Below are 104,376 nucleotides of genomic sequence, written 5' to 3'. Positions count from 1 at the left end.
TCCTGTGGGGTTTTGTTTTTGGCGCAACGCTTTTTGCCGACGGGCTAGGGCAACTGGCGGCGCAGCGCCTCGAAGAACTGTTCGGATTGCAGGCGTTCGCCCTGCACCTGGGCGGCCACTCTGGCGGAGAGTCCGGGATCGACCGGCATCAGCGCCCGCCCGGTGGATTGCGCCAGCACCTGGGCCGTACAGGCGCGCTCAAGGAAGAAAAGATCGTCGTAGGCGTAGTCGATGCGTTCGCCGCAGACGACCACGCCGTGGTTGCCCAGGAAGACCACGTCCGCGCCCTGCATGGCGCGGGCGATGCGCTCGCCTTCGCCGACGTCCAGCGCCAGGCCGTTGTAGTCCGCGTCGATGGCCAGGCGCCCGTGGAAGCGCATGGCGTTCTGCGACAGCGTGGTGTCGAGCGCGCGGTCGGCGGTGAGCGTCAGCGCGGTGGCGTAGGGCATGTGCGTATGCAGGACGCAGGCCTTGCCGGCGATGCGGTGGATGGCGGCATGGATGAACATGGCGGTCGGCTCGACCTCATGGCGGCCGGCCAGCTTGTTGCCGTGGGCGTCGACCAGGACGATGTCCTCGGCCTGGACCTCGTTCCACATCAGGCCGCGCGGGTTGAGCAGGAAATGGTCGGGATCGCCGGGCAGCGCGACGCTGAAATGGTTGCACACGCCTTCGCCCAGCCCGTGGAAGGCGGCCGCCCGCAGCGCGAGCGCCAGGTCGGCGCGCAGCGCGGCGACGGGTTCGGCGTGAAAGAGCGTATCGGCGTAGCGGGGGTCGTGGTTCATGGCTGCCTTTTCGGGGGAGGTTGAGGGTGCGTGTCCGTCACGATCAGCTGAGGTCGCCGTCCACGTAATACCACTTGCCGTCTTCGCGCACGAAGCGGCTCAGCTCGTGCAGGCGATGGGCGCGGCCGGCCTGGCGGCTGCGCGCGACGAACTCCACGGTGGCGTGGTCGGCGTNGCGCGACGAACTCCACGGTGGCGTGGTCGGCGTCCTGGTCGCGCGCCTGCTTGACCGTCAGGCCCAGCCATTTGAGATCCGGCGGATTCGGTTCCAGCGCGGCGGGTCGGGTGCTGGGATGCCAGGTGGCCAGCAGGTACGGCAGCTTGTCGAGCACGAAGGCGCTGTAGCGCGAGCGCATCAGCGCTTCGGCGCTGGGCGCCTGCAGGGCGAGCGGGCCGTCGTGCCAGCGGCCGCAGCATTCGGGATAGGCCTGGGAACTGCCGCAGGGGCAGGCCGCGGCCGTGTTGCGCGAGGGTTTCGCCACGATGCTTGCGCCGCGCTCAGGCCCGAAGGTCCGCGTATTCGGGATGGCGGCGCATATAGGCGTCCGCGTACGAACACGAAGGCCGCACTTTCCAGCCTTGGGCGCGCGCCGCCTCCAGCGCGTGGCGGGTCAGTTCGGCAGCGATGCCGCGTCCGCCGACCTGGCTGGGCACGCCGGTGTGGGTGATGGTCATGACGTGGTCTTGCAGGTGGTAGTCGAGCACGCACAGCACGCCGTCGACGGTGGCGGTGTAGCGGGAGCGTTCGGTGTCTTGCGTCACGGAAATCATGCGTATGGTTCCTGGGTTCGGGTGAGCGGTTCAGCGCTGCAGGGCCTTGAGCAGCGCGGTGAGATCGGCGTCGCGGGCCTGCACCAGATCCGCCATGCTGCGCGCGCCGGCCTCGGCCTGGACGCCTTCGATCAGGCGCTGCTGCAGCTCGGGCGTCATCTCGGGCGTGCCGAGATCGTCCCACCAGGTCTGCACCGGGCCGAGCAGATGGTGCATGAAATTCGCCAGGCCGCCCGGGCCGCCGCCGAGATTGAAGGTCATGTGCGGGCCGAACAGCGCCCAGCGCAGGCCGGGACCCTGGGACACGGCGGCGTCGATGTCGGCGACGCTGGCGACGTTCTCCGCCGCCAGGTGGATGGCCTCGCGCCAGAGCGCGGCCTGCAGGCGGTTGGCGATGTGGCCGGGCACTTCCTTGTTCAGCCGGATCGGGTACTTGCCCATGCTGCGGTAGAACGCGATGCTGCGGTCCATGGTGTCGGCCGAGGTCTGCTCGCCGCCCACCACCTCGACCAGCGGGATCAGATGCGGCGGATTGAAGGGGTGGCCGATCACGAAGCGCGAGGCATGGCGGCAGCGCGATTGCAGCCGGCTCATGATGAGGCCGGAGGAACTGGAGGCGACGATAACGTGGGGCGGCAGCAGCGCGTCCATGCGCGCGAAGAGTTCGGTCTTGAAGTCTTCGCGTTCGGGGCCGTTTTCCTGGACGAAGTCCACGCCGGCCAGGGCGCGCTCCAGGTCCGGCTCGAAGCTGAGCGCCTCGGCCGTGGCGCCCGGGACCACGCGGCCCAGTTCGGTCAGCACCGGCCAGGCGGCCTGCACGCGGGCGCGCGTCTGCGCTTCGGCGTCGGGGGCTGGATCGCTGACCACGACCTCCAGGCCGCGGGCCAGGAACAGCGCGGCCCAGCTGGCGCCGATGGTGCCGGCGCCCACGATGGCGACTCTGCGGATGGCGGGAAGAGGCGTGGACGAACGGGGCGTAAGGGCTTCCGGCATGTAAGGCTCCTGTTGGGACGGATAGGAGCATTGTGAAGCAAACGCCGGACCCGTGCCACGCGGTCAGGCGTTGCGGGCGCGGCGCAGATAACGCCAGCCGAGCGCCACGGCCAGCAGGTAGCTCGCGGCGATCACGCCGTAGGCCACGGGCAGCGCGTCGCGCCATTGCGGCAGCAGATGCAGGATGGTGCCCATCAGGGCGACGCCGACCAGCGCGCCCGATTGCCGGTTGGCGTTCAACGCCGCGGCCGCGCTGTTCGCATGGCTTTTGCCGGATACCTGCATGACCACGCTGGTCATCGCGGGCACGGCGATGCCCACGCCCAGGTTGGCCAGCGCGACGATGGCGGCGAACGGCCAGTAGGCGAGGCCGGGCGTGACGGCGTAGATCGCGACGCTGCTCAGCGCCGCGGCCAGCGCCATGCCGCCCAGCAGCGAGGCCGATACGTTCCAGCGCGCCGAGATCCGCGCCGAGATCAGGTTGCCGATGGAGAACACCGCCAGCATCGGCACCAGCTCGATGCCGGTCTGCAAGGCGTCGGCGCCGCGCGCCTGCTGCAGGAACAGGCTGAGCAGAAAGAGCTGTCCGTAGGACGCGAGGTTGATCAGGAAGCCGATGCCGTTGGCCGCCGCGAACTGCGGCGTGGCGAACAGCGCGCGCGGGACGATGGGCTCGGCGTGGCGGCGTTCGCGCCGCAGCAGCAGCGCCGCGCTGCCCAGGAAGAGGGCGGCGGCCAGCGCGATGCGCGCGGACGTCCAGCCATAGGCGTTGCCCTGGATCAGCGCGAAGCACAGCGAGGACAGCGCGGCCACGCCGAGCAGGTGGCTGAGCGGATTGAGCGCGCGCGGCCGGCGCGGCGCGGGCTGGATGCGCCGGCGCGCCAGCCACAGGCCCGCGAGTCCCAGCGGGATGTTGATGAGGAAGATCCCGCGCCAGCCGAACTGGTGGATCAGCACGCCGCCCATCAAGGGGCCGGCGGCGCCGGCGACCGCCACGATCGCCGACCAGGCGGCCAGCATGCGGTTGCGCGTCTGCTCGTCGTCGTAGGCGTGGGTCAGCAGGCTGAGCGAGCTGGGCATGAACAGGGCCGCGCCCAGGCCTTGCAGCATGCGCGCCAGGATCAGCATGTCGGCGCCGGAGGCCAGCCCGCACAGCAGCGAGGCCAGGGTGAAGACGCCCAGCCCGGTCAGATAGATGGTCTTGGCCCCGTAGCGGTCGGCCAGCGCGCCGGCCACCAGCAGCAGGGCCGCGAAGGTGAGCGTGTAGCCGTCGACGATCCAGACCAGGTCGGTCAGCGGCACGGCGAATTGCAGCGCGATGCTGGGCAGGGCGACGTTGACGACGGTGACGTCGAGCATGGCCATGACGAAGCCGATCGCCAGCGTGACGAGCGGCAGCAGTCCGGCGGCGGCGGGTTTGGCGTCCAGGGCGCTGGCGTGGGGGCAGGCGGAATTCATGATGGTGCGAGGTTCGACGGCTTTGGAGGAGAGAAGCGTAGGCGCTTTCATTGATGCAAAAAAGCTGTATAACTGCTTTATAGTGATGCAGAAATGCATCTGTCAGGTGAAGCATGGATTGGGACAACGCCAGGATTTTCCTGGCCATCTACCGCATAGGCACGCTGCGCGGGGCCGCCGCGCTGCTGCAGATCGACCAGGCCACGGCCGGGCGGCGGCTGGCTGCGCTGGAATCGTCGCTGGACGCGCGGCTGTTCCTGCGCACGCCGAGCGGCTATGTGCCGACGGCCGCCGGCGAGCTGGCGTTCGCCGCGGCCGAGCGCATGGAGCAGGCCGCCGACCAGCTGCAGCGCCAGATGCAGGGCATGGACCACAGGCTGTCCGGCGTGGTGCGCGTGGCGACCTCGGAAACCGTGGCCCGGTACTTCGTCATGGAGGCCGTGCGGCGTGTGCACGCCCAGCATCCCGACATCCGGGTGACGCTGTCCACGGCGATCCAGCTGAGCAACCTGACGCGCCGCGAGGCGGACCTGGCGATACGCAATCTCAGGCCGGACAACCCCGACCTGATCCACCGCCACCTGGCGCGCAAGGAGGTCGGGCTGTACGCGTCGCGCTCGTACCTGGCCGCGCATGGCGAGCCGCGCCCGGGCACGGCGTTCGCCGGGCACACGCTGGTGACCTACCAGCAGTCGGTGCTGCCGGGCTGGTCCGACACGTTCTGCGGCGAACCCACGGGCAACGGCCGCATCGGCCTGGAGCTGAATTCGGGGCTGATGATCATCGAGGCCGTGGCGGCCGGCCTGGGCATAGGCGAGCTGCCCACGCACATGGCGCCGGACTATCCGGACCTGGTCCGGATCTGGCCGCACCGCAGCGAGTCCTACGATCTGTGGCTGGTGATGCATGGCGATCTGAACCGCACCGCCCGCGTGCGCGCGGTGGCCGACGCCATCGTCGAGGTTTTCGAACAGGACGGGTAGCGGCGCCGCGCCGCCCGCGCGGCTTGTGGGAGCCGGCGCCAGGCGCTAAGGTGGACGGGCCTTGCACAACCACCTATCAGGAGTCGCGCGTGTCCGATCTTTGGCGTTTGTCCGCAGTTGAGCTTGCCGCCCGCATCCGCAAGCGTGAAGTGTCCGCCCGCGAAGCCGCGCTGAGCGCGCTGGGGCGGCTGGAAGCCGTCAATCCCGCCATCAATGCCGTGGTCGACCATCGTCCCGAGTCGGTGCTGGAACAGGCGGCCGAGGTCGACGCGGCGCTGGCGCGCGGCGAGGCGCCGGGCCCGCTGGCGGGTGTGCCCGTCACGGTCAAGATCAACGTGGACCAGGCGGGCTTCGCCACCACCAACGGGGTGGGCCTGCAGAAGGATCTGATCGCCGCCGAGAACAGCCCGGTGGTGGACAATCTGCGGCGCGCGGGCGCGGTCATCCTGGGCCGCACCAACACGCCGGCGTTCTCGCTGCGCTGGTTCACCGGCAACCGGCTGCACGGCGATACGCTGAACCCGCGCAATCCGGCGCTGACGCCGGGAGGCTCTTCGGGCGGCGCGGCTTCGGCGGTAGCGGCCGGCATCGGCCAGCTGGCGCACGGCACCGACATCGCGGGTTCGATCCGCTATCCGGCCTATGCCTGCGGCGTGCACGGCCTGCGGCCGACGCTGGGGCGCGTGGCGGCGTACAACGCGGCGCTGCCGGAACGCTCCATCGGCGGGCAGCTGACGGCGGTGTCGGGGCCGCTGGGGCGCAGCATCGCGGACCTGCGGCTGGGGCTGGCGGCGCTGGCCGCGCCGGACCCGCGCGATCCGTGGTGGGTGCCGGCGCCCTTGCAGGGCCCCGAGGCGCCGCGCAGGGCGGCGCTGTGCCTGAACCCCGACGGCATGGACACCGCGCCGGCGGTGGTCAAGGCGCTGCAGGAGGCGGCGCACCGCCTGAGCGAGGCGGGCTGGACGGTGGACACGCTGGACAGCCTGCCGCCCATGCAGGAGGCGGCCGACCTGCAGATCCGCATGTGGCTGGCCGACGGCTACGACGCCATGGTGGCGGCGGCCGAGAAAGAAGGCGACCCCGGCGCGCTGGCGGCGCTGGCGGGCCAGCGCGAGAAAGCGGCCGGCATCGACCTGGCGGGGTTTTCCGCGCTGCTGACGCGCCGCGCCACGCTGACGCGGCTGTGGGCGCTGTTTTTCGCCGAGTATTCGGCGCTGCTGCTGCCGGTGTCGGCCGAGCTGCCGTTTCCGGATAGGCTCGACCTGCAGGGCGACGCGGCCTACGCCCGCGTGTGGCGCGCCCAGATGACGCAGATCGGGGTGCCGTTCATGGGCCTGCCGGGCCTGTCGGTCGCCATGGGCAGCGCCATGAGCGAGGCCGGGCCGAGCCCGGTCGGGGTGCAGGTGGTGGCGGGCCGCTACCGCGAAGACCTGTGCCTGGCGGTCGGTGAAATCATCGAGGTGGGCGGCGAGGCCGTGCGCATCGCCGAGCCCGCGGTCCGCGCCTAGGCGGACGGTTGCGCCGCCGGCCCGGCGAAACGCAGCCGCAGCACGCCGAGATCGCCGTAGGCCAGTTCCAGCTCGCGGCCGGCGGGCACGTCCAGGAAACCGGCGTACGAGCCGGTGATCACGTGCTGGCCGGCACGCAGGCCCAGGCCCTGGCCGCGCAGGAAATTGGCCAGCCAGTACAGCCCGGCCTTGGGGCGGTCGTTCGGATGCACGCCCGCGTGCTGCTCGGCCTGCACGCCATCCATGGACAGCGTGATGGCCATGCTGGCGGGCACGGTGTGCGGCGAGGCGATGCGCGGACCCAGCACCAGCCCCAGGTTGAACATGTGGTCGGCCAGCAGCTCCGGCACGCTGGCGTGCTCGGGGCTGGCGTAGCGGCAGCCCAGGATTTCCAGGGCCAGGCGCGCGCCGCCGATGGCGGCGTCGATCTCGGCTTCGGTATAGGGCTCGGCGCGGGCCGGCAGATCCTGCGCGAGCTCGAAGGCGATTTCCGGTTCGATGCGCAGCACGTCGGTGCGCGCGGCGATCGGGCCGGCCCCGGCGTGGGCCACGGTGGACGCGTAGATGGGCGCGACCACGGCTTTTTCGGGCGAGGGCAGCGCGCTCTTCCAGGCGGCGATGTCGTCGTGGCGCTCCTCGCGCAGCAATTGCGCGGTGCGCTGCTGCACGGCGAAGGCCTGGTCCAGCGATTGCGGGCGGCAGCCGGCGGGCAGGCGCGGGCCGGCGACGCCGGATTCGCGCGCGGCGATGAGCAGGCGCGCCGCCTCCAGGCAGCCGGGATAGTCTTCGATGCCGATTTGCATGGTCAGACTCCCAGGTAAATCATGATCCACAGCGCGACCATGGCGATCAGGCCCAGCCAGCACGAGCCCCAGAAGCCGACGATCGGCCATTTCAGCGAAAGCGGAATCTTCTTGGGCTCGACGTGGCCGAGCAGATCGTTGGCGTTGCCGACCAGCCAGAACCGCGTGCCGGGGAACATCAGGCGGAAGAAATAATCGAGCGTGATCGCCGCCCGCACCGCCAGCGGATACTGGGCGAACGTGCGGTGCTGCAGGTAGGGGTGCTTGAGCGCGGCGTTGATCTGTTTGCTCTTGACGAAGAACAGGACGATTCCGCTGATGGAGCAGGTGATGAAGCACAGCACGAAGAGGCTGAAGGCCATGGAGATGGCGGCTGAATGCATGGGGAGTCTCTGCGTTGCGCGGTAGGCCGCGTCTGGATGATGAAAAGCGGGTGGATTGCCTGGAGCCGTATTGTAGAAGCCCTGGCGCGGCCCCGTGTTCAGGGCCGCGTCAGCCGTGGCGCGCGGGTCAGCCGCGCACCTGGCCTTCGCCGTTGAGCACCCACTTCAGCGTGGTCAGGCCTTCCAGGCCGACCGGGCCGCGCGCGTGCAGGCGGTTGGTCGAGATGCCGATTTCGGCGCCCAGGCCGTACTCGAACCCGTCGGCGAAGCAGGTGGGCAGGTTGACGTAGACCGAGCTGGAATCGACTTCGCGCTGGAAACGCTGTGCGGCCGACAGGTCTTCGGTGACGATGGCGTCGGTGTGGCCGGAACCCCAGCGCGCGATGTGCTCGATCGCGTCGTCCAGCGAGTCGACGATGCGCACCGCCAGGATGGGGCCCAGGTATTCGGTGGCCCAGTCCTCGTCGGTGGCGGGCTTGGCGTGCGGCAGCAGGGCCAGCGTGCGCGGGCAGCCGCGCAGTTCGACGCCGCGTTCGCCGAGGTCGGCGGCCAGGCTGGGCAGGATGGAGACGGCGGCCACCGCGTCGATCAGCAGCGTCTCCATGGCGCCGCAGATGCCGTAGCGGTAGGTCTTGGCGTTGACCGCGATGGCGTGCGCCTTGTCCGGGTCGGCGGCCGCGTCGATATAGACGTGGCAGTTGCCGTCCAGGTGCTTGATCAGCGGCACGCGGGCCTCTTGCGACAGGCGCGCGATCAGGCCCTTGCCGCCGCGCGGCACGATGACGTCGATGTGCTCGGTCATGGTGATGAGCTTGCCCACCGCGGCGCGGTCGGCGGTGGCCACCACCTGCACCGCGTCCTGCGGCAGGCCGGCGGCGGCCAGGCCCTTCTGCACGATGCGGCCGAGCGCGATGTTGGAATGCAGCGCTTCGCTGCCGCCGCGCAGGATGGCGGCGTTGCCCGACTTCAGGCACAGCGCCGCGGCGTCGATCGTCACGTTGGGGCGGGATTCGTAAATGATGCCGATCACGCCCAGCGGCACGCGCATCTGGGCCACGCGCATGCCGTTGGGGCGCGCGGTGGTGGCGGTGATGCTGCCGATCGGGTCGGGCAGGGCGGCGATCTGGCGCAGGCCTTCGGCCATGTGCGCCAGCGTCTTGTCCGACAGGCTCAGGCGGTCCAGCAGCGCCGGCTCCAGCCCGTTGGCGCGCGCGGCGGCCAGGTCTTTCTCGTTGGCGGCCTTGAGTTCTTCGTGGCTGGCGGCGAGCGCGTCGGCCATGGCCAGGAGCGCCTGGTTCTTGGCGGCGCCGCTGGCGCGCATCATGGCGCGCGAGGCGCGGCGGGCGTTTTCGCCCAGGGTGAGCATGGCTTGTTCGATGGAGGACGAGGACATGGCGGCGTCGATCATGAAGTATGGGGCGGCATGGAAACCGCTCGAAGAATCAGTGTATATCCGGCCGTCGGGCCGGGCGGGCGTGGCGGCGATGCCGCCTTCACGGTCGCGCGCCGGCGGCGGCCACGCGCAGCGCGAGACGGGTCATTTCTTCCCAGGGGTCGGACAGGCGGCCCGGCACGGACAGGCCCTTGATCAGGCGGTCGACCTCGTGCGCGTGCTGCACGGCGGCCGGCCAGACGCCGGGCTGCACCCGGCTCAGGGCCTGCAGCGCCAGGCGTTCGTGCGCGCCGAAAATGCGCAGGCGGCGCATCAGGCCGTTGACGTCCTGCCCCAGGGCGCGGGCCTGGGCCACGCGGGCCAGCAGGCGGATTTCCTCGCCCACGGCCCACAGCACCAGGGGCAGCGCCTCGCCTTCGGCGCGCAGGCCGTCGAGCATGCGGATGGTGCGGGCGGTGTCGCCGGCCAGCATGGCGTCGCGCAGCCCGAAAACGTCGTAGCGCGCCACGTTCAGCACCGCGCGTTCGACGTCCTCGGCGGCCAGCTGGCCTTCGGGGTAGAGCAGGCCCAGCTTCTGGATTTCCTGGTGGGCGGCCAGCAGGTTGCCTTCCACCTTGTCGGCCATCCACTGCAGCGTGGCGTTGTCGGCGCGCTGGTTCTGGCGCGCCAGGCGCTGGCCGATCCAGGCCGGCAGGCGGCCGCGCTCGATGCTGGCGATATCGACCATCGCGCCGCCGCGGGCCAGCGCCTGCATCCAGCGGCTTTCGCGGGTGGCCTTGTCCAGGCGCGGCAGGGAGATCAGGACCAGCGTGTCGGCGTCGGGCTGTTTCTCGGCCTGCTCGGCCAGCCGCGCCAGCGTGTCGGCGCCGGGCTTGCCGGGCTTGCCCGTGGGGATCTTGAGTTCGAGGATGCGGCGGTCGCCGAACAGCGACACGCTTTGCGTGGCGGCGATGACCGCGCTCCAGTCGCTGCGCGCGTCCATCACCATGGACAGCCGCTCGGTATAGCCGGCGCCGCGCGCCGCGGCGCGCAGCGCGTCCACCGCCTCGGTCACCAGCAGCGGCTCGTCGCCCGACACCGTGTACAGCGGCGCCAGCCGGTTGCCCGGCCGTTGCAGCTGTTCGGCCAGGCGGTCCGCGTCCAGGGGCTGTGCCATCAGCGCACGTTGGCCGGATCGGTGGTGGACGGCGTCTGCCAGGGCGTGGGCGTACGCTGCGGCTGTGGCGCGGTCGGGTCGTACAGCGGGGTTTCGCCGCTCTCGCCGCGCCGCTCGGCGTTTTCGAAGGCCTCGCGCACGTCCGGGGCCGTCATGCGGCGCAGCAGCCGCGAAACGAGATCGCGCTGCATGGACTTGTACAGCGTTTCGATCTGGCCCTGCTTGGCCTGCACGACCTGGTCGTCGTAGGGCATTTCGCGGTAGATCGACAGCGTGGTGTCGGGAATCAGCGCGCGGCCCTTGGCGTCGATCAGGCGGAACGTGTAGTTGATGCCGAGTTCGTATTCCTCGACGCGGCCCTGCGCGTTGAGCGACACCTCGCGCAGCGTGCGCGAATCCGAGACCTGCTGCAGGATGGCCTGGGCCTCCTTGGGCGTGGCGACCAGCTTGGTGTCGGGCGAGGCCGCGCGCAGCGAGCGGCGCACGTCGGCGCCGAACTGCGTGTTGTCGGGGATGCCGACGTACAGCGTCTCGAACGGCATGGGGGTGACTCCCCGCAACGCGAAACCGCAGGCGGAGAGCAGCATGAACAGCGCCAGGCAGGCGCCGCGCAGCAGCCAGGGTAGGCGGGGGGAGTGCGTTTGTTGCCCGGCGAAGTGCATGCTTGACCTCATCAGCCTACGACGTTGACCAGTTTGCCCGGAACCACGATGACGCGCTTGGGCGGGCGGCCTTCCAGGAAGCGGGCGACCTCTTCCTGGGCGGCCGCGAGCTTCTCGATGTCTTCCTTAGGCGCCTTGGCGGCCACGCGGATCGAGCCGCGCAGCTTGCCGTTGACCTGGAGCATCAGTTCGATCTCGTCGGCCACCAGCGCCGCCTCGTCGACGTGCGGCCACGGCGCGTCGAGCAGGTCGCCCAGCTCTTGCGCGTAGCCCAGGTCGCGCCACAGGTGCCAGGTGATGTGCGGCACCACCGGGTACAGCACGCGCAGCAGCACGCCCAGCGTTTCGGCGTAGGCGGCGTCCGCGTGGGCGCCCTCGGGCAGCTTGGCGTCGTCGATGGCGTTCAGCATCTTCATGCAGGCCGACACGACGGTGTTGTACTGGATGCGCTGGTAATCGTAGTCGGCCTGCTTGAGCAGCGCATAGACTTCGCGGCGCAGGTCCTTCACGGGGGCCGGCGCCTGGGCCCAGTCGGCGCCGTGGGCCAGGCCGCGGGCCACGGCCTCGCGCTTGGCGTAGCTGATCGACCAGAGGCGGCGCAGGAAGCGGTTGGAGCCTTCGACGCCGGAGTCGGACCATTCGAGGGTCTGCTCGGGCGGGCTGGCGAACATGACGAACAGGCGGGCCGTGTCGGCGCCCATGGTGTCGATCAGGGATTGCGGATCGACGCCGTTGTTCTTGGACTTGGACATCGTGCCCACGCCGCCGTAGCTGATCTCGGAGCCGTCGGCCTTGAGCTTGGCGCCCACGATCGCGCCGCGCGCGTCATAGACGTTCTCGACGTCTTCCGGCCAGAAGTACTCGATGCCGCCCTGGGGCGTCTTGCGCGAATAGATATGGTTGAGCACCATGCCCTGGCACAGCAGCTTGGTGAAGGGCTCGTCGAAATTGAGCAGGCCCATGTCGCGCATGACCTTGGTCCAGAAGCGGGCGTACAGCAGGTGCAGCACCGCGTGCTCGATGCCGCCGATGTACTGGTCCATCGGCATCCAGTAATCGTTGCGCGCGTCGACCATGGCGTTGTCGTTGCCCGGCGAGGTATAGCGCATGAAGTACCAGGACGAGTCCACGAAGGTGTCCATGGTGTCGGTTTCGCGGCGCGCCGGCTTGCCGCACTTGGGGCAGGCGCAGGACAGGAAGGCCTCGTTCTTGGCCAGCGGGTTGCCGCTGCCGTCGGGGATGAGGTCGTCGGGCAGCACCACCGGCAGGTCTTTTTCGGGAACCGGGACCGGGCCGCAATCGGCGCAATGGATGATGGGGATCGGGGTGCCCCAGTAGCGCTGGCGCGAAATGCCCCAGTCGCGCAGGCGCCAGGTGGTCTGCTTTTCGCCCAGGCCCTGGGCGCCCAGGTCGGCGGCGATGGCGTCGACCGCTTCCTTGTGCGAGAGGCCGTCGTACTTGCCGGAGTTGATGGTGCGGCCGGCCTGCTTGTCGCCGTACCATTCCTGCCAGGCGTCGGCGGAGTACTGCTTGCCGGCCACGTCCACGACCTGCTTGATCGGCAGCCCGTATTTCCGGGCGAAGGCGAAGTCGCGCTCGTCGTGCGCCGGCACGCCCATGACGGCGCCGTCGCCGTAGCTCATGAGCACGTAGTTGCCGACCCAGACTTCGACGTCGGCGCCGGTGATCGGGTGCGTGACGTACAGGCCCGTGGGCATGCCTTCCTTTTCGCGCGTGGCCATTTCGGCCTCGGTCGTGCCGCCCAGCTTGCATTGCTCGACGAACGCCGCCAGCTGCGGGTTGGACAGCGCGGCCTGCGTGGCCAGGGGGTGCTCCGGCGCCACGGCGCAGAAGGTCACGCCCATGATGGTGTCGGCGCGGGTGGTGAAGACGTACAGCTTGCCGTCCTGGATCAGCTGGCCGTCCGGGCCGGCGATCTTGTGGGGGAAGGCGAAGCGCAGGCCCTCGGACTTGCCGATCCAGTTTTCCTGCATCAGGCGCACGCGCTCGGGCCAGCCGGGCAGGTCGTTCTGGACGGCGCCCAGCAGCTCGTCGGCGTAATCGGTGATGCGCAGGTAGTAGCCCGGGATCTCGCGCTTTTCGACCAGCGCGCCCGAACGCCAGCCGCGTCCGTCGATGACCTGCTCGTTGGCCAGCACGGTCTGGTCCACCGGGTCCCAGTTGACCACCTGGGTCTTGCGGTAGGCCACGCCCTTTTCCAGCATCTTGAGGAACAGCCACTGGTTCCACTTGTAATACTGCGGATCGCAGGCGCACATCTCGCGCGACCAGTCGATCGCCAGGCCCATCGCCTTCATCTGCTTCTTCATGTAGGCGATGTTGTCGTAGGTCCACTTGGCCGGCGGCACCTTGGACTTGATGGCGGCGTTCTCGGCCGGCATGCCGAAGGCGTCCCAGCCCATGGGCATCAGGACGTTATAGCCGCGCATGCGCAGCTGGCGCGCCATCATGTCGTTGATGGTGTAGTTGCGCACGTGGCCCATGTGCAGCTTGCCGCTGGGGTAGGGCAGCATCGAGCAGGCGTAGAACTTCGGCTTTTCGGAGCCGTCCGCGTTCGTCGCGTGTTCGTGGACCAGGTAAGCGTCGCGGGCCTGCCAGTCTTGGTGGGCGGCTGCTTCGACGGTATTGGGGAGGTAACGTTCCTGCATGGGCTCGTGCACGATGGCAAAAAAGGGTGAGCCGCCCGGCCGCGCGGAGCGCGGAGGCGGCCAAAACCCCTGATTATAGGAGGTGCTAGGCGCGGGCTGGGCGCGAGGCCGTTTCCGGGATGCGCGCGCTGGGCGACAGGGCGCCGTACAGCAGCGTAATCCCCCCGAGAACGGCGCCCGCCGTGACCACGCCGGGCCAGCCAAAATGGGCGTACAGCCAGGACGATACCAGCGAACCGCTGGCTCCGCCGATGAAGTAGCTGGTCATGTAGCCGGCGGTCAGGCGGCTGCGGGCCTCGGGGCGCAGCCGGTAGAGGGCGCTGCTATTGGTGACATGTACGCCCTGTATCGCCAGGTCCTGGATCAGAATCCCGACCAGCAGGGCGATCACGGACGCCTGGCCGAACGCGATCAGTCCCCACGAACCGAGCAGCAGCAGCAGGCCGGCCCGGGTGGCCAGGTTGCCCAGGCCGCGGTCGGCCAGGCGGCCGAAGCGGTTGGCGGCGTAGGCGCCGGCCGCGCCGGCCAGCCCGAACAGGCCGATCGTGGTGTTGTTGTATTCATAGGGCGGACTGGCCAGCAGAAAGGTCAGGGGCGTCCCGAGCATGCTGAACGAGGCGAACAGCAGCCCGCCCAGCAGCGAGCGGGCGCGAAACAGCGGCTCTTCGGCGAACATCTTCAGGATGGAGGCCAGCAGGCGCGGATAGCTCAGGCCGGCCGGGCTCTGGTAGCGGGGCAGCAGGCGCCACAGCGCGGCCGACATGGCCAGCATCAGGATGGCGGCCACCCAGTACACCGTGCGCCAGCTGCCCAGGTCGGCCAGGGCGCCGGCGACCGTGCGGGCCAGCAGGATGCCCAGCAGCAGGCCGCTCATGACCGTGCCCACGGCCTTGCCGCGTTCATGGGGCGCGGCCAGCGTGGCGGCGAACGGCACCAGGATCTGCGCCACCACCGACAGCATGCCGGTCAGCGCCGTGCCGACGATCAGCACCGTGATGCTGGGGGCGAAGGCCGAGATCAGCAGGGTAGCCGAGGACAGCAGGCTCATCAGCACGATCAGGCTGCGGCGCTCGAACATGTCGCCCAGCGGCACCAGCAGCATCAGGCCCACCGCGTAGCTCAGCTGCGCCGTGGTGACGATGGCGCCGGCCGCGGCGGTCGACAGCGAGAACTGCTCGCCGATGGTGTGCAGCAGCGGCTGCGCGTAATAGTTGCTGGCGACCGCCAGGCCGGTGGCCACGGACATCAGCAGGATGATGGGCGCGGTCAGCGCCGGGGTCTGGGGGGAGCGTGATGCGGAATTCATGGGTCTGGCGCTCAGGCGTCTATGCCGCCGGGGGTTTCCTGGTCGAGCCGGATCAGCATTTTCCTGAGCAGGCCGGCCAGCTGCTTGCGTTCCGCGGCCGACAGCGGCTCCAGCAGTTCGTTCATGTCTTTCAGGTAGTCCTTCAACACCGCCTTGATCAGGCGCAGGCCTTCCGAAGTGAGCGAGACGATCACGCCGCGGCGGTCCTCGGGATTCGGGCTGCGCGCCAGCAGCCCGGCCTCTTCAAGGCGGTCGAGGCGGTTGGTCATCGCGCCGGAGGTCAGCAGCAGGGCCTCGACCAGCTTCTGCGGATTGAGCGCGTAGGGCGCGCCGCTGCGGTACAGCGTGGCCAGCACGTCGAACTCGCCCTGGTGCAGGGTATGGCGGCGAAAGCCGTGGTTGACGTTGCGCGTGGCCAGCGCGTTGAGGCGGAACAGCCGGGTGATCACGGCCATGGGCGCGAAGTCCTGGCCCGGGCATTCCCGGCTCCATTGCGCGATGATCCGGTCGACGAAATCGGTCGTGGCTTGCATTTGTTTTGAAGTAAAGTATCTTTACGTGAAGATAAATTCTAGCAGGCCGGCCGCGCGGCGCGCAATCGCGGCGGCAAAAAAGAAGGGCCCGCCTCTTGCGAGGCGGGCCCTTCCGGCTTGACCGGATTAGCGCGGAATTACTGCGCGGCGTCCTTCAGCTTCTTGAGCGGGCGAACCTTCACCTTGACCGAAGCCGGCTTGGCGGGGAACCAGCGCTCTTCGCCGGTGAACGGGTCCTTGCCGAAGCGCTTGGCCTTGGCCGGAACCTTCTGCACGGAGACCTTGAACAGGCCCGGCAGCGTGAATTCGCCGGCGCCCTTCTTGTCCACGGAGCCCAGCACCGAGGTTTCCAGGCTGGCCAGCACGGCCTTGACCGACTTGGCTTCGACGCCGGATTGCTCAACGATGTAGGCGATGAGCTGGGTCTTGTTCAGGGCAGCCTTGATGGCCTTGGGGGCGGCGGCGACCTTCTTGGCGGCGACGACCTTCTTGGCGGGAGCGGCCTTCTTGGCTGCGGGTTTCACAGCGGTCTTGGCGGCCGTAGCCTTTTTGGCGGGCGCCTTGGCGGCGGGTTTGGTGACTTTCTTGGCAGGAGCTTTTGCTTTCGTGGCCATGGTCAAAATCCGTTTGTTGAGGACATGGAGCAGCGCGTGCCGGGTATCGGCAATAGACGCCACGCGCCCGATGATAGCGGAAGAGCGCCGCTTGATGCGGTTTTCCAGCGGGTTTTCTGCCGCTGTTTGTTGTTTTCGGCGCAGAAAGTGCCTTCTACAAGGGCTCCGGCGCGATGCCGCGGCCGATGAACCAATGGCGCTGCGCATGTTCCAATGGCGGGCGCGCGGTTTCGCCGCGCAAGAAAAACCATGCATGGAAGTGAAGCAGCGATATGTTGATGAAGAAGTTGGCGGCGAGCCTGATCGTCGCGGCCGCGTGCGTTTCGGGCGCAGCGGCGCAGTCCATGGCCGCGCCGGCCCTGACGGCCAAGGCCTGGCTTTTGCTGGATGAGACCAGCGGCCAGGTGATCGCCTCGCATGCCGCGAGCGAGCGGATCGAGCCCGCGTCGCTGACCAAGATCATGACGGCCTATGTCGTGTTCGAGGCCCTGAGCAAGAAGGAATTGTCGGCCGGCCAGATGGTCACCGTGTCCACGCGCGCGTGGAAAGTGCCGGCGGGCAGCTCCAAGATGTTCCTGGAGCCGGGCTCCAAGGTCTCGGTGGACGACCTGCTGCGCGGCCTGATGATCCAGTCCGGCAACGACGCGGCCATCGCGCTGGCCGAGGCGGTCTCGGGCAGCGTCGAGGCCTTCGTGGCGCGGATGAACGACACCGCCGTGAAAATGGGCCTGCACGCCACGCATTTCGCCAGCCCGCACGGCCTGCCGGACCCGGGCACCTACTCGACCGCGAGCGACCTGTCGGTGCTGGCCACGCGCTTCATCCGCGACTATCCCGCGCTTTACCGGACCTACGATTCGGCCAAGCAGTTCACCTACAACAAGATCACGCAGCCCAACCGCAACCGGCTGCTGTGGCTGGACCCCAGCGTCGACGGCCTGAAAACCGGGCATACGGAGTCGGCCGGCTACTGCATCGTGGCCAGCGCCAAGCGGCCCAACGGCGCCGACGAGCGGCGGCTGATCACGGTGGTCGTGGGGACCGCGTCCGATAAGCTGCGCACGCAGGAAAGCCGCGAGTTGCTGGAGTGGGGCTTTCGGGGGTTCAATACCATCAAGCTTTACGCGCGCGGCGAGTCGGTGGCCACGCCCGAGGTCTGGAAGGGCGCGAGCGACAGCCTGAAGGCTGGATTCGCGCGCGACGCCTACGTCACCGTGCCGGCCGGCGCCAAGGTGGAGCGGGTCTGGACGCCGCAGGAGCCCCTGATCGCGCCGATCGCGTCGCAGGCCACGGTGGGCGAGATGCGCGTGCTGGTCGACGGCAAGCCCGCCCTGCAGTTCCCCGTGGTGGCGCTGGAGCCGGTGGCCGAGGCGGGTTTCGCGGGCAGGGCATGGGATTCTATCCGCTTGTGGTGGCGCGGCCAGGCGGGATAAACGGAGGTGTGAAATGGCGGTGAGTTTTCCTGGAGGTCCGGCGCCCGCGCCGACGGCGGACGATCCGCTGGCCCTGCTGTCGGCCTGCCACGGGCGCATCGCCCGCCAGTGCGCCACGCTGGGACGGCTGGCCGCGCACCTGCCGGCGCATGGCAGCGACGCGGCGGCCCAGACCGCCGCGGCCAGCGTGCTGCGCTACTTCGAGACCGCGGCCGTCCATCACCACGAGGACGAGGAAGAAGACCTGTTCCCCGCCCTGATCGATTCCATGGCCGGCTCCGACGCGGTGTGCCTGCATGAGCTGGTCGACGGCCTGGTCGCCGAACACCGGCAGCTGGCCCGGCGCTGGGAGCCGCTGCGCCAGGCGCTGGCCGACATTTCCCAGGGCCGGCGCGCCGAGCTCCCGGCCGGCGAGGTCCAGGCGTTCACCGAGGCCTACGCCGCGCACATCCGCCGTGAGGAAGAAGAACTGCTGCCCATGGCCGCGCGGCTGATCGCCGACGACGCGCTGGCCGCCATCGGCCAGGCCATGAAATCGCGGCGCGGCGGCGAGGCGGGCTGAACCATGAAGCGCAACGCCTGTTTCCGCCAGAAACTGCAGGCCCCGGCCCTGGCGCACGCCATGTCGGCGCACAACCCGCTGTCGGCCCGGCTCGCCGAGCAGGCCGGATTCGACGCCATATGGGGCAGCGGCTTCGAGCTCTCGGCCAGCCACGCGGTGCCGGACGCCAACATTCTTTCGCCGTCGCAGCACCTGGACATGATGCGCGCGATCGCCGCCGCGGTGGACGTGCCGGTCATCGCCGACATCGACACCGGCTTCGGCAACGCCATCAACGTGTCCTACATCGTGCCGCAGTACGAGGCGGCCGGCTGTTCGGCCGTGGTGATGGAAGACAAGACCTTTCCCAAGGACACCAGCCTGCGCGCCGGCGGCCGCCAGGAACTGGTGCGCATCGAGGAATTCCAGGGCAAGGTCGAAGCCGCCTGCGCGGCGCGCCGCGACGCGGATTTCTGCGTGATCGCCCGCACCGAGGCCCTGATCGCGGGGGCGGGCGAGCGCGAGGCGCTGGCCCGGGCCGCGGCCTACGAGGCCGCCGGCGCCGACGCCATCCTGATCCATTCCAAGCAAAGCGCGCCCGACGAAATCCTGTCTTTCGTGGCCGCGTGGCAGGGGCGCGCGCCGCTGGTGCTGGTGCCCACCTCCTATCCGCAATTGCGCGAATCCGACATCCAGGCGCTGGGCAAGGTGGGGCTGGTGATCTACGGCAACCATGCCATCCGCGCCGCGGTGGGCGCGATGCGCGAGGTTTTCGCCCGCATCCGGCGCGACGGCGGCATCCACGAGGTCGACGCCGGCCTGCCGTCGGTCAAGGAAATCATCGCCCTGCAGGGCGACGCCGCCATGCGCGAGCTGGAACGCCGCTACCTGAAATAGGCGCCGGTCGCGCTGCCTCCGATGTTGCGTTGCGCAAGCCGGCGCGAGGGTTTACGCTAGACGCCCCTGCCTCGGGGGGAGACGCATGATCGGCCGGGGCAAAGAACGATGTCCGAGGGTAGACAAAGAATGATGCAGGGGGGCAAGCAAGCCGCGCGCCGGTTGTTCGGTTCGTGGGTGGATGAGGTGGACGCGCAAACCTTGCGCGCGGATGCGGCGGCGGGCCTGCTGGGCGCGCTGCTGGTGCTGCCGCAGGGCGTGGCGTTCGCCATGCTGGCCGGCCTGCCTCCCGAATACGGTCTGTATTCGGCCATCGTGCCCTGTATCGTGGCCGCGCTCTTCGGTTCCAGCCGCCACGTCATGTCCGGTCCCACCAACGCCAATTCGCTGGCGCTGTTCGCGGTGCTGACGCCGCTGGCCGCGGCCGGCAGTCCGGGCTACATCGAGCTGGCGCTGGCCGTGACGGTGCTGGTCGGCGTGATGCAGTGGCTGGTGGGCACGCTAAGGCTGGGGTCGCTGGCGCACTTCATTTCGCCGTCGGCGCTGTTCGGCTTCACCAGCGGCGCGGCCTTGCTGATCGCGGTGCACGCGCTGAAAGACGCGCTGGGGCTGCCCGCGCCCGATTCGCACGGCACCGGCGCGCTGCTGGCCAGCCTGGGCGCCAATATCGGACAGGCGCATGTGGGCGCGGTGCTGGTGACGCTGGTGACGCTGGCGGTGGCCATGCTGGTGCGCAAGCTGGATAAGCGCAAGCCCTTTATGCTGGCCGGCCTGGCGGCGGGCACGCTGGCGGCCGCGGCGTTCAATGCGCTGACCGAAGGCCAGCCGGTATCCGTGCTGGGCGCCATCGCCCAGCCCTGGCCGCCGTTTCACGTGCCCAGCGTGGACTGGCGCGTGCTGCCCGACCTGCTGAGCCTGGCCTTCGCGCTGACCATCGTGGCCCTGGCGCAATCGATCTCCATCGCCAAGGCCGTGGCCACGCGCTCGGGCCAGCGCATCGACGCGAACCGCGAATTCGTGGGGCAGGGGCTTTCCAATATCGCCGGCGGATTCTTTTCCTGCTATTTGTCCTGCGGTTCCCTGAACCGTTCGGTGCCCAACTACGAGGCCGGCGCCAAGACGCCGCTGGCCTCGGTGTTCTCGGCGCTGCTGCTGATGGCGCTGGTGGCCGTGTCGGCGCCGCTGCTGGCCCGCATCCCCCATGCGGCCATTTCGGGGCTGCTGCTGCTGGTGGCCTGGACCCTGCTGGACATCCCGCGCTGGCGCCTGCTGATCCGCACGCAGCGCAATGAATGCATCATCGCCGCCGCGACCCTGGCGGCCACCATCACCATTCGCATGGAAGTGGCGATCCTGCTGGGCACGGTGCTGTCGCTGATGGTCTACCTGCACCGCACCTCGCGCCCGGCGATGCGTTCCATGGGCTTCGACTCGCGCGGGCCGCAGCGCCGCTTCGTGGTGCTGGAACATGCCGAGGACGCGCTGCCCGAATGCCCGCAGCTCAAGCTGCTGCGCATGGAGGGCTCGGTGTACTTCGGCGCGGCCACGCACGTGGCGCAGCGCCTGCACGAGCTGCGCGCCGCGCCCGACGCGCCGCGCCACCTGCTGGTGATGGCCAAGAGCATGAACTTCATCGACATGGCCGGCGCCCAGGTCTGGGAAGACGAGCTGGCCGCGCGCCGGGCGATGGGGGGCGACCTGTATTTCCACCGGCCGCGTCCCGAGGTGCTGGCCATGTGGCGGCGCACCGGCTTTCTGGAGCGTCTGGGCGAGGACCACGTGTTTCCCGACAAGGCCACGGCGCTGAGCAGCATCTACGCCAGGCTCGACCGTTCCATCTGCGCCGGCTGCAAGGCCCGGATCTTCTGGGAATGCCAGCAGCCCGACGCTAGCCCGGCTGGGGCGCCTCCGTCCCAAGATACGCGGCCTTGACCCGTTCGTCGGCCGCGATGTCGGCCGGCGCGCCTTCGGCCAGCAGGCCGCCGCGCACCAGCACGGCGATGCGGTCGGCATGCTTGAACACCACGTCCAGGCTGTGCTCGGTGAACAGCACCGCGATGCGCCGGGTGTCGGCCAGCTGGCGGGTCAGGCGCATCAGCGCGTGGCGCTCGTTGGCCGCCATGCCGGCGGTGGGCTCGTCCATCAGCAGCAGGCGCGGCCGGTGCGCCAGCGCCATCGCCAGCTCGACCCGCTTGATCTCGCCATAGGCCAGCGTGCCGCAGGGCGCGGCCGCCTTGTCGGCCATCTGCACCTGCGACAGCAGCGTCAGGGCTTCGTCGACCGCGTGGAGGCCGGCGCGGCGCCAGGGGTTGAAGAGCAGCCGGTCGCGCGACAGCAGCGCCGTCTGCACGTTTTCCAGCACGGTCATGGAGCGGAAGGTCTCGGCCGTCTGGAAGCTGCGGCCCACGCCCAGCCGGCAGATCCGGCGGGCCGACAGGCCCACCAGCTCGCGGCCGTCGAGCAGGACCGAGCCGGCGTCCGGCCGCAACTGGCCGCCCAGCACGTTGAAGCAGGTGGACTTGCCGGCGCCGTTGGGGCCGATCAGGGCCAGCATACGGCCGGCTTCCAGCGTGAAGGACACGTCCGCCAGCGCCTCGATGCCGCCGAACGATTTGCGCAGCCCGCGCACCTGGAGCAGCGGAGCCGAACTCATGCGCGCCTCCCGCGCAGGCGCGTCGCCGCGCCCGCCAGGCCTTCGGGGAAGGCCAGCACCAGCACCAGGATGGCCAGGCCCAGCACCGCGTGCCAGTACTCGGTGCTGCGCGCGGCGGCGTCCTGCAGCCAGGTGTAGGACGCCGCGCCCACCAGCGGGCCGGCCAGCGTGTGCAGACCGCCCAGCAGCACCATCACCAGGCCGTCCACCGAACGGCTCACGGCCAGCACGTCGGGGGCGATGCTGCCCTTGGAAAACGCATAGAGCGAGCCGGCCATGCCGGCGGCGAGCGAGGCCGCCACGAAGCCCGCCCATTGCAGGCGCCGCGCGTCCATGCCGAGCGCCTCGGCGCGCAGCGACGAATCGCGCACGCCGCGCAGCGCATAGCCCAGCGGCGAGAACGCCAGCCGGCGCAGCCACCAGATGCCACCGGCGCACAGCGCCAGCGTCAGGTAATAGAACCACGGGCCCTGCGACAGCCAGGCCGACGGCCACAGGCCGATCAGCCCGTTGCTGCCGCCGGTCACGTCGTCCCATTGATAGGCCAGCGCCCACAGGATCTGCGCCACCGCCAGCGTCAGCATCGCCAGGTACACGCCCGACAGGCGCACGCAGAACCAGCCGAACAGCAGCGCGCCGAAGGCCGCGGCGAAGGGGCCGAGCAGCAGCGCCGCCTCCATCGGCACGGCCGCCAGCTTCAGCAGCAGCGCCGCGCCGTAGGCGCCCAGGCCGAACCAGGCCGCGTGGCCGAAGGACGTCATGCCGGCCAGCCCCGTCAGGAAATGCAGGCTGGCGGCGAATAGCGCGGCGATCAGGATCTCGGTCAGCAGGATGCCGAAGTACGGCCATTGCAGGGCGGCCACCGGCGCCAGCGCCAGCAGGACCAGCAGCAGGCCGTAGGCCCGCCGCAGCCGGCGGCCGGCCGGCGCGATCGGGCGCTCGGGGGCGGCGGCCTGCGACGAGGGCGCGGGCGGCTGGCCCAGCAGGCCCCAGGGCCGCGCCACCAGCACCACCGCCATCACGGCGAACTCGGCCAGCAGCGTGAGCTTGGACAGATTGAAGACCCACGGGCCGATCTGCACCTGGCCCAGGAACACGAACACGGCCTTGACCGAACAGATCAGCAGNNGATTGAAGACCCACGGGCCGATCTGCACCTGGCCCAGGAACACGAACACGGCCTTGACCGAACAGATCAGCAGCGCCGCCAGGAAGGCGCCGGGTATCGAACCCAGGCCGCCCACCACCACGACCACGAAGGCGCTGGCGATGATCTCCAGGTCCAGCCCCAGCGTGGCGGGCACGCGCGGCGCGGCCAGCGCGCCGCCCAGGCCGGCCAGGAAGGCGCCCAGCGTGAAGGCCGAGGTGAACAGCCACGCCTGGTTCACCCCCAGCGCGGCCAGCATGCGGCGGTTTTCCGCCGCCGCGCGCAGCAGCCGGCCCCAGCGCGTGCGCATCAGCAGCAGCCACAGCAGGCCCAGCACCACCGGGCCGGCGGCGATCAGCAGCAGGTCGTATTCGGGATAGCGGCGCCCCAGGATCTGCACCGCGCCGGACAGGCCCGGCGCGCGGGCCGAGAACAGATCCTCCGGGCCCCAGATCGCCAGCGCGGCGTCGCCGATGATGAGCACCAGCGCGAAGGTGGCCAGCAGCTGGAACAGTTCGGGGGCCTGGTACAGGCGCTTGAGCACCAGCCATTCGGCGGCCGCGCCGATCAGGCCCGTGGCCAGCGCGGCCAGCAGCAGGCCGGCCCAGTAGCCGGCGCCGTCGCCGAAATAGCCGGTGAAGGTCCAGGCCAGGTAGATGCCCAGCATGTAGAACGAGCCGTGGGCGAAATTCACCACCCGGGTCACGCCGAAGATCAGCGACAGCCCGGCCGCCACCAGGAACAGCGCGCTGGCGTCGGCCAGGCCGTTGAGCAGCTGCAGCAGCAGTCCGGAAAGGCTCATCAGGGCGCCGGGCGCATCTTGCGGACCTGCTCGTCGGGCGGCTGCAGGCGGGCGCCGTCGATGTAGGCGAAGTCCTTCATGACGCCCTTGCCGTCCTCCACCGCGGTCGTGCCCACGTAGACGCCCATGGTCGATTGATGGTCGATCTTGCGGTAGTGGATCTGGCCGTAGGGCGTGTCGACCTTGAGGCCGGCGAACGCGTCCACGAGCTTTTCGGTGTCCACGCTGCCGGCGGCCTTCAGGCCTTCGGCGATGGACATCAGCGAGGCGTAGCCCACGACCGAGCCCACCTTGGGCGTTTCGTTGTAGCGCTTCTTGTAGGCCTCGACGAAGGCCGTGTTGGCCGGGGTGTCGATGGCATACCAGGGATAGCCGGTGACGATCCAGCCGGTCGGGGCGTCGGCGCCCAGCGGCTCCAGGTACTCGGGCTCGCCCGACAGCACCGACACCACGGCGCGGTTCTCGAACAGGCCGCGCGTATTGCCTTCGCGCACGAAGCGGGTGAGGTCGGCCGCGAACAGCACGTTGAAGATCGCGTCCGGCTTGGCGTCGGCCAGCGCCTGCACCACGGCGCCGGCGTCGACCTTGCCCAGCGGCACGGCCTGCTCGGCCACGAATTCCACGTCGGACTGGAAGGCCTTCATCATGGCCTTGAACGTGGCCACGGCCGACTGCCCGTATTCATAGTTGGGATAGACGATGGCCCAGCGCTTCTTGCGCAGCGCCAGCGCCTTGGGGGCCAGCGCCGCCACGTGCATCCACGTGGAGGGGCGCAGCCGGTAGGTGTAGCGGTTGCCGTCCTGCCAGGTGATCTTGTCGGTGAGCGGCTCGGCCGCCAGGAAGAACACCTGGCGCTGCTTGGCGAAGTCGGTCAGCGCCAGGCCGGTGTTGGACAGGAAGCCGCCGAACAGCAGCTCCACCTTCTCTCGCGCCAGCAGTTCCTGCGCGGCGCGCACCGAATCGCCGGGATTGCCGTTGTCGTCGCGCGAGATGACTTCCAGCTTGCGGCCCAGCACGCCGCCGCCGGCATTGACCTGCTCCAGCGCCAGCTGCCAGCCTTTCTTGTAGGGGCCGAGGAAAGCCGGGATCGCCTTGTAGCTGTTGATCTCGCCGATGCGGATCGGGGGCTCCTTGTCTTTGGCGCTGGCGATCGGGGTCAGCGCCAGGGCCAGCAGGGCCGGCGCCAGCGCGCGGCGCAACAGGGTAAGGCAGGGACGGAGCATGGCAGATATCGCGTTCGAGGGATCGGGCCCCGCGGGCGGGGGCGGCGGCCCAATTGAAGCATGTGTTTTCGCCGTGCCGCAACAACGCGGTCGCCGGATGGAAAAAAAGGCCCTGCATTGCAGGGCCTTTCGGGGTCTTCCGGGATACCGGCTGAATTACTTCAGCTTGGTTTCCTTGTAGTCGACGTGCTTGCGAGCGACGGGATCGAACTTCTTGATCAGCATCTTCTCGGGCATGTTGCGCTTGTTCTTGGTGGTCGTGTAGAAATGACCCGTGCCGGCGGTCGACTCGAGCTTGATCTTTTCGCGGATACCTTTGGCCATGTCGTGCTCCTAGTATGTAGATTGGCGGGAGGGCCGATTAGGCGATTTCGCCGCGGGCACGCATTTCGGCCAGGACGGCGTCGATGCCGTTCTTGTCGATCGTGCGGATGGCCTTGGCCGAAACACGCAGGCGGACCCAGCGGTTTTCGCTTTCAACCCAGAACCGGCGCGATTGCAGGTTGGGCAGGAAGCGACGCTTGGTCTTGTTGTTCGCGTGCGAAACATTGTTGCCCACCATCGGGCCTTTGCCGGTCACTTGGCATACGCGTGCCATGGATGCACCTCTTAGTGTCGTTCTTGGCGCGTATCGCTCGAGGGAGGCTGACGTGGGTTTCGCCGCCGGGCTGAATTGCCGGCCACCCAGTCTTAGTGGATGAGAGCCAGCCTTGCGGCCTGGCCCTGTGCTTATACCCGCTGCCTGCCACCCGCGGGGACTGGATTTCGGGGTTTTCCAAATTCCAGTCTGGCGCTACGCGGTTGGGGTCAGAGTGCTGAACTACAAAGCATAGTAGTCCTGCACGGGAAACTTCGTATGAAGACAAAGATTCTAATACGAAAAACCCAAATAAATCAAGCAGCCAGCTTAGCGGGTGTGCATTTGCGCCACGCGGCCGGAAAACCAGGACAGGCAGGCGCAGGCCGCCAGCGTGGCGGTCAGGGGCAGGGCGCTGTCGGCCTGCCAGGCGCTGACAGCGAAGCCGGCCAGCGCGCCACAGGACAATTGCAGCGTGCCCAGCATCGCCGAGGCGGCGCCCAGGCGCTTGCCCTGGTCGGCCAGCGCCAGCGCGGCCGAATTGGGATTGACGAAGCCCTGGCTGCCCATATAGGTGATCAGGCACAGCATCAGCAGCGGCAGCGTCATCCAGCCGGCCAGCGTCAGCGCCACCGCCGCCAGGCTGGCGCAGGCCAGCGAGGTCAGGGCGCGGCGCTGCAGCTGCCGCGGCGTGTAGCTGCGCAGCAGGCGGGCGCTGATCTGCGAGCAGACGATGAGCGAGAGCGCGTTGGTGCCGAACAGCAGGCCGTAGTACTGGGGCGGCACGCCGTAGAGTTCGATGAACACGCGCGGCGAGCCGATGATGTAGGCGAACATGCCGGCCTGGCCGAAGCCGCCGGCCAGGCTGTGGGCCATGAAGCCGCGATGCGCGAACAGGTCGCGGTAATTGCGCAGGATGGTGCTCCAGCGCAGCGGCACGGCGCGTTCGGGCGCCAGCGATTCCTTCATGATCTTGAGGACCGCGAACATCAGCATGGCCCCGCCGGCCAGCATCACCCAGAACAGGCTGCGCCAGCTGGCGATGGCCAGCAGCTGGCCGCCGACCAGCGGCGCCAGTATGGGGGCCAGGCCCATGATGAGCATCAGCAGCGACAGCGCGCGGGCGGCCTCATGGGTGTCGTAGTGGTCGCGGATGACCGCGCGCGGGATCACGATGCCGGCGGCGCCGCCCATGGCCTGCACCACGCGCCAGCCGGTCAGCGCCTCGACCGACCCGGACAGCGCGCAGCCCAGCGAGGCCACCATGAACAGCGCCAGGCCCACCAGCAGCGGCGGCTTGCGGCCGTAGCGGTCGGCCATCGGGCCGTAGAAGACCTGGGCCATCGCCAGTCCGATCAGGTAGGCCGCCAGCGTGCGCTCGACGTCGCCGCGGGGCACGCCCAGGTTGGCCGCGATCGTGGGGAACGCGGGCAGGTACATGTCGATGGCGAACGGGCCGATGGCCGTCAGCGCGCCCATGAGGATTAGCCAGCCGGGCAGGCCGCTGCGGAAAGAGTCAGATGGGGGCATGGGGGATCACTTCTACGCGCGGGAGAGGGCACCGATGCGGTTTGTTGCGCGTTTTGGACCAAATCACAGACTGTATCACGGGCCACCTTACACTCAAGTGTCAGCTTTTTTCCGATAAAGTCGTCGAGGTCCGTACGCATCCAGGGGAGTAGCCGTGAATCCTTTGTTGTCTGTAGTGGAACGCAAGCTGCAGGCCTTGCCCGTGACCGTCCAGCTGGTGTTGCCCGACGGCGCCGTGCTGGGGGCCCCCGAGCCGCGGGTCCGTTTCGTGGCCCACGACAAGGCGGCGCTGGCCCACCTGGCCGAAGGCGCCGTCGGCATTCTTGGACAGGACTACGTCGAAGGCCGCATCGACATCGAAGGCAATATGCGCGACGTCATGGCCGCGGCCGCGGCGCTGCTGCCGGGGTCGCCGGTGGACGCGGCCCGCGGCGGCTGGCTGACCGAGCTGGTGCGCAAGGTCATGTCGGTGTGGCGCCACTCGGTGGAGCGCGACGCCAAGCAGATCGAATTCCACTACGACCTGTCCGACGAGTTCTACGCGCTGTGGCTGGACCCGCGCCGGGTGTATTCCTGCGCCTATTACCGCCGTCCCGACATGACGCTGGCCCAGGCCCAGGAAGCCAAGCTCGACCATATATGCCGCAAGCTGCGCCTGCGGCCGGGCGAGCGTTTCCTGGACGTGGGCGCGGGCTGGGGCGGCCTGCTGTTGTGGGCCGCCGAAAACTATGGCGTGGACGCTACCGGCATCACGCTGTCGCGCAACCAGCACGCCCATGTCAGCCGCCTGATCGAGGAAAAAGGCCTGGGCGGGCGGGTGCGCATGGAGCTGCTCGACTACCGCAAGCTGGACGAATCCGTCCCCTACGACAAGATCGCGTCGGTCGGCATGTTCGAGCACGTCGGCCGGGCGCAACTGGAGTCCTATTTCGCCAAGCTGCGCCGCCTGCTCAAGCCCGGCGGGCTGATCATGAACCACGGCATCACCGCGGCCGGGGTCTACAACGCCGAACTCGGCAACGGCATGGGCGAATTCATCGAGAAGTACATCTTCCCCGGCGGCGAGCTGACCCACATCAGCGTGGTGCTGGAAACCCTGACCAACGGCGGGCTGGAAGAGGTGGACGTCGAAAACCTGCGCCCGCACTACGCGCGCACCCTGTGGGCCTGGAGCGACGCACTGGAGGCGCGCCTGCCCGAAGCCGCGCAGATACTGTCGGGGCCGCAGGGCGAACGCTCGCTGCGGGCCTACCGGCTCTACCTGGCGGGCTGCGCCATGGGCTTCGAGCACGGCTGGATCGCGCTGCACCAGGTGCTGGCCCAGCCGCCGGCCGGCGGACGCGCCGACGAACTCGACGATCCGGCCGACCTGGCCTATCCGTGGCGCCGCGATTACATGTACCAGGAACGTTGAGCGGCGCGCAAACGGCGTTTTGGCCGCTCCGGAAAAGGCATGAATGTATTAATAGGAATATATTCTTTACTAAATGAAACCTTACACTTCGGACAGAATTTCCCAGGGAAAACCGGCGGCTTACCCCTGCGGACTCCGGGTTATCCCGGGGGCGTTTTTCCTGAAATGTATCTGTTTTGTTCGGGGCGGGGCTTGGGTTGAGCAGCAATTTCGTTTAAGATGCTCGCTTCTTCGTTCAGTTTGTTCACTTTCTGTGGGTTTTCAAAAACCGCGTTTTTGAAGCTCCTGTCTTGCAAGATCCCGCACCCTCGCGGACGGTCTTGTTGCTAGTGTCGGTTTGTATTGGCGGTTCTGCCCGTCTTCCGCACAACCCCCTTAGCTCCATGGCACCCACGGGCCTGGCCCGGCGTGTGTCCCTGAACCTATGGAGGCAAAAGCCAATGCGTTTCACCCCTGTCAAGACTCTGGTCGCCGCGGCCGTGTTCTTTGCATTCGCCGGTTCGGCTCAGGCCGCCGACGCGCCTCAGTGCGAACTCAAGCGTCCCGTCAACTTCGGCGCCATGAACTGGGAATCCAACCTGGTCCTGGTCGACGTCGAACGATTCATCATGGAAAAGGGCTACGGTTGCAAGACCGAAACCCTGCCCACCGAGACCCTGCCCGCCCTGGCCGCGCTCGAGCGCGGCGACCTGGACATCAACACCGAAATCTGGCTGAACAGCGTGGCCGCTCCCTGGGAGCGCGCCGAGAAGACCGGCAAGGTCAAGCGCGTCGGCGAGCTCTACATGGGCGCCGAAGGCTGGTACATCCCGCGCTACACGGCCGAGCGCCTGCCGGAACTGAAGTCCGCGGCCGACCTGCCGAAGTTCAAGGACGAGTTCAAGGACCCGGAAGAGCCCGGCAAGGGTCGCTTCTACGGCTGCCCGGCGGGCTGGGGCTGCGAAGTGACCAGCACCAACCTGTTCCATGCGCTCAAGCTGGACGACACCTACACCTTGTATTCGCCCGGCACGGGCGCGGCGCAGAAGGCGGCCCTGATGTCGGCCTACAAGCGCAAGCAGAACGTCGTTTTCTACTACTGGTCGCCCACGCCGCTGGTCGGCTCCATGGACCTGGTCAAACTGGAGCTGCCGCCTTATGACGCGGAAAAGCACAAGTGCCTGACCGCGCCCAAGTGCGCCAATCCCCAGCCCAGCGCCTATCCCGACAATCCCGTTTTCACGGCCGTAAACACCAAGTTCTCGGAGGAGGCCCCCAAGCTCACCGAATTCCTGTCCAAGGTGTCGGTGCCGCTGCCCGTGATCAACGAGACCCTGGCCCACATGGAAGAGTCCGGCGACGAGTCCGGCGCCGTGGCCAAGTGGTTCCTGAAGAACAAGCCCGACGTCTGGACCAAATGGGTGCCTGCCGACGTTGCCGGGCGCGTCCAAAGCGCGCTGTAAACACCCTGGCTGCGCGCCGCCGAGGCGCGCACCGGCCCGCTCCCGGGCCGGTCTGCCGTGCCGCCGGCCTGGCGGACGGCTCCCGCCCCGCGGGCCTCTTGGTGTCTTCGCCCCGTCTGCCGCCGCCATGCGCGGCTTCGATGCGGGCGGCGAGCGCGCCAGAATGGAGTAGAACGAATGTTTCCTGAAATTATTCCCGCCCGGCAGGTCCGGGGGGCGATCGACGGTTTCGTCGATCATTTGGTCACCAACTACGCGGATACGCTGGAAAAAATGTCCCAGCCCGTCCTGCACGCGCTGGTGTGGCTGGAGCAGCTGCTGCGCAGCTCGCCGTGGTGGGCCGTGGTCTTGGTCACCGTGGCCATCGCCTGGGGCGTGAGCCGCCGCATCGGCCTGAGCCTGGCGATGGGCCTGCTGCTGTGCGTGATCGGCGTGCTGGGCCTGTGGGACGCCGGCATGCAGACGCTGGCGCTGATGATCATGGCCGCCGGCCTGTCCGTGCTTATCGGCATCCCGCTGGGCGTGCTGATGGCGCGCGTCAACTGGCTGCGTTCCGGCATGCTGCCGGTGCTGGACGTGATGCAGACCATGCCCAGCTTCGTGTACCTTATTCCCGTGGTGATGCTGTTCGGCCTGGGCAAGATCCCCGCCATCATCGCCACCGTCATCTACGCCGTGCCGCCGCTGATCCGCCTGACCGACCTGGGCATCCGCCTGGTCGACCGCGAAGTGCTGGAGGCCTCGCGCGCCTTCGGCGCCAATCCGCGCCAGCAACTGTTCGGCGTGCAATTGCCGCTGGCGCTGCCCAACATCATGGCGGGCATCAACCAGACGACGATGATGGCGCTGTCCATGGTGGTGATCGCCTCGATGATCGGCGCGCGCGGCCTGGGTTATGAAGTGCTGCTCGGGATCAACCGCCTGGAAGTGGGCCGCGGCCTGCTCGCGGGCCTGGGCATCGTGGTGCTGGCCGTGCTGTTCGACCGGATCACGCAATCGTATGGACAGCGCATGCGCAAGGGAGGCCAGCGATGAGCAAGATCGAGGTCAAGAACATCTACAAGATTTTCGGGCCGCACCCGAAGAAATGGCTGCAGGCCGCCCAGAACGGCATGAGCAAGGAACAGCTGCTGGCCGAAAGCGGCCATACGCTGGGCCTGCGCGACATCAGCCTGTCCATCGAAGAAGGCAGCATCTACGTCATCATGGGCCTGTCGGGTTCCGGCAAGTCCACGCTGATCCGCCACTTCAACCGCCTGATCGAGCCCAGCGCCGGCCACATCCTGGTCGACGGCGTGGACGTGGTGAGCCTGAACAAGCGCGACCTTGAAGTCTTCCGCCAGAAGAAGATGAGCATGGTGTTCCAGCGCTTCGGCCTGTTTCCGCACCGCACCGTGCTGGACAACGCCGCCTACGGCCTGACCGTGCAGGGCGTGGGCCGCGCCGAGCGCGAGCAGCGCGCCCGCGAATGGCTGGACCAGGTGGGCCTGTCGGGCTTCGAGAACCAGTATCCGCACCAGCTGTCAGGCGGCATGCAGCAGCGCGTGGGCCTGGCCCGGGCGCTGGCCACCGACGCCGAAATCCTGCTGATGGACGAAGCCTTCTCGGCGCTGGACCCGCTGATCCGCCGCGAAATGCAGGACCAGCTCTTGCAGTTGCAGGCCAAGCTCAACAAGACCATCGTGTTCATCACGCACGACCTGGACGAGGCCCTGCGCCTGGGCAACCGCATCGCCATCCTCAAGGACGGCGAGCTGGTGCAGGAAGGCACGCCCGAGGACATTCTGCTGAACCCGGCCAACGACTACGTGCAGTCGTTCCTGCAGGACGTGAACCGCACCAAGGTGCTGAACGCCACGCACGCCGTGAACCCGGCGCGCCTGACCCTGACCATGCGTTCGCGCCCCGCGCACGCCATGGACCGCATGCGCGCGCTGGACTACGAGTACGCGCCGGTGCTGGACGGCAAGCGCCTGGCGGGCGTGCTGACGGCCGAGGCCGCCGAGCGCGCCATCGCCGACGGCGTGCGCGACGTCTCGCGCTACGTCGAGGACCTGGCCTCCGTGCCCGCCACCGCGGGTCTGGGCGAAGTGCTGGCCCAGCTGGTCCACAGCGACCAGCCCGTGGCCGTGACCGGCGAGGACGACGAGTTCATCGGCATGCTGTCGCGCAAGAAGGTCGTGGAACTGGTCACGCCGGCCCTGGCCGATACGCCGGCGCCGGCCGACGCCGAGTCGGCACCGCAGGCCGAACCCGAGCCGGAGCGCCGCGACCAGGCCGCCTGAATCAGGGTAGATCCGTATCCGGATCGCGGCCGCGGCGCGGGCAAAGTCCGGATATCATGAGCGACGGGCCGGACTTTCCGGCCCGTCCTCATTCGGAACTTCGGAAACCATCATGCCCTTTTTGAATGTCCAGATCATGCAAGGCCATTCGGCCTCCCAGAAAACCGCGCTGCTGAAGGCCGCGTCGCGCGCCGTCGCCGAAAGCCTGGCCGCGCCCGAGACCAGCGTGCGCATCGTGTTGCAGGAAGTGCCCGCGGAACACGTGATCGTGGCCGGCGAGATCGGCAAGCGCATGGCGCGCGTGGACGTGGACATGATCGAGGGCCGCGACGAGGCCAAGAAGGCCGCCCTGATGGCCGCGCTGAACCAGGCAGTCTGCTCGACCGTGGACATGTCGGGCGACGAGGTGCGCGTGGTGATCCGCGATGTGCCGAAGGTCGACATGGGCGTCGCCAACGGCATCAGCGCCAAAGCTGCAGGCCGGTAAGGGGGGGCTGCCCCGCCTTGGGGCGGCCCGGCGGCGGGGCGTACTTTCTGATCCCCGTCAATCCAGCTTCACGTTGGCCGCCTTGACCACCTCGCCCCACCGCGCGATCTCGCTTTTGATGTAAGCGGCATATTCCTCGGGCGTGGAGCCCAGCGTCTGCGCGCCCTGCGCCTTGAGCTGCTTCTGCATTTCGGGCGATTGCAGCGCGCGGCGGATTTCGGCGTTCAGCTTTTCCACCACCGGCGCCGGCGTGCCGGCCGGCACCACCACGCCCTGCCAGGCGCCCATCGAGAATCCCGGCGCCACCGTCTCCGCCACGGTGGGCACGTCCGGCAGCTGGTCGCTGCGTGCGCTGCTGGTCACGGCCAGGGCGCGCAGCTTGCCCTCGCGGACGAAGCCCAGCGAATCGTTCAGCGTATTCGTCATCAACTGCACCTGCCCGCCGACCAGGTCGGTCNCCACGGTGGGCACGTCCGGCAGCTGGTCGCTGCGTGCGCTGCTGGTCACGGCCAGGGCGCGCAGCTTGCCCTCGCGGACGAAGCCCAGCGAATCGTTCAGCGTATTCGTCATCAACTGCACCTGCCCGCCGACCAGGTCGGTCATGGCGGGCGCGCTGCCGCGGTAGGGCACGTGCACCGCGTCGATGTCCAGCGAACGCAGCAGCAACAGCGCGCCCAGGTGGGTCACGTTGCCTGCGCCCGCCGAGCCGTAAGACAGCTTGCCCGGATGCTGGCGCGCGTATTGCACGAAGTCCTGCGTGTTCTTCACCGGCACCGAGGGATGCACCAGCAGCACCAGCGGGATGACCGCGGTGGACGAGACCGGCGTGAAGTCCTTGACCGGGTCGAAGGCCAGCGAGCGGTAGAGGTTGGGGCTGAGCGCGATGGACGAGGTGTTGTACAGCACCGTATAGCCGTCGGGCTTGGCGGCGGCCGCGTACTGCATGCCGATATTGCCGTTGGCGCCGCCCTTGTTCTCGACCACGACGGTCTGGCCCAGCTGGTCGGTGAGCTGCTTGGCCAGCACGCGCGCGACCAGGTCGGTGGGGCCGCCGGGCGGGAAGGGCACCACCATGGTGACGGGCCGTTCGGGCCAGGCGGCCTGGGCGCTGCCCGCGCCGGTCAGCGCCAACAGGGCGAGGCCGCCCGCCAGCAATGCTTTTTTCATGTCTTGTCTCCTTGTGCTTATGAGAATGGCGCCGGGCCGCGCCCTCTGCGGGGCGCTGTGGATTACGGGGGATCAGGCGGCGGGCCGGCCCGCCAGCATGCGGGTGGCGGTGTAGCTCATGACCGGCTTGCCGTGCTGGTTGCGGACCTCGATGGCGGACGTGACGATGGCGCGGTTGTGCTTGGACGTGGGCCGCACCTCGGTCACTTCGACCTCCGCCCAGATGGTGTCGCCCGCCACCACGGGGGCCAGCATTTTCTTGTGCACTTCCAGCAGCGCCAGCCCGGTGCCCTGCACCATGCCCTGCAGGATCAGCCCTTCGATCAGGGCGTAGGTCAGCGCGCCGGGGGCGGGGCGGCCCTGGATGGCGCCCTGCGCGTAGGTCGCGTCGATGAAAATGGTTTCCAGCATGCCGGTCGCGCTGATGAAGTTCACGATGTCGGTTTCGGTCACCGTGCGGCGGAAGGTATGGAAGCGCTGGCCCACGGCCAGGTCCTGCCAGTAATAGCCCAGTCCGAGCTGCGCGGGGGCGGCGCGGTTTTGGTCAGCGGTCATGCGGGTTCCTTGCTGTCGTCGAGGGTTGCGGAAAGCGCGTCGCGGGCGGCGCCGGTTTCCAGGAGCGCGTCGATGCGGGCGTCGTCCAGGCCGGCCTGGCGCAGCACCTCGCGCGTGTGTTCGCCCAGGCGCGGCGGCATCGCCGGCGGCACCTGGGAATGCTGCATGCGCACGGGATTGCGCACAAAGCGGTAGCGGCTGCCGCAGGCGCTTTCCAGCGGCACGAAGAAATCCACGCTTTGCAGGTGCGGATCGTGCTCCAGGTCCTGCAGCCGGTTGATGCGCGCGGCCGGAATCTCCAGGCGCTCGCACAGCGCCAGCCAGTAGGCCGTGTCGTGCGCGGCCACGATCCCGGCCTGCAGTTCGTACAGCGCCTCGATGTTCCGGGTGCGGGCCGAGATGTCGGCGAAGCGCGGGTCTTCGGCCAGATCCGGGCGGCCGGCGGCGATGAAGAAGCCACGCCAGTGCGCGTCGGTGTAGGGCATCAGGCAGATATGGCCGTCGGCCGTGCGGCAGGGCCGGCGGTTGGGCGTCAGCGCGCGCGGATAGCCGGCCTCGCCGGGCTCGTCGCGCAGATGCCTGCCGTAGTAGTGCTCGACCAGCGCGAACGAGGCCATGCTTTCGAACATGGGCACTTCCAGCTGCTGGCCCCGGCCGGTGCGCTCGCGTTGGAAAAGGGCGGCCAGGATGGCGTGCGCGGCGACCAGGCCGCAGGTCTTGTCGGCCGCCACCGTGGGCAGGTAGCGCGGCGTGCCGGTCTGGCGGTCGACCAGGTCGGCCAGGCCCGACAGCCCCTGGATGATGTCGTCGTACGCCGGGCGCCCGTCGTAGGCGCCGCCCGCGCCGAAGCCGTACAGCCCCGCATACACCAGCCGCGGGTTGCGCGCGCACAAGGTTTCGGGGCCCAGCCCCAGCGCCTCCATCTTGGCGGGACGCATGCTGTGCATCAGCACGTCGGCCTGGTCCGCCAGCGCCAGCAGCGCCTCGCGCGCCGACGGCTGCTTCAGGTCCAGCACGATGCTGCGCTTGTTGCGGTTCAGGCCCAGGAAGATGGCGGCCAGTCCCGGCTCCTGCGCCGGGCCGGTGCGGCGCGTGGAGTCGCCGGCCGGGGCCTCGACCTTGACCACGTCGGCGCCGTAGTCGGCCAGTATCTGCGAGGCATAGGGGCCGAACACCACGGAGCTGAGGTCCAGGATGCGCACGCCGCCCAGCGCGCGGGTTTGGGAGAGGGGGGTAGCAGTCATGGGGGAAATGCTATCGGCCCCGCGCATACGCGTCTAATATGGCTTAGGTATTGGGTGATATGGAATTTGTTATGGCTATCGATCTACGCCAGCTGCGGCAGTTCGTGACCATCGCGGAGCTGGGCAGCTACCGGCGCGCCGCCGACGTGCTGCACATCGCGCAGCCGGCGCTGTCGGTCTCGATCCAGAAGCTGGAACACGCGGTGGGCGTTCCGCTGCTGGTGCGCGGCGCCAAGGGCGTGACCCCGACGCCGGCCGGCCAGGCCCTGATGGCCGACGCGCGCCGGGCGCTGTTCCACTCCGAACAGGCGCGCCAGGCTGCGCGCCGCGTGGCGCTGGGCGAATGGGGCCTGCTGCGGCTGGGTTTCGTGGGATCGGCCACCTACATGCTGCTGCCGCGATGCCTGCCGCAGTTCCGCGCCCAGTATCCGGACCTGCAGCTGGACCTGCGCGAGGACAGCACCATCGGGCTGGTGGGCATGCTGCGCGCCAACGACATCGACGCCGGCCTGGTGCGCGGGCCGCTGGAGGAGGACGAGTCGCTGGACTCGTGGGTGGTGGAGCGCGACGACCTGATCCTGGCGGTGCCCGCCGGGCATCCGCTGGCCGCCGGCGGGCCGGTGCGCCTGGAGCGGGCGCGCGCCGAAAACTTCGTGCTGTATTCGCCGCTCAAGGTGCCTGGCTTGCACGGCGTGGCGCTGGCGCTGTGCCGCAAGGCCGGCTTTTCGCCGCGCGTCAGCCAGGTGGCGATTCAGGTGCAGACGCTGGTCAGCCTGGTGGCCAGCGGCCTGGGCCTGGCGCTGGTGCCCGGGGTGACGCGGGCGTATTCCACGCCGCACGTGGCCTTCGTGCCGCTGGCCGATGCCGATGCGCGCGGCGCGCTGTCGCTGTCGCTGGTGACGCACCGAGACACCTCGTGCGCCGCCGTGCTGCGGCTGCGCGACAGCATGCTGGCGCTCGCCGCCTGAGGCGGCGGGCGCGGGTCAGCCCTGGCGGGCCGCCAGGATGGCGTCGACCTCGATGTCGAAGCCGGCGAAGTTGGACTGGGTCAGCGTGCGGGCCGGCGCAGGATCGCCGACGTAGCCGGCGTAGATCGCGTCGAATTCCTTGGCGTCGGCCGGGTTCTTCAGGAACACGTTGACCTTGACCGCGTCGTGCAGCGACAGGCCGGCCGCCTCGGCCGCCGCCTGGAGATTGTCCAGCGCCATGCGCGCCTGCTCGGCGAAGGGCTTGTCGCCGTGGCGCACGTTGTGGACGTCGCGCGGGGTCTGGCCCGAAAGAAAGACCAGGCCCTGGGCCTGGACGGCGACGCTGTAGGTGCCGGCCGGCGGCGGTGTGCGGTCACTGGAAAATGCGCGGCGTGTCATCGAAGGTCTCCTGGTTGGGTGGAAGTTGGCCGGCGCGGGCGGCCGGCCGCCCCGATGCTAGCCGATTCAGGCGGGCGGCTGCCGTTCCTGCGCCTGTTGGACCAGGCCCTTGAGCGCCTGCCCCAGCTCGGTGGGGAAGGGAAACACGATGGTCGAATTGTTCTGCGCGCCTATCATGGCCAGCGTGCTCAGGTAGCGCAGCTGCATGGCCTCCGGCTGCTGCGCCAGCGTGCGCGCGGCGTTGAGCAGCATCTGCGCGGCCTGCTCCTCGCCCTCGGCGTGGATGACCTTGGCGCGCCGCTCGCGCTCGGCTTCGGCCTGGCGCGCGATGACCCGCACCATGCCTTCGTTCAGGTCGATGTGCTTGATCTCCACGTTGGCCACCTTGATGCCCCAGGCGTCGGTCTGCGAATCCAGGATTTCCTGTACGTCGTTGTTGAGCTTGTCGCGCTCGGACAGCATTTCGTCCAGGTCGTGCTTGCCCAGCACCGAGCGCAGCGTGGTCTGCGCCAGTTCGCTGGTGGCCTGGCGGAAGTTCTCCACCTGGATCACGGAGCGCTCCGGATCGATGACGCGGAAGTAGATGACGGCGTTGACCTTGACCGAGACGTTGTCGCGCGAGATCACGTCCTGGGTGGGCACGTCGAACACCGCCACGCGCTGGTCCACCCGCACCATCTGCTGGACCACGGGGATCATCAGGATCAGCCCGGGCCCTTTGACGCCGGTGAAGCGGCCCAGCGTGAAGATCACGCCGCGCTCGTACTCGCGCAGGATGCGCACGGACGCAGCGAACAGCGCCAGCGCCAGCACCAGAATGGGACCGTAGAAAGCAAGGTTCATCAACATGGCAGACTCCTGTCGTCAATGCGGCGCGCCGGCATCGGCCCGCACGCGCAGGGTCAGCCCCTGCGCGGATTCGATCACCACCGGATCGCCGGCGGCCAGGCCGGCGGGCCCCTGCGCGCGCCAGCGTTCGCCCTCGGCCATGACATAGCCCTGCGCGCCGTTCCAGCTCAGGACCTGCACGCGCCGGCCGATCAGCGCGTCCACGCCGCTGACCACCGGCGCGCGGCGCGAGCGCAGCGCCAGCCGGCCGATCAGAAAGGTCATGCCCAGGCTGGCCACGGCCACGCCGGCCACCAGCGGCAGCGAGACCTCGTAGGCCGGCGTATCGGTGTCGACCAGCAGCAGCGCGCCCAGCACGAACGAGACCGCGCCGCCGATGCCGAGCGCGCCCAGCGAGGGCGTGAAGATCTCGGCCACCATCAGCACGATCCCCAGCAGCGCCAGGGCCGCGCCGGCGTAGCTCAGCGGCAGCGCCGACAGCGCGTACAGGCCCACCAGCAGGCAGATCGCGCCGACCACGCCGGGGTAGAGCGCGCCCGGGCTCATGAATTCGAAGATCAGCCCGTAGACGCCCACCATCAACAGCATCAGCGCCAGGTTGGGATTGGTGATCGCGCTCAGTATCCGGGTGCGCCAGTCGGGTTCGCGCTCCTGTAGCGCCAGCCCGCGGGTGTGCAGCGTGACTTCGTTGTTGCCGACCCGCACGCTGCGCCCGTCGGCCTTGTCCAGCAGGTCGGGCAGGTCGTCGGCGATCAGGTCCACCACGTTCTGCGCGCGGGCCTCGCCGGCCGACAGGCTGGCGGCCGAACGCACCGCCTGCTCGGCCCAGTCGGCATTGCGTCCTCGCAGCGCGGCCAGCGCGCGTATGTAGGCCACGGCGTCATTGATGGCCTTGGATTCGCTGGCGTCACGGGCGGGCTGGGGCGGGGCCTTGTCGGCGCCCGCCTCAGGCTTGCCGGCGGGCGGCTCGGCCGGACGCGGCGGGCTGCCGCCCAGCGAGATCGGCGTGGCCGCGCCCAGGTTGGTGGCCGGCGCCATCGCCGCCAGATGGCTGGCGTAAAGAATGTAGGTGCCGGCGCTGGCGGCGCGCGCGCCGTTGGGCGCCACGTAGGCGATCACGGGAACCGGCGAGGCCAGGATCGCGCGGATGATGTCGCGCATCGAGGCGTCCAGCCCGCCGGGGGTGTCGATGCGCAGCACTACCGCGGCCGCGTTGTGTTCGCGCGCGGCGGCCAGCCCGCGGACCAGGTAGTCCGCCGTGGCGGGGCCGACGATGCCGTCCAGGGTCAGCACCACGGCGCTGCGCGAGTCGGCGGCGGGCGCGGCGATCGCGGCCGTGGCGCCGAGCACGACCGCCGCCAGCAGCGCGGCGAGGCCGCACAGCCTGCGTGTTGCGCAGATCAGGCTCTGGATCGGGGAGGCCATGGCGGATTCCTCCTGGTTGCTCCGAGGGGCGGGCGGCGCGGCGCCCGGCCGGCTGTGTCCAGAGTACCACTTCCACTACGCGATTCAGAGACTAGCGCAAGGAGATCCCCGTGCGCTGCACCGCCTGCGTCCAGTACTGGCGGTCGTCTTCCATGCGCCGCGCGAGGTCCTGCGGACTGCCGCCTTCCGCGATCAGGCCCAGCTGCGCATAGCGCTCGCGCACCGCCGGCGAGGACAGCGCCTCCGATACCGCCTGGGCGACGCGGTCCAGCACCGGCTGCGGCGTGCCCGCGGGCGCATACAGGCCGACCCAGGTGTCGCGGTCCAGCCCGGCGACGCCCAGCTGCGCGAAACTGGGCACGCCGGGCAGCAGCGGCGAGCCGCCCGGCGTGGTCACGGCCAGCACCTGCGTCTTGCCGGTCTGGGCAGCCTTGGTGGCGCCCGAGGCGCTGAGAAAGGCGCTGCCCACGTGGCCGCCCAGCAGCCCGGTGAGGTTCGGGCCTTCGCCGGCGAAGGGCACGTGGGTGATGTCGATCTGCTTGTCGCGCTTGAGCAGTTCGCCGAAGAAATGCGTGGTGGTGCCTTCCCCGCTGGAGCCGAAACTGATCGCGCCCGGCTTGTCGCGCGCCATCGCGACGTACTGCGCCAGCGTGTCGGCCGGGACCGCCTGGCGGTTGACCAGCAGCGCCACCGGCGTGGTGAATAGCGTGGAGACCGGCAGCAGGCTGGCCGCCGACGACGGCGCGCCGGCCGTCTCGCGGCCCAGCTGTTCGTTGATGGTGGAGTTGGTGACGGCCACCAGCGTGTAGCTGGGCGGGCTTTTGGCGGCCAGCGCCACGCCGATGCGCCCGGACGCGCCGGGCCGGTTCTCCACGATGACGGGCTGGTCCCACACGGCGCCCAGCCGTTCGGCCAGGATGCGGGCGGCGCCGTCCACCGCGCCGCCCGCGGGGTAGGCCACGATCAGCCGCACCGGCTGTTCGGGATAGGCGCCGGCCGCGGCGGCGCCGGCAAGGCCCAGCGCCGCCGCGGCGGCCATCGTCAACGCGGTGTGGCGGATTGCATGATGCATGTCATGTCTCCTTGTGCGCGGCGCGCGTTCAGATCACGCCGTCGGTGCGCAGCTGCGCGATGCGGTCCGGCGCCAGGCCCAGCAGCTCGCCGTAGATGGCGTCGTTGTCCTGCCCCAGCCCCGCGCCGGCGTGCGTGGGCTCGGTCGGATCGCGTGTGAAGCGCGGCACCACGTTGGGCATCTGCAGCATGCCGAAGTCGCGGTCCGGCACTTCCACGATGGAGCGGCGCGCCACCACGTGGGGGTCCTTGACGACCTGGTCTATGGTGTAGATCGGCGCCAGCGTGCCGTTGGCCCGGTCGAAGGCGGCCAGCACGTCCTGCAGGTCGTGGGCCGCGCACCATTCGATGAAGACGCGGTTGAGTTCCTGTTCGTGCACCACCCGGCTGGCGTTGTCGGCGAAGCGCGGGTCCAGCGCCAGTTCGGGACGGCCGATGGCGCGGCAGTTGTTGGCGAACATGGAGTCGATGGAACCCGCCATCGACACCCAGTGGCCGTCGCGCGTGCGGTAGACGGCCGAGGGCGCGGAGTAGGGGCTGCGGTTGCCGTTGCGGGTCGGCACCGTGCCCAGCTGCTGGTACACGCCGGGCATGAAGTCCAGCAGCCGCGTGATGCATTCGGTGAGCGAGAGGTCGATCTCCTCGCCCGGGCGGCCGGGATCGCGCGCGCGCGGCCACAGGGCGGTCAGTATGCCGATGGCGCCGAACAGCCCGCCGATGGAGTCGCCCAGCGGCACGCCCGCGTGCATGGGCTCGTCCTCGGGATGCCCGGTCACGGTGGTCAGGCCGCCCATGGCCTCGAAGATCCGGGCGAAGCCGGGGCGCTCCGAGTAGGGGCCGGACTGGCCGAAGCCGGTCACGCGCAGGATGACCAGGTTGGGCCTGAGCGACCACAGCACTTCCTTGGTCAGGCCCCAGCGGTCCAGCGTGCCGGGGCGGAAATTCTCGATCAGCACGTCGAACTGCGGCAGCAGCTGCTTGAACAGCGCCACGCCGTCGGGCACGCGCAAGTCCAGCGTGCCGAAGCGCTTGCCGCGCTGGGCGGTTTTCCACCAGATGCTCCTGCCGTCCTTGAACGGCGGAAACGCGCGCATGCCGTCGCCCTTGCGCGGCAGTTCCAGCTTGAGCACGTCGGCGCCGTAATCGGCCAGCAGCGTGGCGGCGAAAGGGCCGGCGAGGACGGTGGCGATGTCCAGCACCTTGAGCCCGGCCAGGGGACCTGTCATGGCGGTGTCCTCCCTCATCGCGGGGCCAGCTGGCGGGCGATGATTTCCTTCATCACCTCGTTGGCGCCGCCGTAGATCTTCTGGCCGCGCGAATCCATGTACATGCGCGCGATCGGGTATTCGCGCATGAAGCCGTAGCCGCCGAAAAGCTGCAGGCAGCGGTCGACCGTCTCGCATTCCTTCTGCGTGCCCCACCATTTCGCCATGGCGGCGGTGGCGGCGTCCAGCCGTCCCTCCTGCTGCCAGGCGATGCATTGGTCGATGAACACGCGCGCCAGCGCCGCCTCGGTCTTCATCTCCGCCAGCTCGAAGCGGGTGTTCTGCAGCTTGAACAGCGGCTGGCCGAAGGCCTGGCGCTGCTGCACGTGCTCCAGCGTCAGGCGCAGCGCGCGTTCGATGCTGCCGACCGCGCGTATGCCGATGAGCAGGCGCTCGTAAGGCAGCTGCGCCATCATCTGCGCGAAGCCCTGGCCCTCGCCGGCGCCCAGCAGGTTGGCCGCGGGCACCCGGACCTCGTCGAAGAACAGTTCCACCGTGTCCTGCGCCTTGAGCCCGACCTTGTCCAGCGGTTCGCCGCGGCGAAAGCCCGCCAGGCCGCGCGTCTCCACCATCAGCAGCGACACCCCCTTGGCGCCCAGGCTGGCGTCGGTCTTGGCCGCCAGCATCACCAGGTCGGCATGATGGCCGTTGGTGTTGAAGGTCTTGGAACCATTGACCACGTAGCTGTCGCCGTCGCGCCGCGCGCGCGTCTTGATGCCCTGCAGGTCGGAGCCGGCGCCGGGTTCGGTCATGCCGATGGAGGCGACGATCTCGCCGCTGGCCATGCCCGGCAGCCAGCGGCGCTTCTGCTCTTCGCTGCCGTAATGATGCAGATAGTGGCCGACGATGTAGTGCGGCCCGAAGCCGGGGCCGAAACCGCATTCGGCGCTGACCTCCACCAGCGCCGCCAGGTGCGCGTAATCGCCGTCGCCGCCGCCGTATTCCGACGGCAGGTCGGCCAGCAGAAAGCCCATCTCTCCCAGGCGATTCCAGACCTCGCGGTCGATATGGCCCTGCGCCTCCCAGGCCGGCACGTGCGGCAGCAGTTCGGCGTTCCAGTAGCGGCGCGCGGTCTCCTGGAACTGCGCGACCTCGTGCGTGCGCCACGGCGATTGGTATTCATCCATCAACACGTTGTTTTCTCCTCTCCGACTCGTTTGGGGGCGCGCTTCAGGCGCCGTACCTGCCCAGCACGGAAACGCTGCACACGTTCTGCCACGGAAAGCCGCCCAGGTTGTGGATCACGCCGATGGCGGGGTCGTCGGCGCGCTGGCGCTCGCCGGCGCGTCCCTGCATCTGCAGGTACATCTCGTAGGCCATGCGCAGCCCGGTCGCGCCGATGGGGTGGCCGAAGCACTTCAGGCCGCCGTCTATCTGGCAGGGAATGACGCCGTCGGCGTCGTAGAAGCCGTCGAGCACGTCGTGCGGGCCGCGGCCCTCGGGCGAGATGTGCATGTCCTCCATCGTCACCAGCTCGGTGATGGAAAAGCAGTCGTGCACCTCCAGCAGGTCGATCTGCTCGCGCGGCCGCGCGATGCCGGCCTCTTCATAGGCGCGCGCCGAGGCCACCCGCGTGGTCTGGAAGTAGCTGCCGTCCCAACTGTCGTGGCCGGCCTCGCTGCCGCTGGACACCGCCAGCTGCAGGGCCTTGATGGCGACCAGGTCGCGCTTGCCCAGGCCGCGCGCGATGTCGGGCGTGGTCAGGATGGCGCAGGCGGCGCCGTCGGAGACGCCGCAGCAGTCGTACAGGCCCAGCGGCTCGGCGATCATCGGCGCGTTGATCACGTCGTCCATGCTGATCGGATTGCGCAGGTGCGCCTTGGGATTTCGGCCGGCGTTGGCATGGCTCTTGACCGACACGTGGGCGATGGCGCGCTTGAGGTCGCGCGCGTCGATGCCGTGCTTGGCGCGGTAGGCGCTGGCCAGTTGAGCGAAGGAACCGGGCGCGCTGATGTTGGGCCAGACGATGTCGTTGAGCGGGCCGCGCGGACGCTGCGGCAGGCCGCCGTAGCCGGTGTCCTTCAGTTTCTCCACGCCGAAGGCCAAAGCAAAATCGCAGGCGCCCGAGGCCACCGCGTAGGCGGCGCCGCGCAGCGCTTCCGAGCCCGAGGCACAGAAATTCTCCACCCGCGACACCGGTATGTTGGGCAGGCGCAGCGCCACGCCCAGCGGCACGCCGCCGTTGCCCAGATGCTGGGTCTCGATGCCGGTTCCCAGCCATGCGGCCTGGATCTGCGACTTGTCGATGCCGGCGTCCCGCAGGCATTCGCCGAAGGCCTCCACCGCCAGGTCCTCGGCGCCGCAGTCCCAGCGCTCGCCGAAGCGCGAGCAGCCCATGCCCAGGATCACCACCTTGTCACGAATTCCCGTTGCCATGCATGTTCTCCATCGGAGCGGCGAGCGTCGCCTTCCAGAAATAGCGGGTGTAGCCGCGCGCGGCGTCGCAGGCCTTGATGCGAAAGCTCATGCGCATCGGCAGGCCGACGGCCAGTTCGTCTTCGTCCACGTCGGTGAAGTCCATCATCAGGCGGCCGCCGCCTTCGAACTGCACCATGCCGTAGCAGGCCGGGGGATTGGGCGTGTAGGCCAGGCGGTCCGCCGTATAGCTCATGATGCGGGCCGGCGTGTCGGCGAACGGCAGTTCCTGCTGTGCGCCGGTCGCGCCGCAGGCAGGGTTGACGCAGACCTCCGAACGCGGCCACTGCGCCGTGCCGCAGGCTGCGCAGCGCCCGCCCAGAAAGCCGTGCACGGCCTTGCGGTTGCGGTATTCGACGGACAGCGGCGTCAGCTTGTCCTGCTCGGCGCGCATGCCGCGCTCCAGCGTCAGCAGGTCGTTGAAGACCAGGAACTTCATGTAGTTGTCCTCGGCCTTGCCGCGCGCCAGCCAGCCCTGCGCGCCCAGGCGCGGGGGCAGGGCCGCGAGCGCGGCGGTGGTGCGCAGCACCAGCACGTCCACCCCCTGTCCGAACGCCGCCAGCACCAGCACCTGTCCGGGCGCGGCCGCGCCCAGCGCATGCGCCAGCATCAGCAGCGGGTGGGCGCAGCCGGCGTTGCCGACGGTCGCGCCCAGCGTGTCGTGCACGCGATCGGCGGCGATGCCCGCCTGCCTGGCGATGCGCTGGGCCGCGCCTTTCTGCGGCAGGGCCACGCACAGCTTGTCGACCTGGCCGGGTTCGAGCCCGGCCTGGCGCAGCGCCGCGGAGATCGCCTGCGGAATCTGCGCGGCGTGGCCCTGCTCGCGTATCCAGCGTTCTTCCCAATAGGTGTCGGTGGCCGAGCCGGCGCCGCGGTAGTGGTCGGCCATGTCAACGGTGCGGCTCACCAGCGCCAGCGGTTCGGCGACGACCTCGCCTTCGCCCACCAGCACCGCGCCCGCGGCGTCGCCGTACAGCAGCTCCTGCGCGCTGGCCGCCTTGGACTTGCGGCGGTCGCTCGCCGTCACCAGCGCGCGCCGTCCGGCGCCGCCGCGCAGCGCCTGCATCAGGGCCGAGGTGGCGCCGCGCTGCGAAGCGGCGATGTCGACGGCGCCGATGTCCTCGTCCAGGTTCAAGGCCTGCGCGACGATGCTGGCGTTCAGCCGGCTGGCGTAGGGCAGCGAGGTCGAGGCCAGCATCAGGTCGTCCACCGAGCGCGCGTCCAGTCCCGCCAGGCAGTCGCGCGCGGCTTCCACCGCCATGGTGACGGCGTCCTCGTCGAAATTGCACATGGCCCGGGCGCCGTCGCGATGCGCCGCCAGCGAGGCGTCGTACCAGGCGTGGCTGCGCACGATGGCCGCGCGCTGCAGGCGCAGCCGCGGGACATAGGCGCCGAAGGAAAGTATGCCTCTCATGCGCCGGCCCCCCCGGCCGCGTCGATCACGGCCAGTCCGTTGTTGAGCACCACTTTTTCGCGCTCCAGCGCGATGGCCCGGAAGCGCACCTCGCCGCTGCTTCCCCAGGCCTCGACGCGGATGGTCTCGCCGGGATAGACCGGCGCGCTGAAGCGCACGTCGATGCGCTTGAGCCGCGCCGGGTCGTAGCCGCACAGCATGCGCAACAGCGCATGGCAGGCGATGCCGTAGGTGCACAGGCCGTGCAGGATGGGACGGTCGAAGCCGCCGCTGCGCGCCACCTCGGGGTCCGCATGCAGCGGATTCAGGTCGCCCGACAGGCGGTACAGCAAGGCCTGCCCGGCCAGCGTGGGCAGCTCGCAGACATGGTCGGGCGCGCCGTCGGGCAGCCGGACCGCGGCCGGCGAGGGCCCGCTCTGGCCGCCGAAGCCGCCGTTGCCGCGCGCCATCACCGCCTGTTCCACGGTGGCCAGCAGCTCGCCGTCCGGCGTCTCCAGGGTGCGCTCGACGAAGAACAGCGCGCCCACGTCCGGCCCCTTGTCCAGAATGTTCCGGACCCGGGTGCGGCCGATGACGGTGCCGGCCGGCGCCAGCGGGCGGTGCAGCTGCACCGACTGGCTGGCGTGCAGCACCTTGCGCCAGTCGATGCCGGTGTCGGGCTCCTTCATCCAGAAGCCGGGATAGCCCAGCACCGCGGCCTGCGTCGGCACGGCGAGCTGCCGCTCTTCATAGACGAAAGGCAGTTCGCGCGCATCCAGCGGGTCGCGCCCCAGGCCCAGGCCCAGCGCGTACAGGATCGAGTCCTTGGAGGTATAGGTCTGCCGCACCGGTTCGAAATGGCGATGCAGCAGCTTGTCGGGATCGAATGTCATGGCGGGCCTCATACCGGAGTCCAGGCGAACGCCTCGCGCGCGCTTTCCAGCGGCACCAGGCTGGTCTGCATGGCGGGAATCGCATGCTCGGCGATGGCCTCCACCGTCCAGCCTTCGGAGCGATGCACGCTGCGCAGCGGACGCGGCTGGCTGAACAGCATGATTTCGTTCTTGCGCACGCCGAAGATCTGGCCGCTCACGTCCTTGGCAAGGTCCGACAGCAGGTAGACGACCATGGGCGCGATCTTGTCGGCGGTCATCTGCTTGAAGCGCTCGAGCCGCCGCTTCTGTTCTTCGGTCTCGTCGGGCAGGGTGCCGATCAGCCGGCTCCAGGCCCACGGCGACACGCAGTTCGAGCGCACGTTGCAGCGCGCCATCTCCAGCGCGATCGAGCGCGAGATGCCGACGATGCCCAGCTTGGCCGCCGAGTAATTGGCCTGGCCGATATTGCCCACCAGGCCGGCGGCCGAGGTCATGTGCACATAGGCGCCGGACTGCTGTTCGCGGAACATCGCGGCCGCCGCGCGGCTGACGTTGTAGGTGCCCTGCAGGTGCACGTCCAGCACCTGCTGCCAGTCGACGTGGCTCATCTTGTGGAACATGCGGTCGCGCAGGATGCCGGCGTTGTTGACCACGCCGTCGAGCCTGCCGAAGTTGTCGATGGCCGCCTGCACCATGCGCTGCGCGGCGTCCGGATCGGACACGCTTTCGCCGTTGGCCACGGCGCGTCCGCCCTGCTCGCGGATCGCCGCCACCACTTCGGCGGCCGGGTCGAGCGTGCCCTCGCCGTCGCCATTGGGGCTGCCGCCCAGATCGTTGACCACCACCGCGGCGCCCTGGCGCGCCGCCAGCAAGGCGATCTCCCGGCCCACGCCGCGACCGGCGCCGGTCACCAGCACGACTTTTCCTTCAAGTACTCCAGCCATTTTGTCTCCTCGGCAGGTTGAACCGTTCAAGCAGAAACGGGATGCGAGAACTGTAGGCACGGCATGGCGGCCGGGTAACCACGCGCAGCGGATGGCAGGTATGCAGGATCGGCAATGCTCGGCCCGCGCGGCCGTGCTGCGCGGCAGCAAGCGGGGATTGCGCAGCCCTGCGGGTTGACCCCGATCCGCCATAGCCGCGCGCCGCCATGGCCGCGCGCATGCCGCAACGCAGCAGGCGCGGCGCGCCGGATACGCCCTGATATGATCGGAAAAAAATCACGACGCAGGCTTTTCCGTCCGTACAGGAGACAGAAAGTGAAGCTGGTAGTCCGTGCAGCCGATGAGCTGAAGATCGAGAACGTGTCCGCTTTCGTGGCCACCGCGGAGTCGGGCAGCTTTTCGCAGGCGGCGGTGTTGCGGGGCTGCTCGCAGTCCATGCTCAGCCGCCGGGTGCTGGAGCTGGAGGAGCAACTGGGCGCGCGCCTGTTCAACCGCACCGGCCGCGGCGTGCTGCTGACCGAACTGGGCGTGGCCCTGCTGCCGGTGGCCCAGGAACTGCTCGACGGCGCCACCGGTTTCCTGGAACTGGCGGCCTCCACCAACGAGCAGCCCTCCGGCACCGTCGAGATCGCGCTGCCGCGCTGGGCCGCCGAAGGCCCGGTGTCGATGCTGGTCAACCGGATATCCACGCAGTACCCGCGCATCCATCTGGTCATACACGAAAGCTACAGCCGCGACGTGATGGACCGGCTGGCCGCCGGCAAGCTGGACATCGGCGTCTTCAACAGCGCCCACGCCGAGCCGCCCGGACAGGCGCGGCGCCTGTTCTCGTCCGACCTGGTGCTGCTGGGCCGGCGCGATTCTCCGCTGCTGCGCGCGCCCACCGTGCCGCTGGCCGCGCTGAACGGGCTGTCCATCGTGATGCCGCCTTCGCCCAATCCCGTCGAGGCGGTGGTGCGCGAACGCACCCGCGACATGCAGCTGGATCTCAGCGCCGAACTGGAGATCAACTCGGGCGCCATGATCCGCGAGGTGGTGCGCCGCTGCCACCGCTACGCCATCACGCAGGTGCATCGCATCGAGGACTATCTGGACGAGGGCGACCTCGCCATCTCGCGCATCGTCGAGCCGGCGCTGACGCTGCACACCTTCTGCGCCACCGGCGCCAAGCACCGCATCAACCGCGCCAGCCTGGCGGTCGAGCGCTGCCTGGTGACGGTGCTGGAAGAACACTTCGTGCGGCTGCAGCAGGCCGCGCAGCGGCGCGAGGCGCGCTGGGCCGCGGCCTGGCAGACGGCTGTTCAGACCATGCATAGCTGATCCCCGGTTCCGGCATGGCACGGCGGGATTCTTGTGGCTATCGTGACAGGCTCCAAGAACCCGAGGAGACCCAACCATGTCCGTTGCCAGAACCGCGTGGCGCGCCGCCGTGCTCGCCTGCCTCGCGCTGTTTGCTTCGACGCCCGCCGCCGCGGCCGAGGCGGACGCCTATCCGTCGCGTCCGGTCCGCTTCATCGTGCCGATCGGTCCCGGCAGCAGCGGCGACACCATGACGCGCACCTTCGCCGAATACCTGCGCAAGACCGCGGGCCAGGCCATCCTGGTCGAGAACCGGCCCGGCGCGGAACTGTCGCTGGGAACCCAGGTGGCGCTCAACGAGCCCGCCGACGGCTATACCGTGGTGCTGATCAGCCCCAGCGCCACGGTGATCAATCCGCTGTTCGTGAAAGACCTGCCGTATCGTCCGCAGGACCTGTATCCCGTGCTCAACGTGACCCGCCACGTCGCCGTGCTGGTGGCGTCGGCGGCTTCGCCGTACAAGACGCTGGGCGACGTGGTCGAGGCGGCCAGACGCGACAAGGGCGGCGTCAGCCTGGGCACCTACGGCAACACCTATCGCCTGGGCGCGCTGGACCTCGCCAGGCGGGCCGGGGTGGACTTCAACCAGGTGCCGTACAAGGGCGCGGCGCAGGCGGTGGCCGACGTGGTGGGCGGTTCGGTGGACCTGGCGCTGATAGACATCGCCGGGGCCGCGCCGCTGGTGGCCTCGGGCAAGATACGGGCGCTGGCGGTGGCCGGCGACCGGCGCCATCCATTGCTGCCGGACGTGGCCACCGTGCAGGAAGCCGGCTATCCGGGCTATTCGCTCTATGTGTTCATCGGTTTCGCGATCCGCGCCGGCACGCCGGCGCCCGTGGCGAGCAAGCTGGAGGACATGATGCTGCGGGTGATGGACGACCCGGCGCTGCGCGCGCAGCTGGCGCAGCAAAGCGGCGGCGAGGTGGTGGGCACGGGCAGCCAGGCCTTCGCCGAACTGATCCGCGCCGAGGGCGTGCGCTACGCCGATCTGGCGCGCCAGATCGGCGCCGTGCCGCGGTGAGCGCGCAGCCAATATCTTCGATGTATCGGCCGACCCAAATATAGTATTTCCGGCGTGTGTGGTTCTTCCCTAGGATATCCGGCAAGGCATTCTGAAAAGGGAGGGGCCATGTGGGTAGCAGGGATGGGCCGGGCGCCAGGGCGCCGCGGGAGCGGCGCATGAACGGGCCGCTGCAAGGAGTCCGCATCCTCGACGTCACCGCGGTGCTGATGGGGCCTTACGCCACGCAGATACTGGGGGACCTGGGCGCGGACGTGATCAAGGTCGAGGCGCCGGGCGGCGACAGCGTGCGCGGCATCGGCCCGGCGCGCCACCGCGGCATGGGCGGGATTTTCCTGCACGCCAACCGCAGCAAGCGCAGCATCGTGCTGGACCTCAAGCGCCCGGCCGGCCGCGAGGCGCTGCTCAGGCTGGCGGCGACCTGCGACGTGCTGATCTACAACGTGCGGCCGCAGGCCATGGCGCGCCTCGGGCTGTCGTACGAAGCGGTGGCGCGCGCCAATCCCGCCATCCTGTACGTGGGCGTCTACGGCTACGACCAGCGCGGCCCGTACGCGGCGCGCGGCGCCTACGACGATTTGATCCAGGGCGCGGTGGGCATACCCGCGCTGTCGGTGCAGGCCGGCAGCGAAACGCCGCGCTACGCGCCCAGCGCCATTGCCGACCGCATCGTCGGCATCAGCGCGGCCAACGCGGTAAGCGCCGGGCTCTACCATCGCGCGCGCACCGGGCGCGGCCAGGCCATCGACGTGCCCATGTTCGAAACCATGGCGCAGCTGATCCTGGGCGACCACATGGCGGGCCATTCCTTCGAGCCGCCGCTGGGGCCGCCAGGCTATCCGCGGATACTGAACGCCGAACGCCGGCCCTACGCCACGCTGGACGGCCACATCTGCGTGCTGCTGTACGCCGACAAGCAGTGGGCGGCCTTCTTCGAGCTGATCGGCCAGCCGGGCCGCATGGAGACCGATCCGCGGCTGCGCGACATCGGCGCCCGCACCCAGCACATCCACGAACTCTACCGGCTGGTGGCGGACGCGATCGCCACCCGCAGCACCGCGGACTGGCTGGCGGCGTTCGAGGCCGCGGATATTCCGGCCATGCCCATGCACAGCGTGGAGTCGCTGCTGCGCGATCCGCAGCTGGAGGCGATCGGCTTCTTCAACACGGTCGACCATCCCAGCGAGGGCAAGCTGCGCATGATGGCGGTGCCCTCGCGCTGGTCCGGCACGCCGCCCGATCCGTCGCGGCCGGCGCCGCGGCTGGGCGAGCACAGCGTGGAAGTGCTGAAGGAGGCGGGCTACCGGGACGAAGACATAGACGCGCTGCTGCGCGACGGCGTGACCGTGGAGGCGGGAGCGGAACATGAGTGATTTCCTGAAACGCGAACGGCACGGCGCGGTGCTGCTGCTGACCATGGACCGGCAGGCCACGCGCAACGCGCTGTCCGACGCCGACGCGGTGGACGCGCTGGTGGACGTGTGCGCCGAGGTCAACGCCGACATGTCGGTGCGCGCCGTGGTGCTTACCGGATCGCACGGCGTGTTTTCCTCGGGCGGCAATCTCAAGACCCTGGACGCCACGGTCGGCGCCGGCCTGGGCGAGCCGGTGCGTAGCCGCCAGGCCTACCGCGACGGCATACAGCGCGTGCCGCTGGCGCTGTGCAACCTGGAAGTGCCGACCATCGCGGCGGTCAACGGGCCGGCCATCGGCGCCGGCTGCGACCTGGCCTGCATGTGCGATATCCGCCTGGCCGCGGAGCAGGCGCGCTTCGCCGAGAGCTTCGTCAAGCTCGGCCTGACGCCGGGCGACGGCGGGGCGTGGCTGCTGCCGCGCGCCGTCGGCATGTCGCGCGCCTGCGAAATGGCCTTCACCGGCCGCAGCGTCGACGCCGCGCAGGCTTTGCAGATGGGGCTGGTGTCGCAAGTGCTGGCCGGGGAAGCGCTGCTGCCGGCCGCGATGGCGCTGGCGCAGGAGATCGCGCAGCACTCGGGCCACGCGCTGCGGCTGACCAAGCGCCTGTTGCGCGAGGGGCAGCACACGCGGCTGGATACGCTGCTGGAATTGTCGGCCGGCTTCCAGGCGCTGGCCCACCATACGCAGGAGCATGCGCGCGCGTTGGACGGGTACCTGGACAAGGCGCGCGCCTGAAGCCGATGACGACAACCAGGAGACAAGGAGAAAACCGATGCACACGAGGAGAAGAAGACTGCTGGCGGCCATGGGCGCGCTGGCCGGCCTGCCGCTGGCGCGCGCCGTCCGGGCCGCCGATTCGTCCTGGCCGGCGCAGCCGCTGCGCCTGATCCTGCCTTACGCCGCGGGCGGACCGACCGACGTGCTGGCCCGGGCGGTCGCGCAGCACGTGGCGCGCCAGCTCGGCCAGCCCGTGATCGTGGAGAACAAGACCGGGGCCAGCGGCAATATCGCCGGCGAAAGCGTGGCGCGCGCCAGGCCCGACGGCTACACCTTGCTGTACCACTCGTCCGGCCTGGCGATCAGCCCGGCGCTGTACCGCCAGCTGCCCTACGATCCGCTGCGCGATTTCGCGCCCGTAGCGCTGACGGCCTCGATCCCCCTGGTGCTGATGACGACGCGGAATCTGCCTGCGGCGAATACGGCCGAGTTCATCGCCTACCTCAAGGCCAGGCCGGATGCGCTCAGCTATGGCACGGGCGGGGTCGGCAACATCACCCATCTGAGCGTGGCGCTGTTCCTGCACGCCACCGGCACGCGCGCCGTCGGGATTCCGTTCAAGGGCACCAATCCGGCCATGGTGGCGATGCTGGGCGGGCAGGTGCAGTTCATGGTGGACGCGATAAGCTCGGCGCTGCCCTATATCCGCGACGGCCGCGTCAAGGCGCTGGCCGTGACCGGCGCGCAGCGCTCGGCGGCGCTGCCGCAAGTGCCGACGCTGCGGGAAGCGGGCCTGAAGGACCTGACCATGAACACCTGGCAGGGCGTGCTGGCGCCGGCCGCCACGCCGCAGCCCGCGATCCTGCGCCTGAACCAGGCGCTGGCCGAGGCCGTGCGCGACCCCGCCATCGCCGGCCCGTTCACGGCCCAGGGCGTGGACCTGCGCAGTTCCTCGCCGGCTGAGTTCCAGGCATATCTGGGGCAGGAGGTGCGGCGCTGGGGCGACGCGGTCAGGATGGCGGGCATACAGCCCGAATGAATATGTCGGCCCGGCGCGCGCCGGGCTCGCCAATGGAACAGTCTTGCGGAGACAAGCATGAACATCAGGACCCTGGCCATTTCGGGATTGCTCGGCGCCGCGCTGGCGCTGGGCGGCAACGCCCGCGCCGCAGCCGATTACCCCTCGCATCCGGTGAAGATCGTCGTCTCGCTGCCGCCGGGCAGCGGCGCCGACACCACCGCGCGCTTCCTGTCCAAGCATCTGGCCGACAAGTTCGGCCAGCCCTTCATCGTCGAGAACCGGCCGGGCGCCAACAGTTTCATCGCCGCCCAGGCGGTGGCGGGCGCGGCTCCCGACGGCTACACCATGTTCGTGGCCAGCAACTCGCCCATGACGACCAACGCGGCCGTATTCAAGAGCCTGCCGTACGACGCGATCAAGGACTTCTCGCCGGTGGCGCCGATCGCGCGCTTTCCGATGGTGCTGGTGGTTCCGGCCAATTCGCCGTACCGCAGCGTGGCCGAACTGGTGGCCGCCGCCAGGAAGGCGCCGGGGCAGCTCAACTTCGCCAGCGGTACCGCCACCTATCAGGTGGTGCTGGAACTTTTCCACGAGCAGAACGGCATCAAGGCCACGCACGTGCCGTACAAGGGCACCTCCGCCGCGCTGGCCGACCTGGCCGGCGGCGTGGTGCAGTACAGCCTTGCCGACGTCAGCGCGGCCCTGCCGCTGATCCGCGGCGGCAAGCTCAGGCCGCTGGCCGTGACCAGCGCGCAGCGCATCAAAGACCTGCCTGACGTGCCCACCATGCAGGAGGCCGGCACCAAGGGCTACGAAGCCTACGCCTGGACGGCCGTGTTCTTTCCCGCCAAGGTCGATCCCGCCATCGTCGCGCGCATGTCCGAGGCGGTCCAGGCGCTGGTGCGCAGCGACGCGGGCCGGGCCTTCATGGCCGGCCTGGGCGGCGAGTCGTTCGTCGGCGGCCCCGAGACGCTGGCGAGCTTCCAGAAGGAAGAACTCGAATCCATGCGGCGCATCGCCAAGCTGGCCAACATCCAGCAGGAATAGCCGGACCGGCTCAGGCCGCCGCCGCGGCTGGCGGCCCGGCACGCATCAGCCGGCAGGCCATGTCCACGAAATTGGCGCTGGTCGCGGTGGCGTTGTCCGGGTGCACGGCCAGCGCGATGCCCACTTTGATGGTGTCGGCCAGTTGCGAAACCGGCACCAGCCGCACCTTGCTGCCGGCCTGGCGGCGGGCCACCGCCGGCACGATGGCCACGCCCAGCCCGCTTTCCACCAGGCTCAGTATGGTCTGCACCTGGATCGCCTCCTGGGCGATGCGCGGCACCACGCCGGCCTGCTGGAACGCATACATGACCAGCGCGTGCATGCCGGGCACGTGCGTGCGCGAATAGCCGATGAAGGGCTCGTCGGCCAGGTCGCGCAGCGCCACGTCCTCGCTGGCGGCATGGCGGCTGTCGGCCGGCACGGCCAGCATCAGATGGTCCGGCTGCAAGAGCGTGATGCGGGCCGCGGTGGGTTCGAGCACCGGAAAGCGCACCAGCGCCACGTCCAGCGTGTGCGCGTCCAGCCGGCGCAGCAGATCGATGGTGGTGGACTCCTCGATGATCAGGTCCACGCGCGGGAATTCCTTGCGGAACGCCGACAGCAGCTGCGGCATCAGCGAATAGGTGGACGAGCCGACGAAGCCCACCTTGAGCACGCCCTGTTCGCCGCTCGCGCCTTCCTTGGCCGCGCGCCGGATCTCCTCGGCGTAGTAGAGCGTGGTGCGCGCGTAGCGCAGCACGACCTCGGCGGCCGGCGTGGGCCGCAGGCCGGCCGGCAGCCTTTCGAACAATTGCACGCCGAGTTCCTGCTCCAGCTTCTTGATGGCGGTCGACAGCGGCGGCTGCGCCATGTGCAGGCGCTCGGCGGCGCGATGGAAATTGAGGGTCTCGGACAGGACCAGCAACTGCTTGAGCTGGCGTAGCTCCACGGGCGTCTCCTGATGCGCCGGGCTCGCGATATTTATGATGTATTGCCCGGTCCACATCTAATATTAGACCGGGATGCAGGCCCCGTGTAGATTGCCATGAAGCCCGCGCGCAGCGGGCTTGCACGGCACTTTACGATCACGGTAATGCGCGCGCCGGCGCCGTGCGGCGCGCGCTGCGGGGACCACATTGGGCGCTATCGACGAAGCACTGCAACTGGCCGCGATACCCGCGCAGGACGAGGCCCTGCGCGCCAGCGTGCGCGCCTTCCTGCGCGAGGCGCTGCACGACATGCCGGCCGACCGCCGCGCGCGCTCGTGGATGGGCTACGACGCCGAGTTCAGCCGCGCGCTGGCGCGCCAGGGCTGGCTGGGCCTGACGCTGCCGGCCGCATACGGCGGCGGCGAACGCAGCAACTACGCGCGCTTCGTGCTGAGCGAGGAACTGCTGGCGGCCGGCGCGCCGGTATCGGCGCACTGGATCGCCGACCGCCAGACGGCGCCGCTGATCCTGCGCTACGGCTCGCAGGCGCAGCGCGATTTCTATCTGCCGCGCATCATCCGGGGCGAAGCCTTTTTCGCCATCGGCATGAGCGAACCCGACACCGGCTCGGACCTGGCCAGCGTGCGCACCCGCGCCACGCCGCAGGGCGGCGGCTGGCTGCTGAACGGGCGCAAGATCTGGACCACCAACGCCCATCGCTCGCACTACATGTGCGCGCTGGTGCGCACCTCGGGCGCGCCCGAAGACCGCCATCGCGGGCTGTCGCAGATGATCTTCGACCTGACGCTGCCCGGCATCGAGATCCGCCCGATCCGCGACATCACCGGCGACACGCATTTCTGCGAAGTCCTGTTCGACAACGTGCGCCTGCCGGCCGATGCGCTGGTGGGCGAGGAAGGCAGCGGCTGGGCGCAGGTCACGGCGGAACTGGCGCTAGAGCGCAGCGGCCCCGAACGCATTTATTCCAGCATGGTGCTGATAGACGGCTGGCTCGCCCACCTGCGCGCGAACGGCGCGCCCGAGCCCGCGCAGGTGCGCCTGGCGGGCCGCCTGGCCGCCAACCTGGCGGTGCTGCGCGCCATGTCGCTGGCCGTGACGCGGCGCCTGAACGAAGGCGCCGACGCCGGCCTGGCGGCGGTGCTGGTCAAGGACCTGGGCACCGGCTTCGAGCAGGCCGTACCCGAATGGATAGGGCAGGCCCTGCGCGCCGGTCCGGCGCCGGACGAGGTGCTGGCGCGCACGCTGGCCTACCTGACGTTCATCAACCCGACGTTTTCGTTGCGCGGCGGCACCCGCCACATCCTGCGCGGCATCATCGCGCGCGAACTCGGCCTGCGCTAGCGCGCCGCCCCGGACCCTGAGGACATGGCATGCCGCAATCCCTCCAGCAAGACCTGTATGACGAATTCTCGCGCGCACTGGCCGGGCTGTGCCCGCTGGAGCGCGTGCGCGAGATCGAGGCCGCAGCCGACGCGACAGACCCGCAAGGCGTGGCCGCGCGCACCTGGCGCGAGATCGACGCGCTCGGCTACGTGGACGCACTGACGCCGGCCGACCTGGGCGGGGCGGGGCTGTCGCTGGCCGACGCCGAGGGCCTGTGGCGGGCGGCGGGCGCGGCGGCGCTGCCGTATCCGCTGTCCGACACCATGCTGGCGCGCGCCCTGTTGCGCAGCGCCGGCCAGCGCGTGCCCGAAGGGCCGATCGCGCTGGCCCGGGCGCTGCCCGGTCCCAGCGGCCTGCGCTGCGCCCAGACGCCGGGCGCCGGGCTGGCGCGCAGCGTGCTGGTGCAACGCGACGGCGGACTGCTGCTGGTGGCCGCGCCGGCGGTGTCCGCGCCCGGACTGTTTCGTCCACGCGCCAGCGCCGCGCCCGCCTGGAGCGAGTCGCCGGCCGTCCTGGGCCGCGTGGCCTTGCCGGACGAGGCGGTGCAGGCCTGGCGCAACGCCGCCGACGCGGCCGGCATCGCCGGCGCGCTGCAGGCGGTGCTGGACCGCTGCGTCGCCTTCGTGGGCGAGCGCCAGCAGTTCGGCCGGCCTTTGGGACGCTTCCAGGCCATCCAGCAGGAAATCAGCGTGCTGGCCGAACAGGCGGCCGCGGCCGCCATGGCGGCGCGCATGGCCTGCGCCAGCGGCGCCATGCTGCCTGACGCCGCGCTCGCGGCCAGCGCCCGGCTGCGGGCATGCGAAGCGATACCCGTCGCCTGCGCCATCGCCCACGCCGTGCATGGCGCCATCGGCATCACCGAAGAGCTCGCGCTGGGGCTCTACACCACCCGCTTGCACGAATGGCGCGCCGCCGGCATGAGCGAAGACGATTGCGCCGAGCTGGTCGGCCGCCGGCTGATGGCCAGCGACAGCCGGACCCTGCTGGAATTCGTGCGCGGCATGATGGCCGCGATCGCCGCCTGATTCTTTCAACACCGAGGTTCCCATCCATGTCCCATCCCGATCCCGTCGTCATCGTCGCCGCGCAGCGCACTCCCATCGGCGCATTCCAGGGCGCGCTGTCGCACTACACCGCGCCCCAGCTCGGCGCCCATGCGCTGGCCGCCGCGATGCGCCAGGCCGGGCTGGCCGCGGATGCGGCCCAGGAGGCGCTGATGGGCTGCTGCCTGTTCGCCGGCCTGGGCCAGGCGCCGGCGCGCCAGGCCGTGCTGGGCGCGGGGCTGCCGACCACCGTGCAGGCCACCACGCTCAGCAAGATGTGCGGCTCGGGCATGAAGGCCGTGACGCTGGCCCATGACATGCTTTGCGCCGGTTCGGCCGAGCTGGTGCTGGCCGGCGGCATGGAATCGATGAGCAACGCGCCGCACCTGATACCGCGCGCGCGCCAGGGATACCGCCTGGGCGACGGGCAACTGCTGGACCACATGTACCGCGACGGCCTGCAGGACGCCTACGAAGGCCACTTGATGGGCTATTACGCCGACCTGGCCGCGCGCGAGCACGGCTTCACCCGCGCCGAGCAGGACGCCTATGCCGAGCGCAGCGTGCTGCGCGCCCAGCACAGCGTCGCGCATGGCGCGTTCGCCGCCGAGATCGCGCCGATGGCGGCGCGCCCGCGCCGCGGGGCGCCGCAGGGCGAACTGGTGGCCGAGGACGAAACCCCGGGCCAGTGCGACGTGTCGCGGCTGGCCAGCCTCAAGCCCGTGTTCACCGCCGACGGCACGGTCACGGCCGGCAACGCTTCGTCCATATCGGACGGCGCGGCCGCGCTGGTGCTGACCCGCCAGAGCCACGCGCAGACGCTGGGCCTGACGCCGCGCGCGCGCATCGTCGGCCATGCGGCGGCGGCCTTGCCGCCGGGGCAATTTCCGGCGGCGCCGGTGCACGCGATCTCGCGTCTGCTCGACCGCGTCGGCTGGAGCCGCGACTCGGTCGACCTGTACGAAATCAACGAGGCCTTCGCCGTGGTCACGCTGATCGCGCTGCGCGAACTGGGCCTGGCGGCCGAACGCGTCAACGTCGAAGGCGGCGCCTGTGCGCTGGGCCATCCGGTGGGCGCGACCGGCGCGCGCATCATCGTCACGCTGCTGCATTCGCTGCAGCGGCGCGGACTGCGCCGCGGTGTGGCCTGCCTGTGCCTGGGCGGCGGCGAGGCCACAGCCATCGCCATCGAAACGCTTTGATCCGGCGGCGCGCCGCCATCGCAACGGAGACGCACACATGGGACCTCTGGCTGGAATCCGCATCATCGAACTGGCCGGGATCGGCCCCGGGCCCATGGCGGCCATGCTGCTGGCCGACATGGGCGCCACCGTGCTGCGGATCGAGCGCAAGGAGCCGGCCGACCTGGGCGTGAAGCGCGAGCTCAAGTACAACCTGCTGTTGCGCAACCGGCGCGCCATCGCGCTGGACCTGAAAGACCCGCGCGCCGTCGCGCTGGTGCTGCGGCTGCTGCGCAAGGCCGACGCGCTGATCGAGGGATTCCGGCCCGGCGTGACCGAACGCCTGGGCCTGGGGCCGCAGGCCTGCCTGGCCGAGAATCCCCGGCTGGTCTATGGCCGCATCACCGGCTGGGGCCAGGACGGGCCGCTGGCGCAGGTGGCCGGGCACGACATCAACTACATCGCCGTCACCGGCGTGCTCGACGCCATCGGCCGCGCCGGCCAGCCGCCCACGCCGCCGCTGGCGCTGGTGGGCGATTTCGGCGGCGGCGGCCCGTACCTGGCGCTGGGCGTCCTGGCCGCCATCATCGAGGCGCGCCAGTCCGGGCAGGGGCAGGTGGTGGACGCCGCCGTGATGGACGGCGCGGCCTCGATGGCCACCGCGTTCTTCGGCCTGGCCGCGTCCGGCGCGTGGCGGCCCGAGCGCGGCGCCAACATCCTGGATTCCGGCGCGCCGTTCTACGACGTCTACCAGTGCGCCGACGGCCTGTGGCTGTCGGTCGGCCCGATAGAAAAGCGCTTTCACGAACTGCTGCTGCGCGAGCTGGGCCTGGACGACGAGGCGATCCGCGAACTTGGCGACCACCAGGACCGGGACACCTGGCCGCGCCTGCGCGCGGTGCTGCGCGAGGCGTTCGCCCAACGCGACCGCGACGACTGGTGCGCCCGGCTGGCGCTGCTGGATGTCTGCGTGGCGCCGGTGCAGACGCTGCGCGACGCGGCGCAGCACCCGCAGGTACGGGCGCGCGGGACGCTGGTGGAGATCGACGGCATCACGCAGCCGGCGCCGGCGCCGCGCTTCAGCAGGACGCCCAGCGCCCGGCCCACCGCGCCGCAGCCCCCGGACCCGGCGGCCTTGAAGGACTGGCTGGATGCCGAAGAACTGGAGGCGTTCGGCATCCCCGGAAACTGAGGGGCGCGAGGCAGCGGTTATTGTATGGCGTTATAACGTACGATTATTTGCATATAACCGAGGAAGATTTTGTCCGCCGCCGCAGCCGTCGCTCCCAGCAGCACCTCCTATGAACTCTCGCCGCGCGAGCAGCGCGGCAACATCGCAAGACTGACCGTCGCCCAGGCGCTGGCCGGCGCGAACTCCGTCGTGGTCTACGCCACCGGGGCCATCGTCGGCGACATGCTGGCGCCGGACAAGTCGCTGGCCACCTTGCCGATTTCCGTTTTCGTGGTGGGCATGGCGGCCTGCATCATGCCCGCCGGCGCCATCGCGCGGCGTCACGGCCGGCGGGCCGCGTTCCTGGCCGGCACCGGCTGCGGGATGCTGGTGGGCCTGCTGGCGGCCGCGGCCATCGTGCTGAGTTCGTTCTGGCTGTTCTGCCTGGCGACTTTCTTCGGCGGCGCATACGCCGCCGTGGTGCTGTCGTTCCGCTTCGCGGCGGCCGACGGCGTCTCGCCCGCGCTGCGGCCGCGCGCGCTGTCTTTCGTGATGGGCGGCGGCGTGGTGGCGGGCGTGGTGGGGCCGCAGCTGGTCACCCACACCATGTACCTTTGGCAGCCGCATATGTTCGCCGCCACCTTCCTGGTGCAGGCCGCGGTCGCGGCGCTGTCGGCGCTGGTGCTGCTGGGCGTGCGGCTGCCGACGCCGAGCGCGGCGGAAGTGGCGCAGGGACGGCCGCTGTCGGTCATCGCGCGCCAGCCGCTCTTCATCACGGCCGTGATCTGCGGCGCGGTGTCCTACATGCTGATGAACTTCCTCATGACGGCTGCCCCGCTGGCCATGCACCTGTGCGGCCACAGCCAGGAGAACGCCAACCTCGGCCTGCAATGGCACGTCATCGCGATGTACGCGCCCAGCTTCTTCACCGGCCGGCTGATCGTGCGCTTCGGCGCCGGGCGCGTGGTGGCGGCGGGCCTGCTGCTGACCGGGCTGGCCGCGGCCGCCGGCCTGAACGGCATCGACGTGGCCCACTTCTGGCTCACGCTGATCCTGCTGGGGGTGGGCTGGAACTTCGGCTTCGTGGGCGCGTCCGCGCTGGTGCTGGAATGCCATCGCCCGGAAGAAAAGACGCGGGTGCAGTCGCTCAACGATTTCGTGGTGTTCGGCACCATGGCGCTGGGCTCGTTCGCCTCGGGCGGGCTGCTGGCCGCGTACGACTGGGACACGGTGCTGTGGGTGTCGTTCGCGCCGCTGACGCTTGCGGTCGTGGTGCTGGGCGCGGCGGCGCGGCGCATCGGCCGCCGCGACCGGGCCTGAGCCGCGCGGGAATGTGGCTTGCTGGCCTCCGGATCTTACGCAATCGAGCGTTGGAACCAGGAGGCTTCAATGAAACCGAATCTGAAACCGTTGCGCGACCAGGTCATCGTCATCACGGGCGCCGGCAGCGGCATCGGCGCCGCTACCGCGCGCATGGCAGCGAGCCGGGGCGCCAGAGTGGTGCTGGCCGGACGCCAGGAAGAGGCGCTGCAGCAGGTGGCCCAAGAAATCGGGCAGGATGGCGGAACCGCCATATGCGTGGCCGCGGACGTGGGCGTGCAGGACGATCACGAACGTATTCTGGCCCAGGCCGTGGAACGCTTCGGCCGTGTCGACACCTGGGTGAACAATGCCGGGGTGTCGATCTACGGAACCCTGGAGGAAGTGCCCATCGAGGACCAGCGCAAGCTGTTCGAGACCGACTACTGGGGCGTGGTGTACGGCTCCTTGACGGCGGTGCGGCACATGAAATCGTCCGGCGGCGCGATCATCAACGTGGGCAGCGAAGTGTCCGATCGCGCCGTGCCCCTGCAAGGCGCCTATTCGGCGGCCAAGCACGCGGTCAAGGGATATACCGACGCGCTGCGGATGGAACTGAGGCAGCAGGGCGCGCCGATTTCGGTCACCCTGATCAAGCCGGCTTCGATCTCGACCGGTTTTACCGTCCATGCCCGCAACTATATGGACGCGCAGCCCGACCTTCCGCCGCCCGTATACGCGCCGGAGATGGTCGCCGAAGCCATCCTGCACGCGGCCTGCCATCCGGTGCGCGACCTGTACGTGGGCAGCGCTTCCCGCGCCATCGGGGCGCTGGGCCAGAACATGCCGGGGCTGGCCGACCGCATGGCCGGGTGGCTGTTCCGGCGCCAGCGCGGCCCGGCCCGCACGCAACAGGGCACGGACTCGCTTTACGAGGCGGGCGGCGAGCATCCGGCGGTGCAGCGGACCGGACGCAGGCATAGCGTCTATACCCATGTGGCGATGCACCAGCGCGCCACGCTGCTGACGACGGTGGCGCTGGCCGGCGGCGCGGCGCTGTGGCTGGCGCGCGGCCGGCGTTGAGGTGCGGACGGCGCTCAGGCGGGCTTGAACACCATGAGCCAGAAGATGGCGAGAAAGGCCGCCAGCGCCGGAAATCCCAATATGAACCAGGCGCGGAAATAGCGCATGAAGCTTGGCGAGAGCGGCTGTCCCGCGGCGGCGCAGCGGGACGCGCTGTCGCGCATCCGGATCTGCAGCCAGACCACCGGCAGCCAGCATGCGATGGCCAGCGCATACAGGCCCAGTGACCACGCCACCCACGGCGTCGTCAGCGGCAGTTGCATCAGGTGGATCAGATACAGGCCGGTCAGCGGCTGGGCGACGGCCGTGGTCGCGGTGAACAGCCAGTCGGCGACGACCACGATGCGGGCCACGGCGGCGACCGTGCGCGGCTCGCGCTGCAGCACCACGCACAGCAGATAGAAGGCCGAACCGATGCCGGTCCCGAACAGCAGGGACGACGACAGTATGTGCAGCAGTTTCACCAGCAGATAGTCCATCAGCGCCTCGCTTTGCTGCGGGCGGCGAGGGCGAGCAGCGCCAGCACGGCCAGCATGGGAAGATTTTTCGATATCGGGCCGAATGGATGCAGCCATTGCTCGGGCAGTCGCCAGCTGATGATGGCCGTGTAGGCCAGGATCAGGCCGATCTGGGCCCGCCACAGCAACACCGCATCGACGCGCCGCCAGGCCAGCGTGAGAAGGCCGAGGACCAGGTCCAGCGCCGCGGCGCCATACAGCGAGGCCGGCGCCAGCGCGGCCGGCACGCCGGCCCGTTCCAGCAGGGCCAGGCTGTCGCGCACGGGATAGCCGAATATCGACACCGCGGCGGTCCACAGCCAGACGGCGGCCAGGCTCAGGCGCAGCAGCGGCAGCATATTGTCCAGCGCGGCCCGGCTCCACAAGGCCTGGCGCAGGTCGGCGTCCACGAAGTCCTGCGGCGGCCGCGGCGCGCGGCCCAGCGCCGCGCTGAACGCGGACGGGTCCGCGGTGTTGCCGCGCTCCAGCATGGACAGGCTTTCCGGGTTGAACAGGCTGCCCGGCAGATGCCGCCCGATGCGCGCGGCCGCGCGCGTCAGGCCGCCGGGCAGCGCAATAACGCGCTGGCGTGCGTCCACGCCCAGACCGCGCCGCAGCGCGGCCAGATAGTCGCGCAGGCTCAGCGCCTGCGGGCCGCAGAAGGCGATCGTCACGACCCGGTCCGGCGGCGAGGCCAGTAATGCCGAAACGCCCGCCACCACATCCTGGACATGGACCGGCTGGATCTGTTGCCGGCCGCCGCCGGGCAGCGGCAGCAGCGGCCAGAGCGCGAGCCGGTCGAACAGCGCGGCGCTTGCGCCACCGGGGCCGTACACCAGCGAGGGCTGCACGATGTGAGCAGGCATGTCCAGCGCGCGCAGCGCATCGTCGGCGGCGCGCTTGCTGCGGTGGAATTCCGAGGCGGCGCCGGCGTCCGCGCCCAGCGCCGAGAAATGGATGACGCGCACGCCGCGCTGGCAAGCCGCATTGAACAGCGCGACGGGCGCGGCCCCGTGTACGGCGGCATAGCCGTTGTCCGCGCTGTCATGGAATACGCCGACCGTGTTGATCGCGGCCTGCATGCCGTCGAGCAGTGGCGCCCAGTCGGCGCTGCGGTCCATGCGGCGGAAGTCCGCGGGCACGAATCTTGCGCCGCGCATGCCCAGGTCGCGCGGGGTGACGGCGCGCACCGGGCAGACCAATTCGTGGCCGGCGTCCAGCAGGGCCGCGAGCAGCCGGCTTCCGATGAAACCGTGGGCGCCGGTGAGCAGGATTTTCACGACTCGTTCTCCACATTCCGCCGCGGGCGGGGCGGCGTCAGCGCAGCAAGCCTCATGCCGCCGGAGGCCCCAGCACAGGAGGCATGCACCATGCGGGTTTGGCGCGACGCATTTTTCGAAGGACTGCGCAGCGGCACGCTGGCCAGCCTGTTCTCGGTCGCGATACTGACGGCGGCGGGCCGGATCGAGCACGGCCGTGCGGCGCCGCCCATCAACGCCATCAGCCACTGGATATGGGGAGCGCGGGCCCTGCGCAAGAACAGCCCGACATGGCGCCATACCGCCAACGGCTATCTGATCCACCATGCCGCGTCGATATTCTGGGCCACGCTGCACGCCCGTGCGACCGGCGTCGGCCAAGGGCCGCGGCCGATCGGGCGGGCGCTGGCCGAAGGGCTGTGCACCGCCGGCGTGGCCTGTTTCGCGGACTATCGGCTCACGCCCGAGCGCTTCAGGCCCGGTTTCGAACACCGGCTTTCGCGCGGCGCGCTGCTGCTGGTCTATGCGGCGTTCGGACTGGGCCTGGCACTGGGGGCGCGCGCCTGCCGCAGCGCGGCGGCGTCCGGCCAGCGCCTTACCGTCCGTCCGCGTTGAGCGGCGGCGCCACCGCTTCCAAGGCGCGCCGCTCGGCGTTGACCGGCAGGCGCAGCGCCACCAGCCCCGCGCCGGCCATGAGCGCGGCGGCCAGCGCATAGCCCAGCGCCAGCCCGTCGCGCTGGCCGCTGTCTATCAGCCAGCCATACAGCGCCGGGCCGGCGAAGCCGCCGATGCCGGTGCCGGCCGCGTAGAACAGCGCGATGGCCACCCCGCGCATCTCGATCGGAAACACTTCGCTGACCGTCAGATAGGCCGAGCTGGCGGCGGCCGAGGCCACGAAGAATATGGCGGACCAGCACAGGGTCTGCGTGCGCGCGTCCAGCCAGCCGGCCTGGAACGCCGCGGCCGTCAGCGCCAGCCCGATGCCGGCCGACAGATAGGTCGCGCAGATCATCTTGCGCCGCCCCACCAGGTCGAACAGCGGCCCCAGCAGCCAGGGCCCCAGCACGTTGCCGAGCGCGAAGGGCAGGATGTACCAGCCCGCTTCTGCGTCCGGCACGCCGTAGAAGCGCGTCAGCACCAGGGCGTAGGTGAAGAAGATGGCGTTGTAGAAAAACGCCTGCGCCAGCATCAGCGCCAGGCAGACGCCGCTGCGCGCCGGGTAGGTGCGCACCAGCACGTGGGCCACCTCGCGCAAGCCCGGCGTTCGCGCGCTGCGGTAGGCGATGCGCCCGGCGGCGGCGGGCGGCAGGCTGCCGCGTTCGCGCCGCACCTGCGCCTCGATGTCCTGCACGATGCGCTCGGCCTGCGCCGCGCGGCCTCGCGCCAGCAGCCAGCGCGGGCTTTCCGGCACGTCGCGGCGCACCCGCAGGATCACCAGGGCCAGGACGGCGCCGGCCCCGAACGCCAGCCGCCAGCCCAGGTCGGGCGGCAGCAGCCGTTCGTCCAGTAACGGCAGGCTCAGCCCCGCGCCCAGCGCGGCGCCCAGCCAGAAGCAGCCGTTGACCGCGAGATTGACGCGGCCGCGCACGCGCGCCGGCACCAGTTCGTCGATGGCGGAATTGATGGCCGCGTACTCGCCGCCGATGCCCAGGCCGGTGGCCCATCGGCAGGCCGCGAAGTAAATGAAGTTGGGCGAGAAGGCCGTCGCCAGCGTGGCCGTCATGTAGATGGCCAGCGTCGCGAGGAACAGGCGCTTGCGTCCCAGGCGGTCCGCCATGCGCCCGAACAGCAGCGCGCCCAGCACGGCGCCGGCGACGTAGAGCGAACCCGCCGCGCCGATCTGCGCGGCGGTGAGGCCCAGCGTGCCGGGCCGCGTCAGCACGGCCCCCAGCGAGCCGGCCAGCGTGACCTCCAGGCCGTCGAACACCCAGGCCGCGCCGAGCGCGCCGACCATGCGCCAGTGCCAGCGCGACCACGGCAGGCGGTCGAGCCGCGCGGGTATGTCGCTGCCGGGGTCGGCGCACGGCATGGTCTGGCGCGCCGCGCTATCCCAGGCGCTTGAGGATGCGCGCCACGCGCGCGATGCCGCCGGTGCCGCTGGCCGCGCGGCCCACCAGCGCGGTGCCGGCCAGCGTGTACAGCACGCGGCGCAGCGGCGTGCGCCCGCGCATGCCGGCCAGCATCAGCCATGCGCCCAGGGCCAGCACGGCAAGGTGCTCGCCGGGCAGGCCGGGGCGGGCGTCGTCGATCTCCTTGAGGCGGCGCAGCAGGCGCGGCGATGCGCGCCCCGCGCCCGTGTCCTCGTCGGTGGCGTCGGCGGGTTCGATGTCCTCGTCCGGCACCTCATGGTCCTGGGCGCGGCCGCTGGCGCGCGCAAAGCGGGGAAGGGGGCGGGGGGCGGCGTTGGGCATGATGACACCTCGGGGCTGGCGGCGCTCGGGGCCGATCCGTCGCGCTCAGCAAGCGCCGTGCCCGCGCGTCAGTGGTTCTCCTTGGCGTGGTTGATCGTGTACTTGGGGATTTCCACGGTCAGGTCCTCATGGGCCAGGATGGCCTGGCAGCTCAGGCGCGAGTGCGCCTCCAGCCCCCAGGCGCGGTCGAGCAGGTCGTCCTCGCAATCCTCGACCTCGTTGAGGGTGTCGTAGCCTTTGCGCACGATGCAGTGGCAGGTCGTGCAGGCGCAGCTCATGTCGCAGGCATGTTCTATTTCTATGCCGTTCGCCAGCAGGGCCTCGCAGACCGAAGTGCCGGCCGGCGCCTCCAGCACGGCGCCCTCGGGCGCCAGGTCGGCATGGGGTAGAACGGTGATCTTGGGCATATCGTGTTCCGGGAAGCTCGGTACTAGGATGCGCGCCTGGCCGGCGCATTGCCGCCGACGCGGCGCCGCACGGCGCCGGTGCGCGCCTCGGGCTCGCGCTCTTTGTCGTCGGGTTGCTGGAGCGTGTGCAGGATGGGGCAGTTGGGCCGCTCGTCGCCGGCGCAGCAGCGGATCAGCGCCTTCAGCGTTTCGGCGATCTGCCGCATGCTCTCGATGCGCCGGTCCAGTTCGGCCAGGTGCTGCTGGGCCAGGCGCTTGACATCGGCGCTTTGGCGCGACTGGTCGTGCCACAGGTCCAGCAGGTTGCTGGTTTCCGCCACCGAGAAGCCCAGGTCGCGGGCGCGGCGGATGAAGTGCAGCCGGTCGACGTCGGCCGGGGTATAGGCGCGGTAGCCGGAGTCGGTCCGGCCCACCGCGGGGATCAGGCCGATCTGCTCGTAATAGCGGATCATCTTGGCCGACACCTTGGATGCCTTGGATGCTGCGCCGATATTCATGGCTGTCTTCCTCGATCTGTGTAAGGTGGACCCAGCCTAAGGCTTGCCATTGTGGGAAGGTCAAGCCGCCGAGGTTTCGAGCGTGTAGAACACGTCGGCGTGCATGTCCTGCGCGCCCAGCCCGCGCGAGCAGGCCATCTGCATCGCCGCCTCCACCATCGTCGGCGGACCGGCCACATAGGCTTTCCAGCCGCGCAGGTCCGGCAGGTCGTCGGCCGCGGCCCGGGTCACGAAACCGACGCGGTGCGTGTCCGAGCGCGCCTCGGACAGCACGGGGATGAAGACCAGGTTGCGGTGCCGGCGAACCAGCGCCTCGAAGTGGTCCAGCAGGTAAAGGTCCTGTTGCGCGCGCGCGCCGAAGTAGACGTGGATGGCCTGCTGCATGCCGTGCGCCAGGGCGGTCTCGACGATGGACTTGATGGGCGCCAGCCCCGAACCGCCGGCGATGCACAGCATCGGGCCGCGATGGCAGGCGCGCAGATGCGACGCGCCGCGCGGCGCCTGGAGCGCGACGCGGTCGCCGGCTCTGACGGCGGTATGCAGGTGGCTCGATACCACGCCGCCGGGGACCCGGCGTATGTGGAATTCCAGCTCCGGCTCGCCCGGCCGGTTGGCCATCGAATAGCTGCGCGCGGGCAGTTGCCCGAACCGGATGTCGGCATATTGCCCGGCGGCGAAATCGGGCGCGGCGCCGTCGGGCCGCAGGCGCAGGCGCTTGATGTCGTGCGTCAGGTCGTCGAGCGCGACGATGGTCGCCTCGAACGCCTGCGCCGGCGCGGCCGCGGCCTCGTCATCGTCTCCGAGCCAGGCCACGGCCACGTCGGTCCTCGGCACTGCCCGGCACGCCAGGATGAAGCCGCCGGCCCGTTCCTCGTCGGTCAGCGCAAAGCGCGTGTGCTGCAGCATGTCGACCTCGCCTTCGATCAGGCGGGTCTTGCAGCTGCCGCAGCGGCCCGAGCGGCAGCCGTGCGGATAGCACACGCCATGCTGCAAGGCGGCCTCGAGTATGGTCTGTCCTTCCTGGACCGGCAGGCGGATGCGCGCCTGCCGGATATCTATGGTCTTGATGCTCATGCCCGGGCTGCTCCCTGTGCTTCGGGTTGGTGTCGTATGGTGCGGCCCAATCTATTCCTTCCAACGATCGCAAGGTCAAACAAGCCCCTTCGGTTCGTAGGGGCCAGGCTTGACCTTCCCGTCGTTGTAATGCCTAGCCTTGCCTCAAATTTTTGGTTCATCGAGTATTACCGGGGAAGGCTGCGCGGATTTTCAGGAAGAAGTACTCCTGATCGCGGTAGCCGTAAGCGCGGCGCTTGATGACCTTGATGGTGTTGTTGATACCCTCAACGATGCTGGTGTTCAAGGGATGGCGGCATCTGGCCAGGATGCCGTGCAGGTACGCTTTGAGACGCTGAGCAAAGGTACTGAGCGCGTCAATGCCGCTGCACTCGGCCTGCTCACACCACTGCTCCCAGGCCTGTTGAGCCCAGGCGGGCTTGCGATAGAACCACAGCCGCTTGAGCTCATCACGCAAGACATAGACGGTGAGTAACGGCTGATTGGCGTGCAGCAATTCATCGAGCCGCACGCGCTGCTGGCGATCCAGGTTGTCTCGGTTGCGTAGCAGCAGCCAGCGGCTGGACTTGATGACTTTGCGCGCCGGGCGATCCTGCCGGAGTCGATTGGCTTGATCAACGCGCACCCGATCGATGACCTCACGCCCGTACTTGGCCACGACATGGAACAGGTCGTAGACGATCTCGGCTTGCGGGCAGTGCGCGCGGATCTCCAGTTCGTAGGCGGTGGTCATGTCGATGGCCACCGCCTTGATGCGTTGGGCGGCACCTTCGGGCAGTTGCTCGAAGAAGGCCCGTGCCGTCTCGCGCGAGCGGCCCAGACCAAGCCACAGCACCTGGCGGCTGGTGGGGTCGACCACGACGGTGGCATACCGATGGCCCTTGTGCAGGGCAAACTCATCCATTGCCAGGTATTCGATACGCGACCAGTCCGGCTCCGGGATCGATGCACGCAGTCGCGCCTTATCCACCGTCTTGACCGTGTGCCAGCCCAGATCAAAGAACCTGGCCACCGCCTGCACGTTGCTCGATTGCAGCAGTTGGCTGCAGGCTTGTGCCAGCCGATCCGTGACACGCTGATAGCGTCCCAGCCAGCCGAGCCGCTCCAGACGCGGGCCGCCGCACCGCTCACACCAAAGCCGCCGTCGCGGCACATGCAGCACCACCCGATACTCGAACAAGGGCAGGTCGCGCACGCGTCGCACCGTCGTCTCGTGCACCTGGCGACACCGCGCGCCGCACTGCTCGCAATGCATGGCCTTGGCCGTGGGCTTGAGATACAGCGACACCGTGCGCCCATCGCCTTCAGGCCACACCACGCGATCCACCCGATAGCCGTCCCAGCCACCCAGGGACTCCAACAGCTTGCGATCCAGCATCGTCCGATCCTCCTGAACACCAGAAACTGGCCTCAAGAGTACGAAATCTGGCCAAATCGCTCCACGCTATTCTGCGATGAACCAAATTTTTTGCAGAGCTGCTTCGGAAGGGCCGAAGTCCTGCTGCATAGAAGGGGCATTCCATGCGTCGAAAATTCAAGATTGCTGTGATGGCGGGCGTGATCGCCGCGGCCGGGGCCGCCGCGTTCGCGGCTCGCGACGTTTCCGGCGAAACGCCGCCGGCCGCCGCGCCCGCGGGCCCGCAGGTGCCGGTGGCCGAGGTCATCGAGCGCATCATTACGCCCTCGACCGAGTTCACCGGATTCCTGGCCGCGCCCGAGACGGTCGAACTGCGTTCGCGCGTGGGCGGCACGGTGGAGGCGGTGAGCGTCCCCGAAGGCAGCATGGTGCGCAAGGGCCAGATGCTGTTCCAGATCGACCCGCGTCCGTTCCAGGTCGCGCTGGATACCGCCACCGCGCAATTGCGCCAGGCCGAGGTGCTGGCCACGCAGGCCAAGGCCGATCTGGACCGCGCCCAGCGCCTGGTGTCCACCGGCGCGGTGTCGCGCAAGACCTATGACGACGCCGTCTCGGCGCGCAGCGCCCGGCTGGCCCAGGTGCAGGTGGCCAAGGCCGCCGTCGCCGCGGCGCGGCTCGACCTGTCCTACGCGCACATCACCGCGCCGATTTCCGGGCGCATAGACCGGGTGCTGGTGACCGCGGGCAACCTGGTCAGCGGCGGCGGGGCCGGCGGCGCCACGCTGTTGACCACCATCGTGTCGATCGACCCGGTGCACGTGTATTTCGACATCGACGAGGCGACCTATCTCACCGCCGTCAGGCAGGCCCGGCCCGACGCCGCCGGCGGCAAGCCTACGCTGCCCGTCGCTGTCGGCCTGACCACGGACAAGGGCTTCCCCTACCAGGGCATGCTCGACTTCGTGGGCAACCAGGTCGACCGCGGCACCGGCACGATACGCGCGCGCGCCGTGGTGCCGAACCCGGACGGCCAGCTGGCGCCGGGCCTGTTCGCGCGTGCGCGGTTGGCCACCGGCGAGGAGCGGCCGGCCATCCTGGTCGACGATCTGGCCGTGGGCACCGACCAGGGCAAGAACTACGTGCTCGTCGTGGGCGAGAACAACCAGGCGCAGTACCGCGCGGTCGAGCTGGGCCGCGTGGTGGACGGTCTGCGCGTCATCGAGACCGGCCTGCAGGCAGGCGAAAAAATCATCATCAAAGGGCTGGTGCGTCCCGGCATGACCGTCACGCCGCGCCTGGTGCCGATGCAGACGGTCGCCGTCGCGGAGGCGCGTCCATGAAGTTTCCCCACTTTTTCATCGCAAGGCCGATCTTCGCCATCGTCCTGTCGCTGCTCATGCTGCTGGCCGGCGCCATCGCCTTCTGGCAATTGCCCCTGAGCGAATACCCGGCGGTCACGCCGCCCACGGTGCAGGTCACGGCCAGCTATCCCGGCGCCAATCCGCAGGTGATCGCCGACACCGTCGCCGCCCCGCTGGAGCAGGTGATCAACGGCGTCGAGGGCATGCTGTACATGAACTCGCAGATGGCGACCGACGGCCAGATGGTGCTGACCATCGCGTTCAAGCAGGGCACCGACCCCGACATGGCGCAGATCCAGGTGCAGAACCGGGTCTCGCGCGCCTTGCCGCGCCTGCCGGAGGAAGTGCAGCGCATCGGCGTGGTGACGCAAAAGACCTCGCCCGACGTGCTGATGGTGGTGCACCTGGTCTCGCCGGAAAAGCGCTACGACTCGCTCTACCTGTCGAACTTCGCCATCCGCCAGGTGCGCGACGAACTGGCGCGCCTGCCCGGCGTGAACGACGTGCTGGTCTGGGGCGCCGGGGAATATTCCATGCGCGTCTGGCTGGACCCGTCGCGCGTCGCCACGCGCGGGCTGACCGCCAGCGACGTGGTCGCGGCGCTGCGCGAACAGAACGTGCAGGTGGCGGCCGGTTCGGTGGGGCAGCAGCCCGACACCTCGTCCGCCTTCCAGGTCACCGTCAACACGCTGGGCCGGCTGGCCAGCGCCGAACAGTTCGGCGACATCGTGGTCAAGACCGGCGCCGACGGCCAGGTCACCCGCCTGCGCGACGTGGCCCGCGTATTGCTGGGCGCCGACGCCTACACGCTGCGCAGCCTGCTCAACGGCGAATCGGCCCCGGCATTGCAGATCATCCAGAGTCCCGGCGCCAACGCCATCGACGTCTCCAACGCGGTGCGCGCTAAGATGCAGGAGCTGCAGCAGGGCTTTCCGCAGGACGTGGAATACCGCATCGCCTACGACCCCACGGTGTTCGTGCGGGCCTCGCTGCAATCGGTGGCCATCACGCTGCTGGAAGCCATCGTCCTGGTCGTGGTGGTGGTGGTGCTGTTCCTGCAGACCTGGCGCGCGTCCATCATTCCGCTGGTGGCGGTGCCGGTGTCGCTGGTGGGCACCTTCGCGCTGATGCACCTCTTCGGCTTCTCGCTGAACACGCTGTCGCTGTTCGGCCTGGTGCTGTCCATAGGCATCGTGGTGGACGACGCCATCGTGGTGGTCGAGAACGTGGAGCGCCACATGGCCCTGGGCGAGCCGCCCAGGCAGGCCGCGATCAAGGCCATGGACGAGGTCACCGGCCCGATCATCGCCATCACCTCGGTGCTGGCGGCGGTGTTCATTCCCTCGGCCTTCCTGTCGGGGCTGCAAGGCGAGTTCTACCGCCAGTTCGCGCTGACCATCGCCATTTCCACCATCCTGTCGGCCATCAATTCGCTGACGCTGTCGCCGGCGCTGGCCGCCATCCTGCTCAAGCCGCACCACGAGGCGGCCCGGTCCGACGCGCTCACGCGCGTCATGGACCGGCTGCTGGGCGGCTTTTTCCGGCGCTTCAACCGCTTCTTCGACCGCGCGTCCAACGGCTACGTCGGCGCCGTGCGCCGGGCGGTGCGCGGCAGCGCCATCGTGCTGATGCTGTACGGCGGCTTCGTCGGCCTGACCTGGCTGGGCTTTCACCAGGTGCCCAACGGCTTCGTGCCGGCCCAGGACAAGTACTTCCTGGTCGGCATCGCCCAGTTGCCCAGCGGCGCCTCGCTGGACCGCACCGAGGCCGTGGTCAGGCAGATGTCGGAGATCGCGCTGGCCGAGCCCGGCGTGGAAAGCGTTGTGGCGTTCCCGGGCCTGTCGGTCAACGGCCCGGTCAACGTGCCCAACTCGGCGCTGATGTTCGCCATGCTCAAGCCCTTCGCCGAGCGCACGGACGCGTCGCTGTCGGCCAATGCCATCGCCGGCAAGCTGATGGGCAAGTTCAGCCAGATCCCCGACGGCTTCGTCGGCATCTTCCCGCCACCGCCGGTGCCGGGACTGGGCGCGATGGGCGGCTTCAAGCTGCAGATCGAGGACCGCGCCGGCCTGGGCTTCGAGGCGCTGGTGAAGGCGCAGGGCGAGATCATGGCCAAGGCCATGCAGACGCCCGAGCTTGCCAACATGCTGGCCAGCTTCCAGACCAACGCGCCGCAGCTGCAGGTGGACATCGACCGGGTCAAGGCCAAGTCCCTGGGCGTATCGCTGACCGACGTGTTCGAAACCCTGCAGATCAACCTGGGTTCGCTCTACGTCAACGACTTCAACCGTTTCGGGCGGACCTACCGCGTCATGGCGCAGGCCGACGCGCCGTTCCGGATGCAGGCCGACGACATCGGCCTGCTCAAGGTGCGCAACGCCGCCGGCGACATGATCCCGCTCAGCGCCTTCGTGACGCTGACGCGCGGCTCCGGGCCGGACCGCGTCATCCGCTACAACGGCTTTCCGTCGGCCGACATCAGCGGCGGGCCGGCGCCGGGCTACTCCTCGGGCCAGGCCACCGACGCGATCGAACGCATCGTGCGCGAGACCCTGCCCGAAGGGATGATCTACGAGTGGACCGACCTGGTCTACCAGGAGAAGCAGGCCGGCAATTCGGCGCTGTACATCTTCCCGCTGGCGGTGCTGCTGGCCTTCCTGATCCTGGCGGCCCAGTACAACAGCTGGTCGCTGCCTTTCGCCGTGCTGCTGATCGCGCCGATGGCGCTGCTGTCGGCCATCGGCGGCGTGTGGATCTCGGGCGCAGACAACAACATCTTCACCCAGATCGGCTTCGTGGTGCTGGTGGGCCTGGCCGCCAAGAACGCCATCCTGATCGTGGAGTTCGCGCGCACGCAGGAAGAAGCGGGCGCCGACCCGCTGGCCGCGGTGCTGGAAGCCGCGCGGCTGCGCCTGCGTCCCATCCTGATGACTTCGCTGGCCTTCATCGCCGGCGTGGTGCCGCTGGTGCTGGCCAGCGGCGCCGGCGCCGAAATGCGCCACGCCATGGGCATCGCGGTATTCGCCGGCATGCTGGGCGTGACGCTGTTCGGCCTGCTGCTCACGCCGGTGTTCTACGTCGTCGTGCGCAAGCTGGCGCTGCGCCGCGAAGCGCGCCGCGCCGCCACCGCAAGCCAGCATGCATAACGGTCACCAGGACATACGAACCATGAACACGACTTTCGCCCCTTTGCGCCCGGCCCGCATGCTGGCCTCGCTGACGCTGGCGGCGGCGCTGGCCGGCTGCACCCTCGCGCCGCGCTACGAACGCCCGGCCGCGCCCATTGGCACGGCCTATCCGTCGGACCCCGCGCATCCCGCGCCCGAGGCCGGACAGCCCTTCGATGCGGCCGTCGCCGACATGGGCTGGCGCGATTTCTTCCGCGACCCGCTGCTGCACCGGCTGATCGAGATCTCGCTGGACAACAACCGCGACCTGCGGCGCGCGGCCCTCAACGTCGAGGCGGCGCAGGCGCTCTACCGCATCCAGCGCGCCGAAATGCTGCCCGGCCTGGACGTCGCCGCCAGCGGCGCTTCGGAGCGCGTGCCGGCCGGACTCAGCGCCACCGATTCCGCCTACGTGTCCCGGCGCTACGACGTAGCCGGCGTCACGGCCGCCTGGGAAATCGACCTGTGGGGCCGTCTCCGCAGCCTCAGCGACCAGGCCCTGGCCACCTACCTGGCGCTGGACGAAACGCGCATCGCCACCCAGATGAGCCTGGTGTCCGAAGTCGCCAGCGCCTACCTCACGCTGCGCGCCGACCAGGAACTGCTGCGCCTGACCAACGATACCCTGGCCACGCAGCAGCGCTCCTTCGACCTGACCGCGCAACTGGTGGAGGCCGGCAACTCCACCCGGCTCGACCTGCGCATGGCGGAGATCGCCCTGCGCAACGCCGAGGCCAACCACGCCGCCTATACCCGCCAGGCCGCCCGTGACCGCAACGCCCTGGTGCTGCTGCTGGGCCAGCCCCTGACGCCCGAGCTGTCGCGCCAGCTGGACGAGGCCGCCGCGCTGCCCGACGGCATCGTGCCCACCGACCTGCCGGCCGGGCTGCCGTCGGCGCTGCTGACGCGCCGGCCCGACATCCGCGCCGCCGAGCAGATGCTGCGCGGCGCCAACGCCAATATCGGTGCTGCGCGCGCCGCTTTCCTGCCGGCCATCAGCCTGACCGGTTCGGCCGGCACGGCCAGCGCCACACTGGACGGCCTGTTCGATTCGGGCACGCGCGCCTGGAGCTTCCTGCCGCGCATCACGCTGCCCATCTTCCGCGGCGGCGCGCTGCTGGCCAACCTCGACGTGGCGCACGTGCAGAAGCGCATCGAGATCGCCAACTACGAAAAAGCCATCCAGGCGGCCTTCCGGGAAGTAGCCGACGCGCTCGCGGGCAAGCGCACGCTGGACGAGCAGATCCGCTCGGAACAGCTGTCGGTGGCCGCCAGCCGCGACGCCTACGCACTGGCCGAGCAACGTTTCAGGGAGGGCCAGGACGACTATCTGGCCCTGCTCGAAATCCACCGCACCCTGTACGGCGCCCAGCAGGTCCTGGTGCGTACGCGCCTGACGCGGCTGACCAATCTCATCGACCTGTACAAGGCGCTGGGGGGAGGGTGGACGGAGAACACAGTCAGGGCTGGCGCTCAGGCCTCGCTGTCCGCAGGCGAGGCCGTTGCCACGCGCCCGATCCGCTGAGGACCGGACCTTCTCGCCACGACAGATTCTGCACGACCCAGACGCCGCCGGCGCGGTCCGTCCAGATGATGCGGGCGTCGGTGCCGTCCAGCGCGCGCAGCGGGCCGCCGGCCGGCGCATCGGGCAGCATCGCCGCAGCCGTCGCGCCGGCGTCATCGCGCAGGGTGAACAGATTGGCCAGGGCCGCGCCGCCCAGCGCCAACGCCAGCACCAGCAGACCGCCGGCGCGGCGCATGCGGCGCGCGGATGCGTTCGGGGTATGGGCAGTGTCCATGGATCGCTCCAGGTTCTTTTGGCCGGATCAGTCCGGCAAGCGCCGTGCCCGAGGCCGCATCGAATCCCGCTTTCAATTGCGCATGACCCGTCTGAATTGTTTTGAATAGTATGACTTGACGGAATAGTGCTTAAGCAAATCGGAAATTGACAGAATACCTGTGCAATATCAATCTTCAATCCATGGAGTTTTCGTAATGCATTGATTTTTCACTGCTCCCAAAGGAGACAACCATGCGTGAACCCACGCCCGAATTGGTGGCGCGCCGCCGCAAACTGGTCGCAGAAACCATGGCCCGCGTCAACGCCATAGAAAAGGAACATGGACAGACGCGCCAGGCGCTGGAGGCAATCAAGAACGAATTGATTTCGCTGGCCAAGGAAAGCGACGTCTTCGTGACCACGGAGTTCAAGCCCGCCAAGCGCGGCACGTTCAAGGATTTTGTCGCCTACCGCCTGAACGAGGAAAACGGCAGCGGCCGCGCCTTGTATCTGTCGCTGGCGCTACCCGGAAAATCCAGCCCTCCGCATAACCACAAGAACTGGGCGGTGCTGGCCGGCATGGTGGGCGCCGAAGAAAACCGGCTGTATGAAGTCGACGGTTCCGGCGGGTTCCGGCAAAAGGAATCCATCATGGTGGGGCCGGGCGTGGGCGTCGCCCTGATGGGCGAGGACATTCACAGCATCCACGTGCAGGGCGTGGGCGACGAGCCGGTATGGCAACTGCGCTTTTACGAACGCCCGCTGGAAGACCAGGTGGACCGGGAGCAGTTCGATCCCAGCACCGGAAAACGGCAGATCTTCCCGCCGAATCCGAACGTGAAGCCGACCTGACAATAAAAACCGCTGGAAGGGGACAAAAAATGAAACGACGTGAACTCTTGAGTCTCTGTGGTAAATCCGCGATTGCATTAGGCTGCGCCGGCCTGCCGGGGATCTTGCTAGCCCAGCGTCGTTTCCCCGCGAAGGCGCTCACCTACATCGTGGCGTACACGCCGGGCTCGGCCAACGACATCCTGGTGCGGATTCTGGCCCCGGAGCTCGGCCAGCAGCTCGGGCAGAGCATCATCGTGGACAACAAGCCGGGCGCGGGGGGCAGCATAGGCATGGCGGCGGTGGCCCAGGCCCTGCCCGACGGCTACACGCTCGGACTGGGATCGACGGCCACCATGGCGATCAACCGCGCGCTCTACAAGAATCTGCCCTATGACCCGCTGCGCGACTTCGAGTCGGTGGTGAAGTTCGCTTCCACGCCGAACGTGCTGGTGGTTCCCGCCGCCAGCCCGGTAAAGACGGTGAAGGACCTGAAGCCGCGCGGCGGCAAATCGCTGATGTTCAGTTCGCCCGGCAACGGCACGACCCAGCATCTGGCCGGCGTGATGTTCAGCAGCGAGGCCAAGCTCGCCACGGAGCACATCCCTTACCGCGGCCCGGCGGAATCCGTGATGGCGGTGGTTTCGGGCGAGGTCGATTTTTCGATGGCGTCGCTGCCTTCGGCCCTGGCCCAGATCAAGGCGGGACGGCTGCGGGTGCTGGGCTGCACGTCGCTCAAGGCGCCTTCCAGCCTGCCCGATGCGCAGCCGCTGGCCGAGCAGGGACTGCCCGGCTTCGAACGCACCGAGGTGTGGTTCGGGCTGGTGGTTCCGTCCAGCACACCCAAGGACGCGGTGCAGGTGCTGGAGCAGGCGTCGGTCCGCACCCTGGCCTCCGCCCGCATCCGCGAGCAACTGGAGCAGGCGGGATACCAGCCGGCCGATCCGAAGTCGGAGGGGAAGTTCGATCCCTTCGTGCGCGAGCAGGTGGCGTTCTGGGCGGATCTGGTGAAGCGGGCCGGCGCGTCGATCGACTGACCGCCGGCCGTCAACGAGACAAGTGGGCAAGGGGAATGGAATGGTTGAGGAATCCGTCAGCGCTGCGTGGCTGAAGCAGTGCCTGGAGAGCGGCGCGGAGTGCGCCGTGATCGATCCGAGAGAGGAGGGGGCGCATTCGGTGTCGCCGCATTTGTTCCACGCGGTGAATCTTCCGCTGTCGCAGCTGGAACTGCGCGCGCCCAGGCTGTTCCCCCGCCGCGACGTGCCCATCGTCGTGGCCGGCGGCGGCGACGAGTTGGACCGGCGCGCGCAGCGACGGCTGCGCGAGCTCGGCTATACGGGCGCGGTGTTGCTCGAAGGCGGCTCGCCGGCCTGGGGCGAATTGGGGCTGCCGCTGTTCACCGGCTTCAACACGGCCAGCAAGGCGTTCGGCGAGTATGTCGAGCATGGCTGCGGCACGCCGTCGATTTCGGCCGACGAGCTGCGCGCCATGCTGGCGGCCGGGCGCCGGGTGGTGATCATGGACAGCCGCACGCCCGCCGAGCACCGGCGCGCCACCATACCGGGTTCGGTGAGCACGCCGGGCGCGGAGCTGGTGCTGCGCTACGCGGAACTGGCGCAGGACACGGAGACGACGCTGGTGGTCAATTGCGCCGGCCGCACGCGCAGCATCATCGGCGCGCAGTCGCTGATCAACGCGGGCGTGCCCAATCCGGTTTACGCCCTGCGCAACGGCACGATGGGCTGGTCGCTGGCCGGCCATCAGGTCGAGACGCAATCGTCGCGCCGCGCGCCGGAGCCGGGCGCCGGAACGCTGGACGTGGCGCGCCGGCGGGCCGCGGCCATACGCGAGCGCTTTCGCATCGGTGAGATCGACGCGGCTGCCTACCAGCGTCAGCGCGACGGCGGCCAGCGGTCCGTCTACCTGTTCGACGTGCGGTCGCAGGAAGAATTCGAGACCGGGCATCTGCCGCAGGCGGTCCATGCGCCCGGCGGCCAGCTGGTGCAGGCAACCGACACCTATGTGGCGGTGCGCAACGCCCGCATCGTGCTGTACGACCCCCACGGCGTGCGCGACGTGATGACGGCGTCCTGGCTGCGCCAGATGGGGCACGACGATGTGCTCACCCTGCGCGCCGACACGGTGGACGCCGCAGGCCTGATCAGCGGTCCGCAGGCGCAGATCGTCGTGGGGCTGGACGGCGTCCAGCCTCGCTGGCTGACTCCCGCCGAGGCGGCGCGCGGCCTGGGTGAATACGAGATCATCGACCTGAGCAGCTACCGGGATTACCGGGCCGGGCATCTGCCGGGCGCGCGCTGGCTGACCCGCTCCAGGCTGGCCGATGCCCTGCGGCCGCTGCCGCCGGGCCGCCCGCTGCTGCTGGTATCACCGGACGGGGTGCTGGCGGAGCTCGGCTATGCCGACGTGGCCGGCCAGACCGACCGGGACGTCCATGTGCTGCAGGGCGGCATGACGCGTTGGCGGATGGAGGGCCTGCCGCTGGAAGAGGGCGAGGGCCGTCCCTTGCATGAACCCGACGACGCGTTCGTGAAGCCGTTCGAGGCCAAGGACCGCGAGGCCGCGATGCGTGCCTACCTGGGGTGGGAAGTGGGCCTGCTTGATGCGGTGCAGCACCATCCCGCCGTGCATTTCAACTTGTATAAGGCCTGAGCCTCTGATAGAGCTTTCTCTACCCACAGGAGGAGAAAGACAAAATGAATCTCAGGCAGATCGAAGCGTTTCTGGCGGTAGTCGACCTGGGCACGGTCACGCGCGCGGCCGAGTCCATGTACGTGACGCAGTCGGCCGTGAGCCGGCTGCTCGCCCGCCTTGAGCGGGAGGTGGGATTCCAGTTGTTCGACCGGCGCCAGGGCGTGATGGTGCCGACGGCCGAAGCCCGGGCGCTGCACGTCGAGGCCATGCGTTCGTTCATCGGATTGAAGGACATCCAGCTCGCGGCGCAGCGCATCGCGCAGATCGGCAGCGGCACCTTGAAGATCTGCGTCATGAACTCGCTGCAGCAGGGCGCCTTGCCCAAACTGGTCACGGCGTTCATGCGCGAGTATCCGGACATTACGGTGATGTTCGACGTGCAGCGGCATTACGACGTGGTGTATGCGGTATCGCGCGGCAGCGCCGAAATCGGTTTCGCGACGCTGCCGGTGGACCATCCGGACATCGAGTCGTTGCCGATCGCGCGCACCCCGGCGGTGTGCCTGCTGCCGGCCGGCCATCCGCTGGCGGCGCTGGACACGATAGGGCCGGCCGACTTGCAGGGGGTCGATTTCATCAATGTGCCGCGCAAGCGCTTCAACGATCGCATCACGCGGGTGCATGATCGGATCACGCGCATCCTGGACGCCCATGGGGTGCGGCCGCGGGTGCGCGTGGAGGCGGGCACCATGCTCGCCGCCATGGCGCTGGTGGAGGCCGGCGCCGGGGCTTTCGTAGTCGATGCCTTCACCCTGGGGGCGGTGCGCGACGCGAACGTCGTTATCCGGCCTTTCCATCCGGAGGTCATCGTCGAGGTTGGGGCGCTGTATTCGAGCTCTCAGCCGCTTTCCATCCTGGCATCCCGATTCCTGGACTACTGCCGGGCATTTCAACAAGAGACAGAGACAACATGAACGCTTCCCTGCCCGCAGCGGCATCCCAGACGACCGATACCCGTCCTCCTTCCGACCGCAAGGCAGTCGATGAGGTGGCCCGCATACTGAAGGCGGAAAACACCGAACTGCTGTTCTGCTTTCCGATCAATTCGCTCATCGACGCCGCCGCCGCGGCGGGCATACGCCCGGTCGTCGCGCGGACCGAGCGCGCCGTGGTCGGCATGGCTGACGGATACGCCCGGGCCAGCCTGGGCGAGCGGGTGGGGGTGTGTGCGGTGCAGTACGGGCCGGGATGCGAAAACGCCTTCGGCGCGATGGCTCAGGCCTATTCCGACTCATCGCCGGTGCTGATGCTGCCGGGCGGGGTGAACGAGGCGCGCACGGACGTGCGCCCCAATTTCGAAACGGTCAAGCACTACCAGAACATCACCAAGTGGGTGGCGCGCGTCAACCGTCCGGACCGCGTGGGCGAAATGCTGCGGCGCGCCTATACCGGCCTGCGCAACGGCCGGCGCGGCCCGGTGGCGCTGGAGTTGCCCATGGACGTGATGGAACAGCCCATCGGCGCGTCGGCGTCGCGGCATGCGCCGGTCCGGGCCGTACGCACGCTGTGCGACCCGGACCTGGTGCGCGAGGCCTGCCGCCAGCTGCTGGCCGCCGAACGGCCGGTGCTGCATGCGGGCGCCGGCGTGCTGCAATCGCAGGCCACGCCCGAACTCGTGGAACTGGCCGAACTGCTGTCGATTCCCACGATGACGACGCTGTCCGGCAAAAGCGGCTTTCCGGAGACCCATCCCCTGGCGCTGGGCAGCGGCGGCATGGCCTGGCCGGCGACGGTCACGCATGCGCTGCGCCACGCGGACCTGCTTTTTGGCATCGGCGCGAGCCTGACCAAATCGGTTTTCGCGGCGCCGCTGCCGGCGGGAAGGCGGGCCATCCAGCTGGCGATCGACGAGTCCGACCTGAACAAGGACTATCCGCTGGACTGCGCCCTGCTCGGAGATGCCAGGCTCGTGTTGCGCCAGATGATAGACATGCTCAAGACCGAGTTCGGCGTGCGGCCGGACACGGACCGGACGGCCAGGATAGGCGCCGAGCTCGAGGCCGTCCGCCAGGCATGGCTGCGGAACTGGCATGACAAGCTGACCTCGGACTCGACGCCGATCAATCCGTACCGCGTGGTGCACGACCTTCAGATCGCGTGGGCCGAGCGCGACGTCATCATCACCCACGACGCGGGCAGCCCGCGCGACCAGCTGAGTCCGTTCTACCGCAGCCGCCGGCCGGGAGAATACATGGGCTGGGGGCGCTCGACCCACCTGGGCTACAGCCTGCCGCTTGCGCTCGGGGCCAAGATGGCGCGGCCCGACGCGCTGGTGGCGCACCTGCTGGGCGACGCCGCCTTCGGCGAATGCGCCATGGACCTGGAAACGGCCGTGCGCAACCGGATCGGCACGGTGACGCTGCTCATGAACAACGGCTGCATGGGCGGTTATGACAAGCACATGCCGCTTTCGAGCGAGACGCACCGCACCCGCTACCTGTCAGGCGACTACGAAATGATCGCGCGGGGCCTGGGCGCCTGGACGGCGCGCATCGAAGACCCGGTCACTCTGATCGAAACGCTCAGGGAGGCGGCGAGAGTGGCCGACACGGGACGCCCGGCCGTCCTGGAAATCATGACGGCCGAGGAAAAGGCCTTGTCGCAGGAAGCCCCGTAGCGCCGCTTGCGCCGGTCATCTGTCCGGGATGGTATTTTCATTCCTGGGGTGCGTTGCCCCAGGAGAACAATCATGCCGGTATTTCAGATCAAGCGCCTGGACCACGTCGTTCTCAGGGTTCGGGACCTGGCGCGCAGTGTGGACTTCTATACGAAGGTGCTGGGCTGTTCCATCAAGAAGAGGAACGATAAATACGCCATGATCCATCTGGGCGCCGGCGGGTCCATGATCGATCTGGTCGACGCGCAAGGCCCCCTGGGCGCCGCCGGCGGCGCCGCCCCGGGGAAGGAAGGACGCAATGTCGACCACTTCTGCCTGCGGGTCGATCCGTTCGACGAAACCGCCATCCTGGCGCATCTGCACGCTTTCGGAATCGCCGCGGACAAGGCGGTGATGCGATACGGCGCGGAAGGAGACGGGCTTTCGATCTATTGCCTCGATCCCGACGGGAATCAAATCGAGCTGAAGGGCCCCGCGGTCCAGGCCCCGCGTATCGGATCAGGAGCAAGCATATGAGCACAAGCCTGCGTGCCATCCTGGCGGATATTACGAAGCTCCACGTGGAAGCCATCGTCAACGCCGCCAACACTTCATTGCTCGGCGGCGGCGGGGTCGATGGCGCGATACATCGCGCCGCGGGGCCGGATTTGCTGGAGGAGTGCAGAAAGCTCGGCGGTTGCAAGACCGGCGATGCGAAGGTCACCCAAGCCTATCGCCTTCCCGCGCGATGCATCATTCACACGGTCGGCCCGGTATGGCGAGGCGGAGATGGCGGGGAACCGGCATTGCTGGCCAGCTGCTATCGCCGCTGCATCGAACTGGCGCAGGCACGCGCCATCGCTTCGATCGCGTTTCCCTGCATCAGCACCGGCGTATACGGCTATCCCATCGAGCCGGCGTCGGAGATCGCCGTCCAGAGCGTCCGTGATAGCCTGGCACGGGATTCGTCCATACAGGAGGTCGTGTTCTGCTGCTTTTCGCAGGAAGACCTGCGTCACTATGAGCGTATATTGAGCGGGCCCTTGGCGTAGGTATGAGACTTTGCGCAGATGGATTCGGGCAGGATCGGTCGGCGGGTCCCCGCGCCGTGGTCGAACGCCGTCCATTTGCGCTGGTAGTCCATGCGCTCGAAGTGGGCGACCAGGAAGTCGATAAAGGTCCGCACCTTGGCTGACATGTGCCGCCGGCTCTGGAACGCGATGTTGACGGCCAGCTGCGGCAGATCCCAATCGTCCAGCACCGAGACAAGCCGCCCCGCCACCAGGTCCTCGTAGAGGATGTACTTGGGTTGCACCAGGATGCCCATACCGCTGAGCGCCGCGGCGCGCAGCACCTGGCCGTCGTTCGATTCAAGCAGGCCTTGCACGCGCAGGCTGCGCGTTTCCTCGCCCCGGCGAAAGTTGAGCTCGTTAGGGCTGTTGGCATAGGTGTAGAGCAGGAGCGGGCGGCTCGCCAGATCCTCGATAGCTCCGGGCGCGCCGTAAGCGTCGAGGTACCCGGGCGACGCCGCAAGAATGCGGCGCGTGGCCGCCAGACGCCGGATGGTGACGCTGGAATCGCGTTCGAACTCGCGGGTGCGGATCGCGACGTCGATGTTGTTGTCGATCAGGTCGTGGTACCGGTTGGACACTTCGACGACCACCCGCACGTTCGGATAGCGGGCGGTGTACTCCTTGAGCAGCGGCGCGATGTGCTGCACCGAAAACGATAGCGAGGCCGTGACGCGCAAAGTGCCCGTGGGGTTGAGCACCGTGGCGCTGGCCGCCGCCTCGGCGTCCTTGATGTCGGCCAGCACGCTCTTGCAGCTTTGGTAGAAGCGTTCGCCGGCCTCCGTCAGGCAGAGACCGCGCGTGCCGCGCCGCATCAGCCGGGCGCCGATTCTGGCCTCCAGCGACGCCAGGTGCCGGCTTGCCGCCGCGTTCGACATGTTCAACGATTCCGCGGCGCGCGACAGGCTGCCACGTTCGGAGGCCTGCACCAGCAGTTCCATTTCAGTCCAACGATCCATTAGCGTCTCCAAGTCGCCGCTCGTATGGCGGCGTTGCTGATGCGTGCCCTAGGGGAAACCCTGATTTTTTCGGTGAGCGGAAAACGCATTTACGGCAATTCGATTGCGTTAATTTTGTCAAGTGTACAAAATTGACGCCAGGACTCAACGGAGACGAGAGTGAGAAATCTCGACGAAGACAACATCACGCGGGCAGTCATCGGCATGCACGCCGACGCGGCCAACCCGCGGCTGCGCGAAATCATGACCGGCCTCGTGCAGCATCTGCATGCCTTCGCCCGCGACGTGGCGCTGACCGAAGACGAATGGTTCGAGGGTATCCGCTTTCTGACCGAAGTCGGCCATATCACCAACGGGACGCGTCAGGAGTTCATCCTGTTGTCGGACACGCTGGGCCTGTCCATGCTGGTGACCGCGCTGAACAACAAGAAGCCCAAGGGCTGCACCGAGGCGACCGTGTTCGGTCCTTTCCATGTCGAGGATTCCCCGCGCGTCGAGCTTGGCGGCGACGTGGCCAATGGCGCGCCTGGCGAGCCCTGTTACGTGCGCGGCACGGTCGTGGGCCTGGATGGCCGTCCGGTGCCGAACGCCGAGTTGCAAGTCTGGCAGGCCGACGAGGCCGGCTTTTACGACGTGCAATACGGAGACGGCGCGCCGCAGCGCGCCCGCGCCACGTTGCAGGCGGACGAGCAGGGGGGATTTCACTTCAAGACCATCCGCGCCGAGGCCTATCCGATCCCGCACGACGGCCCGGTGGGCAGGTTGCTGGAGGCGCTGGGACGCCACCCGTGGCGGCCGGCGCACCTGCATTTCATGATCACCGCGCCCGGCTACGAACGGCTGATCACCCATGTGTTCCGCAATGGCGACCGTTACCTGGACTCGGATGCCGTCTTCGGCGTGCGGTCCTCGCTCATCGCGGACTGGATCGAACACCCGCCCGGCCCGGCGCCGGACGGTTCGCGTAGCGAAGTGCCGTTCTACACGCTGGATTTCCGCTTTGTGCTGAATCCGGCGCCGGCCGCGTGAACGCGCCGCCGCGGACATCCACCCAAACCAGGAGAGCTTCTTGATCTTCGCATTCCACTTGATCGACCGCCCCGGTTCCGCCGAACTGCGCCAGCGCGTGCGTCCCGAACACAAGACCTATCTGGCGGCGGTGGCCGACCGGATCGCGTTTGCCGGCCCCCTGACCAAAGACGATGGCCAGACCATGCTGGGCAGCCTGCTCGTGATCGACTTCGAGGACCGGGCCGCGGCCGAGCGCTGGATGGCCGAAGAACCGTTCACCAAGGCCGGTCTGTATGCGACGGCGTCGGTGCTGCCCTTCGTCAACCTGTGGCCGCAGAAGACGGGCTTTCCCCCGGCCTGAAAACCATGGCGAGCGCAGATATGGACTACGACTTCCTGATCGTCGGAGGCGGTTCGGCGGGGGCGGTCCTGGCCGCGCGCTTGTCGGAAAACCCCCGGCATCGAGTGCTGCTGGTCGAGGCCGGGCCCGATGTCGCGCCGGGGCGGGTTCCGGACGATATTCGAGACCCGTTTCCGACCGCCACGCTCAATCCGGATTACTTCTGGGCCGGCCTGAACGCGGCGAACACGCAGGACGGACCCGCCTCGCCCTACCCGCAGGCCCGCGTGCTGGGCGGCGGCTCCAGCATCAACGGCATGTTCGCGCTGCGCGGCGTGCCTTCGGACTACGCGCACTGGGCGCGGGCCGGCGCGGGTGATTTTTCCTGGGATGCGGTGCTGCCTTATTTCCGCCGTATTGAAAACGACCGCGACCGTCCGGGCCCGCAATGCGGCCCGCACGCCATCGAGCGTACTCCCATGACGAAGTGGCCGGCGTTCGCCCGTGCCATGGCGCAGGCCGCGCAAGGCGAGGGCTTGCCCTTCGTCTCCGACATCAATGCGCAGCCGGGCGACGGCTTCTTCGCCATGCCGAACGCCATCGATCGGGAGGAGCGGGTCGGTGTGGCCGGCTGCTATCTGTCCGAGGCGGTACGCGCCCGGCCCAACCTGAAGATCATGCCGGACACGCAGGTGGCCAGGTTGCGCCTGAGCCAGGGGCAGGTGACCGGCGTGGATGCGCGGCATGGCGGCCAGCCGCTGGAACTGACGGCGCGCAAGGTGATCGTGGCTGCGGGGGGCATCCATGCGCCGGCGATCCTGTTGCGCTCGGGGATTGGACCGGCGGCCGAGCTGGAGCGCCTGGGCGTGCCGGTGGCGCTGGATCGTCCGGGCGTCGGGCGCAATCTGCAGAACCACCCATACTTGTTCTTCGCGCTGAGCCTGCCCAGGGGCAAGCGCATGGCGGCGGACGTCAGGCGCTTCGCCGTCGCCGGGCTGCGCGCGTCGTCCGGCATGCCGGGCGTGGACGGCGGCGACCTTTTCAACTTCGTGATCGGGCGGGTCAGCGGCGCGGCGTTCGGGCCCGGTTTCGCGTTGGTGGGCAGCGCACTGTACGGGCCGCGGTCGCGCGGATTCGTCCGGCTCAAGAGCGCCGATCCGCTTGCGCAGCCCGACGTGAACTTCCGTTTTCTGTCCGATCCGGCCGATCCTCCGCGCCTGGTGCAGGCCGCGCGCCGGGCCGAACGCTTGCTGCGCGCGCCCGAAGTCGCCGCGCACTACCACGAAGCATTCCTGCTGCCCGGGGCCCTGGCCGTGAAGCAGTTCAACCGTCCGGGCCTGGCCGGCCGCGCGTTGTCGCTGGCGGCGCAAGCGGCGGCCAGCGCGCCCGGGCCGTTGCGGCGCATGATCTTCAGCAGGGCATTCGGCAGCGGCGCGCCGGTGGCTTATGCCGGCGGCGGACGCCGGATCGCGGACGCCGAGATCCTGTCGTCCATCTCTCCGATGGGGCATCCCGTCGGCACTTGCGCCATGGGAAGGGAGACCGACCCGATGGCGGTCGTGGACCCGAACTTCCGCGTGCACGGGATTGGCAATCTTTACGTCGCCGATGCCTCGGTCATGCCCCGCATCCCCAGCGCCAACACCAACCTGCCCACGCTGATGCTGGCCGAAATGGCCGCCGAGCGCATCGGGCTGGAAGAGGCGGCCCATGCGCCGTCCGCGATTCATTCATAAGGACTTTCCAATGCTCGAATACTTCAAGGTTTACTCGTGGAATCTGGCGCTCTCCATGGCGCTCGATGCGGGCGCGAACATGGACGAGGTCGATCGCGCCTGCCGCGCATTGCGGCACGTCGATGACGATCAGCAGCACGCCAACGACTTCTTCCAGGCCTGGGCCGATGGCGGCGCGAAGCTGGCGCGCGCGGCGGCCGCCGACGAAGCGGCGGGCAACCTGCTGTCGGCGGGAGAAAAGTACCGTCGCGCCTGCGTCATGTACATCACGGGCGAACGCATCCCCGCCCATGACTACGCCCCGCGCCTGGCGGCCTACGACGAACTGCTGCGCACGTTCGCCAAGTACATCGAGTGCGCAGGCGTCACGTGCGAGAAAGTCAAGGTGCCCTACGGCGATTCCTTCCTGCCCGCCCTGATGGTCTCGGCGGGAAGCGACCGGTCGCCGGCGCCGTGCATCGTGCATTTCAACGGCCTGGACGGCGTAAAGGAGTACCTGTATCTGTGCGGCCTGCCCGCCATGCTGGCGCAGCGCGGCGTGTCCATCCTGCTGGTCGACAACCCCGGGGTGGGCGAGGCGCTGCGCAAGAACAGGCTCTACAACGCGCCGGAGGCCGAGCTGCCCGCCGGCGCCTGCGTCGACTTTCTGGAAACCCGGCCCGACGTGGACAAGCGCCGCATCGGCATGATGGCCTTGAGCCTGGGCGGCTACCACGCTCCGCGCGCCGCCGCGTTCGAGCCGCGCTTCGCATGCTGCGTGGCCTGGGGGGCGAATTACGACTGGGGCAAGCGCTTCCGTGCCCGTATCGAGGGCACGTACTCGGCGCAGAAGTCGGTGCCGCACTACTTCGAACACGTGAAGTGGGTGCTGGGACAGCAGCGCATCGAGGACTGCCTGGCGATCACCGACCGCTTCACATTGGAAGGCGTGCTGGACCGCGTCCGCGTGCCCGTCTACATCACCCACGGCGCCGACGACCGCCAGATTCCCGTGGCCGACGCCACCCGGACCTACGACGAGTGCGTGAACGCGCCCGAGCGCGAACTGCGCATTTTCTCGGCCGAAGAGGGCGGCGAACAGCATTGCAGCATCGGCAACATGAGCCTGGCGACGAACGCCATGGCCGACTGGATTGCCCGCGTCCTGAAATAAATCCGTGATCGATGAGAGGAGACCCACCATGTTGAAAATCATTTCCCGCATGTTCGCGCTGGCGGCGCTGGCCGCAGCGATACTGCCCGCAGCGGCGCACGCCGAGTCCAATCTCACCCGGATCATCGTGCCGGTGGGCGCGGGTAATCCATTCGATTCGTCGGCCCGCGCGCTGGCCGAAGGCATGGCCAAGGTCAGCGGCAAGAGCGTGATCGTCGAGAACAAGGCCGGCGCCGGCGGACGCATCGCCACCACCGAAGTGGCCCGCGCCGCGCCGGACGGCGCGACCCTGCTGTTCACCACGGCCGGCCATGCCACCAACGCGGGCCTGTACAAGAACCTGCCGTACGACCCGGTCAAGGACTTCACGCCCATCACCATCGTGAGCAAGTCGTCCGGCTTCGTCCTGCTGGTTCAGGCGGACTCGCCTTACAAGACCGTCCAGGACCTGATCGCCGCGGCCAAGGCGCGGCCCAACCAGATCAGCTACGGCTCGTTCGGCATAGGCAACACCACCCATGTGATCGGCGCGCTGTTCGCCCGCGCGGCCGATCTGAAGCTGTTGCATGTGCCGTACAAATCGCCCGTATCCGACTTCCTGGGCGGTCACGTGAACATGGTCTTCATGGGCGCGTCCACGGCGCTGCCCCTGATCAAGGATGGGCGCGTGCGCGCCCTGGCGATCTCGTCGGAAGCGCCGGACCCCAACTTCCCCGGGGTTCCCACCTTTCGCGAACTGGGCTACGAGGACGTGGACGTGCCGGCATGGTCCGGCGTGCTGGCCCCGCGCGGCATGCCGCCCGAGCAGGCGCAGGCCCTGTACAAGCAATTTTCCGAAGCGGCCAGACAACCCGTGTTCCAGGACTACCTCAAGCTGAGCCAGGCCCAACTGGTGCTGATGACGCCGGAGCAGTTCGCCAAGGCCCTGGAAGCCGACGTCGCGCGCTTCCGCAAGGTGCTGCCCGAGCTGGGCATCGAAGCCGAGTGAGGGAGACGCGCGCCATGAAGATTCATCTGATCGGGGCCGGAAAAATGGGCCTGCCGATGGGCAAACATCTGGCGGCGGCGGGCCATGCCCTGAGCGTCGAGGACCTGGACGCCAGCCGACTGCAAGCGGCCGTCGCGCTGGGCATGACGGCGGCGCAGGGGGCGGCGGCGATGGCGGGGGCCGAGGTGCTGCTGTCATCGCTGCCGCATGACGGCGCCTTTTGGCAGGTGGCGCAGGACGTGGCGCGCCTTGCCCGGCCCGGAGCCCTATACATCGACACCAGCACGGTCTCGCCCGAGATGTCCGCCCGCGTGGCCGGGCTGCTGCGCGAAAGCCAGATCGTCTATTTGCGCGCCGCCGTGTCCGGCAACAACGTCATGGCCGAGGCTGCGCAGTTGACGCTGCTGGTGTCGGGCCCGCGGGACGCCTACGAGCGCATGCTGCCGCTCTTCAAGCTGTTCGGCCCAGGCCAATACTGGCTGGGAGAGGCCGAAGAGGCGCGGCTCATGAAGCTGGTGGTCAACCTGATGATCGCGCAGACCAGCGCCATGCTGGCCGAGTCGCTCGCCCTGGGCGCCAAGGGCGGCCTGCGCTGGGAAGACATGTGGGAAGTGCTGACCCACAGCGCGGTGGCGTCTCCCATTCTCAAGGCGAAGTCCGCCCAATTGGTGACGCGGGACTACAGCCCCACCTTCACCGTGTCCCAGATGGCCAAGGACGTAAAGCTGATCCTGGCCGAGGCCGAGCGCCTGCAGGTGGCGCTGCCGCAGACCGCGATGACGTTGCAGTCCCTGCAGTCGGCGGCGGCGCACGGAGATGCGGACGCGGACTACGCGGCCGTCATCCGTTGCGCGCAACGGGCGGCCGGCCTGGCGTAGCGCGGCCTCAAGCGACCGTCGAGGCCGGTCAGGGCGAAGGTGGAACCAGCGCCTTGAACCCCGCGCTGAAGAAAGGCAGCATTCTCTTGAACGCGGCCTCTACGTCGCTGGCCTTGATCAGGCCGGCCGACAGGTTCTCCACGCGGCCCGGTTCCGCGACGATGGAGACCATGCCGCCCACCATGAGGCTGAACGCGTAGTAAAGGTCCTTCTGCGGCATGGTGGGGAAGGTGCGCTCCAGCTCGTCCAGGTACTGCCGCGCGACCGGGTCGTAGTGCTGGTCGATGACTTGGGCGAACTCCGGCGAGTTCGCGTGCCGTGCGATGAACAGCGAATAGTTCTTCCAGCCCTTGCCGCCCGCCGCGCTGCGCTCCACGAACGGCCACACATAGCCCGAGACGATGTCTTCCACGGGCACCGGCTTGCCCCGGGCCGCGGCTCGGGCCCGGGCCGCGTCCAGGGCCTGGATGCGTTCTTGCGCCATATAGGCCGCGCGCCGCTTGATGACTGTGCTGAACAGCACGTCCTTGGTGCCGAAGTGGTAGGTCACCAGCGCAATCCCGCAGCCCATGGCCACGGCCACATCGCGCATGGACGTCCCGTGGAATCCATGGGCGGCAAACAGTGCTTCCGCTGCGTCCAGCATGCGCTCGCGCGTCTCATCGCCGTCGCGCCGGGCGTTTGCCCGTGCAACGCCAGGCTGGCGTGCGGGGGAGGGTTTTTTGCGGGGAGATTTGCGTGGTGCGGGATTCGCCGCCATTGTCGGGCAAGCCAGTGTGTATTTTCCGAGTCTGCTAGAGAGTCTACTGGACTATGCGCCCAAAATCTTGCGGAACGCGCTTCGACTTGAACAAGGACTACCCGCTGGACTTCGCCCCGCTGGGAGATGCCAGGCTCGTGTTGCGCCAGATGATGGACATGTTCAAGACGTAGCCTCGCTTGGGCCTGCTCTTCCACCCGGCCGCCGTCCGCGGCGTCAGCCCAGCCCGTGGTACTTGCGCCCGATCTCCATGGTGGCCCGGTAAAAGCCTTCCTTGCTGCCGCAGTCGTAGCGCGTGCCCTCGTATTCGTAGCCGAAGACCTTGCGCGACCGCAGCAGCGCGGCGATGGCGTCCGTGAGCTGGATCTCGCCGCCGACGCCGGCCTGCGTGGCTTCGAGAATGCCGAAGATCTCGGGCTCGAGAATGTAGCGCCCGACCACCGCCAGGTCGGTCGGGGCGTCTTCGGGCCTGGGTTTTTCGACGATGCCGCTCAGCCGCATCACGCCCTGCGCTTTCGGGCTGCCGGACACGATTCCGTACTGGGCCGAATTGGCCTTGGGGATCTGCTGGACCGCCACGACGCTGCCGCCGTATTCCCGCGCCACCTTCGTCATTTCGCCGATGACGGGGACGTCGGCGTCGATCATGTCGTCGGCCAGCAGCACCGCGAACGGCTCCGCGCCCACCAGCGACGCCGCGCAGAGCACGGCGTGGCCCAGGCCCAGGGCGGCGGGCTGGCGTGTATAGACGCATTTGACGCTGTCGGGGACGACGTTGCGCACGCTCTGGAGCAAGGCATTCTTGTTTTTCAGTTCCAGGTCGCGTTCCAGTTCGGGCACGCGGTCGAAATGGTCCTCGATGGCGCGCTTGTTGCGGCCGGTGACGAAGATCAGTTCATTGATGCCGGACGCGATCGCTTCTTCGACCGCGTACTGGATGAGAGGCCGGTCCACGATGGGCAGCATCTCTTTCGGCATGGCTTTGGTGGCGGGTAGAAAACGGGTGCCCAGACCCGCGACAGGGAATACGGCTTTTCTGATCGGATGCATGCAATGCCCCTTTGTTGTTGGTTGCCCTGACTGAGAGGGCGACGCGCACGCCGATAGCAATCGACGTACCCGGCCGGCGGCTGGCGGCGCTCAACGCTGGTCCGCCGTGCCGCCCGAGCCCGAGGATGCGCCGGAGCCGGGCGAGCCGCCCTGGCCGGTCGAACCCGTGGTCGCGCCGGAGGAACCCTGGCTGCCGCGCGCGTCCGTGCCGCCTTGCTCGGCGCGGTCGCGCCCGCGCGTGGATTGCTCGGAGGATTGCGCGGGAGGTAATTTTTTCCGTTCCTGCTCGGTTTTCCCTTCGCCGCGCTGGCGCTTGCCGGTATCGCCGTCGGCGGAGGAGGGCGGCCGTTCCTTCGGCGGGGGGCCCGCGGGGGCGGCCAGCGCGGCCGATCCTCCCAGCACGAGCATGGCTGTCGCGAATAAGGTGGCGGATCTGGCTGACATGGGATCTCCTGCGCGGGTATTGCGTGTTGCCAGTGCAAATGCCGTGCCGGGCCCGACGCTTGCTGTAGCCGTCGCGAGTCCAAGCAGGAGCACGGTATGAACGGTGATCAGCCTGTCGTTCCTTCCGCCGGCGTAGCCGCCGACGACAATCCCGCCGCGCCGGGACGCCGCAGCGTCCTGAAGGCGCTTGCGCTGGGGGTGCCCGGCGCGCTGGCCGTGTCGGGGGCGCAGACCGTCGCGCAGGCGGCGCAGCCCGCGCAGGCGGCCGACGCCGCGCAGCCGGCGCCCCTGCGGTTTTTCAACGCGCAGGAAGCAGCGCTCATGGACGCCATCGCCGCCCGCCTGATTCCGGCCGACGACCTGGGCCCGGGCGCCAAGGAGGCGGGCGTAACCGTATTCCTGGACGGCCAATTGGCCGGCGCGTGGGGCGCGGGCGATCATTTGTACCGGCAGGGGCCGTTCCAGGAAGGCACGCCGGAGCAGGGCTATCAGCTTTCCTTCACGCCCGCCGAGATGTACCGCCGCGGCCTCGCCGCGTTCGACGCCGCGGTGCGCAAAAAGGAGGGCAAGGGCTACGACGAGCTCGGCGCCGAGCGGCAGGACGCCTGGCTCGCAGCCATGCAGAAAGGCGAACTCGATTTCGATCCGCTGCCGGCGCAGGTGTTCTTCCAGGCTTTGCTGGAAGGCACGACGGAGGGCTTCTTCAGCGACCCGCTTTATGGCGGCAACAGGAACATGATCGGCTGGAAGCTGGTGGGTTTTCCGGGCGCGTACGCAAGTTTCTCCAACGACATCGAGCGGCATGGCGTGGCCTGGCGCGGCACGCCGGTTTCCATTGCGCAGGCCCGCGGGCACCATGCCGCGCCGGCCGGCGAAACCCCACACAAACCGGGAGGCGGCCATGGCTAAGACCATGCCGGCGGTGGACGTGGCCATCATCGGGGCCGGCTGGACCGGCTCCATCATCGGCAAGGAGCTGGCCGCGGCCGGCCAGCGGGTGGTGGTGCTGGAGCGCGGCGAGCCGCGCTGGCCGTCGCCGGATTTCCAGGGGCCCAACGTCCACGACGAGCTCAAGTACACGCGCAGGCATGCGCTGCACCAGAACACCGCCAGCGAAACGTTCACCTTCCGCAACCACGGCGGGCAGATCGCCCTGCCCATGCGGCGCTGGCAGTTCGCCTATCCCGGAACGCACCTGGGCGGCGCGGGCAATCATTGGTCGGGGGCGTACTACCGGTTCGATCCGACCGACTTCAATATGCGCAGCCACTACACCGAGCGCTACGGCGCCGGCATCTTCGACGAGGACCTGACCTGCCAGGACTGGCCGCTGAGCTACGAAGAGCTGGAACCGTACTTCGACCGCTTCGACTACCTGATAGGCGCCTCGGGCCAGGCGGGCAACATCAAGGGCCGCAAGCAAGAGGGCGGCAATCCCTTCGAGCCGTGGCGCTCGCGTCCCTATCCCAACCCCCCCATGAAAGTGCCGTACGCGCCGGCCCTGTTCGGCGAGGCGGCGCGCGGCCTGGGCTACCACCCTTATGTGCAGCCGTCCGCGCTGTGCACGCGGCCCTATGTGAACAGCGAGGGGCTGCAGATGAGCGCCTGCGTGTACTGCGGATTCTGTTCCAACTTCGGCTGCGAGCACTACGCCAAGGCCTCGCCGCAGGTCTGCGTGCTGCCGGTGGCGCTGAAGCTGGAGAACTTCGAGCTGCGCACCGGCGCCCACGTGCTGCGGGTGGAGCTGACCGCGGACCGCAAGCGGGCGCGCGGCGTGACCTACGTGGACGGCGCGGGCGCCGAGGTGTTCCAGCCGGCCGAGGCGGTGGTGCTGTGCGCGTTCGGCATCAACAACGTGCGCCTGCTGCTGCTTTCCGGCATCGGCGAGCCTTACGACCCGGTACGCAACACCGGCGTGGTGGGGCGCAACTACACGCACCAGACCACATCGGGCGTCAATCTCTTCTTCGACGAATCCTTCAATATCAATCCCTTCATGGGCGCGGGCGCGGTGGCGGTGACCATGGACGACTTCAGCGCCGACAATTTCGATCATGGGCCGCTGGGATTCGTGGGCGGCGGCTATCTGCAGATCCAGGTGGTCAGCGGCGCGCCGATAGGCTATCACCCGGTGCCCAAGGGCACGGCCGCCTGGGGCAGCGCCTGGAAACAGGCGCTGCGGCGCTACTACAACCACTCGGCCTCGATCACCATCACCGGCGCGGCGCAACCCACGCGCGGCGGCTACCTGAGCCTGGACCCTACCTACAAGGACGCCTGGGGCCTGCCGCTGCTGCGCATCACCTACGACCTGCCCGACAACGATATCCGCATGTCGGCCTTCCTGACCGAACGGGGCGACGAAATCGGCCGCGCCATGAAAGGCGTGCAGCGCACCGAGCCGGGACCGCGCAAGCGGCCCTTCACGGCCGCGGCGTACCAGTCCACGCATCTCACCGGCGGGGCGGCCATGGGCGCCGATCCCCGCACCAGCGTGGTGAACCGTTACGGCCAGGTATGGGACGTGCCCAACGTGTTCGTGACGGGCGCGGCGCTGTTTCCGCAGAACTCCGGCTACAACCCCACGGGCACGGTCGGCGCCACGGCCTATTGGATCGTGGAAAAGATCAAGTCCGATTACCTGAAGTCGCCAGGCCCCCTGGTGACGTGAGCGACGCAGCCGGGGTGACATCATGGGCATGCCTTTACGCAGCTATGTGGCCTTGGGCCTGATCGCGGCCGCGCCGCTGATCACGCTGGCCGCGGCCTTCTATCAGATGTATGGCAAGGGCGGCGACGGCCTGATCGCGCCGTCCATCGTCGCGCAGCCCGCCGCGCCCGCTGCGGCGCCGCGCGCAGCCGCAGCTCCCGCTGCGGCGCCGGGCGCGGCCTTGCCCGAGGTGGCGCAACCCCGCCCGGCCGCGCCGGTCCCGGGCCGCAGCGCCATGGACTTCGCGGCCTATCGTCCCGCCTGGGAAGCCGCATTGCAGCGCGCCGACGTCGACGCCGGCAAGCAACTGGCGCAGGCGGGCAAGGCGGGAGTGCAGGCCTGCGTGGCCTGCCACGGGCAGGCGGGCGTCACGCCGCTGGGCGGGGCCTTTCCCAATCTGGCGGGACTGACCCAGGACTACCTCGCCAAGCAGTTGTGGGACTTCCGCGACGGCAGCCGCCAGCATCCGGTCATGAGCGGGATCGCCAAGGGGCTGTCGGATGAAGAAATCGCGCATCTGGCGCGCTATTACGGCGGCCTGCCGCCAGGCGCCCCGACGGCCGGCAAGGACACGGGCGGGCACGAGGCCGCCATCCGCCTGGACACGGTGGGCGACGGTCCGCGCGCGCTGCCGGCCTGCGCCAATTGCCATGGCCTGCAAGGCCGCGGCGAGGGCGCGCTGCTGCCCCGGCTGGCGGGGCAGCCCGCGCCGTACTTCGTGGACCAGATGAATGCGTTTCGCTCCGGCCAGCGGCAGAACGACGACGTGGGCGCCATGCGCGCCTTCGCGCAGCGCCTGACCCCCGAGGAAATCGGCCAGTTGTCCCGCTACTACGAAAGCCGCTCGCCGGCGCAGGAATAAGCGGTCCCCTGGCCTAATGGCGCAGGTACGGCGGCGTCGCGGCCGGACGGCGCTTGTGTTCCGTGGCGTCGTAGCGGGAGACCAGGCGCTGGGCGACTTCCGGGGACACGGGCCGGCCTTCGAGGAAATCGTCGATCTCTCGATAAGCAAAGCCCAGCGCCGCTTCATCAGGATGCTGCGGACGCAGCGTCTCCAGGTCCGCGGTCGGAACCTTGGCGACGAGGTCCGGCGGCGCGCCCAGCGCCGCGCCGATTTCCCGAACGCAACGCTTGGTCAGTCCGCTGAGCGGCATGACGTCGGCCGCGCCGTCGCCATGCTTGGTGAAAAAGCCCGTCAGCGCTTCCGCGGCGTTATCGGTGCCCACCACCAGGCCCTTATGGGCGCCGGCGATCGCGTAGAGCGCGATCATGCGCTGGCGCGCCTTGATGTTGCCGGCGATGAAGTCCTCGGCATGCGCGTCCGCATAGTCGATGCCGGCCGCCTCCAGCGCAACGCGTTGCGCGTCCACGGCGGGCTGGATATTGAGCGTCATGCGCTTGTCCGGCGCCACGAAATCCATCGCGCGCCGCGCGTCCTGCTCGTCGCTCTGCGTCCCGTAGGGCAGGCGCGCCGCCACCAGCGCGCAGACGTGGCCCGAGGAGCGCAGCCGCGATACCGCAAGTTGCGCGATACGCCCCGCGACCAGGGAATCCACGCCTCCGCTGATGCCGATCACGTAGGCGTCCATGCGCGCGGCAAGCAGATAGTCGGCGAGAAAAACGATTCTGCGTTCCAGCTCTTCGTCGATATCGCAGTCCGGGCGAACCCCCAGGCCGCGGGCGATTTCGGCCCGGCGCGCTTCGATTTCCGCCTGCATGGCTGGTGTCATTCGTGTTCTCCCGGTTATCGCGCCGATTGCATCCAGGCCGCGCAGCCCGCCGGCGAGGTCGTGCCGCTGACATAGAGCGCGCCCGATCCGTAGAGCGCAAGCCCGTCCTGCCATGACAGATTCTGCACCACCCAGACGCCGCCGGCGCGATCGGTCCAGATGATGCGGGCATCGGTGCCGTCCAGCGCGCGCAGCAGCTCCCCGGCGGGCGCGTCGGGACGCATCGCCACCACCGTCGTGCCGGTATCGCCGCGCAGCGGAAACAGGTTGGCCAACGTCGCGCCGCCCAACGCCAGGACCAGCAGGCCGGCGGCGATATTGCGCCGCGGCATCGGCGGACCGCCGTCAGCCGAGCGCCCGCGCCAGCCCAGGAAAAACGGCAGCAGCCCGAAGACCGCCAGCCATGCCAGGTCCCAGAACAACGGCACGTCCGCATCCATGCGGATGCGGTGGATGCCGGTGATCCAGTGCGAGAACAGCGCGTCGACGATATGCCAGGCGCCGAACCCCATCCAGAACGCCGGCCACAACGGCCGCGTCGAGCCCGCCGGCGCGGCGGCGCGCGCCCGGTACAGCGTCCACAGGCCCGCCGCGGCCAGGATGTACATGAGCGCATGGAACAGGCCGTCCACCGCCACCTGCATGCGCAGATCTCCCAAAATGCCGGTCTGGATGGCCGACAGCAGGTGGTGCCACTGCAGGATCTGGTGCAACAGGATGCCGTCGAAAAAGCCGCCCATCGCAAAACCCAGCAGGCCGCCGGCGCGGCGCATGCGGCGCCCGGACGGGTCAGGGATAGAGGCAGGGTCCATGGACGGCTCCCGGTTCTTGGTGCCGGAGCAGTTCGGCAAGCGCCGTGCCCGACGCGTGGATCCCTGCCGGCGGCCCGGGGCCGAGCCGCGTCACGTGCGCCGGTTTCTTTGCCCGGCCGCATGCTTGCGCCAATAGCCGAACTCGTCCTCGCGGACCTCCAGGTCCAGTTCGGAGACGCGCAGCTGGAGCCGCTCCTGCGCGTCGGCGACGGCCTGGTTGTATACGACCGGCCCGATTTCCTCCAGGAAAAATCCCAGCAGCGCGGCCGCCGCGATATTGCCGATGGGCTCTTCCATGTGTTCATCGAAGTACCGCTGTATCGACGCGATCGCGGCGGCTCGAACCTGCTTTTCCAGTTCAATGGCCATCGGGCTTCTCCTTTCTACGGGGCAGGGCGCGCTTGCCGCCCGGGACGATGGCCGGCTTCGCGGTCCGGTCCAGCAGCCCCAGCAGGCAGTCCCGCACGCTGGCGACCGTTTCCGGCTGCGGCGCGCGCAACAGCACCTGCGCCTGCCAGAGTCCCTCGACCGCGAACCGGCAGGTCAATGACAGGTCGGCCGCGACTTCGTCGGGGCGGCAGAAGTCGTCCACCAATGCGGTGTGTATGGCCTGGTACTTCGGATCGGCCATCAATAGGGCCATGGCTTCGCGCGCCGCCAGCGCCGATTCGGCGGCCAGGCTCACGACCCGGATGTAGGTGCGGATGCGTTGATCCGCGCCGGCCGGCTCGGCCGCCAGCGCCTCATGCAAATTGTCGGAAAACTCCTGCATGAGGTGATCGAACAGGCCGTCCATCAAGGCCTGCTTGGTGCGGAAGTGGTACTGGATGCCGCCTTTGGACAGGTCGGTCCTGGCAAGCACGCTGTCGAAGGTGAGCGCGCCCGCGCCCTCATCGGCCAGCACCTGTCTTGCGGCTTCGAGAATCTGGACCCGCACGGCGGCGGGTTGCTTTGCTCGTCGTATGTTCACAAACAATCCATATGTATGGATTTATCATATCATCCGGGCGTGCCCGTTTTTTGCATGGATACCGATAAATGAACATCGTCAGCGACAGTACCCTCACGCGTGCGGATCTGGTCCGGCTTCTCGCGCAACCCCAACCCGTCACCGGGTTCGATCGCTGCTCCTTCGACGGGCAGGACCTTGGTTCGCTGGATCTCCGGAACATCCGCTTTACGGCCTGCTCGCTGGCCGAGGCCCGGCTGGCGCGCGCGACCTTGAGCGAAACGATATGGGAGCGGTGCAGGATCGGCCTGGGCGACTTCGAGCTGGCGGACCTGACGGACGCCAGCTTCACGGCCTGCGATCTCCACATGACCAAGTGGGCGCGTTCCCGGCTGTCGTCGGCGACGATTTCCGATTCGAAACTGAGCGGGGCCGGTTTCTCCGAAGTCCACGCCCTGGGCCTGAGCCTGCGCAGCTGCCGCCTGGTGGGCGCCCAACTGCGCGGCATGTCGTTCAGGAAGCAGGTGCTGGACCAGCTGGATTTCTCTGACGCCGACCTGGGCGGCTGCGATTTCCGCGACGCGGTGTTCAACGGCGGCAGCCTGCGCGGCGCCAGCCTGAAAGGGGCGAGGTTCCAGGGCGCGGATCTGCGGGCGGCCGAGCTCGGCGGCATCACGGTGTACGACCTGACCGGCTCGCTGAAGGGGGCGGTGATTTCTGCCGAACAGGCGGGACAGTTGATCGAATCGCTGGGCGTGCGGGTGATGTGACGACAATACTGTTCTGGCCGCGCCGCCTGGTTGGTCAGAAGCTGGCCGCGAGGCGCAGCGCGGCCGTGTAGCCTTCGGCGCGGTTGCGCGCGCCGAATTCCTTGTAGACGTGCAGCCAGACGGGCGGCAGGCCCGGTTTGTAGAAATGGACGGCCGGCCCCAGGGCGATCACCCGGGAACGGTTGCCGCCTTGCAGGCCGGGCGCGTCGTCGTCGGTGAACTGGCGGCTGTAGTAGCCGCCCACTCCCAGGGTCCACGGTCCCACGTGCTGGCCCAGCGCGAACTCGTGGCGGTATTCGATGCCATTGCGGTAGCCGGTGGCGTGGTTGCGCGTGCTGATGTCGACCTCAAAGCTCGAGGATACCTCGAAGCCGCCGTCGGTGATGTAGGTGAAATTGAAGATGGGAGAGAACGCCCAGTGATTCAGTCCCGGGTTCACGAGCCGCCGCTTGTCATAGTCCCCCGTGGGAGCCAGCACCTGGAACTGCGCATTCAGATGCAGGTTGGGCGACGGGTTCCATTGCAGGATCAGAGGCAGCAGCAGGGTGTCGGCGATCCGGAACGTTTCGCCGCGCAGCCGCAGCGGCCCAGCGGCCGTCGGCACGTCGAAGGCCGCGTCCATCCTGAAGAACGGCTGCACGATGCCGAAGCCGTAGCTTGCCCCCAGCAGCGTGGCGCGGGTCATGCGCAGATAGGCCGCGCTCACGGTGAAGACGCTGAGAGAAAAGTCGTCGTCGAGCGTCTCGCCATACTGGTTCTTCCGAACGGTGGCATGGTTGTACGAGGAACGCAGCGAGATCGTCCCGAACGGCGTCGGCGGCGGCGACATGCCGGCGCCGAAGTCATAGAAGCCGTTGACCGTGGTGGGTATGCCGTTCTCGGTGGCGGCCGCGTTTCCGGCCAGACCGAGGGCAGCCAGGACCAGCGGCGCCGCGACAGCCGGCATTGCATTGCGGATGTTCATGGAATTCCCCTTGTGCCCGGACGGCGTACATGGCGCCGCCCGGGCTGGAATAGGCAGGGCCCGACGCGGGAGCGGGTTTCAGCGGGCGGCGGCCGGTCGCCAGTCCGTGGCGCGGATGGGAGCGGACGCGGACGCGACCGTCACTTTGGACAACACCCAGGGCTCGCTGAACACGCCCCGCACGATGCGCGGACGCACCTCGTCGGGTATGTTGGCGAGTTCGCCCCAGAGACAGGACCAGCGCTGGCATTCCTCGGTCAGCGGACGTGTCGCGGCTTCCCATGCGCCCAGCGCCTCGGGTATGTCCCGCCGGTCCCTCACCCGCTCCATGTAGGCGGCCAGCGCCAGGCCGTTCTGCATGGCCATGCCGCCGCCCTGGCCCAGGTTGGGCGGCTGGGCATGGGCGGCGTCGCCGAGCACGCAGGCATGGCCTGCGGACCAGCGCTTGCAGCGCACCACGGTGTAGACGTTCCAGAGCACGCTGCCATGCGCGATCCGGTCGAGCAGGAACGCCCATTCAGGAAAGGCTTCCCGCCAGCATGGCAGCACGCGCGTATCTCGCGCCGAATCGTCGTCCTCGCGGCAGGTCAGCGCCAGGTAGATTTCGCGGGCGTTGATGGGGGTGATCAGCATGCGCCGCGTACCGTTCCAGATTTCGATGCACTTGCCGCGCGCGGCGGCGGGCAGTTCCTCCTGGGTCGCCTGCACGATGGTCCGCAGCGCGCCTTCCTCGGCCCGCTGGTGCACCTGTTCAAGGCCCAGGGCGCGGCGCACGGGCGACCAGACGCCGTCGCAGCCGATGGCGAGATCGGCTTTTGCGCGATCGCCGTTGGCGAATGTCAGGGTGCCGTCGGTGCCGGCGTCGACGACCTCCGCGCCTGTGACGATGCGAGCGCCGGCGGCGCGCGCGGCCGCCTCCAGGCCTGCGTGCAGCTCGCTGCGCGCGATCGCGACCACCCGCAATCCCGGGGGCAGCAGCGCGGGAACCAGTACCTGCCCGGCATGGTCGCGCTGTTCGATGCCCTCGGGCAGGAAGGCATTGCGCATGGCGCGTTCATAGGCGCCTATCTCCGATAGCACCGCCAGCCCGTTCGACCACAGATAGATGCCTGAGCCCGAGACGCGCAGCTCGGGCCTGCTTTCATAGACGGTCACGTCCCAGCCGCGCCGGGCAAGCGCCGCCGCCGCGGCCAGTCCGCCGATCCCGCCGCCGCTGATGATGGCTTGCATGTTCATGGTGTCCACTCCCCTGGTTCTTTGCGCATGGCTCGCGGCCGCGTTCAGGCGCGGCCCAGGCTGCGCGCGTAGCTCAGCACACCGACGCCGCCCATCCACTCGGGCACGGCTTCGTAGGCGACGATGTCGGCCGGCGCGTCGCGCATCGCGCCCATGAGCGCGGTCCACATCAGCATTTCCGCGCCGCCCGGACCCGCCTGGGCCCTGACCGTTTCGTGGGTGAGCGACAACATGAACTCGCGGTCGCCGGCGGCCAGTTTCTGCAGGATGCGGTGGTCCCATTCGGCATTGACCAAGTCGCGGCCGGACGCGGCCATTTCGGCTTCGCGCCGCAGGATGGCCAGTGGCAGCTCCGGGTCCTCGCGCAGCGCGGCCGCGCCGAGGATCTGCCAGCGCTGCACGCGCTGCATCAGCGGATCGTCCGCCGCGTCCTCGTCGATGGTGATGGGCGGCCAGTGCGACAGGCCGCCGCTGGCCATGAGCGCGATGCGCTCGGGCCGCCGGTCCAGGACTTTGCGCACGCTGACGCCCAGTTCGTACGCGCGGCGCCACGTCGGCAGCGGCGGCGCGAAGCAGTTGAGGAAGATCGGCACGACTGGAATGCTGGCGCCGGGCCACAGGTACTTGGCCGGCATCAGCACGTTGTGCACGAGTTCGGCCGACTCGCTGCGGAACAGCTCGAAGCCGTCTTCCATGACGCTGCGGTAGATGTCCCCGGCCAGCGCCGCGTGGCCGGGGCGGGGCGCGCGCGGCATGCCGATCCAGTCCTGCGTCGCCTCGGTCGGCCCCCAGTGCGTGTCGCCGAGCGCGATGGCCATGCCCGGCATGGCATGCAGCGTATACATGTCGAAATGGTCGTTGACGAAGGCGACGATTACGTCGGGCCGAGCGGTTTCGATCTGGCGGCGCACCACGTCGAAGCCGTCCAGGAGGCGGCGCAGCGTTTCCGGCTGCGCAAGTCCGGTCTGGTTGCCCAGCCCCGGCGTGTGCGTCATCGCGAATGCGGCGACTATCGGCGTGTCCGTGTTGTCTTTCATGGCGGTTCCTGTTCTGCCTGCGAAGGGCGGTGAGTGGGCGTGCTTTCCGCGCCGCCCGCTCCTCCTCGAGCGGCGCGGAAGCCGGCGCGGCAGCAGTGCGCCGGATGAGCACGCGAGGCAGTATGGGATTTCCCCCGCGCGGCCGTCATCTCTCAAATGGGAGATGCCGGACCCGTTTCATGGCAAACCCCAGTTGCCGCGCCGGCGGGCTTGCCGGACGATGAGCGCTTTTCGTTCAGATAGTGTGGGTGTCTTCATGGCTCTCGGCGCAGCATCTGATTCTTTCCTGCTGGACCTGTATGCCTGTTGCACGGACCCGAGCCGCTGGGCCGGCGTGCTGGACCGGCTGTGCAGCGATGTCGGCGCGCATTCGGCCGTGCTGCAGTGCCTGGACCTGGAGGGCGCGCGCGCCGTTCCCTATTGGGCGGCGTACGACACGCGCATCGACATGGAGGCCTATCGGGCGGAGGTGTCCGACGCCCGCAATCCCCGACTGGAAGCCTGGCGTCTGCAGCGGGTCGCGCGACGGCCGGGCCGCATGGCCACCGACGGAGAACTCTTTCTGCCGGAAGAGGCGCCGTTACGCGACCGACTCCATCTGCAGTTGCGCCGCGCCGGCCTGGGGCGCTTCATGGGGGCCATGGCGCCCATGGGCGGCACGCACTGGGTGGCCATCGCGGTGCACCAGGACCCGCGCGATGAAGGCGGTTTTTCTCCGCGCCGCCTGGAGCGGCTGCGCAAGCTCACGCCGCATCTGCTGCAGGCGGCTACGCTGGCGCAATCCGTGGGACTCGACCGCAGCGTGTCCGCGCTGGTCGACCGCTACCTGGAAGCCTGGCCCTGCGCGCTGGCGTTGTGCGACGAGTCTGGCGGACTCGTCTGGTCGAACCGCCGCGCCCGGGAAGGGCTGGACGGCCGCGCGGGCCTGCGATTGCGCAGCGGCCGGATCTGCGCCGACGCCGCTGGTCAGTCCCGGTTCGCGCACGCGCTGGCGCAGGCGTCGCTGGAGGCCGAGCCGGTATTCCTGACCCTGGAAAACGGACAGGGCCGCACGCAGCTGGCGCTGCAGCGGCTGCAAGCCTCTCAGCCGCACGGCGGCGCCCTGGTGCTGGTGTCGCTGGTGCAAGAGTCGCAGGCTGGCACCCGCTTCCCCGTGGCGGCCCTGCGCGCGCTGTTCGGCCTCACCGAGGCCGAGGCGAGGCTCGCGAGCGCGTTGGTGGCGGGCTGGACGGTCGAGGAATACGCGCGCGGCCGCGGCATTACGGTGGGCACCGCGCGCTACCAGTTGAACCAGGTGTTGGGCAAGGCCGGCGCGCGTCGGCAGGCCGACCTGGTGCGACAGGTCCTCTGTTCGGCGGCCGCGCAGATGATCGGTCGCCAGGAGGGCGCGGCGCCGGCCTGAGCGGGCGCGCCGTTATATCGGACTGCCGCTGCGCAGGAAGGCGCGCGCCCGGGTGATCCACGGGTGCCCGTCGTCCACGCAGCGGCTGCTGGCGGCGTAGTGATCGTGATCCGGGTAGATCTCCGCCGCCGCCGGCACGCCGGCCTGGCTCAGCAGGTCCCGCATGGCCAGCGCCTCGGCCGCGAGCCTGCCCAGGTCGTGTTCGCCCGCTCCGAGATAGAACGGCGGCGCCTGCGGTCCGACATGATGCATCGGACTGGCCGCCGGCACGTGGGAGTCGTCCGGTATGAAGCGCCGGCGTATGGCGAGCGCCGCGGCGCCCACCGCGTCGCCGCCGTCGTAGTCCAGATCGTACAGGCCGCTGATCGGCAGCGCGCCCCTGATGACGCGCGCGGGCAGGCCGCGTTCATCCAGCCAGCGGCGGTCCAGCGCCACCAGGCTGGCCAGGTGGCCGCCCGCCGAGTGGCCGCCCAGGAACAGGCGCGCGGGATCGCCGCCGTATGCGCCGACATTGCGCCAGGCCCAGTCCACGGCGGCGGCGACATCGCGCACCGCGGCAGGATAGACATGGCCGGGCGCCAGCCGGTACGACACCGAGATGAACAAGGCCGGCGTCGCCGTCACGGCCGGCGCCATGAATCCCATCCATTCCTTGCAGCCCAGCGAAAACGCGCCGCCGTGCACGAAGATCAGGCAGGGCAGGTCTGCCGGCGCGCGCGCCGGCGCGTAGAGATCCAGGC

The 104,376-nt window shown here is 69.1% G+C and carries 100 protein-coding genes and 1 pseudogene (1 of these 101 running past the window's edge); 46 read left to right on the top strand and 55 right to left on the bottom strand.

The window, feature by feature from the left end; all coding sequences use genetic code 11:
* Positions 1–44: 44 nt before the first annotated feature.
* From C1I89_RS11255 to C1I89_RS11235, 5 genes and pseudogenes are all read right to left on the bottom strand, one after another.
* Complete coding sequence (locus C1I89_RS11255) at positions 45–785, bottom strand: aldolase (protein WP_102772806.1); 741 nt, start codon at positions 783–785, stop codon at positions 45–47.
* Positions 786–828: 43 nt separating this feature from the next.
* Positions 829–1,267 (bottom strand): annotated as a pseudogene (locus C1I89_RS11250) (YchJ family protein).
* Positions 1,268–1,283: 16 nt separating this feature from the next.
* Positions 1,284–1,556 carry a GNAT family N-acetyltransferase gene (locus tag C1I89_RS11245; protein WP_102772805.1) on the bottom strand — a complete coding sequence of 91 codons (273 nt, stop codon included), beginning with the start codon at positions 1,554–1,556 and terminating at the stop codon, positions 1,284–1,286.
* Between the two features lie 30 nt (positions 1,557–1,586).
* Positions 1,587–2,549 carry a 3-hydroxyacyl-CoA dehydrogenase NAD-binding domain-containing protein gene (locus C1I89_RS11240; protein WP_102772804.1) on the bottom strand — a complete coding sequence of 321 codons (963 nt, stop codon included), beginning with the start codon at positions 2,547–2,549 and terminating at the stop codon, positions 1,587–1,589.
* A gap of 63 nt (positions 2,550–2,612) precedes the next feature.
* A complete protein-coding gene (locus tag C1I89_RS11235; protein ID WP_102772803.1) occupies positions 2,613–4,007 on the bottom strand; it encodes an MFS transporter in 1,395 nt (464 codons plus the stop codon).
* 113 nt (positions 4,008–4,120) lie between these two features.
* On the opposite strand from C1I89_RS11235, the gene C1I89_RS11230 reads away from it, so the two are divergent.
* Both C1I89_RS11230 and C1I89_RS11225 read left to right on the top strand, forming a co-directional pair.
* Entirely contained in the window at positions 4,121–4,990 is an 870-nt protein-coding gene (locus tag C1I89_RS11230; RefSeq protein WP_102772802.1) for a LysR family transcriptional regulator, read from the top strand.
* 89 nt (positions 4,991–5,079) lie between these two features.
* Entirely contained in the window at positions 5,080–6,498 is a 1,419-nt protein-coding gene (locus C1I89_RS11225) for an amidase family protein (protein ID WP_102772801.1), read from the top strand.
* On the opposite strand, the gene C1I89_RS11220 is transcribed toward C1I89_RS11225, so the two are convergent.
* The 9 genes from C1I89_RS11220 to C1I89_RS11180 form a co-directional block, all read right to left on the bottom strand.
* Positions 6,495–7,301 carry a 2-keto-4-pentenoate hydratase gene (locus tag C1I89_RS11220; RefSeq protein ID WP_102772800.1) on the bottom strand — a complete coding sequence of 269 codons (807 nt, stop codon included), beginning with the start codon at positions 7,299–7,301 and terminating at the stop codon, positions 6,495–6,497. The genes C1I89_RS11225 and C1I89_RS11220 overlap by 4 nt on opposite strands.
* 2 nt (positions 7,302–7,303) lie before the next feature.
* Positions 7,304–7,684 carry a hypothetical protein gene (locus C1I89_RS11215; protein WP_168202316.1) on the bottom strand — a complete coding sequence of 127 codons (381 nt, stop codon included), beginning with the start codon at positions 7,682–7,684 and terminating at the stop codon, positions 7,304–7,306.
* Between the two features lie 127 nt (positions 7,685–7,811).
* Positions 7,812–9,092 (bottom strand): glutamate-5-semialdehyde dehydrogenase, encoded by a 1,281-nt coding sequence (locus C1I89_RS11210; RefSeq protein WP_102772799.1) that lies wholly within the window; start codon positions 9,090–9,092, stop codon positions 7,812–7,814.
* Positions 9,093–9,177: 85 nt separating this feature from the next.
* Complete coding sequence (holA, locus tag C1I89_RS11205; RefSeq protein ID WP_102772798.1) at positions 9,178–10,233, bottom strand: DNA polymerase III subunit delta; 1,056 nt, start codon at positions 10,231–10,233, stop codon at positions 9,178–9,180.
* Positions 10,233–10,895: an LPS-assembly lipoprotein LptE gene (locus C1I89_RS11200; protein ID WP_102772797.1), complete on the bottom strand. Its 663-nt coding sequence runs from the start codon at positions 10,893–10,895 to the stop codon at positions 10,233–10,235. The genes holA and C1I89_RS11200 overlap by 1 nt, the downstream gene beginning before the upstream one ends.
* Positions 10,896–10,906: 11 nt before the next feature.
* Positions 10,907–13,564 (bottom strand): leucine--tRNA ligase, encoded by a 2,658-nt coding sequence (gene leuS / locus C1I89_RS11195; protein ID WP_102772796.1) that lies wholly within the window; start codon positions 13,562–13,564, stop codon positions 10,907–10,909.
* An 85-nt stretch (positions 13,565–13,649) separates the two neighbouring features.
* Positions 13,650–14,870 carry an MFS transporter gene (locus tag C1I89_RS11190; RefSeq protein ID WP_102772795.1) on the bottom strand — a complete coding sequence of 407 codons (1,221 nt, stop codon included), beginning with the start codon at positions 14,868–14,870 and terminating at the stop codon, positions 13,650–13,652.
* Positions 14,871–14,881: 11 nt separating this feature from the next.
* On the bottom strand, positions 14,882–15,403 hold the full coding sequence (locus C1I89_RS11185) for a MarR family winged helix-turn-helix transcriptional regulator (RefSeq protein WP_102772794.1): 522 nt from the start codon (positions 15,401–15,403) through the stop codon (positions 14,882–14,884).
* 137 nt (positions 15,404–15,540) lie between these two features.
* Complete coding sequence (locus tag C1I89_RS11180; RefSeq protein ID WP_102772793.1) at positions 15,541–16,017, bottom strand: HU family DNA-binding protein; 477 nt, start codon at positions 16,015–16,017, stop codon at positions 15,541–15,543.
* Positions 16,018–16,289: 272 nt separating this feature from the next.
* On the opposite strand from C1I89_RS11180, the gene C1I89_RS11175 reads away from it, so the two are divergent.
* The 4 genes from C1I89_RS11175 to C1I89_RS11160 all read left to right on the top strand — a co-directional run bounded on the left by C1I89_RS11175 (position 16,290) and on the right by C1I89_RS11160 (position 20,820).
* On the top strand, positions 16,290–17,450 hold the full coding sequence (locus C1I89_RS11175; protein WP_102772792.1) for a D-alanyl-D-alanine carboxypeptidase family protein: 1,161 nt from the start codon (positions 16,290–16,292) through the stop codon (positions 17,448–17,450).
* Positions 17,451–17,463: 13 nt separating this feature from the next.
* Positions 17,464–18,012, top strand: a complete 549-nt coding sequence (locus C1I89_RS11170) for a hemerythrin domain-containing protein (protein ID WP_102772791.1) — start codon at positions 17,464–17,466, stop codon at positions 18,010–18,012.
* 3 nt (positions 18,013–18,015) lie between these two features.
* Positions 18,016–18,888 carry a phosphonopyruvate hydrolase gene (locus C1I89_RS11165; RefSeq protein ID WP_102772790.1) on the top strand — a complete coding sequence of 291 codons (873 nt, stop codon included), beginning with the start codon at positions 18,016–18,018 and terminating at the stop codon, positions 18,886–18,888.
* Between the two features lie 129 nt (positions 18,889–19,017).
* Positions 19,018–20,820 (top strand): SulP family inorganic anion transporter, encoded by a 1,803-nt coding sequence (locus C1I89_RS11160; protein ID WP_247747819.1) that lies wholly within the window; start codon positions 19,018–19,020, stop codon positions 20,818–20,820.
* Here C1I89_RS11160 and C1I89_RS11155 read toward each other — a convergent pair.
* The 6 genes from C1I89_RS11155 to C1I89_RS11130 all read right to left on the bottom strand — a co-directional run bounded on the left by C1I89_RS11155 (position 20,777) and on the right by C1I89_RS11130 (position 26,769).
* Entirely contained in the window at positions 20,777–21,541 is a 765-nt protein-coding gene (locus C1I89_RS11155) for an ABC transporter ATP-binding protein (RefSeq protein WP_102772788.1), read from the bottom strand. The genes C1I89_RS11160 and C1I89_RS11155 overlap by 44 nt on opposite strands.
* On the bottom strand, positions 21,538–23,490 hold the full coding sequence (locus C1I89_RS11150) for an ABC transporter permease (RefSeq protein WP_102772787.1): 1,953 nt from the start codon (positions 23,488–23,490) through the stop codon (positions 21,538–21,540). The genes C1I89_RS11155 and C1I89_RS11150 overlap by 4 nt, the downstream gene beginning before the upstream one ends.
* Complete coding sequence (locus C1I89_RS11145; protein ID WP_181390924.1) at positions 23,490–24,713, bottom strand: ABC transporter substrate-binding protein; 1,224 nt, start codon at positions 24,711–24,713, stop codon at positions 23,490–23,492. The genes C1I89_RS11150 and C1I89_RS11145 overlap by 1 nt, the downstream gene beginning before the upstream one ends.
* 156 nt (positions 24,714–24,869) lie before the next feature.
* Positions 24,870–25,037: a 50S ribosomal protein L33 gene (rpmG, locus tag C1I89_RS11140; RefSeq protein ID WP_003810296.1), complete on the bottom strand. Its 168-nt coding sequence runs from the start codon at positions 25,035–25,037 to the stop codon at positions 24,870–24,872.
* Between the two features lie 37 nt (positions 25,038–25,074).
* Positions 25,075–25,311: a 50S ribosomal protein L28 gene (rpmB, locus tag C1I89_RS11135; protein ID WP_043541771.1), complete on the bottom strand. Its 237-nt coding sequence runs from the start codon at positions 25,309–25,311 to the stop codon at positions 25,075–25,077.
* A gap of 309 nt (positions 25,312–25,620) precedes the next feature.
* The gene (locus tag C1I89_RS11130; protein ID WP_102772786.1) at positions 25,621–26,769 is read right to left on the bottom strand and encodes a Bcr/CflA family multidrug efflux MFS transporter; all 1,149 of its coding nucleotides are present in this window, start codon (positions 26,767–26,769) and stop codon (positions 25,621–25,623) included.
* 205 nt (positions 26,770–26,974) lie between these two features.
* Between C1I89_RS11130 and C1I89_RS11125 the strand changes: the two genes are divergently transcribed.
* From C1I89_RS11125 to C1I89_RS11105, 5 genes are all read left to right on the top strand, one after another.
* A complete protein-coding gene (locus C1I89_RS11125; protein ID WP_102772785.1) occupies positions 26,975–28,234 on the top strand; it encodes a class I SAM-dependent methyltransferase in 1,260 nt (419 codons plus the stop codon).
* Between the two features lie 440 nt (positions 28,235–28,674).
* Complete coding sequence (locus C1I89_RS11120) at positions 28,675–29,676, top strand: ABC transporter substrate-binding protein (protein ID WP_102772784.1); 1,002 nt, start codon at positions 28,675–28,677, stop codon at positions 29,674–29,676.
* Between the two features lie 177 nt (positions 29,677–29,853).
* Entirely contained in the window at positions 29,854–30,711 is an 858-nt protein-coding gene (locus C1I89_RS11115; protein WP_102772783.1) for an ABC transporter permease, read from the top strand.
* Positions 30,708–31,961, top strand: coding sequence for a quaternary amine ABC transporter ATP-binding protein (locus tag C1I89_RS11110; protein ID WP_102772782.1), 1,254 nt, complete (start codon positions 30,708–30,710; stop codon positions 31,959–31,961). The genes C1I89_RS11115 and C1I89_RS11110 overlap by 4 nt, the downstream gene beginning before the upstream one ends.
* A 112-nt stretch (positions 31,962–32,073) precedes the next feature.
* Complete coding sequence (locus C1I89_RS11105) at positions 32,074–32,448, top strand: tautomerase family protein (RefSeq protein ID WP_102772781.1); 375 nt, start codon at positions 32,074–32,076, stop codon at positions 32,446–32,448.
* Positions 32,449–32,505: 57 nt separating this feature from the next.
* Here the strand turns inward: C1I89_RS11105 and C1I89_RS35185 are convergent, their stop codons facing one another.
* The 3 genes from C1I89_RS35185 to C1I89_RS11090 all read right to left on the bottom strand — a co-directional run bounded on the left by C1I89_RS35185 (position 32,506) and on the right by C1I89_RS11090 (position 35,414).
* Positions 32,506–33,615: a Bug family tripartite tricarboxylate transporter substrate binding protein gene (locus C1I89_RS35185; RefSeq protein WP_258231389.1), complete on the bottom strand. Its 1,110-nt coding sequence runs from the start codon at positions 33,613–33,615 to the stop codon at positions 32,506–32,508.
* Between the two features lie 72 nt (positions 33,616–33,687).
* Entirely contained in the window at positions 33,688–34,170 is a 483-nt protein-coding gene (locus C1I89_RS11095) for a MaoC family dehydratase (protein ID WP_102772780.1), read from the bottom strand.
* On the bottom strand, positions 34,167–35,414 hold the full coding sequence (locus C1I89_RS11090) for a CaiB/BaiF CoA transferase family protein (RefSeq protein ID WP_102772779.1): 1,248 nt from the start codon (positions 35,412–35,414) through the stop codon (positions 34,167–34,169). The genes C1I89_RS11095 and C1I89_RS11090 overlap by 4 nt, the downstream gene beginning before the upstream one ends.
* A 71-nt stretch (positions 35,415–35,485) precedes the next feature.
* Between C1I89_RS11090 and C1I89_RS11085 the strand changes: the two genes are divergently transcribed.
* Positions 35,486–36,382 (top strand): LysR family transcriptional regulator, encoded by an 897-nt coding sequence (locus tag C1I89_RS11085; RefSeq protein WP_246842558.1) that lies wholly within the window; start codon positions 35,486–35,488, stop codon positions 36,380–36,382.
* Between the two features lie 15 nt (positions 36,383–36,397).
* Here C1I89_RS11085 and C1I89_RS11080 read toward each other — a convergent pair whose 3' ends face one another.
* The 10 genes from C1I89_RS11080 to C1I89_RS11035 all read right to left on the bottom strand — a co-directional run bounded on the left by C1I89_RS11080 (position 36,398) and on the right by C1I89_RS11035 (position 47,018).
* The gene (locus C1I89_RS11080) at positions 36,398–36,781 is read right to left on the bottom strand and encodes a RidA family protein (RefSeq protein ID WP_102772777.1); all 384 of its coding nucleotides are present in this window, start codon (positions 36,779–36,781) and stop codon (positions 36,398–36,400) included.
* Between the two features lie 66 nt (positions 36,782–36,847).
* The gene (locus C1I89_RS11075; RefSeq protein ID WP_102772776.1) at positions 36,848–37,630 is read right to left on the bottom strand and encodes a slipin family protein; all 783 of its coding nucleotides are present in this window, start codon (positions 37,628–37,630) and stop codon (positions 36,848–36,850) included.
* A 15-nt stretch (positions 37,631–37,645) separates the two neighbouring features.
* Positions 37,646–39,055 carry an NfeD family protein gene (locus C1I89_RS11070; protein ID WP_102772775.1) on the bottom strand — a complete coding sequence of 470 codons (1,410 nt, stop codon included), beginning with the start codon at positions 39,053–39,055 and terminating at the stop codon, positions 37,646–37,648.
* 91 nt (positions 39,056–39,146) lie between these two features.
* A complete protein-coding gene (locus C1I89_RS11065) occupies positions 39,147–40,127 on the bottom strand; it encodes a Bug family tripartite tricarboxylate transporter substrate binding protein (protein WP_102772774.1) in 981 nt (326 codons plus the stop codon).
* 28 nt (positions 40,128–40,155) lie between these two features.
* Positions 40,156–41,352: a CaiB/BaiF CoA transferase family protein gene (locus C1I89_RS11060; protein ID WP_102772876.1), complete on the bottom strand. Its 1,197-nt coding sequence runs from the start codon at positions 41,350–41,352 to the stop codon at positions 40,156–40,158.
* A 14-nt stretch (positions 41,353–41,366) separates the two neighbouring features.
* Positions 41,367–42,518, bottom strand: a complete 1,152-nt coding sequence (locus tag C1I89_RS11055) for an acyl-CoA dehydrogenase family protein (protein WP_102772773.1) — start codon at positions 42,516–42,518, stop codon at positions 41,367–41,369.
* A 43-nt stretch (positions 42,519–42,561) separates the two neighbouring features.
* Complete coding sequence (locus tag C1I89_RS11050) at positions 42,562–43,767, bottom strand: acetyl-CoA acetyltransferase (protein ID WP_102772772.1); 1,206 nt, start codon at positions 43,765–43,767, stop codon at positions 42,562–42,564.
* Entirely contained in the window at positions 43,748–45,220 is a 1,473-nt protein-coding gene (locus C1I89_RS11045) for an OB-fold domain-containing protein (protein WP_102772771.1), read from the bottom strand. The genes C1I89_RS11050 and C1I89_RS11045 overlap by 20 nt, the downstream gene beginning before the upstream one ends.
* On the bottom strand, positions 45,217–46,092 hold the full coding sequence (locus C1I89_RS11040) for a MaoC family dehydratase (RefSeq protein WP_102772875.1): 876 nt from the start codon (positions 46,090–46,092) through the stop codon (positions 45,217–45,219). Before C1I89_RS11040 ends, C1I89_RS11045 begins: the two co-directional genes overlap by 4 nt.
* Positions 46,093–46,100: 8 nt before the next feature.
* Complete coding sequence (locus C1I89_RS11035) at positions 46,101–47,018, bottom strand: SDR family NAD(P)-dependent oxidoreductase (RefSeq protein ID WP_102772770.1); 918 nt, start codon at positions 47,016–47,018, stop codon at positions 46,101–46,103.
* A gap of 315 nt (positions 47,019–47,333) precedes the next feature.
* Between C1I89_RS11035 and C1I89_RS11030 the strand changes: the two genes are divergently transcribed.
* The 6 genes from C1I89_RS11030 (at position 47,334) to C1I89_RS11005 (ending at position 53,599) form a co-directional block, all read left to right on the top strand.
* Positions 47,334–48,338 (top strand): LysR family transcriptional regulator, encoded by a 1,005-nt coding sequence (locus C1I89_RS11030; protein ID WP_111827109.1) that lies wholly within the window; start codon positions 47,334–47,336, stop codon positions 48,336–48,338.
* Between the two features lie 76 nt (positions 48,339–48,414).
* On the top strand, positions 48,415–49,398 hold the full coding sequence (locus tag C1I89_RS11025) for a tripartite tricarboxylate transporter substrate binding protein (RefSeq protein WP_102772768.1): 984 nt from the start codon (positions 48,415–48,417) through the stop codon (positions 49,396–49,398).
* A 158-nt stretch (positions 49,399–49,556) separates the two neighbouring features.
* Positions 49,557–50,771 carry a CaiB/BaiF CoA transferase family protein gene (locus C1I89_RS11020; protein ID WP_102772767.1) on the top strand — a complete coding sequence of 405 codons (1,215 nt, stop codon included), beginning with the start codon at positions 49,557–49,559 and terminating at the stop codon, positions 50,769–50,771.
* Entirely contained in the window at positions 50,764–51,549 is a 786-nt protein-coding gene (locus tag C1I89_RS11015; protein WP_102772766.1) for a crotonase/enoyl-CoA hydratase family protein, read from the top strand. Before C1I89_RS11020 ends, C1I89_RS11015 begins: the two co-directional genes overlap by 8 nt.
* Positions 51,550–51,586: 37 nt before the next feature.
* Positions 51,587–52,570 (top strand): Bug family tripartite tricarboxylate transporter substrate binding protein, encoded by a 984-nt coding sequence (locus C1I89_RS11010; protein ID WP_102772765.1) that lies wholly within the window; start codon positions 51,587–51,589, stop codon positions 52,568–52,570.
* Positions 52,571–52,627: 57 nt separating this feature from the next.
* A complete protein-coding gene (locus C1I89_RS11005) occupies positions 52,628–53,599 on the top strand; it encodes a Bug family tripartite tricarboxylate transporter substrate binding protein (protein ID WP_102772764.1) in 972 nt (323 codons plus the stop codon).
* 10 nt (positions 53,600–53,609) lie between these two features.
* Here the strand turns inward: C1I89_RS11005 and C1I89_RS11000 are convergent, their stop codons facing one another.
* Positions 53,610–54,527 (bottom strand): LysR family transcriptional regulator, encoded by a 918-nt coding sequence (locus C1I89_RS11000; protein WP_348639093.1) that lies wholly within the window; start codon positions 54,525–54,527, stop codon positions 53,610–53,612.
* Positions 54,528–54,714: 187 nt separating this feature from the next.
* On the opposite strand from C1I89_RS11000, the gene C1I89_RS10995 reads away from it, so the two are divergent.
* From C1I89_RS10995 to C1I89_RS10970, 6 genes are all read left to right on the top strand, one after another.
* Complete coding sequence (locus C1I89_RS10995) at positions 54,715–55,869, top strand: acyl-CoA dehydrogenase family protein (protein WP_102772762.1); 1,155 nt, start codon at positions 54,715–54,717, stop codon at positions 55,867–55,869.
* 29 nt (positions 55,870–55,898) lie between these two features.
* The gene (locus C1I89_RS10990) at positions 55,899–56,936 is read left to right on the top strand and encodes an acyl-CoA dehydrogenase family protein (protein WP_102772761.1); all 1,038 of its coding nucleotides are present in this window, start codon (positions 55,899–55,901) and stop codon (positions 56,934–56,936) included.
* Between the two features lie 26 nt (positions 56,937–56,962).
* Positions 56,963–58,156 (top strand): thiolase family protein, encoded by a 1,194-nt coding sequence (locus tag C1I89_RS10985; RefSeq protein WP_102772760.1) that lies wholly within the window; start codon positions 56,963–56,965, stop codon positions 58,154–58,156.
* Positions 58,157–58,193: 37 nt separating this feature from the next.
* Positions 58,194–59,327, top strand: a complete 1,134-nt coding sequence (locus C1I89_RS10980) for a CaiB/BaiF CoA transferase family protein (RefSeq protein WP_102772759.1) — start codon at positions 58,194–58,196, stop codon at positions 59,325–59,327.
* A gap of 69 nt (positions 59,328–59,396) precedes the next feature.
* Positions 59,397–60,626 (top strand): MFS transporter, encoded by a 1,230-nt coding sequence (locus C1I89_RS10975; RefSeq protein ID WP_102772758.1) that lies wholly within the window; start codon positions 59,397–59,399, stop codon positions 60,624–60,626.
* A gap of 69 nt (positions 60,627–60,695) precedes the next feature.
* Complete coding sequence (locus tag C1I89_RS10970) at positions 60,696–61,688, top strand: SDR family oxidoreductase (protein WP_102772757.1); 993 nt, start codon at positions 60,696–60,698, stop codon at positions 61,686–61,688.
* A 14-nt stretch (positions 61,689–61,702) separates the two neighbouring features.
* Here C1I89_RS10970 and C1I89_RS10965 read toward each other — a convergent pair whose 3' ends face one another.
* Both C1I89_RS10965 and C1I89_RS10960 read right to left on the bottom strand, forming a co-directional pair.
* Positions 61,703–62,167: a DUF2269 family protein gene (locus C1I89_RS10965; RefSeq protein ID WP_102772756.1), complete on the bottom strand. Its 465-nt coding sequence runs from the start codon at positions 62,165–62,167 to the stop codon at positions 61,703–61,705.
* Positions 62,167–63,465, bottom strand: a complete 1,299-nt coding sequence (locus C1I89_RS10960) for an SDR family oxidoreductase (RefSeq protein WP_102772755.1) — start codon at positions 63,463–63,465, stop codon at positions 62,167–62,169. The genes C1I89_RS10965 and C1I89_RS10960 overlap by 1 nt, the downstream gene beginning before the upstream one ends.
* A 90-nt stretch (positions 63,466–63,555) precedes the next feature.
* On the opposite strand from C1I89_RS10960, the gene C1I89_RS10955 reads away from it, so the two are divergent.
* Positions 63,556–64,059, top strand: a complete 504-nt coding sequence (locus tag C1I89_RS10955) for a hypothetical protein (RefSeq protein WP_102772754.1) — start codon at positions 63,556–63,558, stop codon at positions 64,057–64,059.
* Here the strand turns inward: C1I89_RS10955 and C1I89_RS10950 are convergent.
* The 6 genes from C1I89_RS10950 to C1I89_RS10925 all read right to left on the bottom strand — a co-directional run bounded on the left by C1I89_RS10950 (position 64,040) and on the right by C1I89_RS10925 (position 69,211).
* Entirely contained in the window at positions 64,040–65,473 is a 1,434-nt protein-coding gene (locus tag C1I89_RS10950) for an MFS transporter (protein ID WP_102772753.1), read from the bottom strand. The genes C1I89_RS10955 and C1I89_RS10950 overlap by 20 nt on opposite strands.
* Positions 65,474–65,489: 16 nt before the next feature.
* Positions 65,490–65,855, bottom strand: coding sequence for a hypothetical protein (locus C1I89_RS35180; protein WP_258231388.1), 366 nt, complete (start codon positions 65,853–65,855; stop codon positions 65,490–65,492).
* A gap of 68 nt (positions 65,856–65,923) precedes the next feature.
* On the bottom strand, positions 65,924–66,262 hold the full coding sequence (gene fdx, locus C1I89_RS10940) for an ISC system 2Fe-2S type ferredoxin (RefSeq protein WP_102772752.1): 339 nt from the start codon (positions 66,260–66,262) through the stop codon (positions 65,924–65,926).
* Between the two features lie 23 nt (positions 66,263–66,285).
* Positions 66,286–66,759: a Cu(I)-responsive transcriptional regulator gene (gene cueR, locus C1I89_RS10935; RefSeq protein ID WP_102772751.1), complete on the bottom strand. Its 474-nt coding sequence runs from the start codon at positions 66,757–66,759 to the stop codon at positions 66,286–66,288.
* A 60-nt stretch (positions 66,760–66,819) separates the two neighbouring features.
* A complete protein-coding gene (locus tag C1I89_RS10930) occupies positions 66,820–67,833 on the bottom strand; it encodes a 2Fe-2S iron-sulfur cluster-binding protein (protein WP_102772750.1) in 1,014 nt (337 codons plus the stop codon).
* Positions 67,834–67,990: 157 nt separating this feature from the next.
* Positions 67,991–69,211 carry an ISL3 family transposase gene (locus C1I89_RS10925; protein WP_102770835.1) on the bottom strand — a complete coding sequence of 407 codons (1,221 nt, stop codon included), beginning with the start codon at positions 69,209–69,211 and terminating at the stop codon, positions 67,991–67,993.
* A gap of 143 nt (positions 69,212–69,354) precedes the next feature.
* Here C1I89_RS10925 and C1I89_RS10920 point away from each other — a divergent pair, with 143 nt between their 5' ends.
* From C1I89_RS10920 to C1I89_RS10910, 3 genes are read left to right on the top strand one after another with little or no spacing between them, the layout of a single operon-like run.
* On the top strand, positions 69,355–70,530 hold the full coding sequence (locus C1I89_RS10920; protein ID WP_102772749.1) for an efflux RND transporter periplasmic adaptor subunit: 1,176 nt from the start codon (positions 69,355–69,357) through the stop codon (positions 70,528–70,530).
* Positions 70,527–73,697 carry an efflux RND transporter permease subunit gene (locus C1I89_RS10915; protein WP_102772748.1) on the top strand — a complete coding sequence of 1,057 codons (3,171 nt, stop codon included), beginning with the start codon at positions 70,527–70,529 and terminating at the stop codon, positions 73,695–73,697. Before C1I89_RS10920 ends, C1I89_RS10915 begins: the two co-directional genes overlap by 4 nt.
* A gap of 22 nt (positions 73,698–73,719) precedes the next feature.
* On the top strand, positions 73,720–75,243 hold the full coding sequence (locus C1I89_RS10910) for an efflux transporter outer membrane subunit (protein WP_102772747.1): 1,524 nt from the start codon (positions 73,720–73,722) through the stop codon (positions 75,241–75,243).
* On the opposite strand, the gene C1I89_RS10905 is transcribed toward C1I89_RS10910, so the two are convergent.
* On the bottom strand, positions 75,179–75,517 hold the full coding sequence (locus C1I89_RS10905; RefSeq protein ID WP_102772746.1) for a hypothetical protein: 339 nt from the start codon (positions 75,515–75,517) through the stop codon (positions 75,179–75,181). The two genes, C1I89_RS10910 and C1I89_RS10905, sit on opposite strands and share 65 nt — an antisense overlap.
* Before the next feature lie 233 nt (positions 75,518–75,750).
* Here C1I89_RS10905 and C1I89_RS10900 point away from each other — a divergent pair, with 233 nt between their 5' ends.
* The 7 genes from C1I89_RS10900 (at position 75,751) to C1I89_RS10870 (ending at position 82,689) form a co-directional block, all read left to right on the top strand.
* Positions 75,751–76,350 carry a hypothetical protein gene (locus tag C1I89_RS10900; protein WP_102772745.1) on the top strand — a complete coding sequence of 200 codons (600 nt, stop codon included), beginning with the start codon at positions 75,751–75,753 and terminating at the stop codon, positions 76,348–76,350.
* A gap of 29 nt (positions 76,351–76,379) precedes the next feature.
* Positions 76,380–77,366, top strand: coding sequence for a Bug family tripartite tricarboxylate transporter substrate binding protein (locus C1I89_RS10895; protein ID WP_102772744.1), 987 nt, complete (start codon positions 76,380–76,382; stop codon positions 77,364–77,366).
* Positions 77,367–77,406: 40 nt separating this feature from the next.
* Positions 77,407–78,999 carry a rhodanese-like domain-containing protein gene (locus tag C1I89_RS10890; protein WP_102772743.1) on the top strand — a complete coding sequence of 531 codons (1,593 nt, stop codon included), beginning with the start codon at positions 77,407–77,409 and terminating at the stop codon, positions 78,997–78,999.
* A 44-nt stretch (positions 79,000–79,043) separates the two neighbouring features.
* Positions 79,044–79,955, top strand: coding sequence for a LysR substrate-binding domain-containing protein (locus tag C1I89_RS10885; RefSeq protein ID WP_102772742.1), 912 nt, complete (start codon positions 79,044–79,046; stop codon positions 79,953–79,955).
* On the top strand, positions 79,952–81,658 hold the full coding sequence (locus C1I89_RS10880; protein ID WP_102772741.1) for a thiamine pyrophosphate-requiring protein: 1,707 nt from the start codon (positions 79,952–79,954) through the stop codon (positions 81,656–81,658). The genes C1I89_RS10885 and C1I89_RS10880 overlap by 4 nt, the downstream gene beginning before the upstream one ends.
* 72 nt (positions 81,659–81,730) lie before the next feature.
* Positions 81,731–82,174 (top strand): VOC family protein, encoded by a 444-nt coding sequence (locus C1I89_RS10875; RefSeq protein WP_102772740.1) that lies wholly within the window; start codon positions 81,731–81,733, stop codon positions 82,172–82,174.
* Entirely contained in the window at positions 82,171–82,689 is a 519-nt protein-coding gene (locus C1I89_RS10870; RefSeq protein WP_102772739.1) for an O-acetyl-ADP-ribose deacetylase, read from the top strand. Before C1I89_RS10875 ends, C1I89_RS10870 begins: the two co-directional genes overlap by 4 nt.
* Here the strand turns inward: C1I89_RS10870 and C1I89_RS10865 are convergent.
* A complete protein-coding gene (locus C1I89_RS10865) occupies positions 82,656–83,666 on the bottom strand; it encodes a LysR family transcriptional regulator (RefSeq protein ID WP_102772738.1) in 1,011 nt (336 codons plus the stop codon). The two genes, C1I89_RS10870 and C1I89_RS10865, sit on opposite strands and share 34 nt — an antisense overlap.
* A gap of 159 nt (positions 83,667–83,825) precedes the next feature.
* Here C1I89_RS10865 and C1I89_RS10860 point away from each other — a divergent pair, with 159 nt between their 5' ends.
* From C1I89_RS10860 to C1I89_RS10835, 6 genes are read left to right on the top strand one after another with little or no spacing between them, the layout of a single operon-like run.
* On the top strand, positions 83,826–84,695 hold the full coding sequence (locus C1I89_RS10860; protein ID WP_102772737.1) for an intradiol ring-cleavage dioxygenase: 870 nt from the start codon (positions 83,826–83,828) through the stop codon (positions 84,693–84,695).
* A 40-nt stretch (positions 84,696–84,735) separates the two neighbouring features.
* Positions 84,736–85,038 (top strand): YciI family protein, encoded by a 303-nt coding sequence (locus tag C1I89_RS10855; RefSeq protein WP_102772736.1) that lies wholly within the window; start codon positions 84,736–84,738, stop codon positions 85,036–85,038.
* A gap of 5 nt (positions 85,039–85,043) precedes the next feature.
* On the top strand, positions 85,044–86,753 hold the full coding sequence (locus C1I89_RS10850; RefSeq protein WP_219929573.1) for a GMC family oxidoreductase: 1,710 nt from the start codon (positions 85,044–85,046) through the stop codon (positions 86,751–86,753).
* A gap of 10 nt (positions 86,754–86,763) precedes the next feature.
* The gene (locus C1I89_RS10845; RefSeq protein WP_102772734.1) at positions 86,764–87,906 is read left to right on the top strand and encodes an alpha/beta hydrolase family protein; all 1,143 of its coding nucleotides are present in this window, start codon (positions 86,764–86,766) and stop codon (positions 87,904–87,906) included.
* A gap of 28 nt (positions 87,907–87,934) precedes the next feature.
* Positions 87,935–88,894, top strand: a complete 960-nt coding sequence (locus tag C1I89_RS10840; RefSeq protein WP_102772733.1) for a Bug family tripartite tricarboxylate transporter substrate binding protein — start codon at positions 87,935–87,937, stop codon at positions 88,892–88,894.
* 14 nt (positions 88,895–88,908) lie between these two features.
* The gene (locus tag C1I89_RS10835; RefSeq protein ID WP_102772732.1) at positions 88,909–89,772 is read left to right on the top strand and encodes an NAD(P)-dependent oxidoreductase; all 864 of its coding nucleotides are present in this window, start codon (positions 88,909–88,911) and stop codon (positions 89,770–89,772) included.
* 28 nt (positions 89,773–89,800) lie between these two features.
* On the opposite strand, the gene C1I89_RS10830 is transcribed toward C1I89_RS10835, so the two are convergent.
* The 3 genes from C1I89_RS10830 to C1I89_RS10820 form a co-directional block, all read right to left on the bottom strand.
* A complete protein-coding gene (locus C1I89_RS10830; protein ID WP_168202320.1) occupies positions 89,801–90,418 on the bottom strand; it encodes a TetR/AcrR family transcriptional regulator in 618 nt (205 codons plus the stop codon).
* 330 nt (positions 90,419–90,748) lie between these two features.
* The gene (gene galU, locus C1I89_RS10825) at positions 90,749–91,582 is read right to left on the bottom strand and encodes a UTP--glucose-1-phosphate uridylyltransferase GalU (RefSeq protein ID WP_102772730.1); all 834 of its coding nucleotides are present in this window, start codon (positions 91,580–91,582) and stop codon (positions 90,749–90,751) included.
* A 90-nt stretch (positions 91,583–91,672) separates the two neighbouring features.
* On the bottom strand, positions 91,673–92,026 hold the full coding sequence (locus C1I89_RS10820) for a hypothetical protein (protein ID WP_146196891.1): 354 nt from the start codon (positions 92,024–92,026) through the stop codon (positions 91,673–91,675).
* A gap of 96 nt (positions 92,027–92,122) precedes the next feature.
* Between C1I89_RS10820 and C1I89_RS10815 the strand changes: the two genes are divergently transcribed.
* From C1I89_RS10815 to C1I89_RS10805, 3 genes are read left to right on the top strand one after another with little or no spacing between them, the layout of a single operon-like run.
* The gene (locus C1I89_RS10815) at positions 92,123–92,935 is read left to right on the top strand and encodes a gluconate 2-dehydrogenase subunit 3 family protein (protein WP_102772728.1); all 813 of its coding nucleotides are present in this window, start codon (positions 92,123–92,125) and stop codon (positions 92,933–92,935) included.
* Positions 92,928–94,697 carry a GMC family oxidoreductase gene (locus tag C1I89_RS10810; protein ID WP_102772727.1) on the top strand — a complete coding sequence of 590 codons (1,770 nt, stop codon included), beginning with the start codon at positions 92,928–92,930 and terminating at the stop codon, positions 94,695–94,697. The genes C1I89_RS10815 and C1I89_RS10810 overlap by 8 nt, the downstream gene beginning before the upstream one ends.
* 22 nt (positions 94,698–94,719) lie before the next feature.
* Positions 94,720–95,598, top strand: a complete 879-nt coding sequence (locus C1I89_RS10805; protein ID WP_102772726.1) for a c-type cytochrome — start codon at positions 94,720–94,722, stop codon at positions 95,596–95,598.
* 13 nt (positions 95,599–95,611) lie between these two features.
* Here the strand turns inward: C1I89_RS10805 and nadE are convergent, their stop codons facing one another.
* The 4 genes from nadE to C1I89_RS10785 all read right to left on the bottom strand — a co-directional run bounded on the left by nadE (position 95,612) and on the right by C1I89_RS10785 (position 98,248).
* Positions 95,612–96,466 (bottom strand): ammonia-dependent NAD(+) synthetase, encoded by an 855-nt coding sequence (nadE, locus tag C1I89_RS10800; RefSeq protein ID WP_258231386.1) that lies wholly within the window; start codon positions 96,464–96,466, stop codon positions 95,612–95,614.
* A 14-nt stretch (positions 96,467–96,480) separates the two neighbouring features.
* Positions 96,481–97,278: a DUF2243 domain-containing protein gene (locus C1I89_RS10795; protein WP_102772724.1), complete on the bottom strand. Its 798-nt coding sequence runs from the start codon at positions 97,276–97,278 to the stop codon at positions 96,481–96,483.
* Between the two features lie 90 nt (positions 97,279–97,368).
* Positions 97,369–97,647: a DUF2164 domain-containing protein gene (locus C1I89_RS10790; protein WP_102772723.1), complete on the bottom strand. Its 279-nt coding sequence runs from the start codon at positions 97,645–97,647 to the stop codon at positions 97,369–97,371.
* The gene (locus tag C1I89_RS10785; RefSeq protein WP_111827139.1) at positions 97,637–98,248 is read right to left on the bottom strand and encodes a TetR/AcrR family transcriptional regulator; all 612 of its coding nucleotides are present in this window, start codon (positions 98,246–98,248) and stop codon (positions 97,637–97,639) included. The genes C1I89_RS10790 and C1I89_RS10785 overlap by 11 nt, the downstream gene beginning before the upstream one ends.
* A 68-nt stretch (positions 98,249–98,316) precedes the next feature.
* Between C1I89_RS10785 and C1I89_RS10780 the strand changes: the two genes are divergently transcribed.
* Positions 98,317–98,997, top strand: coding sequence for a pentapeptide repeat-containing protein (locus tag C1I89_RS10780; protein WP_102772721.1), 681 nt, complete (start codon positions 98,317–98,319; stop codon positions 98,995–98,997).
* 34 nt (positions 98,998–99,031) lie between these two features.
* Here the strand turns inward: C1I89_RS10780 and C1I89_RS10775 are convergent, their stop codons facing one another.
* The 3 genes from C1I89_RS10775 to C1I89_RS10765 form a co-directional block, all read right to left on the bottom strand.
* Positions 99,032–99,961: a SphA family protein gene (locus C1I89_RS10775; RefSeq protein ID WP_168202321.1), complete on the bottom strand. Its 930-nt coding sequence runs from the start codon at positions 99,959–99,961 to the stop codon at positions 99,032–99,034.
* Between the two features lie 78 nt (positions 99,962–100,039).
* Entirely contained in the window at positions 100,040–101,197 is a 1,158-nt protein-coding gene (locus tag C1I89_RS10770; RefSeq protein ID WP_258231385.1) for an FAD-dependent oxidoreductase, read from the bottom strand.
* 44 nt (positions 101,198–101,241) lie between these two features.
* The gene (locus C1I89_RS10765) at positions 101,242–102,234 is read right to left on the bottom strand and encodes a hypothetical protein (RefSeq protein WP_102772719.1); all 993 of its coding nucleotides are present in this window, start codon (positions 102,232–102,234) and stop codon (positions 101,242–101,244) included.
* Between the two features lie 256 nt (positions 102,235–102,490).
* Between C1I89_RS10765 and C1I89_RS10760 the strand changes: the two genes are divergently transcribed.
* On the top strand, positions 102,491–103,636 hold the full coding sequence (locus C1I89_RS10760; protein WP_102772718.1) for a helix-turn-helix transcriptional regulator: 1,146 nt from the start codon (positions 102,491–102,493) through the stop codon (positions 103,634–103,636).
* A gap of 12 nt (positions 103,637–103,648) precedes the next feature.
* Here the strand turns inward: C1I89_RS10760 and C1I89_RS10755 are convergent, their stop codons facing one another.
* Positions 103,649–104,376: the 3' portion of an alpha/beta hydrolase gene (locus C1I89_RS10755; protein ID WP_102772717.1), read on the bottom strand. It continues 154 nt past the right edge of the window; only the last 728 of its 882 coding nucleotides appear in the window; its start codon lies beyond the right edge, outside the window; the stop codon is at positions 103,649–103,651.

Source organism: Achromobacter pulmonis, from assembly GCF_002885955.2.
In the GTDB taxonomy this organism is placed as follows: Bacteria; Pseudomonadota; Gammaproteobacteria; order Burkholderiales; family Burkholderiaceae_B; genus Achromobacter; species Achromobacter pulmonis_A.
The sequence above is the reverse complement of the archived record's forward strand: the minus strand, read 5'-3'. Positions and strand labels throughout refer to the sequence as shown.

Coding starts and splice junctions, on each gene's coding strand:
- C1I89_RS10760 (WP_102772718.1), top strand. CDS start 102,491: ATGGCTCTCGGCGCAGCATCTGATTCTTTCCTGCTGGACCTGTATGCC.
- cueR (WP_102772751.1), bottom strand. CDS start 66,759: ATGAATATCGGCGCAGCATCCAAGGCATCCAAGGTGTCGGCCAAGATG.
- C1I89_RS11235 (WP_102772803.1), bottom strand. CDS start 4,007: ATGAATTCCGCCTGCCCCCACGCCAGCGCCCTGGACGCCAAACCCGCC.
- C1I89_RS11070 (WP_102772775.1), bottom strand. CDS start 39,055: ATGGCCTCCCCGATCCAGAGCCTGATCTGCGCAACACGCAGGCTGTGC.
- C1I89_RS11015 (WP_102772766.1), top strand. CDS start 50,764: ATGAGTGATTTCCTGAAACGCGAACGGCACGGCGCGGTGCTGCTGCTG.
- C1I89_RS10910 (WP_102772747.1), top strand. CDS start 73,720: ATGAACACGACTTTCGCCCCTTTGCGCCCGGCCCGCATGCTGGCCTCG.
- C1I89_RS10900 (WP_102772745.1), top strand. CDS start 75,751: ATGCGTGAACCCACGCCCGAATTGGTGGCGCGCCGCCGCAAACTGGTC.
- C1I89_RS11050 (WP_102772772.1), bottom strand. CDS start 43,767: ATGGCAACGGGAATTCGTGACAAGGTGGTGATCCTGGGCATGGGCTGC.
- C1I89_RS10955 (WP_102772754.1), top strand. CDS start 63,556: ATGCGGGTTTGGCGCGACGCATTTTTCGAAGGACTGCGCAGCGGCACG.
- fdx (WP_102772752.1), bottom strand. CDS start 66,262: ATGCCCAAGATCACCGTTCTACCCCATGCCGACCTGGCGCCCGAGGGC.
- leuS (WP_102772796.1), bottom strand. CDS start 13,564: ATGCAGGAACGTTACCTCCCCAATACCGTCGAAGCAGCCGCCCACCAA.
- C1I89_RS10830 (WP_168202320.1), bottom strand. CDS start 90,418: ATGCTGGACGCAGCGGAAGCACTGTTTGCCGCCCATGGATTCCACGGG.
- C1I89_RS10850 (WP_219929573.1), top strand. CDS start 85,044: ATGGCGAGCGCAGATATGGACTACGACTTCCTGATCGTCGGAGGCGGT.
- C1I89_RS10985 (WP_102772760.1), top strand. CDS start 56,963: ATGTCCCATCCCGATCCCGTCGTCATCGTCGCCGCGCAGCGCACTCCC.
- C1I89_RS10780 (WP_102772721.1), top strand. CDS start 98,317: ATGAACATCGTCAGCGACAGTACCCTCACGCGTGCGGATCTGGTCCGG.
- C1I89_RS11255 (WP_102772806.1), bottom strand. CDS start 785: ATGAACCACGACCCCCGCTACGCCGATACGCTCTTTCACGCCGAACCC.
- C1I89_RS10950 (WP_102772753.1), bottom strand. CDS start 65,473: ATGCCGTGCGCCGACCCCGGCAGCGACATACCCGCGCGGCTCGACCGC.
- C1I89_RS10895 (WP_102772744.1), top strand. CDS start 76,380: ATGAAACGACGTGAACTCTTGAGTCTCTGTGGTAAATCCGCGATTGCA.
- C1I89_RS11155 (WP_102772788.1), bottom strand. CDS start 21,541: ATGAGTTCGGCTCCGCTGCTCCAGGTGCGCGGGCTGCGCAAATCGTTC.
- C1I89_RS11110 (WP_102772782.1), top strand. CDS start 30,708: ATGAGCAAGATCGAGGTCAAGAACATCTACAAGATTTTCGGGCCGCAC.
- C1I89_RS10885 (WP_102772742.1), top strand. CDS start 79,044: ATGAATCTCAGGCAGATCGAAGCGTTTCTGGCGGTAGTCGACCTGGGC.
- C1I89_RS10795 (WP_102772724.1), bottom strand. CDS start 97,278: ATGGACCCTGCCTCTATCCCTGACCCGTCCGGGCGCCGCATGCGCCGC.
- C1I89_RS10765 (WP_102772719.1), bottom strand. CDS start 102,234: ATGAAAGACAACACGGACACGCCGATAGTCGCCGCATTCGCGATGACG.
- C1I89_RS11105 (WP_102772781.1), top strand. CDS start 32,074: ATGCCCTTTTTGAATGTCCAGATCATGCAAGGCCATTCGGCCTCCCAG.
- C1I89_RS10990 (WP_102772761.1), top strand. CDS start 55,899: ATGCCGCAATCCCTCCAGCAAGACCTGTATGACGAATTCTCGCGCGCA.
- C1I89_RS10770 (WP_258231385.1), bottom strand. CDS start 101,197: ATGAACATGCAAGCCATCATCAGCGGCGGCGGGATCGGCGGACTGGCC.
- C1I89_RS11060 (WP_102772876.1), bottom strand. CDS start 41,352: ATGACAGGTCCCCTGGCCGGGCTCAAGGTGCTGGACATCGCCACCGTC.
- C1I89_RS10805 (WP_102772726.1), top strand. CDS start 94,720: ATGGGCATGCCTTTACGCAGCTATGTGGCCTTGGGCCTGATCGCGGCC.
- rpmG (WP_003810296.1), bottom strand. CDS start 25,037: ATGGCCAAAGGTATCCGCGAAAAGATCAAGCTCGAGTCGACCGCCGGC.
- C1I89_RS10915 (WP_102772748.1), top strand. CDS start 70,527: ATGAAGTTTCCCCACTTTTTCATCGCAAGGCCGATCTTCGCCATCGTC.
- C1I89_RS10970 (WP_102772757.1), top strand. CDS start 60,696: ATGAAACCGAATCTGAAACCGTTGCGCGACCAGGTCATCGTCATCACG.
- C1I89_RS11165 (WP_102772790.1), top strand. CDS start 18,016: ATGAAGCGCAACGCCTGTTTCCGCCAGAAACTGCAGGCCCCGGCCCTG.
- C1I89_RS11190 (WP_102772795.1), bottom strand. CDS start 14,870: ATGAATTCCGCATCACGCTCCCCCCAGACCCCGGCGCTGACCGCGCCC.
- C1I89_RS11080 (WP_102772777.1), bottom strand. CDS start 36,781: ATGACACGCCGCGCATTTTCCAGTGACCGCACACCGCCGCCGGCCGGC.
- holA (WP_102772798.1), bottom strand. CDS start 10,233: ATGGCACAGCCCCTGGACGCGGACCGCCTGGCCGAACAGCTGCAACGG.
- C1I89_RS11020 (WP_102772767.1), top strand. CDS start 49,557: ATGAACGGGCCGCTGCAAGGAGTCCGCATCCTCGACGTCACCGCGGTG.
- C1I89_RS11035 (WP_102772770.1), bottom strand. CDS start 47,018: ATGGCTGGAGTACTTGAAGGAAAAGTCGTGCTGGTGACCGGCGCCGGT.
- C1I89_RS10875 (WP_102772740.1), top strand. CDS start 81,731: ATGCCGGTATTTCAGATCAAGCGCCTGGACCACGTCGTTCTCAGGGTT.
- rpmB (WP_043541771.1), bottom strand. CDS start 25,311: ATGGCACGCGTATGCCAAGTGACCGGCAAAGGCCCGATGGTGGGCAAC.
- C1I89_RS10845 (WP_102772734.1), top strand. CDS start 86,764: ATGCTCGAATACTTCAAGGTTTACTCGTGGAATCTGGCGCTCTCCATG.
- C1I89_RS11215 (WP_168202316.1), bottom strand. CDS start 7,684: ATGCATTCAGCCGCCATCTCCATGGCCTTCAGCCTCTTCGTGCTGTGC.
- C1I89_RS11075 (WP_102772776.1), bottom strand. CDS start 37,630: ATGTTGATGAACCTTGCTTTCTACGGTCCCATTCTGGTGCTGGCGCTG.
- C1I89_RS10965 (WP_102772756.1), bottom strand. CDS start 62,167: ATGGACTATCTGCTGGTGAAACTGCTGCACATACTGTCGTCGTCCCTG.
- C1I89_RS10905 (WP_102772746.1), bottom strand. CDS start 75,517: ATGGACACTGCCCATACCCCGAACGCATCCGCGCGCCGCATGCGCCGC.
- C1I89_RS10810 (WP_102772727.1), top strand. CDS start 92,928: ATGGCTAAGACCATGCCGGCGGTGGACGTGGCCATCATCGGGGCCGGC.
- C1I89_RS11115 (WP_102772783.1), top strand. CDS start 29,854: ATGTTTCCTGAAATTATTCCCGCCCGGCAGGTCCGGGGGGCGATCGAC.
- C1I89_RS11065 (WP_102772774.1), bottom strand. CDS start 40,127: ATGCATCATGCAATCCGCCACACCGCGTTGACGATGGCCGCCGCGGCG.
- C1I89_RS11220 (WP_102772800.1), bottom strand. CDS start 7,301: ATGCAAATCGGCATCGAAGACTATCCCGGCTGCCTGGAGGCGGCGCGC.
- C1I89_RS10880 (WP_102772741.1), top strand. CDS start 79,952: ATGAACGCTTCCCTGCCCGCAGCGGCATCCCAGACGACCGATACCCGT.
- C1I89_RS11175 (WP_102772792.1), top strand. CDS start 16,290: ATGTTGATGAAGAAGTTGGCGGCGAGCCTGATCGTCGCGGCCGCGTGC.
- C1I89_RS10775 (WP_168202321.1), bottom strand. CDS start 99,961: ATGAACATCCGCAATGCAATGCCGGCTGTCGCGGCGCCGCTGGTCCTG.
- nadE (WP_258231386.1), bottom strand. CDS start 96,466: ATGACACCAGCCATGCAGGCGGAAATCGAAGCGCGCCGGGCCGAAATC.
- C1I89_RS10835 (WP_102772732.1), top strand. CDS start 88,909: ATGAAGATTCATCTGATCGGGGCCGGAAAAATGGGCCTGCCGATGGGC.
- C1I89_RS11040 (WP_102772875.1), bottom strand. CDS start 46,092: ATGACATTCGATCCCGACAAGCTGCTGCATCGCCATTTCGAACCGGTG.
- C1I89_RS11210 (WP_102772799.1), bottom strand. CDS start 9,092: ATGATCGACGCCGCCATGTCCTCGTCCTCCATCGAACAAGCCATGCTC.
- C1I89_RS10890 (WP_102772743.1), top strand. CDS start 77,407: ATGGTTGAGGAATCCGTCAGCGCTGCGTGGCTGAAGCAGTGCCTGGAG.
- C1I89_RS11185 (WP_102772794.1), bottom strand. CDS start 15,403: ATGCAAGCCACGACCGATTTCGTCGACCGGATCATCGCGCAATGGAGC.
- C1I89_RS10865 (WP_102772738.1), bottom strand. CDS start 83,666: ATGGATCGTTGGACTGAAATGGAACTGCTGGTGCAGGCCTCCGAACGT.
- C1I89_RS11095 (WP_102772780.1), bottom strand. CDS start 34,170: ATGACCGCTGACCAAAACCGCGCCGCCCCCGCGCAGCTCGGACTGGGC.
- C1I89_RS11145 (WP_181390924.1), bottom strand. CDS start 24,713: ATGCTCCGTCCCTGCCTTACCCTGTTGCGCCGCGCGCTGGCGCCGGCC.
- C1I89_RS11130 (WP_102772786.1), bottom strand. CDS start 26,769: ATGGGCGCGCTGACGGCCATCGGCCCGTTCGCCATCGACATGTACCTG.
- galU (WP_102772730.1), bottom strand. CDS start 91,582: ATGCATCCGATCAGAAAAGCCGTATTCCCTGTCGCGGGTCTGGGCACC.
- C1I89_RS10815 (WP_102772728.1), top strand. CDS start 92,123: ATGAACGGTGATCAGCCTGTCGTTCCTTCCGCCGGCGTAGCCGCCGAC.
- C1I89_RS10920 (WP_102772749.1), top strand. CDS start 69,355: ATGCGTCGAAAATTCAAGATTGCTGTGATGGCGGGCGTGATCGCCGCG.
- C1I89_RS11025 (WP_102772768.1), top strand. CDS start 48,415: ATGTCCGTTGCCAGAACCGCGTGGCGCGCCGCCGTGCTCGCCTGCCTC.
- C1I89_RS11005 (WP_102772764.1), top strand. CDS start 52,628: ATGAACATCAGGACCCTGGCCATTTCGGGATTGCTCGGCGCCGCGCTG.
- C1I89_RS10980 (WP_102772759.1), top strand. CDS start 58,194: ATGGGACCTCTGGCTGGAATCCGCATCATCGAACTGGCCGGGATCGGC.
- C1I89_RS10820 (WP_146196891.1), bottom strand. CDS start 92,026: ATGTCAGCCAGATCCGCCACCTTATTCGCGACAGCCATGCTCGTGCTG.
- C1I89_RS10790 (WP_102772723.1), bottom strand. CDS start 97,647: ATGGCCATTGAACTGGAAAAGCAGGTTCGAGCCGCCGCGATCGCGTCG.
- C1I89_RS11180 (WP_102772793.1), bottom strand. CDS start 16,017: ATGGCCACGAAAGCAAAAGCTCCTGCCAAGAAAGTCACCAAACCCGCC.
- C1I89_RS11055 (WP_102772773.1), bottom strand. CDS start 42,518: ATGGATGAATACCAATCGCCGTGGCGCACGCACGAGGTCGCGCAGTTC.
- C1I89_RS11230 (WP_102772802.1), top strand. CDS start 4,121: ATGGATTGGGACAACGCCAGGATTTTCCTGGCCATCTACCGCATAGGC.
- C1I89_RS11120 (WP_102772784.1), top strand. CDS start 28,675: ATGCGTTTCACCCCTGTCAAGACTCTGGTCGCCGCGGCCGTGTTCTTT.
- C1I89_RS11010 (WP_102772765.1), top strand. CDS start 51,587: ATGCACACGAGGAGAAGAAGACTGCTGGCGGCCATGGGCGCGCTGGCC.
- C1I89_RS11160 (WP_247747819.1), top strand. CDS start 19,018: ATGATGCAGGGGGGCAAGCAAGCCGCGCGCCGGTTGTTCGGTTCGTGG.
- C1I89_RS35180 (WP_258231388.1), bottom strand. CDS start 65,855: ATGCCCAACGCCGCCCCCCGCCCCCTTCCCCGCTTTGCGCGCGCCAGC.
- C1I89_RS11240 (WP_102772804.1), bottom strand. CDS start 2,549: ATGCCGGAAGCCCTTACGCCCCGTTCGTCCACGCCTCTTCCCGCCATC.
- C1I89_RS10925 (WP_102770835.1), bottom strand. CDS start 69,211: ATGCTGGATCGCAAGCTGTTGGAGTCCCTGGGTGGCTGGGACGGCTAT.
- C1I89_RS11245 (WP_102772805.1), bottom strand. CDS start 1,556: ATGATTTCCGTGACGCAAGACACCGAACGCTCCCGCTACACCGCCACC.
- C1I89_RS10870 (WP_102772739.1), top strand. CDS start 82,171: ATGAGCACAAGCCTGCGTGCCATCCTGGCGGATATTACGAAGCTCCAC.
- C1I89_RS10840 (WP_102772733.1), top strand. CDS start 87,935: ATGTTGAAAATCATTTCCCGCATGTTCGCGCTGGCGGCGCTGGCCGCA.
- C1I89_RS11045 (WP_102772771.1), bottom strand. CDS start 45,220: ATGAGAGGCATACTTTCCTTCGGCGCCTATGTCCCGCGGCTGCGCCTG.
- C1I89_RS11170 (WP_102772791.1), top strand. CDS start 17,464: ATGGCGGTGAGTTTTCCTGGAGGTCCGGCGCCCGCGCCGACGGCGGAC.
- C1I89_RS11200 (WP_102772797.1), bottom strand. CDS start 10,895: ATGCACTTCGCCGGGCAACAAACGCACTCCCCCCGCCTACCCTGGCTG.
- C1I89_RS11090 (WP_102772779.1), bottom strand. CDS start 35,414: ATGACTGCTACCCCCCTCTCCCAAACCCGCGCGCTGGGCGGCGTGCGC.
- C1I89_RS10930 (WP_102772750.1), bottom strand. CDS start 67,833: ATGAGCATCAAGACCATAGATATCCGGCAGGCGCGCATCCGCCTGCCG.
- C1I89_RS11085 (WP_246842558.1), top strand. CDS start 35,486: ATGGCTATCGATCTACGCCAGCTGCGGCAGTTCGTGACCATCGCGGAG.